The 95,174-nt window shown below is 46.6% G+C and carries 78 protein-coding genes, 1 tRNA gene, 2 pseudogenes and 1 riboswitch; of the genes and pseudogenes, 58 read left to right on the forward strand and 23 right to left on the reverse strand.

All coding sequences use genetic code 11. The features are described from left to right. Window positions 1-456: 456 nt before the first annotated feature. Window positions 457-1,980, reverse strand: coding sequence for a carboxylesterase/lipase family protein (locus tag BUB86_RS13315; protein ID WP_073210351.1), 1,524 nt, complete (start codon window positions 1,978-1,980; stop codon window positions 457-459). A 99-nt stretch (window positions 1,981-2,079) separates the two neighbouring features. Next, the gene (locus tag BUB86_RS13320) at window positions 2,080-4,029 is read right to left on the reverse strand and encodes a TlpA family protein disulfide reductase (RefSeq protein WP_073210353.1); all 1,950 of its coding nucleotides are present in this window, start codon (window positions 4,027-4,029) and stop codon (window positions 2,080-2,082) included. A 253-nt stretch (window positions 4,030-4,282) separates the two neighbouring features. Between BUB86_RS13320 and BUB86_RS13325 the strand changes: the two genes are divergently transcribed. Continuing rightward, window positions 4,283-5,800 carry a tetratricopeptide repeat protein gene (locus BUB86_RS13325; RefSeq protein ID WP_073210355.1) on the forward strand — a complete coding sequence of 506 codons (1,518 nt, stop codon included), beginning with the start codon at window positions 4,283-4,285 and terminating at the stop codon, window positions 5,798-5,800. Between the two features lie 7 nt (window positions 5,801-5,807). On the opposite strand, the gene BUB86_RS13330 is transcribed toward BUB86_RS13325, so the two are convergent. Both BUB86_RS13330 and murQ read right to left on the reverse strand, forming a co-directional pair. Beyond that, a complete protein-coding gene (locus BUB86_RS13330; RefSeq protein WP_073210357.1) occupies window positions 5,808-6,728 on the reverse strand; it encodes a DMT family transporter in 921 nt (306 codons plus the stop codon). A gap of 20 nt (window positions 6,729-6,748) precedes the next feature. Beyond that, window positions 6,749-7,552, reverse strand: a complete 804-nt coding sequence (gene murQ / locus BUB86_RS13335) for an N-acetylmuramic acid 6-phosphate etherase (RefSeq protein WP_081373256.1) — start codon at window positions 7,550-7,552, stop codon at window positions 6,749-6,751. 115 nt (window positions 7,553-7,667) lie between these two features. Here murQ and BUB86_RS13340 point away from each other — a divergent pair, with 115 nt between their 5' ends. Then, entirely contained in the window at window positions 7,668-8,966 is a 1,299-nt protein-coding gene (locus tag BUB86_RS13340) for a putative DNA modification/repair radical SAM protein (protein WP_073210359.1), read from the forward strand. Between the two features lie 15 nt (window positions 8,967-8,981). Then, complete coding sequence (locus BUB86_RS13345) at window positions 8,982-9,770, forward strand: TIGR03915 family putative DNA repair protein (RefSeq protein WP_073210360.1); 789 nt, start codon at window positions 8,982-8,984, stop codon at window positions 9,768-9,770. Between the two features lie 286 nt (window positions 9,771-10,056). Here BUB86_RS13345 and BUB86_RS13350 read toward each other — a convergent pair. Then, a tRNA-Asn gene (locus BUB86_RS13350) sits at window positions 10,057-10,133 on the reverse strand. 169 nt (window positions 10,134-10,302) lie between these two features. On the opposite strand from BUB86_RS13350, the gene BUB86_RS13355 reads away from it, so the two are divergent. The 10 genes from BUB86_RS13355 to BUB86_RS13400 all read left to right on the forward strand — a co-directional run bounded on the left by BUB86_RS13355 (window position 10,303) and on the right by BUB86_RS13400 (window position 23,645). Further along, the gene (locus tag BUB86_RS13355) at window positions 10,303-12,066 is read left to right on the forward strand and encodes a S41 family peptidase (protein WP_073210491.1); all 1,764 of its coding nucleotides are present in this window, start codon (window positions 10,303-10,305) and stop codon (window positions 12,064-12,066) included. A 109-nt stretch (window positions 12,067-12,175) separates the two neighbouring features. Then, a complete protein-coding gene (rimP, locus tag BUB86_RS13360; RefSeq protein ID WP_073210362.1) occupies window positions 12,176-12,643 on the forward strand; it encodes a ribosome assembly cofactor RimP in 468 nt (155 codons plus the stop codon). A gap of 15 nt (window positions 12,644-12,658) precedes the next feature. Further along, the gene (gene nusA, locus BUB86_RS13365) at window positions 12,659-13,918 is read left to right on the forward strand and encodes a transcription termination factor NusA (RefSeq protein WP_073210363.1); all 1,260 of its coding nucleotides are present in this window, start codon (window positions 12,659-12,661) and stop codon (window positions 13,916-13,918) included. A 35-nt stretch (window positions 13,919-13,953) separates the two neighbouring features. Continuing rightward, window positions 13,954-16,824 (forward strand): translation initiation factor IF-2, encoded by a 2,871-nt coding sequence (gene infB / locus BUB86_RS13370; RefSeq protein WP_073210364.1) that lies wholly within the window; start codon window positions 13,954-13,956, stop codon window positions 16,822-16,824. A 2-nt stretch (window positions 16,825-16,826) separates the two neighbouring features. Beyond that, window positions 16,827-18,275, forward strand: a complete 1,449-nt coding sequence (sufB, locus tag BUB86_RS13375; protein WP_073210366.1) for a Fe-S cluster assembly protein SufB — start codon at window positions 16,827-16,829, stop codon at window positions 18,273-18,275. A gap of 18 nt (window positions 18,276-18,293) precedes the next feature. After that, a complete protein-coding gene (locus BUB86_RS13380; RefSeq protein WP_073210368.1) occupies window positions 18,294-19,601 on the forward strand; it encodes an NCS2 family permease in 1,308 nt (435 codons plus the stop codon). A 21-nt stretch (window positions 19,602-19,622) separates the two neighbouring features. Then, window positions 19,623-20,378, forward strand: a complete 756-nt coding sequence (sufC, locus tag BUB86_RS13385; protein ID WP_073210369.1) for a Fe-S cluster assembly ATPase SufC — start codon at window positions 19,623-19,625, stop codon at window positions 20,376-20,378. A gap of 36 nt (window positions 20,379-20,414) precedes the next feature. After that, on the forward strand, window positions 20,415-21,776 hold the full coding sequence (gene sufD / locus BUB86_RS13390) for a Fe-S cluster assembly protein SufD (RefSeq protein ID WP_073210371.1): 1,362 nt from the start codon (window positions 20,415-20,417) through the stop codon (window positions 21,774-21,776). Window positions 21,777-21,792: 16 nt separating this feature from the next. Further along, complete coding sequence (locus tag BUB86_RS13395; protein ID WP_073210373.1) at window positions 21,793-23,013, forward strand: aminotransferase class V-fold PLP-dependent enzyme; 1,221 nt, start codon at window positions 21,793-21,795, stop codon at window positions 23,011-23,013. A gap of 2 nt (window positions 23,014-23,015) precedes the next feature. Next, on the forward strand, window positions 23,016-23,645 hold the full coding sequence (locus BUB86_RS13400) for a ribonuclease HII (RefSeq protein ID WP_073210374.1): 630 nt from the start codon (window positions 23,016-23,018) through the stop codon (window positions 23,643-23,645). A 1-nt stretch (window position 23,646) separates the two neighbouring features. On the opposite strand, the gene BUB86_RS13405 is transcribed toward BUB86_RS13400, so the two are convergent. After that, entirely contained in the window at window positions 23,647-26,514 is a 2,868-nt protein-coding gene (locus BUB86_RS13405; RefSeq protein WP_073210376.1) for a M16 family metallopeptidase, read from the reverse strand. A gap of 111 nt (window positions 26,515-26,625) precedes the next feature. On the opposite strand from BUB86_RS13405, the gene gpmI reads away from it, so the two are divergent. From gpmI to BUB86_RS13435, 6 genes are read left to right on the forward strand one after another with little or no spacing between them, the layout of a single operon-like run. Beyond that, on the forward strand, window positions 26,626-28,146 hold the full coding sequence (gene gpmI / locus BUB86_RS13410) for a 2,3-bisphosphoglycerate-independent phosphoglycerate mutase (RefSeq protein WP_073210378.1): 1,521 nt from the start codon (window positions 26,626-26,628) through the stop codon (window positions 28,144-28,146). A gap of 9 nt (window positions 28,147-28,155) precedes the next feature. Beyond that, window positions 28,156-28,764, forward strand: a complete 609-nt coding sequence (locus tag BUB86_RS13415) for a hypothetical protein (protein WP_073210379.1) — start codon at window positions 28,156-28,158, stop codon at window positions 28,762-28,764. After that, a complete protein-coding gene (locus tag BUB86_RS13420; RefSeq protein ID WP_073210381.1) occupies window positions 28,761-29,426 on the forward strand; it encodes a uracil-DNA glycosylase in 666 nt (221 codons plus the stop codon). The genes BUB86_RS13415 and BUB86_RS13420 overlap by 4 nt, the downstream gene beginning before the upstream one ends. A gap of 1 nt (window position 29,427) precedes the next feature. Beyond that, complete coding sequence (locus BUB86_RS13425; RefSeq protein WP_139261625.1) at window positions 29,428-29,916, forward strand: TRADD-N-associated membrane domain-containing protein; 489 nt, start codon at window positions 29,428-29,430, stop codon at window positions 29,914-29,916. Then, window positions 29,913-31,715, forward strand: coding sequence for a caspase family protein (locus BUB86_RS13430; RefSeq protein WP_081373257.1), 1,803 nt, complete (start codon window positions 29,913-29,915; stop codon window positions 31,713-31,715). The genes BUB86_RS13425 and BUB86_RS13430 overlap by 4 nt, the downstream gene beginning before the upstream one ends. 6 nt (window positions 31,716-31,721) lie before the next feature. After that, window positions 31,722-32,354, forward strand: coding sequence for a DUF3109 family protein (locus BUB86_RS13435; protein ID WP_073210386.1), 633 nt, complete (start codon window positions 31,722-31,724; stop codon window positions 32,352-32,354). Here the strand turns inward: BUB86_RS13435 and BUB86_RS13440 are convergent. After that, a complete protein-coding gene (locus tag BUB86_RS13440; protein WP_254795173.1) occupies window positions 32,349-33,212 on the reverse strand; it encodes an AraC family transcriptional regulator in 864 nt (287 codons plus the stop codon). The two genes, BUB86_RS13435 and BUB86_RS13440, sit on opposite strands and share 6 nt — an antisense overlap. Window positions 33,213-33,226: 14 nt before the next feature. Then, entirely contained in the window at window positions 33,227-35,596 is a 2,370-nt protein-coding gene (locus tag BUB86_RS13445; RefSeq protein WP_073210493.1) for a glycosyl hydrolase family 95 catalytic domain-containing protein, read from the reverse strand. A gap of 88 nt (window positions 35,597-35,684) precedes the next feature. On the opposite strand from BUB86_RS13445, the gene BUB86_RS13450 reads away from it, so the two are divergent. Genes BUB86_RS13450 through BUB86_RS13460 form a run of 3 tightly spaced genes read left to right on the forward strand, consistent with a single transcriptional unit; the run spans window position 35,685 to window position 39,031 of the window. Further along, complete coding sequence (locus tag BUB86_RS13450) at window positions 35,685-36,521, forward strand: phosphate acyltransferase (protein WP_073210390.1); 837 nt, start codon at window positions 35,685-35,687, stop codon at window positions 36,519-36,521. Next, window positions 36,518-37,588: a butyrate kinase gene (buk, locus tag BUB86_RS13455; RefSeq protein WP_073210392.1), complete on the forward strand. Its 1,071-nt coding sequence runs from the start codon at window positions 36,518-36,520 to the stop codon at window positions 37,586-37,588. Before BUB86_RS13450 ends, buk begins: the two co-directional genes overlap by 4 nt. Before the next feature lie 15 nt (window positions 37,589-37,603). Further along, window positions 37,604-39,031, forward strand: coding sequence for an alanine/glycine:cation symporter family protein (locus tag BUB86_RS13460; RefSeq protein ID WP_073210394.1), 1,428 nt, complete (start codon window positions 37,604-37,606; stop codon window positions 39,029-39,031). A gap of 2 nt (window positions 39,032-39,033) precedes the next feature. Here BUB86_RS13460 and BUB86_RS13465 read toward each other — a convergent pair whose 3' ends face one another. After that, entirely contained in the window at window positions 39,034-39,672 is a 639-nt protein-coding gene (locus BUB86_RS13465) for an AAA family ATPase (RefSeq protein ID WP_073210396.1), read from the reverse strand. 194 nt (window positions 39,673-39,866) lie between these two features. Between BUB86_RS13465 and BUB86_RS17065 the strand changes: the two genes are divergently transcribed. The 5 genes from BUB86_RS17065 to BUB86_RS13495 all read left to right on the forward strand — a co-directional run bounded on the left by BUB86_RS17065 (window position 39,867) and on the right by BUB86_RS13495 (window position 45,015). After that, entirely contained in the window at window positions 39,867-41,801 is a 1,935-nt protein-coding gene (locus BUB86_RS17065) for a PP2C family protein-serine/threonine phosphatase (RefSeq protein WP_254795174.1), read from the forward strand. A 301-nt stretch (window positions 41,802-42,102) separates the two neighbouring features. After that, window positions 42,103-42,651, forward strand: a complete 549-nt coding sequence (locus tag BUB86_RS13480) for a hypothetical protein (RefSeq protein WP_139261626.1) — start codon at window positions 42,103-42,105, stop codon at window positions 42,649-42,651. A 68-nt stretch (window positions 42,652-42,719) separates the two neighbouring features. Continuing rightward, window positions 42,720-43,145 (forward strand): S24/S26 family peptidase, encoded by a 426-nt coding sequence (locus BUB86_RS13485; protein WP_073210401.1) that lies wholly within the window; start codon window positions 42,720-42,722, stop codon window positions 43,143-43,145. Continuing rightward, window positions 43,142-43,411, forward strand: a complete 270-nt coding sequence (locus BUB86_RS13490; protein ID WP_073210404.1) for a PqqD family protein — start codon at window positions 43,142-43,144, stop codon at window positions 43,409-43,411. Before BUB86_RS13485 ends, BUB86_RS13490 begins: the two co-directional genes overlap by 4 nt. A gap of 26 nt (window positions 43,412-43,437) precedes the next feature. Further along, window positions 43,438-45,015: an ABC transporter ATP-binding protein gene (locus BUB86_RS13495; RefSeq protein ID WP_073210406.1), complete on the forward strand. Its 1,578-nt coding sequence runs from the start codon at window positions 43,438-43,440 to the stop codon at window positions 45,013-45,015. Window positions 45,016-45,112: 97 nt separating this feature from the next. Here BUB86_RS13495 and BUB86_RS13500 read toward each other — a convergent pair whose 3' ends face one another. From BUB86_RS13500 to BUB86_RS13515, 4 genes are all read right to left on the reverse strand, one after another. Further along, the gene (locus BUB86_RS13500) at window positions 45,113-45,871 is read right to left on the reverse strand and encodes a succinate dehydrogenase/fumarate reductase iron-sulfur subunit (RefSeq protein WP_073210408.1); all 759 of its coding nucleotides are present in this window, start codon (window positions 45,869-45,871) and stop codon (window positions 45,113-45,115) included. A 226-nt stretch (window positions 45,872-46,097) separates the two neighbouring features. Continuing rightward, on the reverse strand, window positions 46,098-48,077 hold the full coding sequence (locus tag BUB86_RS13505; protein ID WP_073210409.1) for a fumarate reductase/succinate dehydrogenase flavoprotein subunit: 1,980 nt from the start codon (window positions 48,075-48,077) through the stop codon (window positions 46,098-46,100). A 28-nt stretch (window positions 48,078-48,105) separates the two neighbouring features. Beyond that, entirely contained in the window at window positions 48,106-48,792 is a 687-nt protein-coding gene (locus BUB86_RS13510) for a succinate dehydrogenase/fumarate reductase cytochrome b subunit (RefSeq protein ID WP_073210411.1), read from the reverse strand. A gap of 148 nt (window positions 48,793-48,940) precedes the next feature. Next, window positions 48,941-49,576 carry a lactate utilization protein gene (locus tag BUB86_RS13515; RefSeq protein WP_073210414.1) on the reverse strand — a complete coding sequence of 212 codons (636 nt, stop codon included), beginning with the start codon at window positions 49,574-49,576 and terminating at the stop codon, window positions 48,941-48,943. A gap of 84 nt (window positions 49,577-49,660) precedes the next feature. Here BUB86_RS13515 and BUB86_RS13520 point away from each other — a divergent pair, with 84 nt between their 5' ends. The 9 genes from BUB86_RS13520 (at window position 49,661) to deoC (ending at window position 57,370) form a co-directional block, all read left to right on the forward strand. Next, window positions 49,661-50,062: a rhodanese-like domain-containing protein gene (locus BUB86_RS13520; RefSeq protein ID WP_073210416.1), complete on the forward strand. Its 402-nt coding sequence runs from the start codon at window positions 49,661-49,663 to the stop codon at window positions 50,060-50,062. Further along, window positions 50,059-51,954: a tRNA uridine-5-carboxymethylaminomethyl(34) synthesis enzyme MnmG gene (mnmG, locus tag BUB86_RS13525; RefSeq protein ID WP_073210418.1), complete on the forward strand. Its 1,896-nt coding sequence runs from the start codon at window positions 50,059-50,061 to the stop codon at window positions 51,952-51,954. Before BUB86_RS13520 ends, mnmG begins: the two co-directional genes overlap by 4 nt. A 50-nt stretch (window positions 51,955-52,004) precedes the next feature. Then, complete coding sequence (locus tag BUB86_RS13530) at window positions 52,005-52,532, forward strand: adenine phosphoribosyltransferase (protein WP_073210497.1); 528 nt, start codon at window positions 52,005-52,007, stop codon at window positions 52,530-52,532. A gap of 115 nt (window positions 52,533-52,647) precedes the next feature. Beyond that, on the forward strand, window positions 52,648-53,076 hold the full coding sequence (locus tag BUB86_RS13535; protein WP_073210420.1) for an endonuclease domain-containing protein: 429 nt from the start codon (window positions 52,648-52,650) through the stop codon (window positions 53,074-53,076). A gap of 168 nt (window positions 53,077-53,244) precedes the next feature. Beyond that, window positions 53,245-55,068, forward strand: a complete 1,824-nt coding sequence (gene uvrC / locus BUB86_RS13540) for an excinuclease ABC subunit UvrC (protein WP_073210422.1) — start codon at window positions 53,245-53,247, stop codon at window positions 55,066-55,068. A 289-nt stretch (window positions 55,069-55,357) separates the two neighbouring features. Continuing rightward, window positions 55,358-55,810 carry a D-aminoacyl-tRNA deacylase gene (dtd, locus tag BUB86_RS13545; protein WP_073210424.1) on the forward strand — a complete coding sequence of 151 codons (453 nt, stop codon included), beginning with the start codon at window positions 55,358-55,360 and terminating at the stop codon, window positions 55,808-55,810. Next, window positions 55,810-56,055 carry a hypothetical protein gene (locus BUB86_RS13550; protein ID WP_073210426.1) on the forward strand — a complete coding sequence of 82 codons (246 nt, stop codon included), beginning with the start codon at window positions 55,810-55,812 and terminating at the stop codon, window positions 56,053-56,055. Before dtd ends, BUB86_RS13550 begins: the two co-directional genes overlap by 1 nt. Next, on the forward strand, window positions 56,052-56,399 hold the full coding sequence (locus BUB86_RS13555) for a nucleotide pyrophosphohydrolase (RefSeq protein WP_073210428.1): 348 nt from the start codon (window positions 56,052-56,054) through the stop codon (window positions 56,397-56,399). Before BUB86_RS13550 ends, BUB86_RS13555 begins: the two co-directional genes overlap by 4 nt. Window positions 56,400-56,428: 29 nt before the next feature. Further along, entirely contained in the window at window positions 56,429-57,370 is a 942-nt protein-coding gene (gene deoC, locus BUB86_RS13560; protein ID WP_073210430.1) for a deoxyribose-phosphate aldolase, read from the forward strand. A 44-nt stretch (window positions 57,371-57,414) separates the two neighbouring features. On the opposite strand, the gene BUB86_RS13565 is transcribed toward deoC, so the two are convergent. Further along, entirely contained in the window at window positions 57,415-58,389 is a 975-nt protein-coding gene (locus BUB86_RS13565; protein WP_073210432.1) for a polyprenyl synthetase family protein, read from the reverse strand. An 86-nt stretch (window positions 58,390-58,475) separates the two neighbouring features. Here BUB86_RS13565 and polA point away from each other — a divergent pair, with 86 nt between their 5' ends. Next, window positions 58,476-61,241, forward strand: coding sequence for a DNA polymerase I (gene polA / locus BUB86_RS13570; protein WP_073210434.1), 2,766 nt, complete (start codon window positions 58,476-58,478; stop codon window positions 61,239-61,241). Here the strand turns inward: polA and BUB86_RS13575 are convergent, their stop codons facing one another. Continuing rightward, window positions 61,242-62,903: a nucleoside kinase gene (locus BUB86_RS13575; protein ID WP_073210435.1), complete on the reverse strand. Its 1,662-nt coding sequence runs from the start codon at window positions 62,901-62,903 to the stop codon at window positions 61,242-61,244. 123 nt (window positions 62,904-63,026) lie between these two features. Here BUB86_RS13575 and BUB86_RS13580 point away from each other — a divergent pair, with 123 nt between their 5' ends. The 7 genes from BUB86_RS13580 (at window position 63,027) to BUB86_RS13605 (ending at window position 71,725) form a co-directional block, all read left to right on the forward strand. Continuing rightward, window positions 63,027-64,763: a Na/Pi cotransporter family protein gene (locus BUB86_RS13580; protein WP_073210437.1), complete on the forward strand. Its 1,737-nt coding sequence runs from the start codon at window positions 63,027-63,029 to the stop codon at window positions 64,761-64,763. A gap of 141 nt (window positions 64,764-64,904) precedes the next feature. After that, window positions 64,905-65,000, forward strand: a riboswitch (TPP riboswitch). 50 nt (window positions 65,001-65,050) lie between these two features. After that, complete coding sequence (locus BUB86_RS13585; RefSeq protein WP_073210439.1) at window positions 65,051-67,414, forward strand: TonB-dependent receptor; 2,364 nt, start codon at window positions 65,051-65,053, stop codon at window positions 67,412-67,414. Window positions 67,415-67,417: 3 nt separating this feature from the next. Beyond that, the gene (pnuC, locus tag BUB86_RS13590; RefSeq protein WP_073210441.1) at window positions 67,418-68,002 is read left to right on the forward strand and encodes a nicotinamide riboside transporter PnuC; all 585 of its coding nucleotides are present in this window, start codon (window positions 67,418-67,420) and stop codon (window positions 68,000-68,002) included. Window positions 68,003-68,079: 77 nt separating this feature from the next. Beyond that, window positions 68,080-69,888 carry an AMP-dependent synthetase/ligase gene (locus tag BUB86_RS13595; RefSeq protein ID WP_073210499.1) on the forward strand — a complete coding sequence of 603 codons (1,809 nt, stop codon included), beginning with the start codon at window positions 68,080-68,082 and terminating at the stop codon, window positions 69,886-69,888. A gap of 3 nt (window positions 69,889-69,891) precedes the next feature. Continuing rightward, window positions 69,892-71,016 (forward strand): peptide chain release factor 2, encoded by a 1,125-nt coding sequence (gene prfB / locus BUB86_RS13600; RefSeq protein WP_073210443.1) that lies wholly within the window; start codon window positions 69,892-69,894, stop codon window positions 71,014-71,016. 35 nt (window positions 71,017-71,051) lie between these two features. Then, the gene (locus BUB86_RS17720) at window positions 71,052-71,210 is read left to right on the forward strand and encodes a hypothetical protein (protein ID WP_175549509.1); all 159 of its coding nucleotides are present in this window, start codon (window positions 71,052-71,054) and stop codon (window positions 71,208-71,210) included. Further along, window positions 71,210-71,725, forward strand: coding sequence for a CYTH domain-containing protein (locus tag BUB86_RS13605; RefSeq protein WP_073210445.1), 516 nt, complete (start codon window positions 71,210-71,212; stop codon window positions 71,723-71,725). Before BUB86_RS17720 ends, BUB86_RS13605 begins: the two co-directional genes overlap by 1 nt. Here BUB86_RS13605 and BUB86_RS13610 read toward each other — a convergent pair. After that, entirely contained in the window at window positions 71,670-72,065 is a 396-nt protein-coding gene (locus BUB86_RS13610; protein ID WP_073210447.1) for a VanZ family protein, read from the reverse strand. The genes BUB86_RS13605 and BUB86_RS13610 overlap by 56 nt on opposite strands. Before the next feature lie 73 nt (window positions 72,066-72,138). Between BUB86_RS13610 and BUB86_RS13615 the strand changes: the two genes are divergently transcribed. The 9 genes from BUB86_RS13615 (at window position 72,139) to lgt (ending at window position 81,757) form a co-directional block, all read left to right on the forward strand. Beyond that, complete coding sequence (locus BUB86_RS13615) at window positions 72,139-73,503, forward strand: sodium-dependent transporter (protein WP_073210449.1); 1,365 nt, start codon at window positions 72,139-72,141, stop codon at window positions 73,501-73,503. Beyond that, window positions 73,504-74,856, forward strand: coding sequence for a sodium-dependent transporter (locus tag BUB86_RS13620; RefSeq protein ID WP_073210451.1), 1,353 nt, complete (start codon window positions 73,504-73,506; stop codon window positions 74,854-74,856). It abuts the gene before it with no gap. Then, window positions 74,853-75,737, forward strand: a complete 885-nt coding sequence (locus tag BUB86_RS13625) for a helix-hairpin-helix domain-containing protein (RefSeq protein WP_073210452.1) — start codon at window positions 74,853-74,855, stop codon at window positions 75,735-75,737. The genes BUB86_RS13620 and BUB86_RS13625 overlap by 4 nt, the downstream gene beginning before the upstream one ends. Before the next feature lie 82 nt (window positions 75,738-75,819). Beyond that, window positions 75,820-76,005, forward strand: a complete 186-nt coding sequence (locus BUB86_RS13630) for a twin-arginine translocase TatA/TatE family subunit (protein WP_073210454.1) — start codon at window positions 75,820-75,822, stop codon at window positions 76,003-76,005. Further along, window positions 75,998-76,744, forward strand: coding sequence for a twin-arginine translocase subunit TatC (tatC, locus tag BUB86_RS13635; RefSeq protein ID WP_073210456.1), 747 nt, complete (start codon window positions 75,998-76,000; stop codon window positions 76,742-76,744). Before BUB86_RS13630 ends, tatC begins: the two co-directional genes overlap by 8 nt. A gap of 27 nt (window positions 76,745-76,771) precedes the next feature. Then, window positions 76,772-78,244 carry a 4Fe-4S binding protein gene (locus BUB86_RS13640; RefSeq protein ID WP_073210458.1) on the forward strand — a complete coding sequence of 491 codons (1,473 nt, stop codon included), beginning with the start codon at window positions 76,772-76,774 and terminating at the stop codon, window positions 78,242-78,244. A 29-nt stretch (window positions 78,245-78,273) separates the two neighbouring features. After that, window positions 78,274-79,683, forward strand: a complete 1,410-nt coding sequence (locus BUB86_RS13645) for an aldo/keto reductase (protein ID WP_073210460.1) — start codon at window positions 78,274-78,276, stop codon at window positions 79,681-79,683. A 137-nt stretch (window positions 79,684-79,820) separates the two neighbouring features. After that, window positions 79,821-80,921: a redox-regulated ATPase YchF gene (gene ychF / locus BUB86_RS13650; RefSeq protein WP_073210461.1), complete on the forward strand. Its 1,101-nt coding sequence runs from the start codon at window positions 79,821-79,823 to the stop codon at window positions 80,919-80,921. Continuing rightward, a complete protein-coding gene (lgt, locus tag BUB86_RS13655) occupies window positions 80,918-81,757 on the forward strand; it encodes a prolipoprotein diacylglyceryl transferase (protein ID WP_073210463.1) in 840 nt (279 codons plus the stop codon). The genes ychF and lgt overlap by 4 nt, the downstream gene beginning before the upstream one ends. A 6-nt stretch (window positions 81,758-81,763) precedes the next feature. Here the strand turns inward: lgt and BUB86_RS13660 are convergent, their stop codons facing one another. Beyond that, complete coding sequence (locus tag BUB86_RS13660; protein ID WP_073210465.1) at window positions 81,764-82,711, reverse strand: LD-carboxypeptidase; 948 nt, start codon at window positions 82,709-82,711, stop codon at window positions 81,764-81,766. Window positions 82,712-82,826: 115 nt separating this feature from the next. Between BUB86_RS13660 and mutS the strand changes: the two genes are divergently transcribed. From mutS to BUB86_RS13675, 3 genes are all read left to right on the forward strand, one after another. Continuing rightward, window positions 82,827-85,445 carry a DNA mismatch repair protein MutS gene (gene mutS / locus BUB86_RS13665; RefSeq protein ID WP_073210467.1) on the forward strand — a complete coding sequence of 873 codons (2,619 nt, stop codon included), beginning with the start codon at window positions 82,827-82,829 and terminating at the stop codon, window positions 85,443-85,445. 83 nt (window positions 85,446-85,528) lie between these two features. After that, the gene (locus BUB86_RS13670) at window positions 85,529-87,511 is read left to right on the forward strand and encodes a TonB-dependent receptor plug domain-containing protein (RefSeq protein ID WP_073210469.1); all 1,983 of its coding nucleotides are present in this window, start codon (window positions 85,529-85,531) and stop codon (window positions 87,509-87,511) included. Window positions 87,512-87,516: 5 nt separating this feature from the next. Next, window positions 87,517-87,846 carry a heavy-metal-associated domain-containing protein gene (locus tag BUB86_RS13675; protein WP_073210471.1) on the forward strand — a complete coding sequence of 110 codons (330 nt, stop codon included), beginning with the start codon at window positions 87,517-87,519 and terminating at the stop codon, window positions 87,844-87,846. Between the two features lie 96 nt (window positions 87,847-87,942). On the opposite strand, the gene BUB86_RS13680 is transcribed toward BUB86_RS13675, so the two are convergent. From BUB86_RS13680 to BUB86_RS13700, 5 genes are all read right to left on the reverse strand, one after another. Continuing rightward, window positions 87,943-88,563: a porin family protein gene (locus BUB86_RS13680; protein WP_073210473.1), complete on the reverse strand. Its 621-nt coding sequence runs from the start codon at window positions 88,561-88,563 to the stop codon at window positions 87,943-87,945. Window positions 88,564-88,696: 133 nt separating this feature from the next. Then, window positions 88,697-89,137, reverse strand: a complete 441-nt coding sequence (locus tag BUB86_RS13685) for a DUF6078 family protein (protein WP_073210475.1) — start codon at window positions 89,135-89,137, stop codon at window positions 88,697-88,699. A 131-nt stretch (window positions 89,138-89,268) separates the two neighbouring features. Beyond that, on the reverse strand, window positions 89,269-90,483 hold the full coding sequence (locus BUB86_RS13690; RefSeq protein ID WP_073210477.1) for a VapE domain-containing protein: 1,215 nt from the start codon (window positions 90,481-90,483) through the stop codon (window positions 89,269-89,271). Window positions 90,484-91,070: 587 nt separating this feature from the next. Continuing rightward, window positions 91,071-91,592 (reverse strand): DUF1643 domain-containing protein, encoded by a 522-nt coding sequence (locus BUB86_RS13695; RefSeq protein WP_073210480.1) that lies wholly within the window; start codon window positions 91,590-91,592, stop codon window positions 91,071-91,073. A gap of 11 nt (window positions 91,593-91,603) precedes the next feature. Then, on the reverse strand, window positions 91,604-92,599 hold the full coding sequence (locus tag BUB86_RS13700) for a hypothetical protein (RefSeq protein WP_073210482.1): 996 nt from the start codon (window positions 92,597-92,599) through the stop codon (window positions 91,604-91,606). A 591-nt stretch (window positions 92,600-93,190) separates the two neighbouring features. On the opposite strand from BUB86_RS13700, the pseudogene BUB86_RS13705 reads away from it, so the two are divergent. Together BUB86_RS13705 and BUB86_RS13710 are read left to right on the forward strand one after the other, a co-directional pair. Further along, a pseudogene (locus tag BUB86_RS13705) lies at window positions 93,191-93,469 on the forward strand (cell filamentation protein Fic); the annotation flags it as partial. 499 nt (window positions 93,470-93,968) lie between these two features. Next, complete coding sequence (locus BUB86_RS13710) at window positions 93,969-94,856, forward strand: DNA-binding protein (RefSeq protein ID WP_073210487.1); 888 nt, start codon at window positions 93,969-93,971, stop codon at window positions 94,854-94,856. Window positions 94,857-94,977: 121 nt separating this feature from the next. On the opposite strand, the pseudogene BUB86_RS13715 reads toward BUB86_RS13710, so the two are convergent. Next, a pseudogene (locus BUB86_RS13715) lies at window positions 94,978-95,174 on the reverse strand (IS256 family transposase); the annotation flags it as partial.

A 95,174-nucleotide genomic window follows, 5' to 3' on the forward strand; every position in this document is an offset into this window, starting at 1 on the left:
AGTTATAGATTATAGCCAAAATCTTCCTCGACTTCACTCTTAGTGGACACTGCATCACCCAACGGCGTGCTTCGATTCTTTGCTCAGACTCTAAAGACTTTAAAAGGAGGACGGAGGAAAGTCTTGCAAACGATATAGCTACCTATGGCTTACCTAGCGACCAATGATCTCATCCTCCACGGCCACAATCTCTAGCAAAACTACAAAATTCCGACCGCATGTCCTAAAAAAAAAGAGATGTTTAACATCTTACATTTAGAACATTATCTATAATCTGGTGCAAAGGTAAGAGCGATCAAGATACCTATGGCGACGGACAGACACACCGATGGGAATACAAGGCCGACGGCACCACCTTCACCTCAACCTTCGAGATGAATAAAGTAACAGAATAACGCAATGTAACATGATAATAGAAGAAAGGACAGCTTGCGAAAACAAGCTGTCCTTTTTTGTTTATTTCCCTGTGCGGACGAAGGTCATGAAGCGGTCGATGAAATGAATGCGCTGCTGGTTGAGGACGGGGATGAGCGTGGCGCCATTGTTAAACTGCATGACGGTAATCTTATCGGGCTCGAATACGGGCCATTTGGGTAGTCCATTACCGTTGGGGTTTCCACCTGTTTTGGCAAAGTTTACCCAGTATTGCTGCATCAAGTCGCTCACTTTCTTTTCTTGTGGGAATCTGTCGGCCTTGCCATCGAAAGCGCCTTTCAGATACATGATGTCATCGGCATGGGCGGCACCACGACGATTGCCTTTGGCATAGACGGTGGTGTCTGACTTCTGGGCAAGATATGCCACGTAAACAGGACTCTTACCCGTCTGTTTCTGCGAGGTGGCCCAAGCATAGGCAGGCCAGCCGAAACCAATATCGCGGGTTACGTCGCGCAGACTGAAAAGGCGTTCCTCGGCTGTAGCTCCTGGATATAACGCCTTGGCGCTATCGGCCCATTGGGCTGGCAGCTGACGGAAGAACTGCTCATACTGCTCAACGCTCACACTATCGTACTCTACTGCGCCCTCATCGCTATTATGCATAATGAGCACGGGCACATCGTTGTAACTGCCTTTATGATAGAGGGCGTAGACGGGTTCTGGAATCACATAGCCATCAACGATAGGCATGCATAACTGGAAAGAATTATCGTTTCCTGTCAGATCCTTGGCATCCGTTTGGCGCATCTCGGCTATGGAATTCTTCTTCATCTGGTTCATAAACATACTACCATACATCTGGGCCACTTGCTGATTAACCACACTTGTGGGCGACATCATGGCTCCACTCTCACTGATGCAGGCGCGGAACAAGCCTTTAGCCAGCGGTGAGGCACAGAGGACATGACAGCTCGTGGCTCCTGCCGACTCGCCGAAGATAGTAACTTTTGAGGGGTCGCCACCAAAGTTCTTGATGTTGCGCTGTACCCACTGCAAGGCGAAAATCTGATCGAGAATACCGTAGTTGCCAGAGTGACCATCGGCCTCCTTAGCCAGGTCGGCATGGGCCATAAATCCCAAAGCGCCAGCACGATACTCAACAGATACTGTTACTACGCCCTTACTGGCCAGACTCTGCCACAGGTCGCCACCATAATGCTCTGTGCGGAAAGCACCACCATGAATAAACACCATGACGGGCAGAGCCTCTTTGGTGCTCTTGGCTGGTGTAACTACACTCAGATAAAGGCAGTCTTCGCTCATCATGTCGTACTTCACATAGCTCTTTTCGGGCTGTGGGGGCCACTTGGCCACATCTTCTGCCTTCAGCACGCCCTTCCAGGGCTTAGCTGGCTGGGGTGCCTTCCATCGCAAGTCGCCCACAGGAGCTGCTGCATAAGGAATGGCTTTATACACGGCTACGGAACCTTCAAGAACGCCTGCTACGGCACCAGATTCTACCTGAGTTTTCAGCAAGGGCTGAGCCTGCCCCACCATAGCGCCCAGCACTAACATCATGGTGGATAATAGTTTCTTCGACATTTTTAGAAGTTTTACAGTTAAATAATTTACCAATTGGATGGGGCAAATGTAGCAAATTTCGCTTAATGTTCAAAGAAAATTATTACACGTTATTACTCATTAAGTATTTTTTAGCGAAATGTTGAGGATTCGCATAACATCCTCGCCATCGCCAGTCCTGAAGTCGAAGGAATCAGGAAGGGTATCGAACGGTTCGAAGGTGAGCGTGAAGTCGCAGTAATTGATATCGAGTCCGTATTGTTTTGTAACGGTAAATGCTTTCTCTACAGCAATAACATCCTCACCAAGCTTGATACCATCGGCAGCGGTAACCTTATATTTCTTGCCATTAGCAGTAAGATAAGAATCGCGGGCAATAGTGAAACCAAGGCCTTTTTGAGTATAAATACGGAAATGAACTTTGGTACCGCTGGAGCTGGCATCAACTTTGGTGACGGCCAGATTAAGACTGGCAGAATTGTCCTGCTTAGGGCCATTGATAACATCGGCCATTGCCAAGAAACCGCCTGGTACATAACCAGATAGCTCCCAAAGAATACGTCCATTGGGGGCTAACAGTACAAAGAACGGATAGGCATTATAGTCATAATAATGATTCCTAAATTCGCCCTTAAACATCTGTCCATCGCTCCAGTTACTCCATGCCATCTGCTTGCTTCGCTTGTTACGTTGCCATACTGATACAGAATCTAAGTTAATGCCTACGATTTCCAACTTTCCTTTCACCCGTTTATAAACCTCATCTAATTCTGACTCTGACTTGATGCATGCACCACAGTTGACACCCCAAAAGTCGAGCAGTACATAGCGGCCATCGCCCAAGACATCAAACAAGCGATGCTTGTTGCCTTGCAAATCGAAGAATTCGCCGTCTACAGCCTTTTCTCCAATCTGCAGAATATGTGTGGTATCCGTCTCGGCCTTATTTGCCTGAAGCGTATTAGCAGCACTCCTGGTGCCTCGAGCGGTCAAATCGTACGAGTACATATATGGATCGGATCCATCCTGAATATACCCAGAATCAAGGAAAAGCGTCTTGCCATCCTTGGATAGCATAATTTCCTGTCCCAAATGGTCGAGATGGATAATCTGCTGCTTAACGCCATCCCAGTCGTAAACCTCTACCACATTACCATAAGGGAACGGATCTTTCATATCCAGCTGCTTCATTTTCTCGCCCTTACTGTTCAGAGTTTTTTGAAGCACATAGATCCTGTTATTATCAGCACAGCAATGTATACGCTCAATAGGCAATTTCGGCATTCCACCGATTTGAATGGTATCAGAGTATAGTTGGCTCAAGATGTTTGTTTTGGTACCGTCAACAGTAAAGATGAAGGCAAACTTCCCTTTATTTTCGATCCAATACAAAAATCTACCCTTGCCATTGCCAATCAACCCGCTATAATCGGTATATACCATCAACTTCTCACCATTCAAAGCTTCAGGCGTACTATCGTTAGGCCAATAGTCAAGAGGCGTAAAGGTCTGGTTCTTGTAGTTAACTATTGAGAAGATGTGGTGCTGATCGCTTTCAGGCGTACCTACCACAAGCAGGGTGGAGTCGGTCAACACTTCGAACCTGTTTCCACCCATATAGAAAGAAGTCATTTTGCTAAGGTCGTATTTCTCCCAGTTATTAGGATCCTTCATAGCTGCAATATCGTCAGTCTTCTTTATTTTAGTCAGCGAAATCAACGACAGACTTATCATATTCTCTTCAAAAGGATGATCCAGAATATATAAGGCGCCATCCTGATCTTGCGACAATGACATTTCTCCAAACTCATTCTGTCCATGTCCTTTCGTAAACACCTTTTCTGCTTTCTGCCATTCTGTTTTGGTCAGTTTTCCTGCACAGAAGCTCCAATCATTATCTATGGCATAGATATTGTCGGCAAACATGTATTTGGGCCATATGCCCTTGTTCACATCTCTTTTCACAAGCTGCCCCTCGAGGAACACCTCAAATTCTACACTACTCTTGTCGGCGCAAGAGAATAATGGTAACATACCAATAAGGAATACAATTAAATTTTTAGCTTTCATAATTCAACAAATTTTGATTAATCCGATGGCAAAGATATGAATAAAAAGATGAATGATACAAGCATTTTTGTAGAAAAATGCAATAGTGGGTGTTGCATATATTTAGAAGCTAAATGCTTGATAATAAGACAAATAAGAAGAATGCAACAGATAAAAAAGTAGCTGAGAGGGACGGGCTAAGACGGAGAAAAACATGAAAAGATTTGGAAATATGATGAAAAGGCCGTAATTTTGCCATCAAAAATTAATCAATATGAAGAAACCATTTATCATACTGGTAATCATGACTATTATGACAGGTTGTGCCAAATGGCAGAACCCCCAGTTCATACCGGTTTGGAAAACGATAGAAACCAAACCCGAAGTGGCTCGCGTCATTTTATCAAAGATCAACAAGGACGCACTGACGGAGAGCGGAATGGCAGAATACTGCCTACTGAAGACAATAGTAGACTATAAGACTCATGTAGACATAGATAATGATTCGCTCATATCTGCCAGCATAACCTATTACAACCAGCATGGAAACGAGTGGCATCGCGGGCGCGCCTACTTCTATCGTGGCGTACTGAAAATGTACAGGTTCGGCAATATCATTGAGGCCGTAAGAGACTTTAAGGTGGCAGAATATATATCAGAGAAAACAGACGATGAAGATCTGAAAACTCACGTCTACGATTATCTGGCTCAAGTGAACCACTACTTCAGGAACTATCCGTCGATACTGAGGTATTCGCATAAGCTGCTTGACATCAGCACAGAAAGAAAAGACAGTGCGATGATGCTGAAAAACCTGATGATGTGCGCCACAACTCATGCCGACATGGACCAGATGGACAGCGCCTATTTCTATATAAAGAAAGGTATAGAACTGGAGAAACATGCTAACATGGACCAACTGCAGGACATCTACAGCATGATGGCAGAGATATATGCTGATCAAGGAGAAACCGCCAAGGCACAAGCGTACTTGGATAAATGGAAGCAGACTGACAGCAACAACACCAAGTGGTATCTGATACCTGCATACATCAGGAAAGCTCAGGGCGAATACGATATGGCCATCCGACTGGCTGAAATGGGACTAACTTCCGGTGACCAGAATGTACGTAGGAAATGTCTGGTACTTCTAGCTGAGCTGTACCATCTTAAGGGCGAAAAAGAGAAAGCCGAAGAAACAAGGTTGCTGATAGGTTCATACGATGATATGAAATATACCAATCAGGCCATGATGATGGTTGACTGGCAACAGAATATAGATGAGCAACGACTGACGAAGGATTTCTATCGCCAGACGACATGGATGCAGAGACTTATTATCGGCATCGTTATTGTAGTGGTAATAGCCGTTGCAGCAGGCATGTGGTGGCACCGCAGAAAGGTTCACAGACTTAGTTCGCAACTGGATGAGGACGCCCGAAACACCAGCGAACTGAACACCAAGGTAGGGCTACTGGAGAATCGTATGGAGCACATATCTAATACGCTGCTTATAGGCACGCAGATGTATAACCAATTGCAGCAACGCCAAAGTATAGCCGAGGCCACAGCCAAGGAGCAGCAGAGTCTAGTAGACTACTTTGCCCAGCTGCGCCCCAAGCGCTGGCAGGAATGGGGAAAGAAGTATAAGAACCTGTCGACAGCCCAATACGTGTTCCTGATTATGCAAGACGACCTGCGCTACGATGACGAAGCCATCGCCACCGTGCTCGACGTGAAGCGCACATCCGTACGCAGCATGCGCTCAAGAATCAAAAGCCGCGAAAAATAAGACGCTTCTATCCGAGGAAGAACAGACTGACGCCTACTACAGAGATCACAGCTCCTATAACGGCGCGCCAGGTAATCTTCTGCTTGAAGAGCCAATAAGATGGCAACAGAATAATAATAGGTGTCATCGCCATTAATGTAGAGGCTATGCCAGCCGCCGTATACTGAACAGCCATCAGCGAGAATCCCACACCAATAAAGGGACCGAAGATAGTGGTGGCAGTAGCAACAGCGAGCCCTTTCTTGTCGTGCATAGCCTCGCGCAGAGGATCTAAGCCCTTGCGGAAATAGAGCAAAGCGGTGAATCCGATGATACCTGCAATGCAGCGATAGAAGTTGGCACTGAAAGGCACCAGCCACTCTGGCATATCGGCTGTGGCCTGATAATGGTCCATACCTATCTTACTAAGAACCAAACCTATGCCTTGGCACATAGCTGCTCCAACGGCAAACAGCACGCCGTTGAGTGGCAGCTTGAGCGACACCTTGTGATGCTCGCCTCGGCCAAGTACAGAGATGCTGATACCAGCCAGAGTGATGAACATAGCCAGCAGAGCCGAACCCGACATCTGCTGCCCCAGCGTAACCCAAGCCATCAAGGCTGCTGATAATGGGGCCAGTGTCATAAACAACTGTCCGTAGCGCGAACCTATAATAATATAGCACTGGAAGAGGCAGAAGTCGCCTATCACATAGCCTACCAGTCCTGACAGTAGCATCCATCCCATAGCCTCGGGAGTAGCACCTGCCGGCAATGGTGAACCTGAAACAAATACAAACAACACCAGCGAGAACACCAGCGCTAAAGCCATACGTAATACGTTCAGCGTAAGATTACCCAATCGTTTGCTGCCAAATTCGCTGAGCAGCGCAGTAGCCGTCCATGAGAAAGCTACACCAATAGAAATTAATTCTCCAATATAAGTCATTGCTTAGTATAACACATTATTTATCTTAATACCTTATCTACACTACCCGCTTCAAGCAGTCTGCGGCGGGCCTCATCATATGGAAGGTTTAATGATTCTGCTATCATTCTGGTACCACGGTCAATAAGCTTCTCGTTGGTAAGCTGCATCTTAACCATACGATTACCCTTTACACGGCCCATCTTAATCATCAGCGATGTTGATATCATGTTCAGCACCATTTTCTGCGCTGTGCCGCTCTTCATACGACTTGAGCCAGTAACAAACTCCGGCCCTACTATCGTTTCAATGGGATATTCGGCTGCAGCAGCTAGTGGCGTGTTAGGATTGCTGGTGATGCAACCAGTGAGCAACCCTTGTTTGCGGGCCTCCTCGATAGCACCAATCACGTAGGGAGTAGTGCCCGAGGCAGCTATACCTATCACACAGTCTTCGGCTGTTGGCTTGTAGACAACCAGATCCTGCCAACCTCTACTGGCATCATCCTCAGCATGCTCTACGGCACGCTTCAGAGCCTCATCGCCACCTGCTATGATACCTACCACCCAATCTGGCGAAGCACCAAAAGTAGGAGGCAGTTCGCTGGCATCAAGTACGCCTAGACGCCCACTGGTTCCTGCACCTACGTAGAAAAGTCGGCCACCTTGCTTCATCTTAGGCTCAATGGCTTTTACCAGTGCCTCTATCTGTGGAATCACCTGATGCACAACTTCGGCCACCACCCTATCCTCGCGGTTGATAGCCTCAAGTATCTCGCCCGTTTCCATCTGTTCCAGGTGGTCATAGTGCGATGGCTGTTCGGTGATTTTATCCTCAATCTTCACTATTATTCAATTTGGCTGCAAAGGTAATACAATCAACAGATGTATTCTCTCTTTTAGGGGTTAAATAATGCTAAATGGGATATATCTCAGATTGTTTTTGTACCTTTGCAGCCGTATGACAGAGAAGACGATGGAGAAGTTGCGGATACTAGCAGAGTCGGCGAAGTACGATGTGTCGTGCTCGTCGAGCGGTACCGTGCGTTCTGGTAAGAAGGGCATGGTGGGTTCTACCGTTGGTGGTGTGGGCATCTGCCACTCATTTGCCGACGATGGGCGTTGTATCTCGCTGCTCAAGGTAATGCTAACCAACTATTGCATGTACGACTGCGCCTATTGCATCAATCGCCGTACTAACGATATCAGGCGTGCCACACTATCCGTATCCGAGCTCGAAGAAATCGTCATGGAGTTCTATCGCCGCAATTACATCGAAGGATTGTTCCTATCGAGTGGTGTGGTGCGCAATCCTGATTATACGATGGAACGGCTGACAGCCATTGTGCGCGATCTGCGTACTGTGCATCGTTTCAATGGCTATATCCACCTGAAGACCATTCCAGGAGCATCGCAGGAACTGTTGCAGGAGGCTGGCCTCTATGCCGACCGAATGAGCATCAATATAGAGATTCCAAAAGAGGAGTCGCTCAAGGCGCTAGCGCCCGAGAAGGACCACAAGAGCATCTTCCTGCCCATGACACAGATTCAGCAAGGCGTACTTGAGAATAAGGAGGATCGCAAGAAGTACCGCCACGCCCCAAGGTTTGTTCCTGCAGGTCAGTCTACACAGATGATTGTAGGAGCCACCAAGGAGACCGACCTTGACATTCTGAAGATGTCGAACACCATGTATCAGCAGCCCACCATGCGCCGTGTGTATTACTCTGGCTACGTGAGCGTGAACACTTACGACCCACGACTGCCAGTACTTAAGCAACCGCCACTGGTACGCGAGAACAGACTTTATCAAGCCGACTGGCTGATGCGATTCTACCACTTCAAGGTAGATGAGATTGTGGACGATAAGCATGCGCATCTTGACCTCGATGTAGACCCGAAACTTGGTTGGGCCCTCCGCCATCCGGAGTTCTTTCCCGTTGATATCAATAGCGCTCCTTACGAGGATATTCTCCGCGTGCCAGGCATCGGAGTGAAGAGTGCCGTGCTGATTGTAAACAGTCGCCGATTCAACCGCGTTACCAGCTATCACCTAAAAAAGATGGGGGTGGTAATGAAGAAGGCTAAGTATTTCATTACCTGTGGTGAGCTCACTTCGAGTTTCTCGCAGCCCATCATCGGTATCAACGAGATTCGCCCAGAACGCCTGCGCCCTCTTCTGCTCTCGAAGGCTCAACAGAAAAGGGTAGCCGCCGAACAACAACTGATGATTGACTTTGGCGAAGACCAAAATTCGTAAAATCCGTACCCCCAGATGCAAGTATTCATTTTCGATAATACCCTCGATGGACTGTTGACGGCTGTGTTCGACAGTTTCTTCCTCAAGCAACAGCCCGAATACCTGTTGGCTGAGGGCGATCAGTTGCCCTTGTTTGCCGATGAGCCTCACCATGTGATAACAGATAGTGAGCATGCCGAACGGGTATGGAAGGGGTTAGAGAAGTATCTCTCAAAAGAAGGGCTGCATATGATTTCCGTCAGTTGGCTGTCTGAGGAGCACACGCTTAATCAGCCGCTATTCAACTTTATCTGCAAGGTGTTTCGTACGAAAGTGAGAGAGCTGGAGCGCAATGCCAGCGACCCTGATGTGCTCGAGGTGCGTAACAGTTGTCGCAGAGTGCTGCACGAACAACTGCGAATGAAGCAGTTTATCCGGTTCCAGAAAGCTAAGGATGGTACCTATCTGGCAGTCATATCGCCCGATCATAATGTGCTACCACTTATCATCGACCACTTTCAAGACCGTTTTAACGATCAGCCTTGGCTCATCTATGATGCCCATCGCCACTACGGCTACTATTATGACGGTTCAGCATCCCCCATCCGTATCACTTTTGAGGATGAGGCAGCAGTACCTTTCGACCTAAGTAATGGCAAACTCGATGAAGACGTTCTTAGCGAAAACGATAAGATATTCCAAGACCTCTGGCGCACCTACTTCAAGGCCATCTGCATCAAAGAGCGTATGAATCCGAAAAAACAACTTAGTGACATGCCGCGCAGGTATTGGAAATACATGACCGAGAAGAACGCTACCCAATGACTGGTCACATGGTCACAGCTGTGACCATGTGATCGATACTAATGCTTTATGAGGACAAAAGCTAAAGCTAGCAGGGGCGATAGTTAGGGATAATAGGGGTAATACAGTAACTTTGTGATTGATTGCCTATATCCAAACGGTTGTGCGCCTATATGCAAACGATTATGCGCCTATACGCAAACGACTGTTCGTTTATAGCCAAATTGAAACGTACTCCAGCACAAGCGTAGGCTATAGAAACAAAAGGCTTATAAAACAAAAAAGTCTCAACCTTTCGATTGAGACTTGGCGCTTCAGGATGGGCTTGAACCAACGACCCCCTGATTAACAGTCAGGTGCTCTAACCAACTGAGCTACTGAAGCAGTCATTGCTGTTAAGCGGGTGCAAAAGTACGACGTTTTTTCGAAACTACCAAACTTTTTTGGAAAAAAATGACTATAAACCTTAATTTTTTTCATTTTTCCTACAAAAATGTATGTTTTTCGGCTAGAATCATTTAATTTTGCAGCCATAAAACAATAATTATAGATGATGATGAAGAAGCAAATAATCATAGCTCTATGTGCAATGACACTATCAGCCACTTCCACGATGGCTCAGAAACCAAACGACCACAATTTCGAGGTGGCCAAGCAGCTGGATATTCTGAATCACGTATACAAGAATCTGGATCTGCTATATGTTGACACGCTGAACCCGAAGGAGACAGTGGGTACGGCTATCAACGCCATGCTTCGCAGTCTGGACCCCTATACTGAATATTATGCGCAGGATGAAACAAAGAATCTGCGCCAAATGCTTACTGGTAAGTATGCCGGCATAGGTGCCATTGTACGCAAGCATCAGAAGTTGGATCGCGTGGTAATCGATGAACCATACGAGAATATGCCTGCTGCCGAAGCCGGACTGAAAAAGGGCGATGTCATACTAAGTATAGATGACTCGCTCATGACAAATAAGGAGGTGGGATATGTTAGTAACCATCTGCGTGGTGAGCCAGGAACAAGTTTCCTTCTGAAGGTTATGCGACCTTCAACAGGCAAATTGATGAGATTTAAGATTACCCGCCGCAACATCAAACTGCCAGAGATGCCATATTACGGAATTAAAGATGGCGTAGGCTACATCTCGCTGAACCAATTTACAGAGGGATGTGCCAAGGAAGTTCGTCGAGCATTCGTGGATTTGAAGAAACAGGGTGCCACATCTCTCATCTTCGACCTGCGTGGTAATGGTGGCGGTTCGGAACAAGAGGCTGTTGACATACTAAACATCTGGTTGCCTAAAGGACTGAAGGTGGTAGAGAACCGAGGCAAGATACGCCAAGCAAACAAGGAATACCAGACCCGTATAGAACCTGTTGACACACTGATGCCAATGGTGGTGCTGGTGAACGGCGAGACGGCATCGGCCAGCGAGATTTCAAGCGGAGCTCTGCAGGATCTCGATCGCGCCATAATATTAGGTACGCGTACGTACGGGAAGGGATTGGTTCAGGTGCCCATCGACCTACCCTACAACACCAATATGAAGGTAACAACATCGAAGTACTACATACCAAGTGGTCGTTGTATTCAAGCATATAACTACAAGCGTGGCGTAGGCTACCAAGAGCACATACCCGACTCGCTTACCAAAGTATTCTACACCCGCAATGGGCGTGAGGTTCGCGATGGCGGAGGCATCATGCCTGATGTAGAACTGAAGGGCGACACCATACCTAACATTGCTTTCTATCTATCGGCTAGTGGCCAGGATTCTACCGAGGTAATGTTCGACTATGTAGTGGAGTACATATCGAAGCACCCAACGATTGCCCCTGCTACAGAGTTCCACATCAGCGATGCCGATTGGCAGGAATTCAAGAATCGTGTGATAAAGAGTAGATTTACCTACGACCCAGTGAGCAAAAAGCAGTTGGCAGAGCTGGTAAAGACAGCTAAATTTGAAGGTTATTACGATGATGCCAAGAAGACTTTTGACGAGTTGGAAAAGCAGTTGAACCACAACGTGGCTACCGATCTTGACAAGCATGAGCGCGTTTTGCGCCAAGTACTTGAGAGCGAGATTATTGCCGCTTACTATTACCAGCGTGGCACCATCGAGGCCAGTCTGAATTACGACAAGCAAGTTAAGGAGGCAATACGCCTGCTGAAGAATCTGGAAGAATACAAAACCATCCTGAAGCCTAAGAAACAAAAGCAGACAGCCCAGCTGATACAATTACAGAAGAAATCATCTGTCCACATAACCCAAAAAGCTGCTAAACCGATGATTTTTAGCGATTTGGCGTAAAAAAGTGATTAAAAATTTGGAGGATTGCAGAAATATTCGTAATTTTGCACCCGTTCAGCGGAATGAGAGGCTCGAAAGAGTCTCTCATTTCACATTTAAATACTGATAGATGATAAATAAAGAGATTATTCAAACATTAACGGAAGAGTGGTTGCAAGGCAACGAATACTTCCTTGTAGACATTAACTTTGCGGCAGAAGACCGTATCGTAATCGAAATCGACCATGCCGATGGCGTATGGATCGAAGATTGTGCAGAATTGAGCCGTTTCCTCCAGGAGCGCCTGGGCGAGGAACTCGGAGAATATGAACTGGAGGTTGGCAGTGCCGGACTGGGGCAGCCCTTCAAGGTGCCCCAACAGTACATCAACCACATTGGCGACACCCTCGAGGTGCTGCAGGCCGATGGTAAGAAGGTACAGGGTGTGCTGAAGGCTGTTGATGCCCCCAACTTTACTATTACCGTACAGGAAAAACAGAAGCAGGAAGGCAAGAAGCGCCCCGTTTTGGTAGATGTTGACAAAACCTACCAGATGGACGAGGTGAAGTATGCTAAATATTTACTCGCATTCAAATAAAAAAATAAAGATACAATGGCAATCAAGAAAGAAGAGAAGGGCCCCTCAATGATTGAGACCTTCCAGGAATTTAAGGAAACCAAAAACATCGATCGTACCACACTGGTAAGCGTACTGGAAGAAAGCTTCCGTAACGTTATTGCCAAGATCTTTGGTTCGGACGAGAATTTTGACGTGATTGTAAACCCCGATAAGGGCGACTTTGAGATTCACCGCAACCGTGTGGTAGTTGCCGATGGCGAGGTGATAGATGAGAACAAGGAAATCGAGCTGAGCGAGGCTCAGAAGATTGAACCCGACTACGAGGTTGGCGAAGAGGTTTCTGAGGAGGTTAACTTCCAGAAGTTCGGTCGCCGTGCTATTCTGAACCTGCGCCAGACACTGGCTTCAAAGATTCTTGAGCTGGAGCACGACTCACTCTACCAGAAGTACAAGGATAAGGTACACACAGTGGTTAGCGGCGAGGTGTACCAGATTTGGAAACGCGAGGTACTGCTGATTGACGATGAGGGTAATGAGCTGCACTTGCCAAAGCAGGAGCAGATTCCATCAGACAACTACCACAAGGGTGAGACCGTACGTGCCATTGTGAAGGAGGTACAGAACGAGAACAACAACCCACGCATTATCCTGAGCCGTACAAGTCCAGAGTTCCTGGAGCGTCTGCTCGAGGCTGAAGTTCCTGAGATTCAGGACGGTCTGATTACCATCAAGCGCGTAGCTCGCATCCCTGGCGATCGTGCTAAGGTTGCCGTTGAGAGCTACGATGACCGTATCGACCCTGTAGGAGCCTGCGTAGGTGTTAAGGGTAGCCGTGTTCATGGTATCGTTCGTGAGCTGTGCAATGAGAATATCGACGTTATCAACTACTCAAGCAACACTCAGCTGTTCATTCAGCGCGCTCTGAGTCCAGCAAAGATTTCCAGCATCAACATCGATGCCGAGAACCACAAGGCCGAAGTTTATCTGCAGCCCGAAGAGGTTTCACTGGCCATCGGTCGTGGCGGTATGAACATCAAGTTGGCTTCTATGCTTACTGAGTATACTATCGATGTATTCCGCGTACTGAACGAGGGTGAGGCCGATGAGGATATCTATCTGGATGAGTTCTCTGACGAGATTGACCAGTGGGTTATCGATGCCATCAAGGCCATCGGACTGGATACAGCTAAGGCTGTGCTCAATGCTCCACGTGAGATGCTGATTGAAAAGGCCGACCTCGAGGAAGAGACTGTCGACCAACTGCTGGATGTACTCCGTGCGGAGTTTGAGTAAGAAGTGAATAGTGAAAAGTGAAAAGTGAAAAGTAAATGGGAGTTAGATTAAATAAAGTATTAACAGAACTGAATATCGGACTTCAGACGGCAGTTGACTATCTGAAGAAGAAGAACTTGGGTGAGATTAACGATGCCACTATGAATACCAAAATCAGCGATGAGCAGTATAATGCGCTGGTTAAGGAGTTCAAAGGCGACAAGGATGTTAAGACCCAAGCCGGTATGATGTTCCCCAAGAAGGAGAAGAAAGCAAAACCCGAACACAAGCCTGAGTCAACAGTGGTACAGGTGAAGGAGGAGGTGAAGCAGACTTTCACTCCATTAGGAAAGATTGACCTAAGTACTATTGGTAAGCCCAATAAGTCGCAGGAAGAAAAGCCCAAGGCTCAAGTTGCTGAACAGCCTAAGCCCGAGGTTAAACCAGAAGTGAAGCCCGAGCCTAAGCCACAGCCTGCTGCACCAAAGCCTGAGGCTAAACCCGAACCCAAGGTTGAGGTTAAGCCTGAGCCAAAGCCAGAGCCCAAACCACAGCCTGTTGCTGAGGTTAAGCCAGAGCCAAAGCCCGAGGTAAAAGCAGAGCCAAAGGTACAGCCAACTGCACCAAAGTCTGAGCCTGAGCAGAAGCCCGCTGCTGATTCATCGATCTTCACACTGAAGAGCGAGAAGAAGATGGCTCCAAACTTCAATGTTGTTGGAAAGATCGACCTCGACTCACTGAACCAGAGCACTCGTCCTAAGAAGAAGTCGAAGGAGGAGCGCCGTAAGGAGCGTGAGGAAAAGCAGGCTCAGATGCACAATGGCGAGAAGAAGAAGCGCGAGCGCATTCACGGCGGTAAAGAGCGTGTTGACATCGAGGCTGCAGCCAATCAGGAAAGCGGCAACAAGGGTAGCAACAATAATAATAAAAAGAACAAGGGTGGTAACCAGAACTTCCAGGATGGTGGCAACCAGGGCGGAAAGAAGAACAAGAAGAACCGCTCATTCCAGAAGCCACTTGAGGTTGACGATGAGGCAGTAGCACGCCAGGTAAAGGAGACTCTAGCTCGTCTGACATCGAAGAACCAGAACAAGAAGGGTGCCAAGTATCGTCGTGAAAAGCGTGATGCCGTTGCAGAGCGTATGAACGAGGAGATGGCAGCAGAGGCAGCACAGAGCAAGGTACTGAAACTGACTGAGTTCGTGACTGTATCTGAGCTGGCAACCATGATGAACGTTGGTGTAAACCAGGTTATCGGTACCTGTATGAGCATCGGTATCATGGTGTCGATCAACCAGCGTCTGGATGCTGAGACCATCAACATCGTTGCTGAGGAGTTCGGATTCACCACAGAATATGTATCAGCTGAAGTTCAGAACGCTATTACTGAGGAGGAGGACGACGAGAACGATCTGATTTCTCGCGCTCCAATCGTAACCGTGATGGGACACGTTGACCATGGTAAGACTTCGCTGCTCGACCACATCCGCAACACCAACGTGATTGCCGGTGAGGCTGGTGGTATCACCCAGCACATTGGTGCTTACAACGTGAAGTTGAAGGATGGCCGACAGATTACATTCCTGGATACCCCTGGTCACGAGGCATTTACCGCCATGCGTGCCCGTGGTGCTCAGGTAACTGATATCGCCATCATCATCGTTGCTGCCGACGACTCGGTGATGCCTACTACCAAGGAGGCCATCGCCCACGCTCAGGCTGCCAATGTACCAATGGTATTCGCTATCAACAAGATAGATAAGCCAGGTGCTAACCCCGATAAGATTCGTGAGGACCTGGCCAACATGAACCTGCTTGTTGAGGAATGGGGTGGTAAGTACCAGTGTCAGGAGATTAGCGCCAAGAAGGGTATTGGTGTCGACGAGCTGCTGGAGAAAGTTCTGCTCGAGGCCGAGATGCTCGACCTGAAGGCTAATCCAAACCGTAAGGCTACTGGTTCTATCATCGAGAGTTCGCTCGATAAGGGTCGTGGATATGTTTCTACCGTACTCGTTTCAAACGGTACTCTTAAGGTAGGCGACGTGGTGATTGCAGGAACTGCTTGGGGTAAGGTTAAGGCTATGTTCAACGAGCGTAACCAGCGCATCGAGGAGGCAGGCCCAGCCGAGCCAGCTATCATCCTTGGTTTGAACGGTGCTCCAACTGCTGGCGACTCATTCCACGTAATGGAGAGTGAGCAGGAGGCCCGCGAAATTGCAAACAAGCGTATCCAACTGCAGCGTGAGCAGAGCTTGCGTACTACAACCAAGCTTGGTCTCGACGAGCTGTCGCACCGTATTGCTCTGGGTGAGTTCCACGAGCTTAACATCATTGTTAAGGGTGATACCGACGGATCTATCGAGGCTCTCTCTGATTCGTTCATCAAGCTTTCTACCGAGAAGGTTCAGGTAAACGTTATCAACAAGGCCGTAGGTCAGATTTCAGAGAACGATGTTATGCTGGCATCTGCTTCTGAGGCTATCATCATCGGATTCCAGGTTCGTCCTTCGGCCGATGCCCGTAAGGCTGCCGATCGCGAGGGCGTGGAGATCAATACCTACTCTATCATCTACGATGCTATCGACGATGTAAAGCAGACCATGCAGGGTATGCTTGACAAGGTTAAGAAGGAGATTCTTGCTGGTGAAATCGAGGTTAAGCAGGTATTCAAGATTTCTAAGGTTGGTACTGTTGCCGGTGGTCTGGTTACCAATGGTAAAGTACATAACAAGGACAAGGCTCGCGTTATCCGCGATGGTATCGTGATCCATACTGCTCCTATCGATGCCCTGAAGCGCTACAAGGACGATGCCAAGGAAGTGGCTACCGGACTGGAGTGCGGTATCTCACTGGTTAACTTCAACGATATCCAGGTAGGTGATATCATCGAGACCTTCACAGAGATCGAGGTAGAACAGAAACTTTAAGAATGTCAGAACAGAAGAATGAATTTGTACGTCAGGTGGCTGAGCAAAAATACGAGTTTGGCTTTACCACCGACGTACATACTGAGATAATAGAGAAAGGGCTGAACGAGGATATCGTTCGGCTCATCTCTGCTAAGAAAGGGGAGCCCGAGTGGATGCTCGAGTTCCGCTTAAAAGCGTTCCGGTACTGGAAGGAACAGACGGAGCCTAAATGGGGACATGTGCATGTGCCCGAGATTGATTATCAGGCTATTAGCTACTATGCAGACCCACTAGCCAAAAAGCCAGAGGGAGACGGTAAGATTGATCCAGAACTTGAGAAGACCTTTGATAAACTAGGTATTCCTCTCGAGGAGCGTTTGGCATTGAGTGGTAATACCGCCGTTGATGCCATCATGGACTCGGTATCGGTTAAGACCACCTTCAAGGAGAAACTTCGCGAGAAAGGAGTCATCTTCTGCTCAATTGGTGAGGCTATCAAGGAACATGGCGACTTGGTACGTCAGTACTTGGGAACCGTTGTGCCTTACAAGGATAATTTCTTTGCAGCCCTTAACTCGGCTGTATTCAGCGATGGATCGTTTGTATATATCCCTAAGGGCGTTCGCTGTCCTATGGAGCTGAGCTCTTATTTCCGTATCAACGCAAGAAATACAGGTCAGTTTGAGCGTACATTGATTATTGCCGACGACGATGCTTACGTATCGTATTTGGAGGGATGTACAGCCCCCATGCGCGACGAGAACCAGCTTCATGCTGCCATCGTAGAGATTATCGTAATGAATCGAGCTGAGGTAAAGTACTCAACCGTTCAGAACTGGTATCCTGGCGATGAAAACGGAAAGGGAGGCGTGTTGAATCTGGTAACCAAACGTGGCGACCTACGTGGTGTCGACTCAAAGCTGTCATGGACTCAGGTTGAGACAGGATCGGCCATCACATGGAAGTATCCATCGTGCATCCTGCGTGGCGATAACAGCGTGGCCGAGTTCTACTCAGTAGCTGTTACCAACAACTATCAGGAAGCCGATACCGGTACCAAGATGATTCATATAGGTAAGAACACTAAGAGTACCATCATCTCTAAGGGTATCTCGGCTGGCCACTCGCAGAACTCGTATCGCGGACTGGTTCGTGCTACATCAACTGCTGATAATGCACGTAACTACTCATCGTGCGACTCGCTATTGCTGGGCTCTGATTGCGGTGCTCACACCTTCCCCTATATGGATGTGCACAACGATACAGCCGTATTCGAGCACGAGGCAACCACCTCGAAGATCTCGGAAGATCAGCTGTTCTACTGCAACCAGCGCGGCATACCAACCGAGCAGGCTGTAGGACTTATCGTTAACGGCTACGCCAAAGAGGTGCTGCAAAAGCTGCCTATGGAATTTGCCGTAGAAGCTCAGAAACTTTTAAGTGTATCATTAGAAGGAACTGTAGGATAATTAAAAACTATAAACATTATGTTAGAGAAATTATTTGGATTTGATTCCTCCAAAATGACTTTGCGCAAGGAGGTTATTGGTGGCATTACCACGTTCTTAACAATGGCTTATATTTTAGCCGTGAATCCCAGCATCCTCTCAGCTACTGGAATGGATGCAGGTGCCGTGTTTACCACAACGTGTATCTCGGCTGTAGTGGGCACCTTGGTGATGGCTATCTATGCCAAGCTACCTTTTGCTTTGGCACCTGGTATGGGGCTGAATGCCTTCTTTGCATTCACTGTAGTGCTCACCATGGGCTATTCGTGGCAGTTTGCACTCACCGCAGTCATGATTGAAGGACTCATATTCATTTTGCTCACCGTTACAGGTCTGCGCCAACATATTGTCAACGCCATTCCTCTGGTTATGCGTCGAGCCATCAGCCCAGGAATCGGACTGTTTATCGCCTTTGTAGGACTGAAGGGTGCTGGTATTGTAGCATCATCAGAGGCAACATTCATTACATTGGGTAATTTGCACGACCCTGCAGTACTATTGAGTATTTTTGGTATTTTACTCACTGCAGCACTCTTGGTTAGGAATGTTACAGGAGCATTGCTTATAGGAATCTTGGTTACAACCATCGTGGGCATCCCATTAGGCGTTACCAATTACTCTGGTATCATGTCAGTACCACCATCTATCAGCCCTATCTTCATGCAGTTTGAGTGGCACAATATATTCACGGTAGATATGGTTGTTGTGGTTCTAACATTCCTGTTCATCGACATGTTTGATACCATCGGAACCCTTATTGGTGTATCTAACCGTGCAGGTATGGTTGACGACAACGGTAACGTGAAGAACCTGAATCAGGCCTTTATGGCCGATGCCATCGGCACAACCATAGGAGCTATGCTCGGTACATCTACCGTGACCACATACGTAGAGAGTGCATCAGGCGTAAACGTAGGTGGACGCTCTGGTCTAACCAGCTTTACCGTGGCTATCTGCTTTATTGTGGCATTGCTCTTTGCACCATTGTTCCTGGCTATTCCTGCTCAAGCCACAGCAGCAGCGCTGATTCTGGTGGGCGTCATGATGATGCACGACATCCGAAAGGTTGATTTCTCTAATTATGTAACAGCTATACCTTGTTTTGTATGTATCGTGCTCATGCCGCTTACCTATAGCATTTCCGATGGTATTCTCATGGGAGTGATTTCTTATGTGCTGATACATCTGCTATCGGGCACATTCAAAGATAAGGACGAGCGTAACAACATGAACTGGGGAACCATTCTTCTGGCTGTTCTGTTCATCTGCCGTTACGCATTCCTATAGTTCGAAGCAAAAGATAAAAATATGTTAGAAGTAAAGAACTTACACGCCAAGATTGGCGACAAAGAAATATTAAAAGGCATTGATCTTGTCATTAACGATGGCGAGACACATGCCATCATGGGCCCTAATGGCTCGGGTAAGTCAACCCTGAGTGCTGTACTTGTGGGCAATCCGCTCTACGAGGTTACTGAAGGCGAAGCTTACTTTAATGGCAAGAATCTGCTGGAGATGAAACCTGAGGACAGAGCCCACGAGGGACTCTTCCTGAGTTTTCAGTATCCTGTTGAAATTCCAGGTGTGTCGATGACCAACTTTATGAAGGCCGCCATCAACGAGAAGCGTAAATATCAGGGCCTGGAGCCTATGAATGCTGCCGAATTCCTGAAGTTGCAGCGTGAAAAGCGTAAGATTGTAGAGCTTGACTCTAAGCTGGCCAACCGCTCGGTAAACGAGGGCTTTAGCGGTGGTGAGAAGAAGCGTAACGAGATATTCCAGATGGCTATGCTCGAGCCAAAGCTGAGCATCCTTGATGAGACGGATTCAGGTCTTGATGTGGATGCCATGCGCATTGTGGCAGAGGGTGTAAACAAGCTTCAGACATCTGAGACATCGTGTATCGTTATCACTCACTACGACCGTCTGCTCGAGATGATTAAGCCTCAGTTTGTACATGTGCTCTATAAAGGTCGCATCGTAAAGACTGGCGGCCCAGAGCTGGCTGTGCAGATTCAGGAGCACGGTTACGATTGGATTAAGGAAGAAATCGGAGAAGAGTGATCATAATTGATAATTGAAAATTGATAATTGATAATTATGATTACTTCAAGTGAGAATCAATATATAGAACTCTATAACGAGGCTCGGCAGATGATTTTCGATCATGCGCCTGAGTCGATGAACGCTATGCGCGATCAGGCCTTCGAGGACTTCCGCAAGCAGGGCTTCCCAACGAAAAAAGTGGAGCGCTATAAGTACACCGATATTCAGAAGCTCTTTGAGCCCGATTATGGTGTAAACCTCAGTCGCCTGCAAATTCCCGTTGATCCCTACGAGGCCTTTCATTGCGACGTGCCCAACCTCAGCACGAGTCTTTATTTCGTGGTGAACGATATGTTCTATCACGACGACAAGCCTAAAGGCCATCTGCCTGAGGGCGTGATTATCGGCTCTATGCGCGATTATCCCGAGTTGGTAGCTAAATACTACACCAAACTGGCCAAGACCAGCGAGGACGGCATTACAGCCCTCAACACCATGCTGGCCCAGGACGGATTACTGGTTTACGTGCCCAAGAACACGAAGGTGGACCGTGCCATTCAGGTTATCAACATCCTGAAGGCTACCCCACAGAACGCTCAGCGTGTGGTGCCCGACCTGATGGTGAACCGTCGTGTGCTCATCGTGCTCGAAGAGTGTGCCGAAATCAAAATGCTATTCTGCGACCATGCTGCCGACGACCGTAACTTCCTGGCCACACAGGTTATCGAGGCTTACGTAGGTGAGAATGCATCGCTCGACCTCTATTGCATGGAGGAGACACACCATAAGAACGTGCGCCTCAGCAACGTCTATATCGACCAGCAGGCCAACAGTCGTGTAAACCACAATGTCATCACCCTGCACAACGGTATCACCCGTAACAAGCTCGACCTGACCTTTAGTGGTGAGGGGGCCGAGTGCCAATGCTATGGTTGTGTGATTGCCGACAAGCAGCAGCATGTGGATAACAACACGCTCATCGTTCATAAAGTGCCTCATTGCAACTCGCAAGAACTCTATAAGTACGTACTCGACGACAAGTCGGTAGGTGCCTTTGCAGGTCGGGTATTGGTAGAACACGGAGCCCAAAAGACCACTTCGCAGATGACCAATCAGAACCTCACAGCAACTAAGGAGGCCCGTATGTACACCCAGCCCATGCTCGAGATTTATGCCGACGACGTGAAGTGTGCCCACGGCTCAACCGTTGGTCAGCTGAACGACGCTGCCCTGTTCTACATGCGTCAGCGCGGTATCTCTCTGCAGGAGGCCAAGCTGCTGCTGCAGAATGCATTTATCAACGAGGTTATCGACCACATGGAGCTTGAGCCTCTCCGCGACCGTCTGCACTACCTGGTAGAGAAGCGTTTCCGCGGCGAACTAAACAAATGCTCAGGCTGCAAACTCTGTAAATAACGCCCTCCCAAGAAATATGTACGATATCAATAAAATCAGGGAAGATTTCCCCATCCTTTCACGCGAGGTTTACAAGAAGCCGCTGGTTTATCTCGATAACGCGGCTACCACGCAGAAACCACTCATGGTGCTCGACGCTATGAGAGACGAGTATCTGAACGTGAATGCTAACGTGCATCGCGGCGTTCACTACCTCAGTCAGCAGGCTACCGACCTGCATGAGGCGGCCCGTGAAAAGGTGCGTGGATTTATCAACGCCCGCAAGATAGAGGAGATCATCTTTACCCGTGGTACTACCGAGGCTATCAATCTGGTGGCTCAGTCGTTCTGCGAGAGTCAGATGCAGGAGGGCGACGAGGTGATCGTGACCGAGATGGAGCACCACTCAAACATAGTAAGTTGGCAGCTCCAGGCGATGAAACGAGGCATTATCGTCAAGCATATCCCCATTACCGACGATGGTATCCTCTGTCTCGACCAGTTGGAATCGCTCATTACCCCTCGTACCAAGATTATCAGCGTAGCCCATGTCAGCAATGTGCTGGGTACGGTTAATCCTGTTGAGGAGATTATCAAGATAGCTCACGCCCACGGCATCCCTGTATTGGTAGACGGCGCCCAGAGCGCCCCCCACTTCAAGGTTGACGTACAGGCGATAGATTGCGACTTTTTTGCTTTCAGCGGCCATAAGATGTATGGTCCTACTGGCATTGGTGTACTCTATGGTAAGGAAGAGTGGCTCGAGAAACTGCCCCCATACCAAGGTGGTGGCGAGATGATTGACAAGGTGACTTGGGAGAAGACTACCTTTGAGCGCTTGCCATTCAAGTTTGAGGCAGGAACCCCTGATTACGTAGCTACCCACGGACTGGCCAAGGCCATAGAATATATTGATGCCATCGGCTTCGATGCCATCCAGCAGCACGAGCATGAGCTCACCCGCTACTGCATGGAGCAGCTGATGACCATCCCCGATATGCATATTTACGGCCCTATGGATGCATCGTTGAAGGATGCTGTTGTCTCGTTCAACGTAGGCAACATCCACCACTTGGATATGGGCACCCTACTCGACCGTCTTGGCATAGCCGTCCGCACAGGTCACCATTGTGCTCAGCCATTGATGGACCGTCTCAACATCAGTGGCACCGTTCGCGCATCGTTCGCCCTTTATAACACCAAGGAAGAGATTGATACACTCGTAGCAGCCATCCGCCGTGTTTCACAGATGTTCTAAATATGTTATTAAACAAATATTACAAAGGCAAGATTGAGGCAGGCTGCGACGAAGCTGGTCGTGGCTGCTTGGCAGGTAGTGTCTATGCAGCTGCAGTTATCCTGCCCGAAGGCTACGAAAACGAGCTGCTGAACGACTCCAAGCAACTCTCTGAGAAGAAACGCTACCAGCTGCGAGAGATTATCGAGCGCGATGCCGTAGCGTGGGCTGTAGGCATCGTAACACCCGATGAAATCGACAAAATCAACATTCTCAACGCCTCTATTTTAGCGATGCATCGCGCCTTAGATCAACTCAAGGTGCGCCCAGAGGCCATCATCGTAGATGGTAACCGCTTTAAACCCTATAAGGATCCCGCTGACGGCAAAACTTTGCCTTCTACCACCATCGTTAAGGGCGATGGAAAATACCTGGCTATAGCCGCCGCCAGCATCCTTGCCAAGACCTATCGTGACGACTATATGAACGAGCTGGCCAAGGAATATCCCCAATACGACTGGCTCTCAAACAAGGGCTACCCCACCAAGAAACATCGTGAAGCCATCAAACAATATGGCATCACCCCTTATCATCGCAAGAGCTACAATCTCTTAGGCGATGGGCAGCTGAGCATTGATTTCGGAAAGTTTTAATTTATCTGATAATATCTTCTTTCTTTAGTTCTACAACCTTGCCATAGCGAGCAAGGGCTTTAAGGTCGGTGAGTTTCTTATCACCGATGATGAGCCAGACGCGGTTATGATTGTTGGCGATGTGCTGCTGATGAAACTGTATGACATCCTGCATGCTGACAGTTGGTATCAGTCTGGCATCATCGGCATACATATCTTTGGTGTAACCGTTCATGCGCTGATTGGCTACGTAACCGCCCATATTGCGGAAAGTGGGATAGTTGTTTTGTATGTTGTTAAGTACTGATTGGCGGGCTGCCTCCAAGTTCTCTTCCTTCATAGGCATTTGGTGCAATAATGAGTCGATGGTGGTGATAACCTCCATGGTCTTGTCGACCTGAGTGCCTGTTGCTGTGAAGAAGGCTAACGGCTCTTGGGGGTATTTCATGAGACTTGCTGAAACACTCTGTCCATAAGTAGAATAGGCCAGTGAACGGAACTCGCGGACGTTCTGAAACAATACCGACGACATGCCGCCAGCAAAATATTTCTCCCATAAATCCAGTTTGGCACGCTGTTCGACTGTTGGCAGAGGGCTGATGCCATCGTAACTAACCACATAATTCTGGCGTGACTTTGGTACATTGTAGAAATAAACGATGGGCTCAGTGGGCTGCTGAATCTCACGGAAGGTATCGGCCTGTGGCTTCTGACATTGACTTAGTGGTAATGCCTGCTGTGCAATCATCGCAACATTCTCAACAGACTGGCGACCGCAATAGAACAGCTCGCAATCATATTGTTGCAATTCGCGGAAGAAACCTAATAGTGCGTCGCTCTTCAAGTCCTTAATCTCCTTCTTCGACAGTTGGTTGAGGTATTTCGATTTATCGCCATAGATGATATAGCTCAAGGCGGGACTAAGTACATCATCCTTCTGCTTTCCAAAGCTCTTGCGGTCTACCTTGTCAGCATCCTTCGCCTCCTTCAAAGCCTCGTCATCGCCCTTAGCAGCACTCAGAAAGTGAGCAAGCAACTGCAGAGAGGGAGCAAACTGATTATCGAGTCCTGTCAGACTCAGACTAAATGTCATATCACCTGAAGATACTTCTATTGTAGTGCCCAATTGCTGCCAAGCCTGTTCCAACTGCTGTTTCTTCAGCGAGTCGGTGCCCAGAGCGCTGATGTATCCGGAGAGTACGTTCAACGCAGGGGTATGTAGTTCGCCATCCTTGTAGCGAAGCGTGAACGTAAAGATCTCGTTCATCGGATTCTCCTTGTAATAAAGGGTAACATGACTGTTCAGCTGCTTTGTAGTCACATCCTTTTCAAAGTCTACGGTACGAATGTCGGTATTCTTCACAGGAATCTGTTCCAGCTGCTGGGCAAGGGCCGACTTGGCATCCAAATTCTTTGGCGAAATGGGCTTGTAACCGGGCTGTTTCAACGTCTCCTTGTTAGGTGTGCCGTATTTCTTCGAAAGTGTGATATGATTGGCATCGTAATATTTCTTGGCTGCTGCAACAACATCTTCCTTTGTCAAGCGCTTGATGCTTTCTATATTGTCGAGCACATCCTGCCATGTGCGACCTTTCGGAAATAACATAATCAGTTTATCTGAACGATCGCTGATTGTTTCAAGTTCCTTTTCGGCCTCCATCACCATCTCTCGTTTCAGCGATTCCATCTGTTCGGTACTGAAGTCGCCGTTCATCACCTTCTGTACCTGCTCCATCACACGTTTTTCGGCTGTCTTCATCTTACCGAAAAGGTTGGGAATAATCACAACGCCAGTGCCCGCAGCATCGTCTAAGCCTACGCTCATGGCGGCAGACATCATCACTTTATGCTCGTTTACCAGCGAGTCAAGAAGTCCTGCCTTACCATTATAAAGCAGTTTATTGGCCAGAGTCAGCGCATTGGCATCGGGTTCAAATTCCGTGGGTGCTTTAAACACTAAGACCTCGGCACCAACCAAAGGGATAGGCAACTTTACCTCGCAAACTTCCCCCTCACCAATTTCTGGCATCGGACTTTTTACGCGTTCTGGCGCTGGGCCGGTCTGCACGCGTCCAAAGGTCTGTTCCAGAAGCGCTGTTAGTGTAGAATCAGGTGTGATGTCACCACAGAGAATAAGACCCATATTTGAGGCTACATAGTATTTCTTGAAGAACTCTGCCATATCCGAAAGACGTGGGTTCTTCAGACTCTCTGTTGATCCAAGGATGGGATAAGCATACGGTTGGGCCTTGAAGATAGCGCCAAACACCTTCTCCTGTATGTCGCCCATACCATCGGCAGCTCTGTTCTTTTCTTCATATACATTTTCTAACTCTCCCTGAAAGCCTCGGAATACCGGTTTCATCAGTCGCTCTGAGTTGAGCCAGCACCAGTGCTCCATGAACTGTGGCAGGAAAGAGTTATAATAGAACGTTAGGTCGTAGCTTGTGGCGGCGTTCAGACCGCTACCGCCGTATTTCGAGATAAGACGGTTGTACTCATTAGGAATCGCATAGTCGGCGGCTTTGAGACTTAACTCGTTGATATGCCGCTGAATCTTGGTGCGCTCAGCATCGTTTTTGGTTTGCGATAGCAGGTCGTACTGAGCCGATATGCTGTCAAGCCAGGGTTTCTCCTTCTGATAGTCGATGGTACCCAGACGATCGGTGCCCTTAAACATAATATGCTCAAAATAGTGAGCGATACCTGTGTTGGGACAGTCTTTGGCACCAGCCTTTACCACCACGGCTCCAAACACCTTTGGCTGAGAGTGATCCTCGTTCAGCCAAACGGTCATACCGTTACTCAGTTTCAGCTCTTTTACCTGCAATTGGGCGTTGACACATAGACTTGTCAAAAATACCAAAATGGCGAATACGTAGCGTTTCATACACCTCTGATTTAAAGTTTATTTTCCATTTGTCGGGTCAAAGGTAGTAATAAATAGAAAAAAAGATGTAACTTTGCAGCGCAAATTAAGGTACTTTAAATTTTTTAGACAATGGCAAAGAAAGCATTATTGATGATTCTCGATGGATGGGGAATCGGTAAGCATGGTAAGGGTGATGTTATCTACAACACTCCAACTCCTTACCTCGATCTGTTGACAGCTACTTCAGCTCACTCTCAGTTGATGGCATCTGGTGAAGATGTTGGTCTGCCCGATGGGCAGATGGGTAACTCTGAGGTGGGTCACCTGAACATTGGTGCTGGACGCATCGTTTATCAGGACCTTGTTAAGATAAACCGCGCCTGCAAGGATGGCTCTATCATGGAGAATCCTCAGGTAAAGGCTGCTTATACATACGCTAAGGAAAACAATAAGAAGCTGCACCTGATGGGTCTGACTTCTGATGGTGGTGTACACTCTTCACTCGACCACCTGTTCAAGCTCATCGAGATTGGTAAGGCTTACGGTCTGAAGAATCAGGTGTTTGTTCATTGCTTTATGGACGGTCGCGATACCGACCCCAAGAGCGGTAAGGGCTTCATCGAGCAGGTATCAAAGGTTTGTGCTGACAACGAAGCTGCTATTGCCAGCATCGTAGGTCGTTTCTATGCTATGGACCGCGATAAGCGTTGGGAGCGCGTAAAAGAGGGTTACGACCTGATTGTGAACGGTACTGGCAAGCAGAGCACCGACATGGTTGCTGCTATGCAGGAGAGCTATGATGAGGGCGTTACCGATGAGTTCATCAAGCCTATCCACAATGCCGCAGTTAATGGTTGTGTAGAAGAGGGCGACGTAGTTATCTTCATCAACTTCCGTAATGACCGTGCTAAGGAGATGACTATCGCACTGACTCAGGAGGATATGCCAGAGCAGGGCATGAAGACTATACCAGGTCTGCAGTACTACTGCATGACTCCATACGATGCTAACTTCAAGGGTGTTCATATCCTCTTCCCTAAGGAGAATGTTGAGAACACACTGGGTGAGTATCTGAGCAAGCAGGGCAAGAAGCAGCTGCACACCGCTGAGACTGAGAAGTATGCTCATGTAACATTCTTCTTCAATGGTGGTCGCGAGGCTCCATACGAGGGTGAGGACCGCATCCTGGTTCCATCGCCAAAGGTTGCTACCTACGACCTGAAGCCTGAGATGAGCGCTTTTGAGGTGAAGGACAAGCTGGTTGCTGCTATCAACGAGGCTAAGTATGACTTCATCGTAGTAAACTTTGCTAACGGCGACATGGTTGGTCACACTGGTATCTACAACGCTATTGCCAAGGCTGTTTGGGCTGTTGACAACTGCGTGAAGGATGTGATCGAGGCTGCTAAGGCTAATGACTATGAGGCTATCATCATCGCCGACCACGGTAATGCCGACAACGCTATCAACCCTGATGGCACTCCTAACACAGCTCACTCACTGAACCCAGTTCCATTCATCTACGTAACCAACAATAACTCGGCTACAGTTAAGGATGGTCGTCTGGCTGACGTTGCTCCTTCTATCCTCCACATCATGGGCTTGGAGCAGCCTGCAGACATGACTGGCGAGAACCTGATTCAGGACTAAGAATAGAATATGACACAGCAGGACTTTCAGACCTATGTGGAGAAGTATAGCGACGGTATCGAAGAGATCCGACAGCATGCCCACATGCTTCACGATAGCGTAAACCAGCGCTACGACGAGAACCATCCATATAGTGTACACCTCGACATGGTGGCAGACTCGGTGTTTAAATACGGACACCAGGTCTGCCAACAGGAGGCTGATGTCCTGCCGTTGTTTTTTGGCGCATTCTATCACGATAGCATCGAGGATGCGCGTATGACCTATAATGATGTTAAAAAGGGCGCCAGCCACTTTATGAACGACGAGCAGGCCTATATGGCTGCCGAGATGGTATATGCGCTGACCAATGAAAAGGGAAGGACACGTGCCGAGAGAAGCAACGACCGCTACTATGCCGGCATACGCGAAACACCATACGCTCCGTTCTTAAAACTGTGCGACCGCCTGGCTAACATCACCTACTCATGTTCGATGTCGAACAAGATTAACAACCACATGAGGGAGGTTTACAAAAACGAGCTTCCTCATTTCCTGGAGGCAATCAATCCCCATAGCAACGACCCTCGGATGATTCTTCCACAAGTAATGATTGACGAAATATATAAGCAGTTATGAACGTGCAGATAGAAGAATCGTGGAAGCAGCATTTGCTGGGCGAGTTTGAGAAGCCATACTTTGCGCAACTGACAACAGCTGTGCGACAAGAATATCGAACTACAACGTGCTATCCTCCAGGCAAATTGATTTTCAATGCCTTTAACCTGTGTCCGTTTGACAAGGTGAAAGTAGTGATTATCGGACAAGATCCTTACCACGAACCGGGACAGGCCCACGGACTGAGTTTCTCTGTTCAGGATGGCATACAGTTCCCACCATCGCTGCAGAACATTTTCAAGGAAATACAAGCCGATCTAGGCAAAGAAATACCCACTTCAGGTAATCTTACCCGTTGGGCAGAACAAGGAGTGCTGCTTCTGAATGCATCGCTCACCGTTCGTGCTCATCAGGCTAACAGTCACTCGACATTAGGCTGGCAGAAGTTTACCGATGCCGCAATCCAGACACTTGCTGCCAATCGCGAGCATCTGGTTTATATGCTTTGGGGCGGCTATGCCCGTTCAAAGTCGTATATGATTGACAAGAATCGCAATCTGGTTCTGGAATCTGTTCACCCGTCACCACTTAGTGCTAACCGTGGTGGCTGGTTCGGCCAGCACCAGTTCTCTCGCTGCAATCAGTATCTCGAGCAGAATGGAATGACTCCTATCGAGTGGTAATATGAAATACCTATTGCTATTCTTTTTGATGTTAATGCCCGTAGTGGCTACGGCTCAGTTTGACGAGACTGGCCTCGACACCTTATATCAGCAATATATTACTGACGATGTAAAAGCACAACTTCAGAAGCATGAGGAATTAAGAATCCGTCTTGAACAGGAAGCGCAAGAACGGCAAGAACATCGCATGTGGTGGCATCTGGCTTTATTGGGCTGTGGCATCTGCTCGCTGATCACCACTGCAGGCATTTTCCATGCTGTATTCAAAGGCCAGGCCGATACGCCTTTGAGCAATAAGATAAAAGCAGGAGCCATCTGTCTGGCTGGAGGTATAACCATCTTCGTCATCAATGCCTTATGGCTCTATCTCTCTTTCGAGGCTACATTCCAAATAAAAAAGCTAGTATTATGCTTTATACTGTTAGCCCTAGGCATTGCCCTATGGATATATACTAAGAATATTAAGAAAAATAATACTGACGATTTATGAAAACAAGGTTTATCTTATTTATGATGCTGATAGTTGTTCCTGCAACTATGATGCCGCAGAATCTTTACCTGGATAATATTCAGAAAGCAGGGCAAGGTGATGCAGAAGCTCAGAACAATATCGGCAGATGCTATAGTCTTGGTATTGGTGTTGAGAAAGATAGCAAGCAGGCGCTGAATTGGTTTAAGAAGTCTGCTGCACAGGGGTATACAAAAGGTATTATCAATTGCGGTGTTTGTTATCAGCAAGACTGGAAATTCACCAAGGCTCGTAGCTGTTTCGAAGAGGCACTGAAGAAACATGATATTTCTGCGTACTACTTCTTGGGTAACTTGTATTCATCGCCCGTTTGGACAGATGGCATTGACCTGAAAAAATCCCTTGGGTACTTTCAACAAGGAGCCGCTGTTGGCGACTTCCGCAGTCAATACCAGCTTGCGTACTATTATAAAGTTGGTGTAACGGAATTAGCTCGAGACGAGGAGAAAGCTTTATACTGGTATGATCAGGTTATTTCCAATACAGACCAAAGGCTTGCCAATAAAGCTGCAAACGATGCATGTTATTTATGCATCATAAAGGGGGAATTTGACAAAGCAATTCAGTATGCAGACATAGCTATAGAGAAGAACAGAGGTAAAGACGTTAATGATTACGACACAAAGGGTGATGCATATATTGCAGGGTTGGAACGCCAGAATAAAAGCTATAGTTATAAGAACAAGATTGACAGTTGGTATAAAGATTTTGCTCCTTTGAAGGCTTATGGTTACTATGAGGGGGCCAAACAAATGCTGGCGAAATGCCTGCAGATGGATGCTAACTATGAAAAGAAAAATACAGCCTTCGTCAAGAAGATGAAAGAATTGGAATCAACTCCCCCCGAATGGTTGAAAGACACGGAGGTGATGGCAGCACTACATAAGCCCTCAGAAGGCGTATCGTCAGAATCCTTAGTTCAGCAGACTCCTGTTGGGCTGCAAGCCTCTACGTTACAACAATCAGTTGCGATACCTGTATCTATGGTTGATGAAAACATTCCAGTTTCTTCACAGACTGACGAGAATGTTTTTGTTGTCATCATAGGCAACGAGAAATATGAAGAAGAGGCCGAAGTGCCGTTTGCAGAGAATGATGCGAAGGTATTTTATGAATATTGTAGAAAAACATTGGGAATCAGCGAGAAACACATCCGTTTGTACCTCAATGCTGGTTATAATAATATCCGAAAGGCTGTGAGTTGGCTGAAGCAGGGAATGACTGCGTATGGAGAGAGTGGACGAATCATATTCTACTATGCAGGACATGGTATTCCCAATGAGACAGACAAGAGTGCCTATTTGTTACCAGTTGATGGTATAGGTCGCGATACTGAATCAGCTTATTCGCTTAGCAAATTATATCAGACTCTTGGTGAGATACCGGCACAGTCAGTCACTGTCTTCCTCGATGCCTGTTTCAGCGGAGCAAAACGAGATGGTCAGATGATGTCTTCTGCGCGTGGTGTCGCCATCAAAGCGAAACCTCAAGAGGCTAAGGGAAATATGGTTATCTTTACTGCAGCCCAGGGTGATGAGACGGCATATCCTTTCAAGTCGCAAAAACATGGGATGTTCACCTATTATTTATTAAAGAAATTGCAGGAAACTCAAGGCGATGTGACACTTGGAGAGTTGGGGGATTACCTGACAAACGAAGTGAAACGTGAGTCGTTTGACGAGAATAATAAAATCCAGACGCCTACAGTCATTCCGTCTTCGGCAATGATGAATCAATGGCGCACTATGAAATTGAAATAAAAAAGTATGGAGAAACTACCACCAATTATACAAGTAGGCGATGTGCTACTCTCGTCAGAGATACTCACCGAGAAGTTTTGTTGCGACCTGAGCGTTTGCAAGGGCGAATGCTGTGTTGAAGGCGATGCCGGAGCTCCTGTAACGATGGAGGAGATTGCCGAGATCGAAGAGTGTGTTGATACCGTATGGGAAGACCTCTCTGCTTCAGCCCAGGCCGTCATCGATAAGCAAGGCATAGCCTATACTGATAAGGAGGGTGATCTGGTGACCAGTATCGTTGGCGGCAAGGATTGTGTGTTTACCTATTATGGCGACATTGAGGATTGGAACACGCATATGCCCATCAAGAACTGCTGCCTATGTGCATTAGAAAAGGCTTACAGAGCAGGAAAAACCCGCTTCTGCAAGCCTATTAGCTGCGCCTTATATCCTATTCGCGAGAAACGCCTAGGCGACGGTCTCATCGGACTTAACTACAACCGTTGGAATGTATGTAAAATGGCCATCGCCAAGGGCATACAAGAGAATCTGCGTCTTTACCAGTTTCTCCGCGATCCACTGATTCGAAGATTTGGTGAAGCGTGGTATCAGGAATTGCTGGACATGGTAGACGAGCTGAAGAAGCAGGGCTACCTATGATTTCCTGTACTTAGAGGGTGTCATGCCCACATGCTCCCTAAAGTATTTACCTAAGAAACTCTGGTTGGGGAAGTTCATATCCTCAGCTATCTCCTTGATCGACTTTGTCGAATTCTTAAGCATGACGCGCAGTTCCAACGTTACATAGCTCTCAATCCACTCAACGGCTGTACGCCCGCTGATACGCTTCACTACCAGCGACAGATACTTTGGCGTGATGCAGAGTTGCTGAGCATACCAGCTCACGCGGCGCTCGCGCTTACAGTTGTCCTGAACCAGTCGTAGGAATCGGGTGAACACCTTCTCTGAAGGAATCTGCACCTCGCCATAGTTACGGGCTCTGTAGATGATGTTACCCACATCATAGAACATAGCCAGCAGCAGGGTACGTATCAGGTCCTTACGGAAGTGGTTGCACGTATCGCTTATTTTCTGTTTGATCACAGCAAAATACTCCTTAAATGCTTCACATTCCCGCTGCTCAAGCTTCATAACCGGTTGAGTACGGGCAAAGACGAACAACGAGCTTACATCGTGAACCGACTTGATAATCTCGTGGAAGAAGTTAACGCTCATCATGATACACAATCCCTCCATCGTAGGCGAAGGCTTGTAGCCATCTATCACTTGGTGTTCGCTTACTATCAGAATATCGCCCGCATTAATAATCTGCTCCTTGCTGTCGATACGATACCTCAGGCGGCCACGTGTGCAGAGTCCTATCAGGATGAAGTTCATCTTCCTGGGGTCTTTAGGCATCGGGGCCTTGTTGATGCTGTCAGACAGCATCAGATCGTTGTCGAGCGATACCGAACCTTCCCAGGCTTGTGCCTTGGAAAGGTCAGAATCGAGTATCATAGTCTTTTGTTTCCTTACCATGTTTTAATGTTCTGAGTTTGTCCTGCCTTGAACTTTACAGTTTTCTGCTGACCATTATACATCAGGGTAATAGTTCCTGCATTCTTGGCTTTGATGCTGCAATTGCGCACATAGCCGCCTTTCCACTCAAAGCTTACCTCATATCCACCGCGTGCACAAAGACCGCTCACGTGGCCTTCTTTCCACGCCTTAGCAGCTGCAGGCAGCAGTTCGATGGTGGCCTTGCCGTCCTTGAGTGAAGACTGCATCAGCATCTCGCACACGCCGGCTGTACCGCCAAAGTTACCATCAATCTGGAAAGGTGGGTGAGCATCAAACAGGTTGGGATATGTGCCGCCACCCTTGTGCCAGTTCTTCCAGATAGCACCCTTTGAGCCACGTGGCGCAATAGGTGTAAGCAGTTTCTGGTAGATATGATAGGCCTGCTCGGGCTTGTGCAGACGGGCCCAGAGGTTGATGCGCCAACCAGTACTCCAACCAGTGGTCTTATCGCCCTTAATCTCCAACGAACGCTCAGCAGCTTTCTGCAATGTAGCATCAGTAAGATGATTACCAGGATAGAGCCCGATGAGGTGGCTCTGATGACGATGCTGGAAATCCCAGTCATCCCAGTCGAAGTACCACTCGTTCAGGTCACCCATGTGTCCGATGGTATACGGATGCAACTTGGCCAGTGCCTGTTCCATCTCCTTGTTTTTCTGTCCAAGAATCTTGCCTGCAGCAATGGTGTTGATAAACAGCTCGCGGATGATAGCAAGATCGGCAGTTCCGCCATAGCAGGTAGTACCGTGATAGCCTTTATCGGTCTTATACTCGTTCTCGGGCGATGTACTCGGAGCCGTAATCAACTCACCCGGCTGCTTAGGATTCTCAATCAACCAACGCAAGCAGAACTGAGCTGCACCCTTCATCAGCGGATAAGCCGTATTGCGCAGATACTCCTTGTCCTGAGTAAACTGATAGCGCTCCCACAGGGTGTTTACCAGCCAGGCGCCACCCATGTTCCAGTTCGACCACTCCGGGCTTTCGTTCTTCTCGCCTACGGGGTTGGTCATGGCCCAGATGTCGCTGTTGTGACTTGAGCACCAGCCTTCTGATATGTTATAATAGTTCTTGGCAGTATACTTTCCATTGGCAGCAAGTCCTGCGATAAAGCCATCCAGCGGTTCAGCCATCTCAGCCATGTTGGCCACGAATGCTGGCCAATAGTTCTCCTCCAGGTTGATGTTCACCGTATAGTTACCACGCCAGGGCGACCACAGCTGTGGAGCCCAGAGGCCCTGCAGGTTGGCAGGCACATTCTTGGTGCGCGACGATGAAATGAGCAGATAGCGGCCGAACTGGAAGTATAGTTCCTCGAGATAAGGAATCTGCTGGCCACCGTTGGTATAATCCAGCAGAAGCTGGTCTGTTGTAAGGCTAGGATAACGAGCATTGCTAGTATAACTGGTTTTACCTGATAGTCTTATTTTTACACGGTCGTAGATGGCCTTATAGTCAACCAAATGGCGTGCATAGAACTCATCGAACGTCATGTTCTGCGTATGCCACATGTCGTTAGTCACCATCTCCAGATAGTTGGCGCCCTCACGAACGGGGTGCTTGTCGAAGCCGTTAAAGCTTGTCTCGTTGACGATGTAGATGATAGCCTCCTTGGCCTTGCTGATGGTGAGCGAGGAGTCGCTGGCAGCCATCTCTCCGTCGGTCTTCACGCTGAGCATGGTGCAGAAGTGCGTGCTCTCCTGCGGATTGCCTGTAGCGTGTCCGGTCATAACCAACTGCCCCAGCGTGCTCTTTACCTGGTGTGGTACCTGGGCTGTCAGGGCTATCTGGCAGTTAATGTCACCGCGCAGTCTGATGGCAATCAGCTTATCAGGATTTGATGCGAAATACTCTCTTGTTATCAGTTTGCCGTTACGCTTGTAGCTGTCGCGAACTATCGCAGAGTCGATATCCAGTGTGCGCTGATATTTGGTAATCTCGCCCAGACCCAGATCCTTGATATGCAGCGTACCAAGCGGCTGATAGTACTGCGAGTTAGGGCCCTGAACGTGCAACTGCAACGAGTCGGCCAACTTATAGTCCTCCTTAAACAGCGCCTCACGTATGGCCGGAATCCACTTGTGGGCGTCGGCATCCAGATTGCGGTCGACAGGTTTACCCGTCCACAGCGTGATGTCGTTCAGATAAATAATATCATCATCTGTTCCACCATACACCAGTGCACCTAGCTTTCCGTTTCCAATGGGTAGCGACTCCTCGAAATAAGTAGCAGGTTTGTCGTACTGCAGCACCATCGGTGCTTGCTCCTGTGCCATTGCTGTTTGGCAGAGTAAAGCTGATAATAGTAGATAATTCCTCATAATTTTGTTCATTTTATCGGTTTCTGTTTGCAAAGATACGAAAAAGTTTGTATATTTGCGGCATAAAACAATAAAAAATTGTAGACCTATGCAGTCAATTAGGAATCTGAACGATATGATTGTCTTCCTGCAACAGCGGGGCGACCGTAAACGTGTAGCCGTAGTTTGTGGTAACGATGCCTCAACCCGATATGCAGTAGAGAAAGGCAAGGAGATGGGATTTATCGAGCCGGTCTATGTAGATGGCGACGATAAAGACGAGTGTGCCCGTAGAGCAGTAGCCCTGTGTAAAAGCGGTGAGTGCGATATCCTGATGAAGGGCCTGATCAACACCGATGTGCTGCTACGCGCCATATTAGACAAGGAGAACGGCATTATGCGCCCGGGCCACGTGCTAACCCACGTTGCCATGGCCGAGATACCCAAGTACGAGAAGCTGCTGTTCTTTACCGATGCAGCCGTGATACCCGTACCCACCGAGGCCCAGCGCCGCCAGCAGATACATTACGTCAACTACATCTGTCATGCACTGGGTATCGAAGAGCCCCGCATCTCGCTGATACACTGCGCCGAGAAGGTGAGCGCCAAGACGTTCCCCTACACCGTAGACTATCTCGAAATCATTGCCGAGGCACAGACTGGTAAGTTCGGACGTTGCATCATCGATGGTCCGCTCGACCTGAAGACCTCGCTCGACTCAGTAAGCCTTCGCGAAAAGGGCATCCACAGTGTGATCGACGGACAGGCCGATGCGCTGATATTCCCCGATATTGTGGCAGGAAATGTGTTCTACAAGACGTTGACGCTCTTCGGCTATGCCAAGACAGCAGGCGTGCTGCAGGGCACCCAGTGTTGCTGCGTGCTGCCATCGCGTGCCGACAGCCCCGACTCTAAGTATTATTCTCTGGCTCTGGCTGCAATATGAAGATACTTGTTATCAACCCAGGCTCTACTTCAACTAAAATGGCGGTGTTCGACGACGAGACTTCGGTGCTCGTCCGTAACATCGTACACTCATCCGAAGATCTGGCCCACTTCGACGATGTGATTGAACAGCAGGACTATCGCCGCCAGCTCGTGCTCGACGAGCTGCAGAAGGCCGATATCCCCGTCGACTTCGATGCCGTGATAGGCCGAGGCGGACTGGTCAAGCCGCTCGAAGGAGGTGTCTACGAGATTAACGACCTTATGATTCGCGATACCCACAGCGGTATCGCCCTGCATAACCACGCTTGTAACCTGGGCTGCCTGATAGCCCACGAGATAGCTGCCACCATCCCTGGCTGCCGATCGTTTATAGCCGATCCAGGCGTCGTTGATGAGCTGAACAGCTATGCCCGCATATCAGGCTCGCCGCTCATGAACCGCATCTGTATCTGGCACGCCCTGAATCAGCGCGCCATCGCCCGCCGCTATGCGGCCGAGATTGGCAAGGAGTACGAAGACCTGAATCTGATTATCTGTCACATGGGTGGCGGTATCTCTGTGGCAGCCCACGAAAAAGGGCGCGCCGTTGATGCCAACAACGCCCTTGATGGCGAGGGCCCATTCTCGCCCGAACGTGCCGGCTCGCTGCCCGCTGCCGACTTGATTCGCCTCTGTTTCAGCGGCAAGTACACAGAGAAGCAGCTGCTGAAGCGTATTGCCGGCAAGGCAGGTCTGAACGCCCATCTGGGCACTAACGATGTGAAGGAGGTGATACGTCGTATCGAGGATTATGGCGATGAACACGCCCGACTGATTCTCGATGCCATGATATATCATGTGGCCAAGGCCATCGCCTCGGAGGCTGCCGTGCTCTGCGGCCAGATTGATGCCATACTGCTTACTGGCGGATTGGCCCGTTCAGAGTATGTGGTCAGTCGTCTTCGTAAGCGCGTAGCATTTCTGGCGCCCATCCGCTGTTTCCCTGGCGAGGACGAGATGGAAGCCCTGGCCCTTAACGCCCTAGCCGTACTGCGAGGCAAACGCAAAGCCAAGGAGTACGTATAAACACGATTTCTGATTATGAACGAACTTATAACCTCTATAAATGATGTGATATGGAGCTACGTGCTGATGGTGGCTCTGGTGGTTTGTGGACTATGGTTTACGTGGCGCACACGCTTTGTGCAGTTCCGCATGGTGGGCGAGATGATACGCCTGCTCACGGAGTCGGCCGTTGATACCGTAGGCGACCAGATAAAGGATAACGGAGCCGTAGGCAAGAAACGCCACATTTCATCGTTCCAGGCCTTTGCCGTCAGCGTGGCCACCCGAGTGGGCACGGGCAATCTGGCCGGTGTGGCTTCGGCCATCGCCATTGGCGGTCCTGGTGCTGTGTTCTGGATGTGGCTCATCGCACTGGTAGGCTCGGCCACGGCATTCGTAGAGTCTACCCTAGCCCAGCTCTACAAGCAGAAGCACAAGGACTCGTTTATCGGCGGACCCGCCTACTACATCCAGAAAGGTCTCAAGCAGCGCTGGATGGCAGTGCTGTTTGCTATTCTCATCACCCTGCAGTTCGGCCTGTCTAACAACTCCATCCAGGCCAACACCATCTGCGGAGCCATGCACGAGGCTTTCGGCTGGTCGCCGGCATGGGTTGGCGCCGCACTGGCAGCCATGGCCCTGTTCATCGTTTTTGGCGGCATTCAGCGCATTGCCCAGGTCAGCTCGGTGCTGGTGCCCGTCATGGCAGTGGGCTACATCATCCTGGCCCTGATTATCATCATCATGAATATCCACCTGATTCCGCATGTGTTCAAGGTCATCGTGCTCGATGCCTTCGGCTTTAGCCAGATAGCCGGTGGCGGCATCGGTGCGGCCATGATGAACGGCATTAAGCGCGGCCTGTTCTCGAACGAGGCTGGCGAAGGCAGTGCGCCTAACGTAGCAGCTACAGCCTCGACCACCCACCCCGTTAAGCAGGGTTTGATTCAGGCGCTGGGTGTGTTTACCGATACGCTGCTTGTTTGCTCGTGTACGGCCTTTATCATCCTTATCAGCGGATTATACCAAGTGCCCGAGCTGAACGGCATAGCGCTCACGCAATCGGCCTTACAGAGCGAGGTAGGCAGCGTTGGCCCCATGTTCATCGCCGTGGCCATCTTCCTCTTTGCCTTCTCGAGCATCATCGGTAACTACTATTATGGCGAGGCCAACATCCGTTTCATCACGCCAAATACTACGGTGATGACGGCCTATCGCATCGCCTCTGCAGGCCTGATGGTCGTCTTCGGCGCCATAGCCAGCTTTGAGTTGGTGTGGAACATTGTCGACTTCTTCATGGCCGGTCTCACAGCCTGCAACCTGGTGGCCATCGTGCTCCTGGGCCGCTACGCCTTCCGCCTGCTCGACGACTATCGCCAGCAGAAGCGCAGAGGCATAAAAGAACCCGTCTTCCATCGCAGTCAGTTGCCAGAGATAGAAGACGAGTTGGAATGCTGGGATTAGAGTCAGCCTATGTATTTCAATATCAGGTCAACAGCCTCTTCTTCGCTCTTACCTTCCATATTGATAACCAGATCGTAGTTACGAGTGTCGTAGCGCGATGTCTTGGCAAAGTTCTTCACATACTCCTCGCGCATCTTGTCAACCCTGTTGATGGTTTTCTTAGCCTCTTCCTCACTCAGTTTCTGATGCTCCATCACACGCTTGATGCGGCACTCGATGGGAGCCTGAATAAGAATGCTGATGTGATTAGGATGTGACTTCAGTACGAAGAAAGCCGAACGGCCTGCAATAATGCACGATTCATCCTGAGCCATACCCAACAGTATCTCCTTTTCGGTTTGGAATATCATCTCGGTAGTCAGAGTCTCAGGCTCGTCATCTTCTTGATTTAAGAAGAGATTCGGATTAATAGCCTGACCTATACCTACCACGCGCTTAAAGTTGGCCCACCAACTGTTGCTCTGGGCCTTCAGGCGCTCAATCTCAGCCACAGAGAGATTATACTTTTCCTGCAAAGCCCTGATAAGTACCTTGTCATAGAATGGTACTTCAAGCCTTTCTGCCAACAAACGTCCCACGGTACGACCACCACTACCTAACTCACGGTTAACTGTGATCACAAATTTCTCGTTCCTGTTCATAATATTTTATCTGTCTTTAGTTATATAATATCGTGATTATGTCCATAAAAATAGGTCTTCAGAGTGCAAATATAATAAATTATGTCTACATATCCAACTTTTATTAAGAAAAATTAATTTTTTCTCAAATCATCTTCAACTTACAAAATATTTTTCTTAACTTTGCACACAGATACAATCCAAAAGAAATAATCATGAACAAATCACATTACCTTCTGACATTCATCCTCATCGCATTTGTGTGTGCATGTAATCAGCCACACGGAAACAACAGGCAAGAAACAGCCATTTCATCACAGAAGAAAGACATCAACTGGAGCGATTCGGCTCGTAAGCGCTATGCAAAAGTGGCATATTACTATAACAACAACATCCACGACTCGCTGGTAATGGCAGTGCCGGGCGAGCTCGAGTTCTGCAAGGAACACGAACTATGGACCGACTACTACGATGCCTGGATGCTGCTAGGCGAGGAATATAACTTCAGCGGCGAACACAGAAAGGCCATTGCAGTGGCACAAGATATCCACAACGACGCCGCAAAGCGCGGAAACAATTACGGACTGACAGCTGCCGAATTCATTAAGGCGCTGGTTTACAACAGCCAGCTTAATCACGAGGAGTCGGCACGCAGTTTCGAGCGGGCACTCAGCAGTTTTCCAGACGATGCCGACCCCTTCCTGAAGAACACCATCTATGTGTACTACTCAAACGAGTTGAAAGACATAAACAATCCCGAGAAGATGCACCAGATGCTGGATGAGTGGAAAAACTATATCGACAAATGCCAGAGAGATTCTACTATCCCGAGCAGACAGTTCGACAACTGGCTATACTATTACCACCACTCCTGCTACTACTATTATCTCAAGCAGAAAGATCTCGACAAGGCCGAACAGCACGTTGACTCTGTAGTAAAGTATCTGGATAAGACAGGATGGTCGCAGATAACGCGCAACGAGATTCTCAGCTATAGGGTGCAGTTAGCCATAGAACGCAAAAAATTTACCGATGCACTGGCATTCAGCAACCAGCAGCTACCTGGTGCCAAGGAACTGGATATCAATGCCTACTCAGAGATTCTGAAACAGCGCTCAGAAATCATGTCGAACCTGGGCCAATGGAAAGAGGCATACGGCTATCTCGATCAGCACTACGAGATTGTTGACTCGCTCACCCAGGCCGAGACACGCCAGCAGTTAAACGAACTGAACAAGCGTTTCGAGATTGACGAGCTGAAGATGCAGGCCGAACGGGAGAGGATACAGAACGAACGACAGCGTATGTACCTGTTGGCCATTATCGGAATCATCGTGATGATAGCAGTGGTAACATTTATTTTCGTGCGCCAGCGCACTGCCCGCCGCTTGGCAACACTGAAGGCCGAGCAAGACCGCATAGAGAGCGAACTGAGCATTGCCCGCGACATACAGATGTCTATGGTGCCCAGCACCTTCCCACAGCGCGACGGACTGGATATGTATGCCTCGATGACGCCGGCCCGAGAAGTTGGTGGCGACCTCTACAGCTATGTCATGCACGACGACCTGCTATATTTCTGTCTGGGCGATGTCAGCGGCAAAGGTGTACCCTCTTCATTGTTTATGGCCCAAGCCATCCGACTGTTCCAGACCATGGCCAACCAGAACCTACAGCCGGCGGATATCTGTACAGAGATGAACGAGGCCCTGTCGGGCAAGGACAACCAGAGCGGCATGTTTATCACCATGTTCGTTGGTCTGCTCAATCTGCGCGACGGCCATCTGGCGTTCTGTAATGCCGGTCATAACCCGCCTGTTATCGGAGGGACACCGTCGCACGGCGATTTCCTCGAGATGGAGTCCAACGCCCCGTTGGGTCTTTGGACCGACTTGCAGTACATTGGCGAAGAGGTTGACACCATCAAAGGCCGTCCGCTCTTTATCTATACCGATGGACTCACCGAGGCCGAGGACTTCGAGCAGCATCAGTTCGGCGAGGAACGCCTGCTCCGCATCCTACGCAACACGCATTTCGAATCGTCTCAGCAAGTGATAGAAATACTGGCCGCCGAGGTCGAAAATCACCGCTACGGCGCTGAACCCAACGACGACCTCACCATGATGTGCATCAGGGTATCATCCGTGTAAAAGAAATCATCGAAAAGTTTGGATTTTATTAATAAAGTTCGTATCTTTGCAATCAAATAACTGAATTAATGAGAGAAACAAAATATTATGAAGTTGCGGGACATGGGTTTAGCGTAACAGCCGAAGCGGATTGCTTCGGGCTGATGCAGAACTACACCCCATTCGAGATAACAACTCATCAGATTGTGTTTGCACTTAGCATCGATGATGGAAAGAAACCGGCGTATGTAGAAGAATTCAGGCAGAGGAGGAAGAGGAACAAGTTATCGTTTGCGGACATTCGACCGGACAGAAGGAGGCAGTGTATGAGTTTATCTGGGGAGGCGAAACGGCCGGGTGGCTGGTGGCTGAGCCCGACTATAGCAACGCTACACTGGTGATGACTGGCAGATATAAGAAACTGGCGATAGATAACGCCCTGATGGTGATGTATGCACTGGCAACGGCCAACAAGGGTGCAGTGCTGTTTCATGCAGCCGTGGTGAGTCACAAGGACAAAGGGTATATGTTTCTGGGGCCCAGTGGCACGGGCAAGAGTACACATGTCAGACTGTGGCTTGAGCATATAGAGGGAACGGAACTGGTGAACGACGATAACCCGGTGGTGTGCGATGGCGTGGTATACGGTTCGCCGTGGAGCGGCAAGACACCTTGCTATCGAAATGTGAGCTATCCGTTGGGCGGCATCGTGGTGCTGAGTCAGGCCCCATATAATAAGATAGATAGACTGAACGGCCTGCAGGCATACGTGGCATTAGTGGCGAGCATTAGCGGAAAACGCTGGGACGCACGCATAGCCGACGGACTGCACGCTACCGAGAACAAACTGGCTACCGAAATGCCGGTGTAGCATCTGGAGTGCCTGCCGGACGAAGGAGCGGCGAAACTGTGTCTGTTAACAGTAGAGAGTTGACAGTTATGATTACTGATGATATTATCATAAAGGAGGCGGTAAGGCTGGTGAGCGAGGGCTTGAGCGTAACACTCCCGGTAAACGGGCGGAGTATGCTGCCATTTATCATCGGCGGGAAGGAGAGCGTTATTCTGCAACAGCCCGAAGAGCTGAAGGTGGGCGACGTGGTGCTGGCCTGGGTTGTTGGCGACCGCTATGTGGTTCACCGCATCATCAGCATCAACGGCGATGACATCACGCTGATGGGCGATGGCAATCTGGCAGGCACCGAACGCTGCACCGTAGCCGGTGTAAAGGCTAAGGCAACACACGTGGTCGACGCGCACGAACAACTGCACGACCTCTACACTCCGAGGCGCTGCATGGCCGCCAAATTATGGTGGTATCTGCGCCCTATAAGACGATACCTATTATTTATAACAAAATTATGAAAATAAAAAATGGATTTGTGCTGCGCCAGGTGTGTGGCGAGAATGTTATCATAGGCGAAGGCCTAGGGGCCATAAACTTTGGCAAGATGCTGGCACTGAACGAGACGGCTGCGTGGCTGTGGCAACAGACCAAAGAGCAGGGCGACTTCACCATCGAGAGCCTGACAGAGGCATTATGTAAGGAGTACGAGGTTACAGCCGACGAGGCGAAAGCCGACGTCGCATCGATCATCGCCGAGTGGCAGGAAGTAGGGGTCTTAGAATAATCCGTCAATTCCGTAGCCAATAAAAAATGAACTACGTTGCATGGCTTTGGCGAAACTCACAGGGCATACGCTGTAACACTGCCGTGCGCATTGTGTCGGGCGTGACTCAGGTGGCGCTCGGTCTGTTGATGGTATGGCTAAGCCGACAGTTTATCGACGAGACCATACGCACCGGTGAGGCCGACGAGGTGCTGCGGATGGTGGTGTGCCTAGTGGCAATAGTTGTTGGCGCCGTGATGCTGCGACAGCTGGGCTACTGGCTTACAACCACGGCCGGCATTCGCCAGTCTAACACCATCCGACTGCACATATTCAGTAGTTTGTTCCGCCGACAACTGTTTACCGAAAACCAGCTACACTCGGGCGATGTGAGCTCACGACTGGCTAAGGATATTGAGACCGTTAGCAATACCGTTACCGACACACTGCCCCAGATGGTGATAACCATGATTCAACTGTGCGGTTCTTTCCTGTTGCTGCGATGGTTTGACGCACGGTTGGCATGGGCATTACTGTTGCTCACGCCGCTAGCCATCGTGTTCGGCAAGCTGATATCGTGCCGACTACGCCAGATGACACTTGACATCCGACAAGACGAGAGCCGCATACAGATGCAGGTACAGGAGGGAATGGAGTATAATGCCGTGCTACGATCGCTGGGCAGCGAGCAGTGGGTGACCGACCGGTTGGACTCGATGCAGCTACGACTGCGCGGTAACGTGATTCGACGGTTGAAGTTCACCGTGCTGATGCGCCTGATATTGGGTTGTGCGTTCGGACTGGGCTATCTGCTAGCATTCGTTTGGGGTGGCTTACAGTTGCGCAATGGTGCCATTACATTCGGTGTGATGACGTCGTTCCTTCAATTAGTTGGCATGATTCAGCACCCAATACTGCAGCTGCTTAATATGGTTCCAACGGTGATACACACCACCGCCAGCATCGACCGTTTGGAGGAACTGTCTGTTGAAAAAATTTTGCCCAAAAAGAAAACCTTTTTCCAACAGAAAACTATCCGTTTTACCGACGTATCTTTTCGCTACGCGTCGGGTGACCGCGAGATACTATCGAACTTCAGTCATAAGTTTGCGGCGGGCACAAAGACCGCCATCATGGGCGAGACGGGCATCGGCAAGACGACACTGTTCCGACTGATACTCGGCTTTATTGAGCCCACTGAGGGAACAGTGGAGGTGGGTGGCGAGCCGTGTTTTGTGCCGCAGGGAAACACACTGATGAGTGGCACCATACGTTACAACCTGCAACTAGCTAAGCCTAATGCCAGCGACAAGGAGCTACAGCAAGCGTTGCATACAGCCTGTGCCGACTTTGTGATGGATCTGCCAGATGGCATCGACACCGAGTTGGGTGAGCGTGGCGGCGGCTTGAGTGAGGGTCAGGCGCAGCGCATTGCCATTGCACGCGGGTTGTTACATCCTGGTAGTATCATGTTGCTTGATGAGATCAGTAGTTCGCTTGATGAGCCGACGGAACAGGAACTCTATCGGCGACTCTTTGCAAATCATCCTGATACCACAATGATTTTTATCACTCATCGCCCCACGGTCAGCTCCCTCTGCGATGAGATCATCACTCTTTCGTAACTGAAAAACGACAAGAGTGGCACGCCTATTACAGACGTGCCACTCTCTTTATAGCATAAAGGTGAAACCTTAATAAGCAAACTCGGCTCTGCTCTCACTAATCGCTAAGCTTTGCCTTAATCATCTCGCGGTTCAGGCGGGCGATGTTAGCGATGGTCTCGTTCTTAGGACATACTGCCTCGCAGGCGCGAGTGTTGGTGCAGTTACCGAAGCCGAGCTCGTCCATCTTGGCGATCATATTCTTAACGCGTCTAGCGGCCTCTACACGGCCCTGTGGCAGCAGAGCGAGCTGTGATACCTTAGACGATACGAAAAGCATGGCAGAGCCGTTCTTACAAGCTGCTACGCAAGCGCCACAGCCGATGCAAGATGCGCAGTCCATAGCCTCGTCGGCATCCTCCTTAGGAATCAGGATAGCGTTGGCATCCTGAGCCTGACCTGTACGGATAGTGGTATAACCACCTGCCTGGATAATCTTATCGAAGGCATTGCGGTCAACCATACAGTCCTTGATTACAGGGAAGGCTGCTGAGCGCCAAGGCTCAACGGTGATAACATCACCATCGTTGAAACGACGCATGTAGAGCTGACATGTGGTAGCACCACGCTCGGTCAGTCCGTGAGGTGTACCGTTGATGTAGAGTGAGCACATACCGCAGATACCCTCGCGGCAGTCGTGGTCGAATACGAAGGGCTCCTTGCCTTCGTTGATGAGCTCCTCGTTCAGGATGTCAAGCATCTCGAGGAAAGAGGTATCATCGGGGATATCCTTCATCTCATGGGTGTCGAAGTGTCCCTGGTCCTTGGGGCCATTCTGGCGCCAGAACTTTATTGTAAAGCTTATATTTTTAGCCATAATTACTTATTATTTTTAATGATGCGATAAGCTAAAATCAGGCATAGCAACTGATACATCCAAAAAGAAGGATGATGTATGGCCGCAAAGGAAACAATCCACATGTGGCATAGGATATAGCATCTGCAATTGCAAGTGCAATAAAGCACACGCAAACAATGATGCATCCTTTCAGCAATTGCGTTAGATCACGCCAACCTGAAAATAACTCCCTCAACGTCATTTGTTAATTCTTATAATTTCTGGTTTGTACCTTGATTGCCTCGTACTCCAGTGGCTCCTTGATGAGCTCGGGCTCGTTGCCCTTGCCTTTGTACTCCCAGCAGCCTACATAGAAGTAGTTCTCGTCGTCGCGCTTAGCCTCGCCTTCCTCGGTCTGATACTCCTCACGGAAGTGACCTCCGCAAGACTCGTTACGAGAGAGAGCGTCGAATGCTACGAGCTGACCCATTGTGAAGAAGTCACGCAGGTGGATAGCCTTATCAAGCTCGATGTTCAGGCCCTCCTTTGATCCAGGAACGAAGAGGTTGGTATCGAACTCCTTCTCGAGCTCGTGCATCTTCTTCAAACCTGTCTTCAGGCCCTCGGCTGTACGACCCATACCTACATACTCCCACATGATGTGACCGAGCTCCTTGTGGATAGAGTCAACTGAGCGCTTACCCTTGATGTTCATCAGACGGTCGATCTCGGCATTTACAGCCTTCTCAGCCTCGTCGAACTCAGGACGATCGGTTGGAACCTTAGGCCATACAGCCTGATCAGCCAGGTAGTTCTGGATGGTGTAAGGCAGTACAAAGTAACCATCGGCCAGACCCTGCATCAGAGCAGAAGCACCCAAACGGTTAGCACCGTGGTCAGAGAAGTTACACTCACCGATAGCGAACAGACCAGGAATAGATGTCTGCAGTTCGTAGTCAACCCAGATACCACCCATGGTGTAGTGGATAGCAGGATAGATCATCATTGGCTTGTAATACTTCACACCGTTAATCTCGTTAGCTACATCGCCAGGGAATACGTCGGTAATCTCCTCGTACATCTCGAAGAGGTTTCCATAACGCTGCATGATAACATCAAGACCCAGACGGTTGATAGACTCAGAGAAGTCGAGGAATACGGCCAGACCTGTGTTGTTAACACCGAAGCCCTTGTCGCAACGCTCCTTAGCAGCACGGCTGGCAACGTCACGAGGAACGAGGTTACCGAATGCAGGATAACGGCGCTCCAAATAGTAGTCGCGATCCTCCTCAGGAATCTCCCAACCCTGCTTGGTACCAGCCTGCAGAGCCTTAGCATCCTCAATCTTCTTTGGAACCCAGATACGACCGTCGTTACGCAGCGACTCTGACATCAGAGTCAGCTTTGACTGCTTGTCGCCGTGAACAGGGATACATGTTGGGTGAATCTGAACGTATGATGGGTTTGCAAAGTATGCACCCTTACGATAGCACTGAACAGCAGCTGTACAGTTACATCCCATAGCGTTGGTAGAAAGGAAGTAAGTGTTACCATATCCACCAGTAGCGATAACTACTGCATTGGCGCTGAAGCGAACCAGCTTACCAGAGCAGAGATCCTTGGCGATGATACCACGAGCGCGGCCATCAACGATAACTACATCCTCCATCTCATAACGGGTGTAGAGCTTAACCTTGCCGGCATTTACCTGACAGCTCAGTGAGCTATAGGCACCCAGCAGAAGCTGCTGACCTGTCTGACCCTTAGCGTAGAATGTACGGCTTACCTGAGCACCACCGAAAGAACGGTTAGCCAGCATACCACCATACTCACGAGCGAAAGGTACGCCCTGAGCTACACACTGGTCGATAATATTGTTTGATACCTCAGCCAGACGATAAACGTTGGCCTCGCGAGCACGATAGTCACCACCCTTTACGGTATCGTAGAACAGACGGTAGATAGAGTCACCATCGTTCTGATAGCACTTGGCGGCGTTGATACCACCCTGAGCAGCGATAGAGTGAGCACGACGAGGAGAATCCTGAATACACAGGTTGATAACGTTGAAGCCCATCTCACCGAGTGAAGCAGCTGCAGAAGCACCAGCCAGACCGGTACCTACTACAATAACGTCGAGTTTCAGCTTGTTCTTGGGGTTAACCAAACGCTGATGAGCCTTATATTCCTTCCATTTCTCAGGCACTGGTCCTGCAGGAATCTTAGAATCAATTACTTTTGCCATAATCTTCTAGAATTTTAAAAGTTGATAATTAGCAGCTGAGACTAGGCGCAAAACCGAATGCGAAAGCCAAAACTACAATGAGGAACATCAGCATGAGCACGGTAACATAAATCATACCGATGCACTGCCAGCGCTTGAGCCAAATCTTGCCGCTTGCACCAAGAGTCTGCATAGCTGACCAGAAACCATGAGTGAGATGGAACCAGATAGCAGCAAACCAGATGATGTAAATAACTACGAATACAGGATTAGAGAAAGTCTCCTTAATCCATCCGAAACCATCAGTAGGACTGATAGCAGGCATAGCACCTACAAGCTCGGCGAACATCATGTTGTACCAGAAGTTCCACAGGTGAACCAGCAAACCAATGCAGATGATGAGACCCAGAACAAGCATGTTCTTAGAGGCCCACTCTACCTTACCAGGATTAACCTGTGTAGCCACCTCATAACGATTGTCGCCACGGGCGGTACGGTTCTGCGCAGTCAGAATGAAAGCGTAGACAATGTGAAGCACTGCCAAGGCAGCCAAACCAAGTGTTGCTACAACAGCATACCAGTTGGCACCCAGGAATTCGCAAATCATGTTGTAACCCTCTTCCGAGAACAGCGCCACAACGTTCATGCAACCATGGAAGGTCAGGAACAGAATGAGCGCAATGCCCGTAACAGACATTACAACTTTTCTACCAATTGATGAATTGAATAACCACATAAGTTGTTGAGTTTTAATGAATTATTGAATGTTATATACTTACTTGTTAGTACGTGCTCACGAGATTAGGGGACAAAGATAATCAAAAATCGTGATATACACAAGTGTTTTTACGAAAAAATGCATATTTTTGTAATTCTACTATCAACTAATAACCGAATTCATCGCCAACTAGTATCACAGTATGTCGGCCACGTGGAGAGTTTCTAAGAAAATGAACATAGTTGCAGATGCAATCCGATGAGTTGCAATTGTGGCACACGCCATCTACCTGACAAGGCGTCTGGATATCGAAACGAGCGGCATTGATTGGCGAGGCTGTAGAACGGGCGCGCTGCAAAGCAGCCTCTACCGTCTGCGCCACTTTGTTAATACCTATAATAAAGATCACCCGCTTCGGTCCCCATGTAATAGCAGCCACACGATTGCCGTTTCCGTCGATGTTAACTATGACTCCATCCTCGCTGATGGCATTTGCACTCGACAGATAGACATCGGCCGTGAAGGCACGCTCGTAGATTTTCACCACTTCATCGCGATCGGACACCACATCGCGATCCAGAACCTCTAGGGTTCCCCTACTCTTTAATGCCTGCGGAATACCCATATCGCGAATAGTCATCGAGCCGCCCCAGGTAACACTACTACCATCGGCTATCAGTTCTGATACTTTATTAACAGCCTCGGCTGCCGTTTTGCAGTAGTAGGCGTCCATGTGGCGACGCTTCAGATTCTTAATCATCCGCTCTGCAAGCCGCTCATTTCTTAGTTCTTTTGGAGTCATATCACATTTTTATTATTAAGTCGGTGCAAAAATACAAAAAAAATCGTATCTTTGCAACCGTAATATTAAAAAAAGGAGACGATTATGAAGAAATTGTTTGTAATGATGATGCTCGCGGCAGCAGTATCGATGGGCTGTGCACAAAATGGTAACAACGATGCATTTGTGACCATCGAGGTTGATGGATTCCATCATACTCTCGAAAACAGCGGGGATGACTGCGTGCTGTTAGATGTTCGAACGCCAGCAGAATTCAAGGAGGGACATCTGAAAGGAGCGATAAACATCGACGTGAAAGACGAAGCTAACTTTATGAAGAAAGCGCTTGAAGTACTGCCTAAGGAAAAAACCGTGATGGTTTATTGCAGAAGTGGCCGACGAAGCGCTAATGCCGCAGACAAGCTGGCTGCTGAGGGTTATATGGTATTTAACCTGGATGGCGGGATCATAGCTTGGAAAGAAGCAGGAAAGGAGATTGTGAAGTGATATTAAATTACGATGTCATCGTCATAGGCGGTGGTCATGCTGGTTGTGAAGCGGCTTGCGCTTCGGCCAACATGGGCGCCAAGACCTGTTTGGTGACGATGGATATGAATAAGATTGCACAAATGTCGTGCAATCCTGCTATAGGCGGAATCGCTAAAGGTCAGATAGTCAGAGAGATAGACGCGCTTGGCGGTCAGATGGGACTGGTAACGGATGCTACTGCCATCCAGTTCCGAATGCTGAACGTGGGCAAGGGGCCAGCCGTATGGAGTCCTCGAGCCCAATGTGATCGCGGAAAGTTTATCTGGGAATGGCGCAAACATATCGATGAAACCGATAATTTGGATGTCTGGCAAGACCAGGCCGACGAGTTGATTGTAGAAGACAAGAAGGCCGTTGGTGTTAGAACAATCTGGGGAACAGAGATTTACGCTAAATGCGTGGTTATTACTGCAGGCACATTCCTTAATGGTTTGATGCATATAGGCAGGAAAATGGTACCTGGAGGTCGCATTGCTGAGCCTGCTGTAGCCCATTTCACCGAGAGTATCACCCAGCATGGCGTTGTTGCTGCCAGAATGAAGACTGGTACTCCTGTTCGCATCGACAAGCGTTCAGTACACTTCGAAGACCTTGAAGAACAGCCAGGAGAGTCACGTCCATATCAATTCAGCTATATGAATCAAGGTGGCGCGCTGAAGCAGTTGCCTTGTTGGACGGTGAATACGAATGCTGAAGTTCATGAGATTCTGAAGAGCGGATTGGCGGATTCACCGCTATATAACGGCCAGATTCAATCGATAGGACCGCGTTATTGTCCTTCGATCGAAACAAAGCTTGTTACCTTCCCTGATAGGGATAAGCACCCATTGTTTCTGGAACCTGAGGGAGAGGTTACCAACGAGATGTATCTCAACGGCTTCTCATCATCGCTCCCGATGGATGTGCAGATAGAGGCTCTGAAAAAGATGCCGGCCTTCCGCGATGTAAAAGTGTACCGTCCTGGTTATGCCATAGAGTATGATTTCTTCGATCCTACCCAACTGAATCATTCGTTGGAATCGAAGATTATTGAAGGACTGTTTATGGCCGGACAGGTTAACGGAACTACTGGCTATGAGGAAGCTGGTGGGCAGGGGACCTTGGCTGGTGTCAATGCTGCACTGAAGGCCGGATGCGCTGGTAGCGATACTGATGCAGCCAACAAACAGTTTATTCTGCATCGCGACGAAGCATATATTGGCGTATTAATCGATGATTTGGTAACTAAAGGCGTTGACGAGCCATACCGCATGTTTACCTCAAGAGCCGAATATCGCATCTTGCTGCGACAGGATGATGCTGATGCACGACTTACAGAGAAGGGTTATGAGTTAGGTATCGTAAAAAAGAACCGCTACGATTGGTGGATGCAAAAGAAGCAGGCTATCGAAGAAATCGAGAACTTCTGCCAGAATTTTGCGATTAAACCAAGACTGATCAATTCATCACTCGAAGCTCTTGGCACCACCCCACTCCAGTTTGGATGCAAACTGATTGATCTGGTAAATCGTCCTCAGCTGAACCTGAATAATCTCGCAGAGGTGATTCCATCATTAAAAGAGGTATTAAATCGTCCATCTAATCGTAAAGAGGAAATTGCAGAGGCTGCAGAGATCAGAATGAAATATAAAGGATACATCGATCGCGAGCGATTAGTAGCCGACAAAATGCACCGATTAGAGAATATCCGAATACGTGGCAAGTTTAACTACGAAGAACTTCAAGGCCTATCTACCGAATGCCGACAGAAGCTGATGAAGATTCAACCCGAGACTTTGGCACAAGCAAGTCGCATACCAGGCGTATCTCCTAGCGACATCAATGTGCTGCTGGTACTGATGGGAAGATAATGTTCCACGTGAAACATTTAGCTAATAACAATCATTATAACTCATTGATTATGAACAACAAAACACTGATTGAAAATCTGCGTTGCATACCAGATTTCCCAAAGAAGGGCATTAACTTCCGCGATGTAACTACGCTCTACAAGAGTGCAGAATGCATGAAGATTATGACCGACGAGCTGTACGAGCTTTACAAAGACAAAGGCATCACCAAGATTGTAGGAATCGAAAGTCGCGGTTTCATCATGGCTGCAGCCTTAGCATCAAGATTAGGTTGCGGAATGGTTATGGCACGCAAGCCGGGCAAACTCCCCTACGCCACCATTAAATCGTCGTTCTCGAAAGAATATGGCGTAGATACTATCGAGATGCACCTCGATTCCATCGAACCTGATGACGTAGTTCTTATTCACGACGATCTGTTGGCTACAGGAGGTACAGCAAAAGCTGCCTACAACCTGGTACAGTATTTCAAGCCCAAGAAGGTCTATATGAACTTCATCATCGAAATCACAGACGAGGGATTGCACGGTCGAGACGAATTTGAAGGCATAGACCTCACCACCCTACTCACCATCTAACACTTTATTACCCCTCCTAAGCTAGGAGGGGCCAGGGGTGGTCTGAACAAACACAAATATAATGGTCTGAGCAAACATAATTAAAAGGTTTGAACATACTCATCTCATAGATAATATGAATAACATCTCAAATCGTCCCAACGAAAAAGACCAAAAGTTTCTTCGGCAAAACCTCAGGAACAACAAAACTGCTCCTGAGGCCATATTTTGGCAAGTTGTAAAAGGAAGACAGATTGATGGACTTAAGTTTCGAAGGCAGTATGGTTTCGGGCCTTATGTATTAGATTTCTATTGCCCCGAAATCAGATTATGTATCGAACTTGATGGAATGGTTCACAAAACAGCACATGCCGATGAATACGACAGAACGCGGACTCAATTCCTTAACGACAACGATATAACCGTTAAGAGGTTTGATAATGATGTGGTATATAGAAATGTTGAAGGAATCATTAAGCAGATAAGAGAGTACAAGAAAGATTGGGATGCTTTAAAGTTGGCGAGAATCGAGAGAGCGAAAGTAAAGTATGAAGCAAATGAATAATACAACTGCTCAGACCACCCCTAGCCCCTCCTACCTTAGGAGGGGAAATTGTATGTTTACTCACACCTAGAGAAATGTTCCACGTGAAACATAATTTTGCGAAACGCCTATAAACAGAGGAGGTTTGAAAGATTGACCACAGAAATAAGAAAACGAAAAGACATAAACATGACAAAGGAAGAAAATGAGAAAAGGATAGAGTACTTGAAGGGTATTGTAAGGCGATTGCCTGACAAGCCTGGAAGCTATCAGTTCTACGACGAAGAGAAAACCATCATCTATGTGGGAAAGGCCAAAAGCTTAAAGAACAGAGTTTCGAGCTATTTCCATACAGAGGTAGATAGATTCAAGACGAAGGTACTGGTAAGTAAGATATTCGATATTAGCTATACCGTAGTTAATACCGAAGAAGATGCCCTACTCCTAGAGAATTCGCTCATCAAGAAATATAATCCTCGTTATAACGTTTTGCTGAAAGACGGAAAGACCTACCCTTCTATCTGCATCACGAATGAATTCTTCCCCCGCATTTTTAAAACACGCACCATCAACAAGAAATGGGGCACCTATTATGGCCCATACGCCAAAGTCAGCGCTATGTATGATGTGCTGAATCTAATCAAAGAACTATATCGCCCACGAACATGCCGCCAGCCCATCACAAAAGAGGGTATAAAAAGCAGTAAATATCGCGTATGCCTAGACTATCATATCAAGAAATGTCTTGGTCCGTGCGTGGGCAAACAGAGCTACGAAGACTATCAGAAGAACATAGCTCAGGCACGCGAAATTCTGAAAGGAAATACACGCGAGGTTCTGAGAGATCTGAAGGAAGAAATGCTGCGCTTATCAGAAGAACTCAGATTCGAAGAAGCTGAAGAAGTGAAGCGCAAATATCTGGCTTTGGATGGGTTCGTCAGCAAGAGTCAGGTGGTAAGTCAGACCATCGATAAAGTGGATGTTTTCTCGATTACATCCGACGAGAAAATGGCCTTTATCAACTATATTCACGTATCGAATGGCAGCATCAACCAGAGCTTCACCATAGAATACAAGAAGAAGCTGAATGAGACCGACGAAGAGCTTTTGCAGCTTGGTATCATAGAGCTGAGAGACCGATTTAAAAGCGATTCGAAGGAGATTATTGTGCAGGAAGAGGTAGATGTTGAGCTTGAAGGCGTGAAGTTTACCGTACCCAAATTAGGCGATAAAAAGAAACTGCTCGACCTGTCGATCATGAACTGCAAAGAATACAAGTTCGACCGACTGAAACAAGCCGAAAAACTAAATCCTGAGCAGAAACAAACACGCCTGATGAAGGAGCTACAAGATAAACTGCATCTGCCCAAACTACCCTACCAGATTGAATGCTTCGACAACTCGAATATCTCAGGTACTGATGCGGTTGCCGCATGCATCGTTTTCAAGAAGATGAAGCCCTCAAAGCGCGACTATAAGCGATACAATATCAAGACCGTGGTAGGCCCTGACGACTATGCTTCGATGAAGGAAGTAGTGCATCGCAGATATACCCGCTTGCTCGAAGAAGAACAGCCCCTACCCGACCTGATTATAGCGGATGGCGGAAAGGGGCAGATGGAGATAATCCGCCAGGTGATTCAGGACGAGTTGAACCTGGATATTCCAATCGCAGGCCTAGCAAAAGACGACCGCCATCGCACCAACGAACTGCTCTACGGATTCCCTCCAATGAAGATAGCACTGAAGGTAGAATCAGAACTCTTCCATGTATTAACTCAGATACAGGACGAGGTACACCGCTTTGCCATCACTTTCCATCGAGACAAGCGTTCTAAACGCGCTTTACACTCTGAGCTGGATGATATCAAGGGCATAGGTCCGAAAACGCGTGACGAGCTTTTAAATGCCCTCAAATCGGTTAAAAAGATACGAGAGGCCGAGCTACCTACCCTATCAGATATCATCGGCCCAGCGAAAGCCCAGATTGTATATAACCATTTCCACCCTTAAAGCAATTCACTAGTTAGGAAAATATTTTTCTCTAGTTAGGGAGTAAATAACATCGAAATTACAGATTATCGATGACAGATGACAGATGACAGTTATAAAATATCGGTGCCAAAAGAAGATTAGTATTATATATATTATATATAATATATATAATACTAATACCTTTTCCCAACTACTTTTCAATAAACTGTCATTTGTCATACTGTCATTTGTCATAAAAGGATTCTAAATTAAAACAATTGAAAGCTAAAAATTTGGTAGAATAAAAATAAAGTCTTACCTTTGCAGCATGAGAGCAGTAATACAACGAGTTACCCACGCCAGCGTTACTATCGAGGGCAGCATTCATGGTCAGATTGGTCACGGATTTCTGATTCTTTTGGGCGTATGCGATGAAGACACGATGGAAGATGTTGACTGGCTGGTAAAAAAGATAGCCAATCTACGCGTGTTTGGCGATGAAAACGATGTGATGAACCGATCGATAATCGATGTACAAGGCGAGGCACTTGTAGTTAGCCAGTTCACACTCTATGCCAGCTACAAGAAAGGTAATCGCCCCAGCTGGTTCCGGGCAGGCTCTCACGAGCACTCTATCCCACTCTACGAGGCCTTCTGCGCCCAGCTATCTGAGGCCATAGGCAAGACAGTAGCCACAGGCGAGTTCGGCGCTGATATGAAGGTAGAATTGCTGAACGATGGCCCAGTAACCATCTGTATGGACACAAAAAACAAAGAATAATGAAGAAATATCTCAAAGAAATAGAACTCTCAGGACTGCTTTTTGTCATCATAGGAGTTGTTTGCTCGCTGGTTTGGGGCTACGGTTTCGGCATGTGGCCATGTGCATTAGGCTTGGTTCTGTGGCTCATCACATTCCTCTACAAGGCCTTCCGCTGGAAGGAATATGAGCGAGAAAACCGCCAGAACATCATGATTCTGCTGATTGCAATCTTCATTTTAACCATCAAAATGCTATTCAGATGACAATCAAAGAAGCACAGGAATTGGTAGACCGTTGGATTAGAGAATACGGCGTGAGATACTTCTCGGAACTCACCAATATGGCAGTGCTGACAGAGGAAGTTGGCGAGTTGGCAAGGATTATAGCTCGAAGATACGGCGACCAGTCGTGGAAGTCCGAGGATGCGCGAGCCGAAGACAATGGCAAGCAGGCGCTCGGCGAGGAGATGGCAGATGTACTCTGGGTACTGCTTTGTCTGGCTAATCAAACGGGGGTAGATCTGACTGCAGAACTCGAGAAATCTATCGAGAAAAAGACGCAGCGAGACTCGCTGAGACATATACAGAACAAGAAATTGATGGCATAACAGTTTTAACAATATAACAACAAGCAATTATGGCAGAACACAATCACGAACACGAACACGAGCATCATCACCACTTTGAGATGCCACAGAAGAGTCGCATGGAAGAGGCTCTGAGTAAATACAACCTCGACATAAAAGACGAGGATGTGAAGGAAGCAGTAAAGAAGATTATTGCAGAAAAAGTAGCCGAAAACGATACCCTGGAAGTAAAGAAATTCCTGATGGGTAGCGTGGAGCTTACCACCCTGAAGACTACCGACTCAGACGAGAGCGTACTGGCCTTTACAGAGCGCGTAAATCAGTTCGAAGAGCAGTACCCTCACCTACCCCACGTAGCCACGATCTGCGTATACCCACGCTTTGCCAAGATAGTAGCAGAGACCCTCGAAATCGAAGGCGTTGAAGTGGCTTGCGTATCAGGCTCATTCCCTTCTTCTCAGGCCCTGATCGAGGTTAAAACCATAGAGACAGGCCTGGCAATCAAAGACGGCGCTACAGAGATTGATATGGTGCTGAGCGTAGGCGCATTCCTCTCTGGCGATTACGAGACCTGTATCGACGAGATTCAGCAGATGAAAGAGGCTTGTGGCGATAAGAAACTGAAGGTGATTCTGGAGACTGGCTGCCTGAAGACAGCAGCTAATATCAAGACTGCATCTATACTGGCCATGTATTCCGGAGCCGACTACATCAAGACTTCTACAGGTAAGCTTGAGCCGGCAGCTACACCCGAGGCTGCTTACGTGATGTGCCAGGCCATTAAGGAGTACTACGATGAAACGGGCATACAGATAGGTTTTAAGCCCGCTGGAGGCCTTAACAGCGTGATGGACGCACTGATATACTACACCATCGTAAAAGAGGTTCTGGGCGAGAAATGGCTTACCAATCAGATGTTCCGCATGGGAACAAGCCGCTTAGCTAATCTGCTGCTTAGCGAGGTAATAGGCGAAGAGGTGAAGTTCTTCTAAAACATAAAGTTTCCCCTCCTGAGTAGGAGGGGAATTTTTAATTCTTATTTGTTTCTCTGAATGACGTAATCCAAATAAGCCTTGAAGGAATCTTTCAGCTCAGGTTTCACGCATTCATCGATGAAACTTTGACATTCTTTGGCAAATTCCTCCATCTTCTTCTCAGCGTATTTGATACCACCATATTGCTTAGCAAATTCGATTAAAACGGCTATTTCATCTTGATTAATCGTGCCAGCCTTTACCTTCTTGGCCAGATTTAAAACAGCATCATTCTTATACTGATTCAATGTATAGATAATAGGCAGCGTGAGCTTACCTTCAAGCATGTCATTGCCAGTTGGCTTACCTATCTCAGCAGAGTCGTAATAATCAAAAATATCATCACGAATCTGGAAGATCATACCGATATTATGTCCGAATTTTGCAGCCTTTTCAATCACATCACAAGGCGCACCTACAGAGATGGCACCAAGCTTACAACATGCCTCGAAAAGCACGGCAGTCTTCTTGTTAATAACCTGATAATAAACATCTTCCGAGATTTCCTGATTCGAGATATTCGAAAGCTGAAGAATCTCTCCAGCAGCCAAAGTACGACCAAGTTCTGCCAATTCTTGTACGATTTCATGATTATCAGAAAGAGCCACCCGAAGCAGGGCTGTACTCAAGATATAATCGCCCACAAGAACAGCCACCTTATTATTATAAGAGGCATTTACCGATGGCTGGCCTCTACGCTGATCGCTCTCATCTACCACATCATCGTGCACCAGACTAGCCGTATGCAGCAACTCTAAACCCAGAGCAGCATTCTGTGTTACATCCGAAACATCACCATAATTTTTGGCAGTCAATAAAATCAGCATTGGGCGCATGCGTTTTCCACCACGCTGACGGATATGAGAAAGAACACTTTCAAGCATACCATCACCCTGTGAAAGACTCTGTTTGAACAACTCGATAAAGTTGTTCATTTCGCCCTCGATAGGTTTTCTTATCGTTGATAAATAGTCCATAACAAGCGAATTTTGCCACAAAATTATGAAATATTTCTCTTATTCGGAAATATTTTGGTACTTTTGAGCCGAAAATTAAGAAAGTTATGCAGAAATTGTTTCTTTTAGACGCTTATGCGCTCATTTATCGCAGCTATTATGCGTTCATCAAGAACCCACGAATCAACTCGAAAGGACTGAACACGAGTGCTATCATGGGCTTCCTGAATACTCTGAACGAGGTGCTTACAAAAGAGAAGCCAACACATATCGGAGTGGCTTTCGATCCACACGGACCAACCTTCCGTAGCGAGGCTTTTCCTGAATACAAAGCCCAGCGCGAAGAGACGCCAGAGGATATCCGCAAGGCAGTTCCCATCATCAAGGATCTACTGAAAGCCTACCGTATACCCATCTTACAGGCAGACGGTTACGAGGCCGATGACGTGATAGGAACATTGGCAGAAAAAGCCGGTTCCATCGGAGTTGAGACCTATATGTTAACACCAGATAAGGACTACGGACAGTTGGTTCGCGATAACGTTTTCATCTACCGTCCACGTCATGGAGGCGGTTATGAAACGATGGGCCCCAAGGAGGTTTGTGAGAAATATGATATCCCCTCCCCTATGGCCGTCATCGATCTGCTGGCATTGATGGGCGACTCGGCCGATAACTTCCCAGGCTGTCCAGGTGTTGGTGAAAAAACTGCCGTGAAACTGATTAATGAGTTTGGAAGCATCGAACAGCTGATTGAGCGTTCGAGCGAGATCAAAGGTAAGCTTCGCGAAAAAGTTGAAGAGCATGTCGACGATATCAAGATGAGTTACTTCCTTGCAACCATCAAAACCGATGTGCCTATCGAGCTCGATATGGAAAGTTTGAAACTCGTTGAGCCCAACGAGGACGAACTTGGCAAATTACTGCTCGAACTCGAGATGAAGAGCTTTGCCGACCGTGTTCTTAAGAAAAGTCAAAAACCGCAAAAAGTTGTAAATCAGCAACTCGATCTCTTTGCAGAATTCACGCCCAACGGGCAGGATTTATTCGAAAATTCGAGTTTTGAGACGCTAAAAACAACACCTCATGACTACAAACTCGTTGAAAATCAGGAGGATTTGAAGAAAATTTGTGACTATTTCTTGACAAACAAAATTCTCAGTCTAGACACAGAAACCACTTCAACGAGTGCCATCGATGCAGAATTGGTAGGTTTGAGCTTTGCCGTGAAAGAATTCGAGGCGTTTTATGTGCCCATTCCAGCCAATCGTGAAGAAGCGTTGCAAATTGTTAATATCTTTAAACCCGTCTACGAAAGCGAGGAAATACTCAAAGTGGGTCAAAACTTGAAGTACGACCTTGAGGTTCTTCGAAACTACGGCATCGAGTTGAAAGGAAAAATGTGGGACACCATGATTGCCCACTATCTCATCCAACCCGAACTTCATCACAACATGGATTACATGGCTGAGATTTATCTCAACTACCAGACCATTCATATTGATGAACTGATCGGGCCAAAAGGTAAGAACCAGAAATCAATGCGCTCTCTCCCACCCTCTCAGGTTTACGAGTATGCAGCCGAAGATGCCGACATCACGCTTCGACTGAAAAACAAACTCGAACCAGAGCTGAAGAAGGCCGAGTGCGAAGACCTATTCTACAATATAGAGATGCCATTGATGCCTGTTCTGGCTGAGATGGAGATGAATGGTGTTTGCCTGGATACAGAATCGCTTGCCGAGACGTCAAAACAATTCAACAACCGCATGAACGAGATTGAGGCTCGTATCTACGAGTTGGCAGGCGAACGATTCAACATCGCATCGCCCAAACAGGTTGGTGAGATACTCTTCGACAAACTCAAGATAGTAGAGAAAGCCAAGAAGACCAAGACGGGCCAATACGTTACATCCGAAGAGGTGCTGCAGCAACTGCGCAACAAGCATGAGATAGTAGCTGACATATTGGAACACAGAGGTTTAAAAAAGCTAATAGGCACCTATATCGATGCCCTACCCAAGTTAATAAATCCAAAGACTGGTCATATCCACACCTCGTTTAATCAAACGATTACTGCTACAGGGCGCCTATCCTCGAGTGATCCTAACCTGCAGAACATCCCTATCCGTGGCGAAGACGGAAAGGAAATCCGCAAGGCATTTATTCCAGAGCCAGGATGTCTGTTCTTTTCAGCAGACTATTCGCAGATAGAACTCAGAGTGATGGCCCATCTGTCGCAAGACGAACAGATGATTCGTGTGTTCAGCGAAGGCAAGGATCTGCATGCTGCCACAGCAGCCAACATCTACAAAAAACCTATTGAAGAGGTAACGCGCGACGAACGCACCAAGTCGAAGCGAGCCAACTTTGGTATCATTTACGGCATCACCGTATTTGGCCTTGCAGAGCGATTGGATATCCCTCGCGATGAAGCTAAAATGCTGATAGATGGCTACTTTGAGACCTTCCCACAGGTTCGTGATTATATGGAAAAATCTAAAGAGGTGGCCAGAGAGAAGGGCTACGTCACTACCCTATTCGGCCGCCGCCGCTATCTGCCAGACATCAATTCGCACAATGCTACCGTTCGTGGCTTTGCTGAGCGAAATGCCATCAACGCCCCGATTCAGGGCACTGCTGCTGACATCATCAAGGTAGCTATGATTCGCATCTTTAACCGCTTTAAGGCAGAAGGCATCAAGAGCAAGATGATACTGCAGGTACACGACGAATTAAACTTCTCTGTCTACCCAGACGAGAAGGAAAAAGTAGAGGGCATCGTGCTCGAAGAGATGCAGAATGCCCTGAACTTAAGTGTGCCACTAGTTGCTGATTCCGGATTCGGACAGAACTGGCTCGAGGCCCACTAATTAGTACTTAAATGATGACCCGCCAAGGAACTCGCGAAGCAGCGATGTAGGCGGAATCTGAGTCTCAGGAATGGGACGGATATATCGAAGGAATTTCAGCAGGCGATAAGCCTCTGCATATTCCTTCGAGTTTTCTGGTACCTGCTCCAAAAGCGGCTCAGCCTGACTCTTAATCACAGCCAGCTCGAACAGCATGGCAGTATTAAACATCGCATCGGCATTCTCCTGGAATGGGAAAATCCACTTGTTCTCCCCCGCCCTAACGCTTGGCCAGCGACGGATGGTCTCCTGAGCATCAACACCACGATACTTATAATCGCGGATAATACGGCGCAGAAGTCGGTTATCTGTGGTTGGAACGTAGTTATGATTATCAAGCAGAATGGTAGTCAGGGCCGAAGCATAAACACGGTAAATCTGATCGTTGGGAATCTCAGAGGTAAGCTCTGGATTCAAGGCGTGAATACCCTCTACCACAAGCACCTCGTTGCCCTTAAGCTGCAACTTCTTACCACTCCATTCGCTGCATCCCTTCTGGAAATTATAGCGAGGCAGCTCTACCTCTTCGCCATTGAAAAGAGCCGTTAGCTGCTCGTTGAGCAGAGGCAGATTCAAGGCGTGCAGATGCTCAAAATCGTAGTCACCCTTCTCGTCGCGAGGCGTCTTATCGCGATCCAGGAAGTAGTCATCGAGCGAGATGTTAACAGGCTTGATACCATTAACAGCCAACTGCACGCTAAGACGCTTGCAGGTAGTAGTTTTTCCTGATGATGAAGGACCAGCAATCAGCACCAACTTAACGCCCTTACGCTGAGCTATCTCATCAGCAATCTTGGCTATCTTCTTCTCCTGAAGCGCCTCACTAATCTGTATCAGCGTAGACGAGTGTCCTTCCATTATCACCTCATTCAAATCACCAATGGTGCGTATGCCAAGAATATCCTGCCATTGATGGTGCTCCTTGAAGATGCCGAACATCTTATCCTGATGCGTCATCTCGCCAAGCTCTGTAGGATGTTCGCGCGAAGGAATACGAAGCAGTAACCCATCGTAATACTTCTCGACACCAAAGAGGTATATCTGCGATGTATTGGTGAGCAGAGAGCCGTAGTAGTAATCCACGTAACCATCTATGTCATAGTAAGTTGTAAAAAGACGGCCTGTACTCTTCAGTAGTTTGACCTTCGAACGATTATGCAAGCTATCGAATAGTTCTATGGCCTCTTTTGTCGTCGTCTCGTGTCGATGTATGGGGTAAGCAGCATCTATAATTTCCTGCATCTTACGACGTATGGCTCCAGCATCATCCAGAGTAACAGGGCGCCCAATATTCAGGTTTACATAGTAACCATTACTAACAGGAATATCGATAGCCACTTTGCAACGCTCGAAAAGATCGTGAACAGCCTTGCAGAGTACAAAGAAAAGGCTACGAGTATAAGCACGCGAACCACTAGATGAAGTGATATCGAGAAACTCCACCTCCTTCTGCTTATACACACGATAGTGCATACCTTCTACCTTATTATTGACATGGGCCGAGAGAGGGCCGAAATGCATGGTATATCCACTCTTCTCATACACCTCCTCGAGGTTTGAACCAATAGGAACTTCTACCGTTGTATCGTTATTTAATACATGTACTTTCACTAATTTTTCCATAAGCAATATTTATTGTTTAGCTAAATTTCTTTGCAAAGATAACATTTTTCTGAAATCTTAACTTATTATTCTGAGTTTTTTTATAACTTTGTAGCCGAATTACTAAATATAGATACGATTTTTATGTCAATCTGGATTATTTTTAAACTTCTGGGATCGCTTGCTCTGTTGATGTTCGGTATGAAGTCGATGAGTGAAGCTTTGCAGAAGATGGCGGGTCCACAATTGCGACACGTTCTTGGTGCTATGACCACCAATCGTTTTACTGGTATGCTTACAGGTATGCTTGTTACAGCCTCCGTTCAGTCATCAACAGCCACCACTGTGATGACTGTCTCGTTTGTTAATGCAGGCTTGCTTACCTTGGCACAAGCCATTTCAGTTATCATGGGTGCCAACATCGGAACCACACTTACCGCATGGATCATGTCGGCAGGTATGTCGTTCGACATCACCAGCGCCGTCTATCCGGCATTCTTCCTGGGTATCATTCTGATATACCTGAAGAAGTACCGATATATTGGCGATTTCCTGTTTGGACTCTCGTTCCTGCTCCTTGGTTTGGGAACACTCAGAATGACTGGCACAGAAATGCATCTGGGTGAGAATCAGGCCCTACTCGACTTCTTCGCCTCGTTCGATCCCGACTCATTCCTCACCACGCTGATATTCCTGTTCCTTGGAGGCATTATGACCTTCTGCGTTCAGTCGTCAGCAGCCGTTATGGCCATCACCATGATTCTCTGCTCAAGCGGAGCACTACCTATATATCAAGGTATAGCACTGGTTATGGGTGAGAACATAGGAACCACCGTTACCTCTAACCTCGCTGCCCTATCGGCCAACACTCAGGCCCGCAGAGCTGCACTTGCACACATGTTCTTCAATGTGTTCGGAGTTGTGTGGATCCTGTTTGTTTTCCGTCCTTTCGTAGATGCTGTTTGCGGCATGGTGGGCTATGATGTAGAGATGGTAAAGGGCTCTGTATCAACCAGCGTGTTCCTTGCCAACGCAGCCAAGCTTAGCTTTGTGCTGGCAGCATTCCACACCTGCTTCAACGTGGTTAACACCTTCATACTCATATGGTTCATCCCACAGATAGAGCGATTTGTATGTTGGGTTATCAAGCCAAAGAAGGTGGACGAGGAAGAGGACTTCCGTCTGCATTTCATCACCTCTGGTATCATGAAAACCCCAGAGCTTTCGGTACTCGAGGCACAGAAGGAGATTCAGCACTTCTCAGAGCGCATGCAGCGCATGTTCGGAATGGTGCGCGAGTTACTGAATCTATCGTCGAGCGAGTCGAACAAGAAAGACAACAAAGCTGGCGATTTCAACAAGCTTTACAGTCGTATTGAGAAGTACGAAGGCATCAGCGACAACATGGAGCTCGAGATAGCCAAATACCTCGATTCTGTGAGCGATGCACACCTTTCTGACGATACTAAGGCCAAGATACGTGCCATGTTGCGTGAGATTTCAGAGCTTGAGAGTATTGGCGATGCTTGCTTCAATATGGCTCGCACCATATCGCGCAAGTACAACACCAAAGCCGATCACTTTGTTGAGAAGCAATACGAGCATATCCACCAGATGATGGAACTTACTGATCAGTCGCTTACCCAGATGAACAAGCTGATGATTGGTCGTAAGGAGTCGTTCGATGTAAACCGTACTTTCAACATCGAGCACGAAATCAACAACTATCGCAACCAGTTGAAGGCCCAGAATATCAATGATATCAACAACCACGAGTACACCTACGGCGTTGGTACCATCTATATGGACCTTATTAACGAGTGTGAGAAGCTGGGCGACTACGTAGTAAACGTTGTAGAGGCCCGCATGGGATTGAGATAACTCCCCCACTCTACGCTATATTTATTCCCAGGCTGGGAATAAAATGTTCCCAACGTGGGAATGTTTTGTTCCCAACCTGGGAATAAATCATTTTCAATATAAAAGTTTGGCTATTTCGATAATATTGCTTACCTTTGCAGCCGAATTATCAAGGGGTGTCCACGAGTGTGGGCTGAGATGATACCCTCTAACCTGATCTGGATTATGCCAGCGTAGGGATGGATAGCAGGCTTTATCAATAAAAACATTCCCCTTTACTTATATAATAATTAAAGGTTATCTTAGAAATGAAAAGATTTGTTTTAGGAACCGCTGCATTGGCGTGTGCAGTTAGTATGAACGCACAGCGAAAAGCAGCACTCTACGATTCTACACAGGTAGAAGCGCTACAGGAAATTGTGGTTAAAGGCGTACGAGCACAGAAGAATGCGCCATTTGCAGTAGCCAACATCAAGAAACAAGAACTGAATGCATTTTCAAAAACTGGTAAGGAGTTGCCATTCCTCTTCTCGCAGACTCCAGGCGTGGTAGCTTGGAGCGAAAACGGACTTGGAACAGGTACCACCTATATGCGTATTCGCGGTGCTGGCGATTCACGTATCAACGTAACCCTCGATGGTGTGCCCCTTAACTCGCCAGAAGACCAATGCGTGTTCTGGGCCAATATGAACTCGTATGGTTCGCTGCTGGGCTCAGTACAGATTCAGCGTGGTGTTGGAACATCTACTAATGGCGATGGCGCTTTTGGTGGCACAGTAGCCCTTTCATCAGCCATACCAAGCTTGAAGGCTGGGGGAGAGATATCTGCATCTTACGGCTCATTCAACACATTTAATATAGGAGGAAAGTTCTCAACAGGTTTACTGTGGAAACATCTGATTTTTGATGGTGCTTATCATGAGACAAATACTGATGGATTTATCCACGGAACCAGTGGCCGCAGTGGCTCTTACTATGGTGGGCTGACCTGGATTGACCGTAACTTCCAGATTCACTACAAGAACATCGGAAACTTTGAAAAAACCGGTCAGGCTTGGAACGGTGTTACTGCAGGTGACAACGACATGAGCCTAATGGATGGCACCTATGGCATCAACACAGGCATTAAGACCTACGAAGACATGTGGAACGTTGGTCTGGGCAAGTTTAACTCGCTCTATGAGTATCTTACTTACGATGCCAATGGAAACTTTGCTAAAGATGCTAATGGCAATTACGTAACTGCTCGCTATCAGATGGACGACGGAAGCTATTGGGACAAGACAACAGATAACTTCTGGCAGAACCACAACATCCTCTCAGCGGTTTACGATATTAACGAGCATTGGAGCACCTCAGCATCGCTGCACTACACTTATGGTTATGGCTACTATAGTGAGTTCCGCCCCAACAATAAGTTGAAGAAATTCGGACTTAGTTACAATGGCGTAAAAAAGACCGACTTTGTGCGCCAAAAAGGTCTCTCGCAGAACACCTACGGTTTCATCTGGAACGCCAATTATAAAGATGAGCTTTGGGACGTTATCGGAGGTTTTTCACTTCAGGAGTTTGATGGCAACCACTTTGGATATCTTACTTACATCGCAAATGAAGATGTTCGTAAGAGATACATGAGTTATAGAAATTACAAATACTACGACTCTGATGCCACCAAGTTTGATGGTAACGCCTTCATCAAGGCTGCTTACCATATTAACGAGCAGTGGGATGTGTTTGGCGACCTGCAATACCGCTATGTTCAGTACGAGACATGCGGAAAGAACGATAAGTTCTACGAGGAAACAAGTGGTTACTACAATCAGAAACTCAACATCGACGAGAAATACCGTTTCCTGAATCCAAAAGCAGGTTTCTCTTGGACTCTGGGTGGTCATCGTGCTTACGGTTCAGTAGCACTCAGCCATCGTGAGCCAGAGCGTAATAACTTTACTGATAATGGTTCTTATCCTTTCCCCAAAGCAGAGAAGTTGATAGACTATGAGTTGGGATATACCTTTAATAGCGACATCTTCCGTTTTGGTATCAACGGATATTATATGGATTACACAGATCAGTTTGTACAGACTGGACTCTTGAGCGATATTGGCGAGAAACTAACTACAAACGTAAAAGACAGTTATCGCATGGGTATCGAACTTCAGGCAGCCGTTGATCCTTTCTCTTGGCTCACTTTCGAGGGAAATGCAGCTCTGAGCAAGAATAAGATTAAGGACTTTGACGAGGTAGTGGAAGATTGGGATAATGGTTCAACAACCATTCATTACGACAACTCAACCTTGGCCTTCAGTCCATCAACCATTCTGAATGGTTTTGTAAACCTGCACTACAAGGGTATTCAGGCCATCTGGCACACCAACTTTGTATCTCGCCAGTATCTCGACAACACAGAGAATCAAGATCGCTCTTTGCCTAGCTACTGCGTTTCTAACGCTTCAGTCAGCTATACCCTCAAGCCCAAGAAGGCCATCAAGGAGGCAATCTTCGGTCTGAACTTCAACAACATCTTTAACAAGCACTATGCTGCCAACGGATGGGTTTATTCTGCAATTTACGCCAGCGGTGGCCATGATAACGACAATCGCTACTATCAGATTGGTTTCATCCCAATGGCTGGCTTCACCATGATGGGTAACTTAACACTCAGATTCTAGGAAATGACAGAATTTATCATAGCACACTGGTTAGATATCACCACCACGATACTCGGACTACTTTACATCTGGTTCGAGTATCGTGCCAGTGCATGGCTTTGGGCCGTAGGCTTCCTGATGCAGGCACTCGGCATTGTGCTATATTACCAGAAAGGACTCTATGCCGATTGCGGTATGGAGTTCTATTACCTTTCAATGACCATCTATGGTTATTGGAAGTGGGTGAGGGGAGCAGCCAACAAGAAAGCCTTACCCATCACAAGATTCCCACGCAAACTTATCATCCCCTGGTGCGCTATTATCCTATCCGTATGGGGAGTTATTTATTGGCTATTAGTAACATTCACTAATAGCAATGTGCCGCTTATCGACAGCTTTACCACAGCACTTAGTATCGTAGGCATCTGGGCTCTGGCTCATAAGTATCTGGAACAGTGGTTCATATGGATTATTGTTGACGTTGTGACATGCGGACTTTACTTCTACAAAGACATTCCATTTAAGGGCGGACTTTACGCTTTATACGTCGTTATAGCCGTTTTTGGCTATAGAAAATGGAAACAGATGATAGATAATCGCGCTATTTGAGCGGTTTTTCGCCATTTAATTTGGCTATCTGCGGTATTTTACGTACTTTTGCAGCGAATTTATAAATTCAAATGCTTATGCAGACGAACAGTCATTTATCGCGATTAATTCATGACCAGGCCAAGAAGTACGGTAATCGAGAGGCGTTGATCTACAAGGACTTCGGAGGGTCTGAATGGAAATCATATTCGTGGAATCAGTTCTCGGATATGGTCAAGAAAGTATCTAATGCCTTATTAAATCTGGGTGTAAAGGTACAGGAGAATCTGGGTATATTCGCTCAGAACTCTGTTCAGTACCTGTTCTGCGACTTTGGTGCATGGGGAGTTCGTGCAGTAACCATCCCATTCTATGCCACAAGCTCAGAACAGCAGATCCAGTTTATGATTAGCGATGCAAAAATACGTTATCTCTTTGTAGGCGAACAGGATCAATACGACAAGGCACGTCGGATTTTCTCAACATGCCCTACACTCGAGCGTATCATCGTTTTCGACAAGAATGTACATATTTCATCGCTCGACCTCAGCTCGATGTATTTCGACGATTTCTTGAAGTTGGGTGACAATTATCCACGTCAGACAGAAGTTGAGTCGCTTCAGGCTCAGGCTTCTATGGACGATATTGCCAACATCCTGTACACCAGCGGTACTACTGGCGATTCAAAGGGTGTAATACTTACCTGCGGACAGTATCATGCCGCAATGGTAGCCAATGATAAGTGTGTACCAGTAGGCGAGAACGACAGAGTGCTTAACTTCCTGCCATTCACCCATATCTTTGAGAAGGGTTGGAAGATTCTATGCTTGACTGAGGGTGCCAAACTGATTGTGAACACATATCCCATGGAGGTTCAGCAGTCAATGCGCGAGACTCATCCTACCTGTATGAGCTCAGTTCCACGTTTCTGGGAGAAGGTGTATATGGGAGTTATGGAGCAGATAGAGAAAGCCAGCGCACCCAAGCGCAAGTTCTTTATGCATGCTCTCAAGGTAGGCAAGAAGCATAACATCGACTATCTGTCGAAGGGCAAGCGTCCACCATTGCCTCTGCATCTGGAGTACGAGTTGCTGAACAAGACTGTATTCTCTTTGGTTCGCAAAGAGCTTGGATTGGAGAATGCCCACTTCTTCCCAACAGCTGGTGCTACCGTTAATCCTAAGGTCGAGGAGTTTGTACACTCTATAGGTCTCAATATGATTGTGGGCTATGGCCTTACTGAGAGCCTTGCCACAGTTAGCTGTAACCATCTTGGTAAGCCTTATACCGTTGGTGGAGTAGGTATCCCCATCGAGGGTATCGACATCAAGATCAGCGAAGAGGGTGAGGTATTGCTGAAAGGCCCAACTATCACTAAGGGTTATTATAATCGTGAGGACCTTACAAAAGCTGCATTTACTGACGATGGTTATTTCAAGACTGGCGACTCAGGCTATCTGAAAGGCGGTGAGCTGTTCTTGAAGGAGCGTATCAAGGACTTGTTCAAGACATCCAACGGTAAGTATATCGCTCCACAGATGATTGAATCAAAACTGCTGGTTGACAAGTATATCGACCAGATTGCCATCATAGCCGATCAGCGTAAGTTTGTGTCAGCACTTATCATCCCTGTTTATTCTCTGCTTGAGGAGTATGCTCGCGAAAATAAGATTCCATTCGAAAACAGAGAGCAGCTTTGCAAGAATCCACAGATTAACCAGATGATGAAGGAGCGCATCGACACGCTGCAGCAGCAACTGGCTCATTATGAGCAGATTAAGCGATTCACTCTGCTTCCTCACCATTTCACAATGGAGAAGGGAGAACTTACAAATACATTAAAAATAAAGCGTCGCGTACTGAACGAGAACTACAAGAAAGAAATAGACGCGATGTACGCAGAATAAGATATGATTACTCAGGATCAACTGAAAGATGTTTTAGAAAGAGCGGATGCACTTCACCGCTACTTGGAGATTGACAAGAAGAAGATAGAATACGAGGAAGAAGATCTTCGTACGCAGGCTCCTGACTTCTGGGAGGACCGTAAGCGTGCCGAAGAGCAGATGAAAAAGGTGAAGGGCATTAAGAAGTGGCTTGATGGCTATAAGGAGGTTCGTACTCTGGCCGACGAGCTACAACTGGCATTCGACTTCTTTAAAGACGAGATGGTAACTGAGGAGGAGGTTGACGAGACCTATGCCAAAGCCATCAAGGCTATCGAAGACCTTGAGTTGAAGAATATGCTTCGCCAGAAGGAAGACCCCATGGAGGCCGTTCTGAAGATTAACTCTGGTGCTGGTGGTACTGAGGCACAGGATTGGGCTTCTATGCTGATGCGAATGTATATGCGCTGGGCCGAGGCTCATGGCTACAAGGTAACCATCTCAAACATCCTTGAAGGCGATGATGCTGGTATTAAGAGTGTCACTATGCAGCTTGAGGGTGGCGACTATGCTTACGGCTATCTGAAGAGCGAGAACGGTGTTCACCGCCTGGTTCGCGTATCACCTTTCAACGCCCAAGGTAAGCGTATGACGTCTTTTGCTTCTGTCTTCGTATCGCCATTGGTTGATGATACCATCGAGGTATATGTCGACCCAGCCAAGCTCTCTTGGGATACTTTCCGAAGCAGTGGTGCTGGTGGTCAGAACGTAAACAAGGTTGAGTCTGGCGTACGTCTGCGCTATTGGTATACTGATCCAGATACTGGCGAGGAGGAAGAAATCCTCATCGAGAATACGGAGACTCGCGACCAGCCAAAAAATAAGGAGCGTGCTATAACGCTGCTTAAGTCACAACTCTACGATCGCGCCATGAAAAAGCGCTTAGAGGCTCAGGCTAAGATTGAGGCTGGTAAGAAGAAGATAGAGTGGGGTAGTCAGATTCGAAGCTATGTTTTCGACGATCGTCGTGTAAAAGACCATCGTACCAACTATCAGACCACAGACGTTGATGGCGTGATGGATGGAAAGATTGACGACTTTATCAAGGCTTATCTGATGGAGTTCCCAGTTAACGACGAAGAACAATAAACAATAAACGAATAACAAATAAAATCATTAAAACTATGGCTCAAATTGCAAAATCATCTAAGTCTACTCAGAAGAAGGAGGCTTTTCAGAAGAAACAGGAAGAAGGAGGAAAGAAAGTGCTGGAGTATATCTTTGGTGCATTGATTATTCTGGCAGTACTCTTTGTAGTTTATTCTATCTTTGTAGTTTCTTAATGAGTGGACTTGAGATAGAACGTAAGTTCCTAGTCCGAAACAACGACTATAAACGACTTGCCACTAGCAGTAGTCGTATATGTCAAGGTTATATCTGCAGCAATCGCGGACGTACCGTTAGGGTACGTATCCGTGATGGCCGCGGATATCTTACAATTAAAGGCCCCTCGGATATAGGAGGCCTTGCACGCTATGAATTTGAGAAAGAGATTTCGCTTGACGAAGCCCAACACCTGATGGATATCTGCGAGCCAGGAAAGATAGACAAGACACGCTATCTGGTTCCTTGTGGCAAACACACCTTTGAGGTCGATGAGTTCTATGGCGAGAACGAAGGACTGATTATGGCTGAGGTTGAACTTGTATCAGAAAATGAGCCCTTTGAAAAACCAGACTTTATTGGCGAAGAAGTAACAGGCGATAGAAGATACTACAATTCGTGTCTACTGAAGAATCCTTTTACTTCTTGGAACGGAAACACCAAATCAACAACCCAAGAACAGCAGCAAGGGTAACTCCTGTAGCATTGGCTGCCAGATCAAGCCAATCACCACTACGTTGCCCCCAAGTACAATATTCCTGAATCAACTCTATGACTCCACTCATAAAGATTGGAGCCAGCCAGGCCCAAAAGAACAGTTTCTCGTAATCAGCCTGTCTATGTTTGCAGGTGTATTCTATCCATAACACAAGGAATGTACATCCGTACATCAATATATGTACCCACTTATCAACAAACTCTACATCATCCAAAGGTGTTTCAGGAAAGTAGGGAATCAGCGAAAGTATCCATATCAGCGTGATACAGATCATCGAGAATGGATATTTTCTTATGAAATGATACAAAAAACTCATATTTGCTTGCAATTTTGGTGCAAAATTAAGAAATAATTTATACTTTTGCAACCAAATTTAAAGAAATGTTGATATGACAAAACTTGAAAGGGCAAGTTTCGGTAGTAAATTAGGCGTTATTCTAGCCACAGCAGGTTCCGCCGTAGGCTTAGGCAATATATGGCGTTTCCCTTATATGACGGGACAGAACGGTGGAGCTATTTTCATCGTTATCTATATATTCTGTGTCTTGTTGCTTGGTATTCCATGTATGATTAGTGAGTTTATCATTGGTCGACATGGTCAGGCTAACACAGCTCGAGCTTTCCGCATTATGTCTGGCGATACCATTTGGTCGCTGATTGGCTACATGGGAGTGCTTACAGGATTCTTGATTTCTGGCTATTATGCCGTGGTATCCGGATGGTGTCTGGAATATTTATGGGCGTCTGTATCTGGCAAACTCCTTGGCAATCCAGAATACATCAAAGACTATTTCGCCACCTTCTCGCAAGATCCTGTCAAGCCTGTTTTCTGGACACTCATCATCCTACTGGCCACATACCTTATTATTGAGAATGGCGTACGCAATGGCATTGAGAAAGCATCAAAACTCATGATGCCCATCTTGTTTATTCTTTTGCTTATTATCGTTGTTGCATCATGTATGCTGCCAAATGCTCATAAAGGCATCGAGTTCTTGTTTAAGCCAGACCTGTCGAAGTTGAATGGCGATGTGTTTCTGGCTGCACTTGGACAATCATTCTACTCTTTGAGTATCGCTATGGGATGCATCTGTACCTATGCCAGCTATTTCTCAAAGCAAACCAACCTCACATCGTCTGCTTTAAATATCAGCGTTATCGACTTTATGGTAGCGCTTCTGGCAGGCCTTATCATCTTCCCTGCAGCCTTCTCTGTGGGCGTTAATCCTGATAGTGGTCCATCGCTGATATTCATCACATTACCCAATGTATTCCATCAGGCTTTTGGTAGTATAGCCAGCCTGGGTTACGCTATATCTCTTCTCTTTTATGCATTGCTCTCTATGGCTGCTCTTACATCGCTGATGTCACTGCATGAGGTAAGTACTGCATTCCTTGAGGAAGAATTAGGAACCACTCGTAAACGTGCAGCAGTTATGGTAACCATAGGTTGTATGACAATAGGTATTGTATGCTCGCTGTCGCTTGGAGCTTGGAATGGTTTCCATTTGTTTGGTATGAACATCTTCGATCTGTTCGACTTTGTTACTGGCCAGTTGTTCCTGCCAATAGTGGGATTCCTGACCTGTATCTTTATCGGATGGTTTGTGCCACATAAGATTGTTCGCGATGAGTTTACCAATATGGGCACATTACGAAACGGCCGATTGTTTCACTTTTACATTTTCCTTGTAAAGTACGTGTGTCCTATCTGTATCCTGTTTATTTTCCTTCACCAATTCGGACTAATCTAAATGGAAAAAAGAGGTACATTTGGAAGTAAACTGGCCATCGTGCTGACAACAGCAGGTTCTGCTGTAGGACTAGGAAACATCTGGCGCTTTCCATTTATGACTGGTCAGAATGGAGGAGCCGCCTTTATTCTGATTTATCTTGGTTGCGTATTCCTGTTGGGCATACCAGGCATGATCAGCGAGTTTATTGTTGGTCGACATTCACAATCTAATGCAGCCCGAGCATATGGCAACTTAGGATATAAAAATGGCAGACTGATAGGATATCTTGGTATACTAACCTCGACTATCATCTTAGGATTCTATGCTGTAGTAGCAGGCTGGTGCTTGCAGTATCTCTATGCATCGATAGCAGGACATCTGAATGGCGACACCACTTATATCGTAGAATACTTCAAGAGTTTCTCCAGCGATCCTATTCGCCCTTGTCTATGGGGCGTAGGCTTTGTTGTTATCACCCATTTTGTGGTGGCTCAAGGTGTAGAGAAAGGTATTGAACGAGCTTCTAAGCTGTTGATGCCGCTACTAATGATTATTCTGATTATCCTGGTTATTGCTTCTTGCCTGCTGCCTGGGGCAGGGAAGGGTATTGACTTCTTGCTGAAGCCCGATTTCTCAAAGGTTAGTGGTAGCGTATTCCTTGAGGCGCTTGGACAAGCCTTCTTCTCATTAAGCCTTGGCACAGCATGCCTCTGTACCTATGCATCGTACTTCAAGAAAGAAACCAACTTATTAAAATCAGCCACACAGATTGCCTTATTAGACTCTGGTATTGCCATCATGGCAGGATTGATGATATTCCCTGCAGCATTCTCTGTGGGCGTACAGCCAGATAGCGGCCCATCGCTCATCTTTATCACATTGCCAAATGTATTCCGTCAGGCTTTTGAGAGCATGCCTATAGTAGGATTTATCATCTCCATATTGTTCTATGCCTTGTTGGTGTTTGCAGCACTTACATCAACCATCTCTATGCACGAGATTGGTACAGCATTCTTCCACGAGGAACTACATTGGGCTCGTAGCAAAGCGGCATGGATTCTTACCATTGTCTGTGCCACTATCACCATCTTCTGCTCGTTATCAGTAGGCGCTTATAGCAACCTGCAGTTGTTTGGTATGCCACTCATGGACTTCTGCGACTTCTTGACAGCACAGATTATGCTACCTGCTGGGGCATTCTTTACCAGCATCCTACTTGGATGGTTTGTTGAGCAACGATTACTTATCAATGAATTTACAAATAATGGTGCGCTTAAAGCTACTTTTTTTAAGGCTTATCTGTTCTCTGTCAAGTTCATTGTACCTCTCTGTATCCTTTTAATATTCCTGCATCAGTTTAATTTAATATGATTCGCGAATTCTTCTATCTTCAAAAGTCCGACCGCAAAGTTATACTCACCTTACTAGTTGTAATAGTATCTGTGTTCACAATGATATTCCTGACAGGAAGAGATAGCACTGAGACCACCACGCAACAAAAAGATAGCATCAAATCGCGAACCAGCAAAAGCTATAATTACTCAAGCTACACGCCTAAGAAAGTAGAACGCTTTACTTTCGACCCAAATACAGCTGATAGCACCCAACTGCTGCGTCTAGGTCTACAACCCTGGCAAGTCAGGAACATCTACAAATACAGGGCTGCAGGAGGGATCTATCGCAAGCCTCTGGATTTTGCAAAGCTCTATGGACTCACAGTCAAGCAATATCGCGAACTGGAGCCATATATCCGTATATCCAGCGATTATCTGCCAGCATCAACATTAGTTAAGGAGAAAGAAGGTTATTCTCGAAAAGAGAACAAAGACTCAACCACTTATCAGCACCCCGTCAAGATAAAGGCAACAGACCATATTGTACTTAATACTGCTGATACTACATCGCTAGTTACCATCCCTGGCATTGGTCCTTACTATGCTCGTAAAATCGTTCAATATGGAAATAGGTTAGGGGGATATGTAAGTGTAAACCAACTCGATGAGATAGATGACTTTCCTACAGAAGCGAAGAAATATTTAGTGATATCAAATCCTTCACCCAAGAAGCTAAACGTGAACAAACTCACGCTAAACGAACTCAAGCGTCATCCCTATATCAACTTCTATCAGGCCAAGGCTATTACTGACTATCGCAGAGTGCATGGAGACATCCATTCGCTTAACGATCTTCGCCTGATAAAAGACTTCTCGCCAGAGGTCATCAAGCGCCTCACGCCTTATGTTGCGTACTGATTTGTTAATAAATCATAGCGAATGATTGCTGATTCACATAAAAGTTGTATATTTGCACAAATAAACTAAAAAACAAGAATACATGTTTGGATTAGGATTCCAGGAAATACTGGTTATAGCACTGATTATTCTGCTGCTCTTTGGTGGTAAGAAGATTCCTGAACTGATGAAGGGGCTTGGCAAAGGCGTCAAGAGTTTCAAGGACGGAATGAACGAGGTTACAGACCTGAAAGAAGAGGTAAAAAAGGACGAGAAGAAAGATGAGTGATACGCCCAACCTTACGTTTTGGGATCATCTCGACGAACTCCGTTCTGTCATCATCCGCATCATCGTCATTTCAGTTCTGGCAGCGTTAGTGGCTTTCTTCCTGAAGGACGAGTTGTTTGCCATTGTACTTGCGCCTCGCAGTAGCGATTTCATCTCTTTCCGTCTAATGGGCGTAGAGCCATTCTCTATCCATCTGATGAATACCGGACTAACGGAACAGTTCATGATCCACATGAAGACAGCCCTCTATGCGGGCATAGTCGTGATATCGCCTTATATCATTTACCAACTCTTCCGTTTTGTCTCACCAGCGCTCTATGACAACGAAAGAAAATACGCCACAGCATTGGTATCGAGTGGTTATCTGATGTTCATGTTGGGCACGCTACTCAACTACTTTTTGATTTTCCCACTTACAGTCAAGTTCTTAGGAACCTATCAGGTAAGCCAAGATGTAGCCAACATGCTCACCCTCCAGTCGTATATGGATACACTCATCATGATGAGTCTGGTCATGGGCATTGTGTTCGAACTGCCAGTCATCTGTTGGCTACTTGGTAAAATGGGACTTATCAATGCAGGTATGATGCTTACTTGGCGCAAGCACGCTTTGGTAGCGATACTCATAATCTCTGCCATCATCACCCCCACGACTGATGCCTTTACACTCTTTGTGGTGGCTCTTCCCATCTGGTTGCTCTACGAGTTTAGCATCCTGATAGTACGAATAACTAAATAGAACAAATACTTATATAATAATTGGCTTATGCTTCGCAAAATTAGAACTATTCTTGCAGCGGTGTTCTTTGTATTGATTACCCTGCTATTCCTAGACTTTACTGGGACGCTTCACCATTGGCTATCATGGATGGCGAAGATTCAGTTCCTACCAGCTGTTATGGCTCTTAATCTGGTAGTAGTCATAGCACTCGTGTTGTTAACACTCATCTTTGGCCGTATCTACTGCTCCGTTATCTGTCCACTTGGCGTTTTCCAGGATATTTTGGCCAGATTGCGCAGAAAGAAGAATAAGTACTCCTATTCTAAAGAGGTACGCTGGCTGCGATACCCCATGCTGGTTGTATTCATCATAGCTGGTGTTGCAGGCATTGGTTCGCTGTTTCAATTGCTGGCTCCTTACAGCAGCTACGGACGCATAGCCACCATGCTGTTCCAACCTCTGTGGAAGATGGGGAACAACCTACTTGCCGTATTAGCTGAGCGTGCTGATAGCTATGCATTCTATACTGTTGATACATGGATGCGCTCATTGCCAGTATTCATCATAGCAGCCATCACGTTAGTGGTTCTGGTGATATTAGCTTGGCGAGGTGGTCGTACCTATTGTAACACCATCTGTCCAGTAGGAACCATCCTGAGTTTCTTTGCTCGTTTTTCTTGGTTTAAAATCCATTTCGATACTGACAAGTGCAAGAACTGCTCGCTTTGTTCTAAGAACTGTAAGGCTGCCTGTATCGATTTCAAGACCCATACCGTCGATTATAGTCGTTGTGTAGTTTGTGGTAATTGCATTGATAGCTGTAAGTTTGGTGCTTTGCACTATTCTAGACCATCTAGAAATACTAGTTCTTCTAGCTCTAGCCCTATAGATACTTCTAAGCGCTCATTCCTCTTGGCATCAGCCTTGGTATCTACAGCAGCTTTAGCTCAAAAGAAAGAGAAGCTGATGGATGGCGGCTTGGCGGAACTTGAGGATAAGGTTGCCCCTGAGCGCCAGACGCCTTTAACCCCTCCTGGTTCGCTGTCGTTCCAGAACCTTTCTACTCGTTGTACAGGCTGTCAGCTCTGTGTATCAGAGTGCCCCAATCAGGTGCTTCGCCCAAGTAGCGATTTGATGCACCTTATGCAGCCCACCATGTCTTACGAACATGGCTATTGTCGCCCAGAGTGTAACAGATGCTCTCAGGTTTGTCCTGCTGGTGCTATCAAACCCGTTGATAAGGATGAGAAGACCTCTATCCAGATAGGTCATGCCGTATGGATTAAGAAGAACTGTGTACCTATTACTGATGGGGTAGAGTGTGGCAACTGTGCCCGCCATTGTCCTTCTGGCGCTATCGAGATGGTTCCACTCGATGAGAGCAATGAGGAATCACCCATGGTTCCTGCTATCAACGAGGCTGCTTGTATTGGCTGTGGCGCTTGCGAATATGTTTGTCCGTCTCGCCCATTCTCAGCCATCTATGTTGAGGGTCACGAAGTACACCGCAAGATTTGACGATTTGACAATTTACAATTTGACGATTTATGAAGAAGAATATATCACGCCGTTCGTTCCTGAAGCTCTTTGGAGCAGGATCAGTAGCTACTGCAGCCACCCTTGCAGGATGTAAGGATGCCAACAAAGCCGGTAGTCAGGCAAAAGAAGAATATAAGAACCAGGTTGAGCCTCCCGTAGGCCAGATGACCTATCGCGTTAATCCCAAAACCAAGGACAAGGTTTCTATTCTTGGCTATGGCATGATGCGCCTACCAACTAAGGTAGATAACAGCGATGAGTTCGATCAGGACATGATCAACAAGCAGATTGACTATGCTTTGGAACATGGATTGAACTATATCGACACATCACCTGTTTACTGTCAAGGCAAGTCAGAGCGTTGCACTGGTATCGCCCTAAGCCGCCACAAGCGTAGCGAGTACTTTGTTGCCACTAAACTCTCTAATTTCAACCACGACTACTGGACTTTCGAGAAGTCGAAGGAGATGTACCAGAACTCTATGAAGGAGCTACAGGTAAGCTATATCGATTACTACCTGCTGCACGCTGTTGGTGGCAGCATGGAAGAGTTTAATGGTCGTTATGTTGATAATGGCATCATGGACTATCTGCTTAAGGAGCGTGAGGCTGGTCGTATTCGTAACCTTGGTTTTTCATTCCATGGCAAACAGGAAGTGTTCGATGAGGTGTTGGCCTTGGACGAAAAATACCATTGGGACTTTGTGCAGATAGAGCTTAACTATCTCGACTGGGATTACGCCAACGAGATTAGCAAGAGCAATGTAGATGCCAGCTATCTGTATGCTGAACTACAGAAGAAAGGCATTCCTGCTGTGATTATGGAGCCACTGTTGGGCGGTCGATTAGCAAATCTACCTCAGTATCTGATGACGGAGTTGAAGAGTCACGACCCAGAGCGCTCTGTTGCTTCGTGGGCCTTCCGCTATGCTGGAACACCCGAGGGCGTGCTTACAGTACTCTCTGGCATGACTTATATGGAGCACCTGAAGGATAATCTGCTCTCATATTGTCCGCTCAAGCCATTGACAGAAGAGGAGATGCGCTACCTCGACAAGGAGATAGCCCAGAAGATTGTGGGCCTCGAAAACATCCCTTGCAACGATTGTAAGTACTGCATGCCTTGTCCTTATGGCGTTGATATTCCTGCCATCTTCGTGCATTACAATAAGTGTAAGAACGAAGGTTCGCTGCCAATGGGTATTGGAGATTCAGATTATCGCAAGCATCGTCGCCAGTATCTCATCTCTTTGGATAGGGTAGTGGCACGTGATCGCCAACCTGATCATTGCATCCAGTGTGGCCAGTGCGAGCCCCATTGTCCGCAGAGCATACACATCCCTCGTGAGCTGGCTAAGATTGATGAGATGATTGAAAGTCTGAAGCGCTACCCCGATGGAGAGATGAAAAATGGGTAAAAATTTGGTTAATTGCCTAATTTACAGTACCTTTGAACACGTTCGAAGGTACTAACGTTCGAAAAAACTCAAATAAATTTGGTTTTTTCCTCACTTAATCGTACCTTTGCACCCGAAATAAACGTTTATAGAAGAAAATGGCATTAAAATGTGGTATTGTAGGACTGCCAAATGTGGGCAAGTCTACCTTGTTTAATTGTCTGTCGAGTGCAAAGGCTCAGGCAGCAAATTTCCCTTTTTGTACGATCGAACCCAATGTGGGTGTAATCACCGTACCAGATGAAAGACTAACCAAACTCGCAGAGCTGGTTCACCCAGGACGTATTGTTCCTGCTACCTGCGAGATTGTGGATATCGCCGGACTCGTAAAAGGCGCCTCAAAGGGTGAGGGTCTTGGCAATAAGTTCCTTGGAAACATCCGTGAAACTGATGCTATTATCCACGTTCTCCGTTGTTTCGAAGATGAGAATATCACCCACGTTGATGGTACTATCGACCCCATCCGCGATAAGGAGATTATTGATACAGAGCTTCAGCTGAAGGACCTTGAGACTATCGAGAGTCGCTTGGCCAAGACTGAAAAAGCTGCTGCAGCTGGAAATAAGGACGCTAAGGTAGAGGCAACTGTTCTGCACGCCTATAAAGAGGTGCTGGAGCAGGGTAAGAACGCCCGTATCGTAGAGTTCGAGAGCAAGGACGAGCAGGATTGTGCCAAGAATCTCTTCCTGCTCACCTCTAAGCCCGTGCTTTATGTATGTAACGTAGGCGAGACTGATGCTAAGAGTGGTAACGACTTCACTAAGAAGGTTGAGGAGCTGGCAAAGGAAGAGGGCGCTGAGACCATGGTTATTGCCGCTAAAACTGAGGAGGATATCGCTGAGCTCGAGAGCTACGAGGATAAGCAGATGTTCCTTGAGGAGCTTGGCTTGGAGGAGAGTGGTGTAAACCGCCTGATCAAGAAGGCTTACGCTCTGCTGAACCTCGAAACCTTTATCACCGCTGGCGAGATGGAGGTGAAGGCCTGGACTTATAAGAAGGGCTGGAAGGCTCCTCAGTGTGCTGGTGTTATCCATACCGACTTTGAAAAGGGCTTTATCCGTGCTGAGGTGATTAAGTACGACGACTATATCCAGTATGGCTCTGAGGCCGCTGTCCGCGAGGCTGGTAAGCTGGCTGTAGAAGGAAAAGAATACGTTGTTCAGGACGGCGACATCATGCATTTCCGCTTTAACGTATGATCGACTTACTGAATTATATTGTCTGGAATCCGGATTTAGAGGCATTCCACTTGGGTCCTATTGCAGTTCGTTGGTACGGACTGATGTGGATTATTGGACTTGCAACAGCCTACTTTGTGGTAAAGCGCCTCTATAAAGAGCAGAAGATTAAGGACGAGTATTTCGATCCTCTCTTCCTTTACTGCTTCTTTGGCATCCTGATTGGTGCCCGTTTGGGGCATTGCATCTTCTACGAGCCTGATTACTTCCTGACTTCAGGCAAAGGCTTGATAGAAATGATACTGCCCATCCGATTCCTGCCAGAAGGAGGATTTAAGCTCATTGGCTATGCAGGACTTGCCTCACATGGAGGTACGCTCGGCTTGATGATAGCTCTTTGGCTCTATGTTCGCAAGACCAAGCTCAGCATCTGGACGGTTCTCGATAATATCGCTATCGCCACAGGTACCACAGCTTGCTTTATCCGCTTGGGTAACCTGATGAATTCAGAGATTATTGGTAAGGTTACCGATGTGCCCTGGGCATTTATTTTCGAGCATGTCGACAAGGTGCCACGCCATCCTGGTCAGCTCTACGAGGCTATTGCCTATGCTATTCTGTTTGGTATTATGTGGTATCTCCACAAAAAGATGCCAGAGAAGATAGGTACAGGTTGGTACTTTGGCTTCTGCTTGGCCTATATCTTCACCTTCCGATTCTTCATCGAGTACACCAAGGAGATTCAGGAAGCCTTCGAGGCCACACTACCCTTGGACATGGGCCAGATACTCAGTATTCCCTTCATCATCATCGGAGTCTACTGCATGATAAGAGCAAAGAAATTAGAACAAGTATAGAATACTTTAGTAACGCAGCACAACGCCATCTTGAGTAACTTCCAAGGTGGCGTTTTTGCCTACTAATAGTGGGAAGTTCTTAAGGTGAGCATGCCCCACTGGGAAGTTGTAGCAAACGGGAATATGCCAATGCTGCAGATATTCGTTAAGCATGGCATACATATCGTCGAAACCATTCTCTGGGTGCTTGTATTTATTAAACTGACCCACGATGATAGCTCGGATGTGGCTCTGCAAGTCTCTTACCTCAATGTTATGCAACATACGATCTACCCTACTCATACCCTCGCCAGTATCCTCAATAAACAGGATGATGTCATCAAGCATCAGAGGGTCGAAATCAGAACCTGCCAGATCGTTGAATACCGACATGTTGCCGCCTACAACGATACCCTCAGCCTTACCACAGATGTTTAGCGGGTGGGGGGCTACATGATAGGTGGGCAAATCGCCTTGAAGCATGCGTCGCAAAGTTTGACTCACAGTATCGTTCCCTTCGTATGTCTTCAGTGCATAACACATCGAGCCATGAATGCCTTTGACTCCAGCTCTGGCTTGGGCGCAAAGCAGAGCCGTTATATCGCTAAAGCCAATCATCATCTTAGGATGTTGACGTAATGTATCGAGCGACAAACGAGCCAGCAGATGGGCTGCTCCGTCACCTCCACGCGAACACATGATGGCCTTGACTGATGGTTCGTGCAAGGCCCAAAGCAAATCGGATAGTCTTTCATCAATAGTGCCGGCAAAACCGTGATAATCAGCGAGTGCGTTTGGGGCTATTATGCAATGATAGCCCCACTTCTGGAGCGTACGGATGCCACCATTGATGGTTGTGGTATCAGTAGCGCTCGAGGGCGAGATGATAGCGATGGTATCGCCCTGATGCAAGAATTGAGCTGAAAGCGAAAGCATCCAGCAGAGCATCAGCGATATGAGGCAACACTTCTTCATCCTGGCGCCAAAGGTACGAATAAGTGAGAACAATACAAAATAAAAAGCCTAAAATTTTGCCATTTGCGAAAAAAGGAGTAACTTTGCCGCTCAGAATAAATTTAAAAAAGCAGATATGGCAAAAGAAGGCAAGGAACTAACTCCGATGATGAAACAGTTCTTCGATTTGAAGGCGAAACATCCTGATGCAGTCATGCTGTTCAGGTGTGGCGACTTCTATGAGACCTATTGCGAAGATGCCATCACTGCCTCAAAGATCCTAGGTATCACGCTGACTCATCGTAACAACGGTTACAACAAAGGCGATGAGATGGCCGGATTCCCACATCACGCCCTCGACACCTATCTGCCAAAACTGATTCGTGCTGGCAAACGTGTGGCCATCTGCGACCAACTGGAAGATCCCAAACTCACCAAAAAACTTGTAAAGCGAGGCATCACTGAGCTTGTTACACCAGGTGTGGCTCTGAGCGATAACGTGCTGAACTACAAGGAGAACAACTTCCTGGCTGCTATCCACTTTGGCAAGTCTAGCTTTGGAGTGGCCTTCCTCGACATCTCTACTGGCGAGTTCCTGACTGGTGAGGGAACGGCTGACTATGTAGAGAAGCTTCTTGGCAATTTTTCGCCAAAGGAGGTGCTCTTCGACAGAAACAAGAAACAGGAATTTGAGCGTAACTTCGGCACTAAATACTTTACCTTCCAATTGGATGATTGGGTGTTTACAGAGCAGACTTCGAAGCAGAAGCTGTTGCACCACTTTAAGGTGAAGAACTTGAAGGGCTTTGGTGTAGACCATCTGCAATCAGGCGTCATCGCTGCAGGAGCCATTCTGCAGTATCTGGAACAGACCCAGCACACACAGATAGGTCATATCACTTCGATATCGCGTATCGAGGAAGATAAATATGTGCGACTGGATAAGTTCACCATCCGCAGTTTGGAGTTGGTACACCCCATGCAGGATGATGGTAAGTCGCTACTCGATGTCATCGATAAGACCGTAAGCCCCATGGGTGGGCGATTGCTTCGCCGCTGGTTGGTATTCCCATTGAAGGACGAAAAGCCCATCAACGAGCGCCTCGACGTAGTAGAGTACTACTATCGCGAGCCAGAGTTCCGTGAGTGTATCGACGATCAGATACATCGCATAGGCGATTTGGAGCGCATCATATCTAAGGCTGCTGTAGGCAGGGTTTCGCCTCGCGAGGTGGTCCAGCTTAAGACAGCCCTGCAAGCTATCCAGCCCATCAAGACGGCTTGTCTTTATGCCAAGAACGAAACGCTGAATCGCATTGGCGAGCAGCTGAATCTTTGTGATTCATTGAGAGATCGCATCGAGAAAGAAATCCAGAACGATCCTCCACAGCTGGTGGCCAAGGGAGGTGTGATTCGCGATGGTGTGAATGCAGAACTTGATGAACTCCGCCAGATAGCCTATTCAGGCAAGGATTATCTCTTGAAGATACAGGAGCGCGAGGCTGCTGAGACGGGCATCCAGAGCCTTAAGATAGGATATAACAACGTGTTTGGCTATTATCTGGAGGTACGCAATACCTACAAGGAGTTAGTTCCACCAGAGTGGGTACGCAAGCAGACTTTGGCTAATGCAGAGCGTTATATCACGCAAGAGTTGAAGGAGTATGAAGAGAAGATTCTTGGAGCAGAAGATAAGATTCTGAGTCTGGAGGCTAAGCTCTTCAACGACCTCGTGATGGCTATGCAGGAGTTTATCCCACAGATACAGATTAATGCCAACATTGTAGCTCGTTTGGATTGCTTGCTGAGCTTTGCCAAGGTGGCTGAGGAGAACAAGTATATCCGTCCTGTTATCGACTCTACCGAGGTCATCGATATCAAACAAGGTCGCCACCCAGTTATCGAACAGGAGCTGCCTCTTGGCGAATACTATGTGCCCAACGACATTCTGCTCGACAACGAGCGCCAACAGATTATCATCATCACAGGTCCTAATATGGCTGGTAAATCGGCTCTGTTGCGTCAAACGGCTTTGATAGTACTGATGGCTCAAATAGGTTGCTTTGTGCCCGCAGAGGCCGCCAGAATCGGTCTGGTGGATAAAATCTTCACTCGTGTGGGTGCTTCAGATAACATTTCGCTTGGTGAATCAACCTTTATGGTAGAGATGACAGAGGCTTCGAACATTCTTAATAACGTATCATCGCGCTCGTTTGTGCTCTTCGATGAGTTAGGTCGAGGCACAAGTACTTACGATGGTATATCTATCGCTTGGGCCATCGTGGAGTATCTGCATGAGAATGCCAAAGGCCATCCACGCACACTCTTCGCTACCCACTACCACGAGTTGAACGAGATGGAGAAGAACTTCAGTCGCATAAAAAACTATAATGTGAGTGTAAAAGAGGTTGATGGCAAGGTGATTTTCCTCCGCAAGCTGGAACGTGGAGGCTCAGAGCACTCGTTTGGTATCCATGTGGCAGAGATTGCTGGTATGCCCCGATCTATAGTAAAGCGCGCCAACGTTATATTAAAGCAGCTTGAAAGCGATAACGCCCAAGTAGGCACAGTAGGCAAGCCAACCAAGGAGATAGCCAATTCTCGCGAAGGCATGCAGCTAAGCTTCTTCCAGCTCGACGACCCCGTGCTTTGTCAGGTGCGCGATGAAATTCTTGGTATCGATGTGAATAACCTGACGCCACTCGAAGCGCTCAACAAACTCAACGATATCAAGAAAATCGTCTCAGGAAAATGAATACCTCTTTTTAGGTATTTCGATAGTTAATAAAGATATAATGTGCGTTTGATTCATTTTTTATGCATAACTTTGCAGCCGAAATGAAGAAAAAAAGATACTATACTGGACTGATAGCCACAACAATAGTTACTTGTGGAGTTTATGGTCAAAGCACTATAAACACAGATTCTCTGAAGATGCTCGAAGGCGATCATCTGCAAGAGGTGCAGGTAATGGCACACGGTCATCAGCATGCCAAAACAAGAGGCTTAGCCAATACTGACCTTATCGGTAGTGGCGATTTGCTTCGTGCTGCCTGCTGTAACTTAGGCGAGAGTTTTACAACCAATCCATCGGTAGATGTAAACTATGCCGATGCAGCTACTGGTGCGCAACAGATTAAACTGTTGGGACTGAACGGCACCTATGTGCAGATGCTGACAGAGAATATCCCCAACTATCGCGGTGCGGCTGCCCCATTCTCGTTAAGTTATATCCCAGGCCCATGGATGCAGAGTATTCAGGTTTCGAAAGGAGCCTCGTCGGTTAAGAACGGCTATGAATCGATCACCGGTCAAATTAACGTAGAGTTCAAAAAGCCGCAGGCCACACCTTTTGCCGACGCGAACCTATATTATAATACAAAAGGGAAACTGGAGGCTAACCTTGGTGCAAACCTCAAGCTCTCCAACCGCTGGAGCACAGCCCTGTTAGGGCACTACGAAATACTCGACAAGGCACACGATGAGAACAACGATGGTTTTGCGGATATGCCGAAAGTACGCCAAGGCTCGCTGATGAGCCGTTGGGCCTACATGAGCGATGGTTATATCTTCCAGGCAGCTATCAAGGGGCTGAAAGAACATCGTGAGAGCGGCCAAATCGGACATCACTCTGCCGCCGTGCATCCTTATCTCATCGACATCACCAACGAACGCTATGAGGCCTTCGCCAAGAATGCCTTTATCCTCGACCCAGAGCATGGCTCGAACATCGCCTTGATTCTATCGGGGGCGCTACACCACCAAAATGCACTCTATGGTCATAAACAATACAATACCGACCAGCGCAACGGCTATGCCTCGCTGATGTTTGAAACAGATTTTGATGAGCACAATAGTATTTCTACAGGTATAAGTCTGAACCACGATCGTTTTGATATCGACGAAACCACACCTGGCATCTATGCCCAATACACTTATAAGATAGGTGAACAGTTTACCTTAATGGGCGGATTGCGCTGGGATCACAGCAACATCTATGGTGGTTTCCTAACGCCACGCATGCATCTGAAATACTCACCTAACGACATTCTGACGCTGCGTGGTTCTATCGGAAAAGGCTATCGCACCAACCATGTGATGGCAGAATACAACTACCTGCTGGCCAGCAGTCGACAGATCATCATCGATAACAATCTCGACCAGGAAGAGGTATGGAACTATGGTCTGAGTGCTGCACTCAGCATCCCTATTGGCGAGCGCAAACTGGAACTGAATGCTGAGTATTACTATACCACATTCCAGCACCAGTTGCTAGTTGATATGGATAGCAATCCCCATGCGATACACTTCACCAACCTAGCAGGCGACAGCTACTCACACACCTGGCAGATAGAAGCTACATACCCGCTATTCGATGGCTTTACTATGACAGCCACCTATCGTCGCAACAACGTAAAATCAACATATAGCGGTGTGCTACGCGAAAAGCCGCTCACCAACCGCTACAAAGGGCTTATCACAGCCCAGTTTAAGCCAGGCTTAGGCAAATGGCAGTTTGATGCCACGCTGCAACTGAATGGTGGTGGACGAATGCCTGATACTTACACAATCAACAACGGACAGCCTGCATGGGAGAGCAGTTATAAGGGTTACGAACAACTAAATGCACAGGTAACCCGATTCTTCCGTCACTGGAGCATCTATGCCGGTGGCGAGAATATCACAGGTCGCCAACAGCAGTATCCTATCATTGCTGCCAGCGATCCATGGGGCCAGAACTTTGATGCCACCATGGTATGGGGCCCTATGCATGGAGCCATTTATTATATCGGTATAAGATTAAATTGGATTAAATTATAAGCATTATGAGAACAAAATTGTTATTTATCGCATTAGCATTCGTAAGCGTATGCTTTGCAAAGAACATCAAAACTGTAGTATTTACCACCAACCCACAGATGCACTGCAACAACTGTGAGAAGAAAATTAAAGAGAACATCCGCTTTGAAAAGGGCGTTAAAAGCATTAAGACCAGTCTTGACACAAAAACGGTAACCATCGAGTACGATGCCGACAAGACTACCATAGCCGACATCATCAAAGGCTTTGAGAAAATCAAATACGAGGCCAAAGAGGTGAAAGAAAACCCCAAGAAGGTAGATGCGACAACATCCGCCACAACAGTTTCAAAATAAATTGCAACGACCTATTATAAGTCGAAAGATCATCTCAATAAAAGAGCCGCAATCCTTACAAGGGTTGCGGCTTATATTGTTTTGTAATAGATTCAATTACAGTCCGAACTTATAACCAATAGTGAATTGGAATACGCTGTTCTTGGTACCATCTCCGCCTGAGATAGATAAAGCATTTGTTAAACCTGCATTATAACGAAAATCTAACTGAACATTATTGAAATCATACGAGATACCAATGGGAATAGAAAGATCGAACTTATTGATCGTTACATCCATTCCTGCTGTTTCGTACGACTCCTTCAGTCCTACTTCAGCTGATGCACCATTGGCGCTAATCTTGACCTTGTCGTTAATCATAAATCCTGGCTGCAAACCTATTTTTATTGCCAACTTATCAGTAGCACGATAAGATGCAATAACAGGTATGTTGATGTAGTCCATCTTGATAGTTCCGTCGATACCTTGAAATTTAGCTTTACATCCCTGCTGAGAATACATTGCGCCAAATGATAACGCCATCTTTGGTGAAGCTACATAGCCGAATTCTCCTCCTACAGTTAATGCAGAACGGATTTTGGCTTCGCTGTCATTAGTCAATGTAGCGAGGTTAAGACCAGCTTTTGGCATGAAGCTCCACTGGCCCACGCCATTCTGTGCAAAGGTGCACAAAGAGGTTGCCAATAATACAACCACTGATAGAATTTTCTTTTTCATCTTTTTTTTTTAAGTAATTAATATAGTGTTACAAACACCTGATTCATACATTTGATGATGCAAAGGTAATGAATATTTTCTAAATAATAATGAACTAATTCAATTATTTTGTTATTTAATTCGTAATTGTGCATCAATCAAAGTCCCAAACCGAAACATAATGATCAAACTTAATTCCCTCAATACTGCCATACTTTGCCAGCACCTCCATAATCTCCTCCTGTCGTTTAGGCGAGATCATTATCTCACCATGATGAGCGCGATAATATTGACCATTGCCGCTACCAAACAGCGAGCTTACACTACGACGCGCCTCTGCCCTCATATAGCTTGGTATGTTACGATATAGCTGTGAAAAGCCCCATGCCTTCTGCACAAGCTTCTTCTCATTATAGCAGCGGCACTTACCACCCTGCCAAGCTACAGGATACACAGCCTGACCTTTGTAGCAATTTTCTGCCTTCAGCAGTTTGGCCTGATAGTGCAGACACTTGTCCTTTTCAGCACAATCGCTGTTGAAACACAGCGCATATCCACTTGGGATATCCTTTACATTAAGTTTTATTTCTTTCATTTAATTCTGTTTTTTAAAAAGTTATCAAAAAAAAACTCATCTCTCACTAAATCTCTCGAAACGCCCGTGTACAAAGGGTTTGAGAGGGGTGAGAGATTTTTGGAATCTCTCCCTAATCTCTCAACAATCCCTCAAGCAACCCTCACAGGAATCACATCGTAGTAAGAGATATGTGCCTTCTCTTTGAACTTAAAGCCCAGAGCCTTGATAGTTTTACCAAGTCGCACTTTATTACCTACGGTGTTTGGCAGCGAAGGATAGCTCTTACGCATCATCTCAATCATCTGGTCGCAGTTCATAGTCTTTGCCACCTCGCCCTCTTCAGGCTGACGGAAACAAGCCACAAACATCTCTCCAAGGTCCTTCTGCTCCATAAACTCCTGATTAAGCTGCTGGATACGGGCCACCTCATCGTTCGAGAACCAGTAGGGCGATTTCAGTTCTCGCAGCTCATAAACCACCTGAGCATAAAGCTGTCCGTAGTCGATGTCGCCCTCATTATTCACCAACAGTCCGTCGGGTATCTCAATACAGATGTATCGACGGCTACCAGTTGGGTCAGTCAGCGGGTGAGGATTGTTGGTGGTAGCCACAAACGATGCATATCGGGGGCGATCCTCCTGAGTACGGCCAAATATAGGTCGACCGTTCACCTTACTTACTGACAGCGTCTGCTTCAGCTTGGCGTGCTGAGAGTGGCCGATGGCCTCGAGCTCATCGAGATTCACGATGAGGTTGTTAGTAAGCGCCATCTCTTTGTCGAACTTGTTGCCAAGGTTCAGATGGTCAAGATAATACTGTCGCAGCTGCAGAGGCAGCAGTCGTCGCACAAAAGTGGTCTTTCCACAACCCTGATGGCCAATAAATGTTGGCACACACTCGTTGCCGTGCAGCATATCCATCTGCAGCCAGTGGGCTACGGCCGATCGGAGCCAGATGGTGAGATAGTTCAGCTGCTCAGAGCTGATGCCAGGGATGCGAGCAAAAACCTTTGCGATATGGTTCTGTCCGTCCCATTCGGGTAGATTAGTCAGGAATGCCTGCACTGGATTGTATTCAGGCACTTCCTCAGATTCCACATACTCCGTAATCTCTGTTTTAGGACTACCCTTTTCCAGAATCTGCTCGCGCTTGGCACGAATCACGATACTGTTCAGGGCCGCCTTTGTCAGAGGACGGAATACATCACACTCGGTTTCGTCGTTAGACTTAACCGCAAACTCTACCTTTCCGTTCAGAGTGTTTCGACGGAAGCGGTAGTTCTCCATGAGGAACAGCTCGATTGCGAGCGTTACCTCCTGTGAGGCACAGGATGCCCCACACGTCATTTTACCGTTTTCTTTCATTTTGTAAAGCCTATGATTGGTGCGCTTTCCACAGCGTACGTTTCGTGGTGCAAAGATACAAAAAAAAATTGCGGTTTGCAAATTTTTCGGCCATTATTTCCCATTTTTTCTTCAAATGTTAAAATCTGGCTGAGGGGTATTTTCATGGAGGGATTATGTGAGAGATTTATGAGAGATTAGGGAGAGATTCTGAAAATCTCTCATGCCTCGAATCCCCAGTGTTTATGCGGGTTTTGAGAGATTTAGTGAGAGATGAGAGATTTTTCAATAAAACTTTTTAAAAACGCATTAATAATACCACAAAATATGCCTAAAAAAGAACCCAAAATTTTCCCAATTAGGGAAAAATTGATTCCCAACTAGGGAACACCATTTTCCCACCTTGGGAACGTTTTATTCCCTTACTGGGAACAAAAAGTTGCAATATACTTCCTTCATCATTAAATTGCGAAAATCTTCGTTGCGATATTTTTCGTATAACAGAAAGGCAATTCTTTTTTAATGCTTTAATAAAGAAGAAAGGGTCAGAGAACTTGACCACTTTCTCCGCCCCCTTTATTCATTAAACCTTTTCGCTTTTTAATATATTATTTCTTTATATACTCATATACATCAAAATCATTAATCCCCATAGAATAAGCTGCTCGAGATGGATGACGCGGATTTCCCAATTTTGTTGGTTCTCCAATTTGCTTCCATTTTGGATTTAATGGTTGAAGCAAATCAACAATATCTTTTAGACAATCTTTTAAATATGTTGTAGCGTTAATTGGATTTCCAAAAGCAAGCACCACAACCGGATTTTTGTTATTTCCAATTATTTCTTTAATCTTTTGGAGATTTTTCTGATGCAACTTAAAATCTATATTATGAGGTAAAGCATAAGGATCTGTACTACGCAATGGATAGAGATTCATCATTGCAAATCCACAAAATCCATTGATATCTGCAAAGCGGATAACCTTTCGCATTGTTGGGTCTGCCTTTTCATCTGTTGCTGTACTTGGATTTACACCAAAAACATAAAGCATGTTCTTTCCCTCTTTAATTAATGCATATCGGATGGAATCACCTTCTGCAACCATTTTTATATCATTATAGTTATTCATATGAGACTTGTTTAAAAAAAAACACTTAAATCGTCTTGATTATACTTCTTATAATCATTCTCATTTTTAGCATATATATATTCTCTTTCTGTCCACGAGGTTAGATTATTATTAATATAAAATAGACTTTTTGTCCAATTCCCATAACTATCATATGTATACTGTGTAGTATAGACAATAAAAGGTTTGCTTGCACCATTTTTGAAATGACTCACTTTAATTAAATTCCCTTTGCTATCATAATTTAATACTACACTAAGTAATTTTTCTTTTTTACCATTAATTCTTGATTCAAGTACGTTATCCATTTTAATAGGATGTTTATTATTATTAAGTATGCTAGTAGTTACATCCCAATAAAAACCTTTATTCTTACGAGTTGTTTCTTTTAATCCACTAATTATTTCTTCTTGTTCAAGTCCCTTTTCGCTATATGTCGATATTTTCTTTCCTCCATTAGTATAAGTATACACTATTCGTTCTATTTGTGCTTTTGGAGTATCTGAAATATTGTACACCTTAACTTCACTTATCTTTCCGTTAGTATTATACTCATATGCATACTCTTTAGCACTAGAGCCATTTATACCAAGGTCTTTTTTACATATCATCTTCCCTTTTGAATTATACTCGTATTCGTACTTGTAAATACTAACAGTATCATTATTGCCACTATCACTACAGTCAATGGCTATTTTGTTTATCAGATTTCCATATTTATCGTAAATGTATTTTTTAAAGGATGTTGGAGAATAAATTTGCTTGTCAAGATTACCATTGCTATAAAAGCATTTACGAACATCTTTTGAACCTGTACGCCTAATCTCTCCGAATGCTTTTTCAAACGAGCAATCCTTTTCTACAACAACTGCTACTGGACCTTTCAAACCTAAGTCTTTTCTGTTTGTAAATTCTTCTTTTTCATCACAAATACCTTTTTGTGGGATAAATACAAGTACTGCTATCAGCAGCAAGTTGTACAGGATTGTTTTTTTGTTTCTTTTCATAACGCCTTAAATTTATAGTTTTACTTGAATTTGGTATTCGATCTTTGATACTCACTATAGTAGTAATAGTAAAAATAAAAAACGTGAGCAATTTACTTCGCTTACGTTTCAGAGGTATTGGGGATAACCTTAACTGCTTAAACGAGTAAATGCCCACGCCAAGCGGCGTGAACTATCTACTTCGGTCCTTGCAGTTTTCATCAAATTCCCCAATTATCTGAAACAAGAATCAAAAGTGGACGTTCTATATTATGTCCTTATTATTATCTTAGCCCATAGGCAAATCATTTTAAATCATTCAACTTCAAGTTAATTATTTCTTTGAGGGCAAAGATAGGAATTATTATTGAAACTTACAAGGTTTTACAGAAAAACTTGTTGTTATATCCTTCAATTTGGCTACATCTCTTATATATTATATTCGCTTTAACGCATTTCAGGATAAGCCAAGCGGCAAGAATCATAGAATCTGAGAAAGTAATTAAGTTCTCTGATCTTTTATGTTTTTTATTGATTTTCTTGCCGGTATCGGCAAAAAGTCGTATATTTGCAGCAGAAATTGGCGCGAAAACTTGCCGATAGAGTAGAAATATGGAGTATATATCAGTTAGTAAGTTTGCAGAAAAGTATGGTATTTCTGAGCGTACGGCTCGAAATAATTGTGCTCAAGGGAAGATTGAGGGGGCTTTCTTAAAAGGAAAGACCTGGAATATTCCTGCAGATGCTACTTTGCCCAAACGTGGATTGAATAAGAAAAAAATATCTCCACTACTTAAGGCATTAAGAGAGCAGAAGGCTTCGAAACTAAAGGGTGGTATTTATCACCGCACCCAGATTGACCTTACATATAACTCTAATCATATTGAGGGCAAAAGTAGCAAATTATTTTGGGATAACAATTATTTAAGTTGAAAATTTTGCTGCAACATAACAAATACGACAGGAGCGAGAAAAAGTTTGGTCATATTCCTTATTAATAATAATTATATAATACTTTAATATAATATATTATATTAAGCATCATTACTCTTTTTCCACCTGTCCAATGTGGATGACCAAACTTTTTCTCCTTCCTGTCGTAATGTTACAATTTCACCAGTTATCTATGCCGTATTACTTTATTAAGACTTTTATACCCTTACCATTAATGTTGACTATGCCAACCTGTTTAACTTCCAAACTTTATTTAAAAAAATGATTCAATGTGTATTATTAATAAGTGAATTATAGGAGACGAGAATTATGTAGTCGGAGAAATATAATATATACTTTGATTTATGTTTTTTAGTATTATTTCTTGCCGGTATCGGCAGAAAATTGTATATTTGCGGCGTGAATTGGCGTAAAAACTTGCCGATAGAGTAGAATTATGGAGTATATATCAGTTAGTAAGTTTGCAGAAAAGTATGGTATTTCTGAGCGTACGGCTCGTAATTATTGTTCTCAAGGGAAGATTGAGGGGGCTTTCTTAACAGGAAAGACTTGGAATATTCCTGCAGATGCCGTTTTGCCCAAACGTGCTGCGAATAAGAAAAAGTTATCGCCACTACTTAAGGCATTAAGAGAGCAAAAGGCTTCGAAACTGAAGGGTGGTATCTATCATCGTACCCAGATAGACCTTACATACAACTCAAACAATATTGAGGGCAGTAAGCTGACTCACGATCAGACGCGATATATCTTTGAAACCAATACGATTGGTGTTACTGATAGCTCTGTGAATGTGGATGACGTAGTAGAGACAGTGAATCATTTCAGTTGTATCGATTATATCATCGACCATACTGAAGATAAACTGACAGAAGCATTGGTAAAGTATCTACATCTGTTACTGAAATCAGGAACATCAGATAGTAGAAAAGATTGGTTTGCTGTGGGCGAATATAAACGATTACCAAATGAGGTTGGTGGACAAGATACTTGTGCGCCAGAAGATGTGCACAAGCAAATGAAAGCACTATTGGATGAATATAATCAGAAAAAGAATAAGTCTTTTGAGGATATTCTTGACTTCCACGTGCGATTTGAGCAGATTCATCCTTTCCAAGATGGTAATGGCCGCGTTGGACGTTTGTTGATGTTTAAAGAGTGTCTGGCTAATGATATCGTTCCTTTTATTATCACAGACGAACTGAAGATGTTCTATTATCGTGGCTTGAAAGAGTGGGGGCACATTGATGGCTATCTTATAGATACTTGCTTAACAGCACAGGATATGTACAAGGAGCTGCTAAAGTATTTTAGAATAAAACAATAATAAAGTCGGGGTAGTGTAAGTTGAACTGTGTCAAGGCCATTTCCCTTATTATATTAACCTCAGATGGGGGACACGATTTTTAATCGTGTTTTCCAGATGAGGAGCCTTTCTAGCTGCAAAGTTACATAATTTCATACCTATCTCCAAATTTTATCGCTATTTGTTGTGAAATAAGTGCCCAGTTCGCCAGGGGCATAGTCCACTTCTCGCTAATGTTACGGTAAGCCAGGTAGACGAGTTTCTCCAAGGCTGTATCAGACGGGAATACGCCCTTGTTCTTCGTAACCTTGCGTATCTGACGGTGATAGCCTTCGACTG

Source organism: Xylanibacter ruminicola, assembly GCF_900142525.1.
GTDB classification, from domain to species: Bacteria; Bacteroidota; Bacteroidia; order Bacteroidales; family Bacteroidaceae; genus Prevotella; species Prevotella ruminicola_A.

Excerpts from the sequence above, each read along its gene's own strand:
- BUB86_RS13315 (WP_073210351.1), bottom strand. The coding sequence starts at position 1,980 with ATGTCGAAGAAACTATTATCCACCATGATGTTAGTGCTGGGCGCTATG.
- BUB86_RS13320 (WP_073210353.1), bottom strand. The coding sequence starts at position 4,029 with ATGAAAGCTAAAAATTTAATTGTATTCCTTATTGGTATGTTACCATTA.
- BUB86_RS13325 (WP_073210355.1), top strand. The coding sequence starts at position 4,283 with ATGAAGAAACCATTTATCATACTGGTAATCATGACTATTATGACAGGT.
- BUB86_RS13330 (WP_073210357.1), bottom strand. The coding sequence starts at position 6,728 with ATGACTTATATTGGAGAATTAATTTCTATTGGTGTAGCTTTCTCATGG.
- BUB86_RS13340 (WP_073210359.1), top strand. The coding sequence starts at position 7,668 with ATGACAGAGAAGACGATGGAGAAGTTGCGGATACTAGCAGAGTCGGCG.
- BUB86_RS13345 (WP_073210360.1), top strand. The coding sequence starts at position 8,982 with ATGCAAGTATTCATTTTCGATAATACCCTCGATGGACTGTTGACGGCT.
- BUB86_RS13355 (WP_073210491.1), top strand. The coding sequence starts at position 10,303 with ATGATGAAGAAGCAAATAATCATAGCTCTATGTGCAATGACACTATCA.
- rimP (WP_073210362.1), top strand. The coding sequence starts at position 12,176 with ATGATAAATAAAGAGATTATTCAAACATTAACGGAAGAGTGGTTGCAA.
- nusA (WP_073210363.1), top strand. The coding sequence starts at position 12,659 with ATGGCAATCAAGAAAGAAGAGAAGGGCCCCTCAATGATTGAGACCTTC.
- infB (WP_073210364.1), top strand. The coding sequence starts at position 13,954 with ATGGGAGTTAGATTAAATAAAGTATTAACAGAACTGAATATCGGACTT.
- sufB (WP_073210366.1), top strand. The coding sequence starts at position 16,827 with ATGTCAGAACAGAAGAATGAATTTGTACGTCAGGTGGCTGAGCAAAAA.
- BUB86_RS13380 (WP_073210368.1), top strand. The coding sequence starts at position 18,294 with ATGTTAGAGAAATTATTTGGATTTGATTCCTCCAAAATGACTTTGCGC.
- sufC (WP_073210369.1), top strand. The coding sequence starts at position 19,623 with ATGTTAGAAGTAAAGAACTTACACGCCAAGATTGGCGACAAAGAAATA.
- sufD (WP_073210371.1), top strand. The coding sequence starts at position 20,415 with ATGATTACTTCAAGTGAGAATCAATATATAGAACTCTATAACGAGGCT.
- BUB86_RS13395 (WP_073210373.1), top strand. The coding sequence starts at position 21,793 with ATGTACGATATCAATAAAATCAGGGAAGATTTCCCCATCCTTTCACGC.
- BUB86_RS13400 (WP_073210374.1), top strand. The coding sequence starts at position 23,016 with ATGTTATTAAACAAATATTACAAAGGCAAGATTGAGGCAGGCTGCGAC.
- BUB86_RS13405 (WP_073210376.1), bottom strand. The coding sequence starts at position 26,514 with ATGAAACGCTACGTATTCGCCATTTTGGTATTTTTGACAAGTCTATGT.
- gpmI (WP_073210378.1), top strand. The coding sequence starts at position 26,626 with ATGGCAAAGAAAGCATTATTGATGATTCTCGATGGATGGGGAATCGGT.
- BUB86_RS13415 (WP_073210379.1), top strand. The coding sequence starts at position 28,156 with ATGACACAGCAGGACTTTCAGACCTATGTGGAGAAGTATAGCGACGGT.
- BUB86_RS13420 (WP_073210381.1), top strand. The coding sequence starts at position 28,761 with ATGAACGTGCAGATAGAAGAATCGTGGAAGCAGCATTTGCTGGGCGAG.
- BUB86_RS13425 (WP_139261625.1), top strand. The coding sequence starts at position 29,428 with ATGAAATACCTATTGCTATTCTTTTTGATGTTAATGCCCGTAGTGGCT.
- BUB86_RS13430 (WP_081373257.1), top strand. The coding sequence starts at position 29,913 with ATGAAAACAAGGTTTATCTTATTTATGATGCTGATAGTTGTTCCTGCA.
- BUB86_RS13435 (WP_073210386.1), top strand. The coding sequence starts at position 31,722 with ATGGAGAAACTACCACCAATTATACAAGTAGGCGATGTGCTACTCTCG.
- BUB86_RS13440 (WP_254795173.1), bottom strand. The coding sequence starts at position 33,212 with ATGATACTCGATTCTGACCTTTCCAAGGCACAAGCCTGGGAAGGTTCG.
- BUB86_RS13445 (WP_073210493.1), bottom strand. The coding sequence starts at position 35,596 with ATGAGGAATTATCTACTATTATCAGCTTTACTCTGCCAAACAGCAATG.
- BUB86_RS13450 (WP_073210390.1), top strand. The coding sequence starts at position 35,685 with ATGCAGTCAATTAGGAATCTGAACGATATGATTGTCTTCCTGCAACAG.
- buk (WP_073210392.1), top strand. The coding sequence starts at position 36,518 with ATGAAGATACTTGTTATCAACCCAGGCTCTACTTCAACTAAAATGGCG.
- BUB86_RS13460 (WP_073210394.1), top strand. The coding sequence starts at position 37,604 with ATGAACGAACTTATAACCTCTATAAATGATGTGATATGGAGCTACGTG.
- BUB86_RS13465 (WP_073210396.1), bottom strand. The coding sequence starts at position 39,672 with ATGAACAGGAACGAGAAATTTGTGATCACAGTTAACCGTGAGTTAGGT.
- BUB86_RS17065 (WP_254795174.1), top strand. The coding sequence starts at position 39,867 with ATGAACAAATCACATTACCTTCTGACATTCATCCTCATCGCATTTGTG.
- BUB86_RS13485 (WP_073210401.1), top strand. The coding sequence starts at position 42,720 with ATGATTACTGATGATATTATCATAAAGGAGGCGGTAAGGCTGGTGAGC.
- BUB86_RS13490 (WP_073210404.1), top strand. The coding sequence starts at position 43,142 with ATGAAAATAAAAAATGGATTTGTGCTGCGCCAGGTGTGTGGCGAGAAT.
- BUB86_RS13495 (WP_073210406.1), top strand. The coding sequence starts at position 43,438 with ATGAACTACGTTGCATGGCTTTGGCGAAACTCACAGGGCATACGCTGT.
- BUB86_RS13500 (WP_073210408.1), bottom strand. The coding sequence starts at position 45,871 with ATGGCTAAAAATATAAGCTTTACAATAAAGTTCTGGCGCCAGAATGGC.
- BUB86_RS13505 (WP_073210409.1), bottom strand. The coding sequence starts at position 48,077 with ATGGCAAAAGTAATTGATTCTAAGATTCCTGCAGGACCAGTGCCTGAG.
- BUB86_RS13510 (WP_073210411.1), bottom strand. The coding sequence starts at position 48,792 with ATGTGGTTATTCAATTCATCAATTGGTAGAAAAGTTGTAATGTCTGTT.
- BUB86_RS13515 (WP_073210414.1), bottom strand. The coding sequence starts at position 49,576 with ATGACTCCAAAAGAACTAAGAAATGAGCGGCTTGCAGAGCGGATGATT.
- BUB86_RS13520 (WP_073210416.1), top strand. The coding sequence starts at position 49,661 with ATGAAGAAATTGTTTGTAATGATGATGCTCGCGGCAGCAGTATCGATG.
- BUB86_RS13530 (WP_073210497.1), top strand. The coding sequence starts at position 52,005 with ATGAACAACAAAACACTGATTGAAAATCTGCGTTGCATACCAGATTTC.
- BUB86_RS13535 (WP_073210420.1), top strand. The coding sequence starts at position 52,648 with ATGAATAACATCTCAAATCGTCCCAACGAAAAAGACCAAAAGTTTCTT.
- uvrC (WP_073210422.1), top strand. The coding sequence starts at position 53,245 with ATGACAAAGGAAGAAAATGAGAAAAGGATAGAGTACTTGAAGGGTATT.
- dtd (WP_073210424.1), top strand. The coding sequence starts at position 55,358 with ATGAGAGCAGTAATACAACGAGTTACCCACGCCAGCGTTACTATCGAG.
- BUB86_RS13550 (WP_073210426.1), top strand. The coding sequence starts at position 55,810 with ATGAAGAAATATCTCAAAGAAATAGAACTCTCAGGACTGCTTTTTGTC.
- BUB86_RS13555 (WP_073210428.1), top strand. The coding sequence starts at position 56,052 with ATGACAATCAAAGAAGCACAGGAATTGGTAGACCGTTGGATTAGAGAA.
- deoC (WP_073210430.1), top strand. The coding sequence starts at position 56,429 with ATGGCAGAACACAATCACGAACACGAACACGAGCATCATCACCACTTT.
- BUB86_RS13565 (WP_073210432.1), bottom strand. The coding sequence starts at position 58,389 with ATGGACTATTTATCAACGATAAGAAAACCTATCGAGGGCGAAATGAAC.
- polA (WP_073210434.1), top strand. The coding sequence starts at position 58,476 with ATGCAGAAATTGTTTCTTTTAGACGCTTATGCGCTCATTTATCGCAGC.
- BUB86_RS13575 (WP_073210435.1), bottom strand. The coding sequence starts at position 62,903 with ATGGAAAAATTAGTGAAAGTACATGTATTAAATAACGATACAACGGTA.
- BUB86_RS13580 (WP_073210437.1), top strand. The coding sequence starts at position 63,027 with ATGTCAATCTGGATTATTTTTAAACTTCTGGGATCGCTTGCTCTGTTG.
- BUB86_RS13585 (WP_073210439.1), top strand. The coding sequence starts at position 65,051 with ATGAAAAGATTTGTTTTAGGAACCGCTGCATTGGCGTGTGCAGTTAGT.
- pnuC (WP_073210441.1), top strand. The coding sequence starts at position 67,418 with ATGACAGAATTTATCATAGCACACTGGTTAGATATCACCACCACGATA.
- BUB86_RS13595 (WP_073210499.1), top strand. The coding sequence starts at position 68,080 with ATGCAGACGAACAGTCATTTATCGCGATTAATTCATGACCAGGCCAAG.
- prfB (WP_073210443.1), top strand. The coding sequence starts at position 69,892 with ATGATTACTCAGGATCAACTGAAAGATGTTTTAGAAAGAGCGGATGCA.
- BUB86_RS17720 (WP_175549509.1), top strand. The coding sequence starts at position 71,052 with ATGGCTCAAATTGCAAAATCATCTAAGTCTACTCAGAAGAAGGAGGCT.
- BUB86_RS13605 (WP_073210445.1), top strand. The coding sequence starts at position 71,210 with ATGAGTGGACTTGAGATAGAACGTAAGTTCCTAGTCCGAAACAACGAC.
- BUB86_RS13610 (WP_073210447.1), bottom strand. The coding sequence starts at position 72,065 with ATGAGTTTTTTGTATCATTTCATAAGAAAATATCCATTCTCGATGATC.
- BUB86_RS13615 (WP_073210449.1), top strand. The coding sequence starts at position 72,139 with ATGACAAAACTTGAAAGGGCAAGTTTCGGTAGTAAATTAGGCGTTATT.
- BUB86_RS13620 (WP_073210451.1), top strand. The coding sequence starts at position 73,504 with ATGGAAAAAAGAGGTACATTTGGAAGTAAACTGGCCATCGTGCTGACA.
- BUB86_RS13625 (WP_073210452.1), top strand. The coding sequence starts at position 74,853 with ATGATTCGCGAATTCTTCTATCTTCAAAAGTCCGACCGCAAAGTTATA.
- BUB86_RS13630 (WP_073210454.1), top strand. The coding sequence starts at position 75,820 with ATGTTTGGATTAGGATTCCAGGAAATACTGGTTATAGCACTGATTATT.
- tatC (WP_073210456.1), top strand. The coding sequence starts at position 75,998 with ATGAGTGATACGCCCAACCTTACGTTTTGGGATCATCTCGACGAACTC.
- BUB86_RS13640 (WP_073210458.1), top strand. The coding sequence starts at position 76,772 with ATGCTTCGCAAAATTAGAACTATTCTTGCAGCGGTGTTCTTTGTATTG.
- BUB86_RS13645 (WP_073210460.1), top strand. The coding sequence starts at position 78,274 with ATGAAGAAGAATATATCACGCCGTTCGTTCCTGAAGCTCTTTGGAGCA.
- ychF (WP_073210461.1), top strand. The coding sequence starts at position 79,821 with ATGGCATTAAAATGTGGTATTGTAGGACTGCCAAATGTGGGCAAGTCT.
- lgt (WP_073210463.1), top strand. The coding sequence starts at position 80,918 with ATGATCGACTTACTGAATTATATTGTCTGGAATCCGGATTTAGAGGCA.
- BUB86_RS13660 (WP_073210465.1), bottom strand. The coding sequence starts at position 82,711 with ATGAAGAAGTGTTGCCTCATATCGCTGATGCTCTGCTGGATGCTTTCG.
- mutS (WP_073210467.1), top strand. The coding sequence starts at position 82,827 with ATGGCAAAAGAAGGCAAGGAACTAACTCCGATGATGAAACAGTTCTTC.
- BUB86_RS13670 (WP_073210469.1), top strand. The coding sequence starts at position 85,529 with ATGAAGAAAAAAAGATACTATACTGGACTGATAGCCACAACAATAGTT.
- BUB86_RS13675 (WP_073210471.1), top strand. The coding sequence starts at position 87,517 with ATGAGAACAAAATTGTTATTTATCGCATTAGCATTCGTAAGCGTATGC.
- BUB86_RS13680 (WP_073210473.1), bottom strand. The coding sequence starts at position 88,563 with ATGAAAAAGAAAATTCTATCAGTGGTTGTATTATTGGCAACCTCTTTG.
- BUB86_RS13685 (WP_073210475.1), bottom strand. The coding sequence starts at position 89,137 with ATGAAAGAAATAAAACTTAATGTAAAGGATATCCCAAGTGGATATGCG.
- BUB86_RS13690 (WP_073210477.1), bottom strand. The coding sequence starts at position 90,483 with ATGAAAGAAAACGGTAAAATGACGTGTGGGGCATCCTGTGCCTCACAG.
- BUB86_RS13695 (WP_073210480.1), bottom strand. The coding sequence starts at position 91,592 with ATGAATAACTATAATGATATAAAAATGGTTGCAGAAGGTGATTCCATC.
- BUB86_RS13700 (WP_073210482.1), bottom strand. The coding sequence starts at position 92,599 with ATGAAAAGAAACAAAAAAACAATCCTGTACAACTTGCTGCTGATAGCA.
- BUB86_RS13710 (WP_073210487.1), top strand. The coding sequence starts at position 93,969 with ATGGAGTATATATCAGTTAGTAAGTTTGCAGAAAAGTATGGTATTTCT.